120 protein-coding genes, 5 tRNA genes and 3 pseudogenes (2 of these 128 running past the window's edge) are annotated in these 115,343 nt (G+C 46.5%); 86 read left to right on the top strand and 42 right to left on the bottom strand.

Going from position 1 to position 115,343, the window contains the following annotated elements; genetic code table 11:
• On the bottom strand, positions 1–113 hold the beginning of the coding sequence (locus T2812B_RS08010) for a hypothetical protein (protein WP_008195408.1). Its footprint begins 325 nt before the window's first position; the window shows 113 of its 438 coding nt (coding positions 1–113); the start codon lies at positions 111–113; the stop codon falls past the left edge of the window.
• A gap of 126 nt (positions 114–239) precedes the next feature.
• Between T2812B_RS08010 and T2812B_RS08005 the strand changes: the two genes are divergently transcribed.
• The 12 genes from T2812B_RS08005 (at position 240) to T2812B_RS07950 (ending at position 11,425) form a co-directional block, all read left to right on the top strand.
• Positions 240–316 (top strand) — tRNA-Pro (locus T2812B_RS08005).
• A 114-nt stretch (positions 317–430) separates the two neighbouring features.
• Entirely contained in the window at positions 431–1,123 is a 693-nt protein-coding gene (locus T2812B_RS08000) for a phosphoribosylaminoimidazolesuccinocarboxamide synthase (RefSeq protein ID WP_008195407.1), read from the top strand.
• Positions 1,099–1,347, top strand: coding sequence for a phosphoribosylformylglycinamidine synthase subunit PurS (gene purS / locus T2812B_RS07995; protein WP_008195405.1), 249 nt, complete (start codon positions 1,099–1,101; stop codon positions 1,345–1,347). Before T2812B_RS08000 ends, purS begins: the two co-directional genes overlap by 25 nt.
• The gene (gene purQ, locus T2812B_RS07990; RefSeq protein ID WP_008195403.1) at positions 1,344–1,985 is read left to right on the top strand and encodes a phosphoribosylformylglycinamidine synthase subunit PurQ; all 642 of its coding nucleotides are present in this window, start codon (positions 1,344–1,346) and stop codon (positions 1,983–1,985) included. Before purS ends, purQ begins: the two co-directional genes overlap by 4 nt.
• On the top strand, positions 1,985–3,796 hold the full coding sequence (purL, locus tag T2812B_RS07985) for a phosphoribosylformylglycinamidine synthase subunit PurL (protein ID WP_081502004.1): 1,812 nt from the start codon (positions 1,985–1,987) through the stop codon (positions 3,794–3,796). The genes purQ and purL overlap by 1 nt, the downstream gene beginning before the upstream one ends.
• A 4-nt stretch (positions 3,797–3,800) precedes the next feature.
• Positions 3,801–5,096: an amidophosphoribosyltransferase gene (purF, locus tag T2812B_RS07980; protein WP_008195398.1), complete on the top strand. Its 1,296-nt coding sequence runs from the start codon at positions 3,801–3,803 to the stop codon at positions 5,094–5,096.
• Complete coding sequence (purN, locus tag T2812B_RS07975; RefSeq protein WP_038051046.1) at positions 5,057–5,674, top strand: phosphoribosylglycinamide formyltransferase; 618 nt, start codon at positions 5,057–5,059, stop codon at positions 5,672–5,674. Before purF ends, purN begins: the two co-directional genes overlap by 40 nt.
• Complete coding sequence (locus T2812B_RS07970) at positions 5,655–7,013, top strand: bifunctional phosphoribosylaminoimidazolecarboxamide formyltransferase/inosine monophosphate cyclohydrolase (RefSeq protein ID WP_008195395.1); 1,359 nt, start codon at positions 5,655–5,657, stop codon at positions 7,011–7,013. The genes purN and T2812B_RS07970 overlap by 20 nt, the downstream gene beginning before the upstream one ends.
• 12 nt (positions 7,014–7,025) lie before the next feature.
• Positions 7,026–8,219 carry a phosphoribosylamine--glycine ligase gene (purD, locus tag T2812B_RS07965; protein WP_008195392.1) on the top strand — a complete coding sequence of 398 codons (1,194 nt, stop codon included), beginning with the start codon at positions 7,026–7,028 and terminating at the stop codon, positions 8,217–8,219.
• Positions 8,216–9,151: a phosphoribosylformylglycinamidine cyclo-ligase gene (gene purM, locus T2812B_RS07960; RefSeq protein ID WP_008195390.1), complete on the top strand. Its 936-nt coding sequence runs from the start codon at positions 8,216–8,218 to the stop codon at positions 9,149–9,151. The genes purD and purM overlap by 4 nt, the downstream gene beginning before the upstream one ends.
• A 2-nt stretch (positions 9,152–9,153) precedes the next feature.
• The gene (locus T2812B_RS07955) at positions 9,154–9,729 is read left to right on the top strand and encodes a hypothetical protein (protein ID WP_008195387.1); all 576 of its coding nucleotides are present in this window, start codon (positions 9,154–9,156) and stop codon (positions 9,727–9,729) included.
• A complete protein-coding gene (locus tag T2812B_RS07950) occupies positions 9,695–11,425 on the top strand; it encodes an NAD+ synthase (RefSeq protein ID WP_008195386.1) in 1,731 nt (576 codons plus the stop codon). The genes T2812B_RS07955 and T2812B_RS07950 overlap by 35 nt, the downstream gene beginning before the upstream one ends.
• Here the strand turns inward: T2812B_RS07950 and T2812B_RS07945 are convergent.
• Complete coding sequence (locus T2812B_RS07945; protein ID WP_008195384.1) at positions 11,409–12,059, bottom strand: HAD family phosphatase; 651 nt, start codon at positions 12,057–12,059, stop codon at positions 11,409–11,411. The genes T2812B_RS07950 and T2812B_RS07945 overlap by 17 nt on opposite strands.
• Before the next feature lie 106 nt (positions 12,060–12,165).
• Between T2812B_RS07945 and aspC the strand changes: the two genes are divergently transcribed.
• The 3 genes from aspC to T2812B_RS07930 are packed head-to-tail and all read left to right on the top strand — an operon-like array spanning position 12,166 to position 16,846.
• On the top strand, positions 12,166–13,299 hold the full coding sequence (gene aspC / locus T2812B_RS07940; RefSeq protein WP_008195383.1) for an aspartate aminotransferase: 1,134 nt from the start codon (positions 12,166–12,168) through the stop codon (positions 13,297–13,299).
• Positions 13,274–15,007: an ABC transporter ATP-binding protein gene (locus T2812B_RS07935; protein WP_008195382.1), complete on the top strand. Its 1,734-nt coding sequence runs from the start codon at positions 13,274–13,276 to the stop codon at positions 15,005–15,007. The genes aspC and T2812B_RS07935 overlap by 26 nt, the downstream gene beginning before the upstream one ends.
• A gap of 6 nt (positions 15,008–15,013) precedes the next feature.
• Positions 15,014–16,846: an ATP-binding protein gene (locus T2812B_RS07930; RefSeq protein WP_008195379.1), complete on the top strand. Its 1,833-nt coding sequence runs from the start codon at positions 15,014–15,016 to the stop codon at positions 16,844–16,846.
• Here T2812B_RS07930 and T2812B_RS07925 read toward each other — a convergent pair.
• From T2812B_RS07925 to T2812B_RS07895, 7 genes are read right to left on the bottom strand one after another with little or no spacing between them, the layout of a single operon-like run.
• Entirely contained in the window at positions 16,839–17,798 is a 960-nt protein-coding gene (locus tag T2812B_RS07925; RefSeq protein WP_038051043.1) for a cell wall metabolism sensor histidine kinase WalK, read from the bottom strand. The two genes, T2812B_RS07930 and T2812B_RS07925, sit on opposite strands and share 8 nt — an antisense overlap.
• Positions 17,779–18,459 (bottom strand): response regulator transcription factor, encoded by a 681-nt coding sequence (locus T2812B_RS07920; protein WP_008195376.1) that lies wholly within the window; start codon positions 18,457–18,459, stop codon positions 17,779–17,781. The genes T2812B_RS07925 and T2812B_RS07920 overlap by 20 nt, the downstream gene beginning before the upstream one ends.
• Complete coding sequence (phoU, locus tag T2812B_RS07915; RefSeq protein WP_008195373.1) at positions 18,434–19,132, bottom strand: phosphate signaling complex protein PhoU; 699 nt, start codon at positions 19,130–19,132, stop codon at positions 18,434–18,436. The genes T2812B_RS07920 and phoU overlap by 26 nt, the downstream gene beginning before the upstream one ends.
• Positions 19,133–19,146: 14 nt before the next feature.
• Positions 19,147–19,902, bottom strand: a complete 756-nt coding sequence (pstB, locus tag T2812B_RS07910) for a phosphate ABC transporter ATP-binding protein PstB (RefSeq protein ID WP_004079999.1) — start codon at positions 19,900–19,902, stop codon at positions 19,147–19,149.
• Positions 19,886–20,716, bottom strand: a complete 831-nt coding sequence (gene pstA / locus T2812B_RS07905; RefSeq protein WP_008195369.1) for a phosphate ABC transporter permease PstA — start codon at positions 20,714–20,716, stop codon at positions 19,886–19,888. The genes pstB and pstA overlap by 17 nt, the downstream gene beginning before the upstream one ends.
• Positions 20,713–21,540, bottom strand: a complete 828-nt coding sequence (locus T2812B_RS07900; protein ID WP_008195367.1) for a PstC family ABC transporter permease — start codon at positions 21,538–21,540, stop codon at positions 20,713–20,715. Before T2812B_RS07900 ends, pstA begins: the two co-directional genes overlap by 4 nt.
• 49 nt (positions 21,541–21,589) lie before the next feature.
• Positions 21,590–22,414, bottom strand: coding sequence for a phosphate ABC transporter substrate-binding protein PstS (locus tag T2812B_RS07895; RefSeq protein WP_008195365.1), 825 nt, complete (start codon positions 22,412–22,414; stop codon positions 21,590–21,592).
• A gap of 395 nt (positions 22,415–22,809) precedes the next feature.
• On the opposite strand from T2812B_RS07895, the pseudogene T2812B_RS07890 reads away from it, so the two are divergent.
• The 6 genes and pseudogenes from T2812B_RS07890 to aar form a co-directional block, all read left to right on the top strand.
• Positions 22,810–23,061, top strand: a pseudogene (locus T2812B_RS07890) (ATP-binding protein); the annotation flags it as partial.
• Positions 23,062–23,201: 140 nt separating this feature from the next.
• Positions 23,202–23,450, top strand: a complete 249-nt coding sequence (locus tag T2812B_RS07885) for a TM1266 family iron-only hydrogenase system putative regulator (RefSeq protein ID WP_008195362.1) — start codon at positions 23,202–23,204, stop codon at positions 23,448–23,450.
• A 5-nt stretch (positions 23,451–23,455) separates the two neighbouring features.
• A complete protein-coding gene (gene hydG, locus T2812B_RS07880; protein ID WP_008195360.1) occupies positions 23,456–24,871 on the top strand; it encodes a [FeFe] hydrogenase H-cluster radical SAM maturase HydG in 1,416 nt (471 codons plus the stop codon).
• Complete coding sequence (locus T2812B_RS07875; RefSeq protein ID WP_004079977.1) at positions 24,858–25,103, top strand: hypothetical protein; 246 nt, start codon at positions 24,858–24,860, stop codon at positions 25,101–25,103. Before hydG ends, T2812B_RS07875 begins: the two co-directional genes overlap by 14 nt.
• A 6-nt stretch (positions 25,104–25,109) precedes the next feature.
• Positions 25,110–26,156 (top strand): [FeFe] hydrogenase H-cluster radical SAM maturase HydE, encoded by a 1,047-nt coding sequence (gene hydE, locus T2812B_RS07870; RefSeq protein ID WP_008195358.1) that lies wholly within the window; start codon positions 25,110–25,112, stop codon positions 26,154–26,156.
• 50 nt (positions 26,157–26,206) lie between these two features.
• Positions 26,207–27,346, top strand: coding sequence for a bifunctional L-alanine/L-glutamate racemase (gene aar, locus T2812B_RS07865; RefSeq protein ID WP_008195356.1), 1,140 nt, complete (start codon positions 26,207–26,209; stop codon positions 27,344–27,346).
• A 40-nt stretch (positions 27,347–27,386) separates the two neighbouring features.
• Here aar and T2812B_RS07860 read toward each other — a convergent pair whose 3' ends face one another.
• Positions 27,387–27,893 (bottom strand): type II secretion system protein, encoded by a 507-nt coding sequence (locus tag T2812B_RS07860; RefSeq protein ID WP_008195353.1) that lies wholly within the window; start codon positions 27,891–27,893, stop codon positions 27,387–27,389.
• Positions 27,894–28,109: 216 nt separating this feature from the next.
• Between T2812B_RS07860 and gatA the strand changes: the two genes are divergently transcribed.
• The 5 genes from gatA (at position 28,110) to T2812B_RS07835 (ending at position 33,205) form a co-directional block, all read left to right on the top strand.
• Positions 28,110–29,528 (top strand): Asp-tRNA(Asn)/Glu-tRNA(Gln) amidotransferase subunit GatA, encoded by a 1,419-nt coding sequence (gene gatA / locus T2812B_RS07855; RefSeq protein ID WP_008195352.1) that lies wholly within the window; start codon positions 28,110–28,112, stop codon positions 29,526–29,528.
• The gene (gene gatB / locus T2812B_RS07850; RefSeq protein WP_008195350.1) at positions 29,525–30,973 is read left to right on the top strand and encodes an Asp-tRNA(Asn)/Glu-tRNA(Gln) amidotransferase subunit GatB; all 1,449 of its coding nucleotides are present in this window, start codon (positions 29,525–29,527) and stop codon (positions 30,971–30,973) included. Before gatA ends, gatB begins: the two co-directional genes overlap by 4 nt.
• 4 nt (positions 30,974–30,977) lie before the next feature.
• Entirely contained in the window at positions 30,978–31,715 is a 738-nt protein-coding gene (locus T2812B_RS07845; protein WP_008195348.1) for a hypothetical protein, read from the top strand.
• 120 nt (positions 31,716–31,835) lie between these two features.
• Positions 31,836–32,099, top strand: a complete 264-nt coding sequence (locus tag T2812B_RS07840) for a type II toxin-antitoxin system Phd/YefM family antitoxin (protein ID WP_004079961.1) — start codon at positions 31,836–31,838, stop codon at positions 32,097–32,099.
• Positions 32,100–32,101: 2 nt separating this feature from the next.
• Complete coding sequence (locus T2812B_RS07835; protein ID WP_008195346.1) at positions 32,102–33,205, top strand: ABC transporter ATP-binding protein; 1,104 nt, start codon at positions 32,102–32,104, stop codon at positions 33,203–33,205.
• A gap of 15 nt (positions 33,206–33,220) precedes the next feature.
• On the opposite strand, the gene T2812B_RS07830 is transcribed toward T2812B_RS07835, so the two are convergent.
• From T2812B_RS07830 to T2812B_RS07820, 3 genes are read right to left on the bottom strand one after another with little or no spacing between them, the layout of a single operon-like run.
• Positions 33,221–35,215, bottom strand: coding sequence for a cell division protein FtsA (locus tag T2812B_RS07830; RefSeq protein WP_008195345.1), 1,995 nt, complete (start codon positions 35,213–35,215; stop codon positions 33,221–33,223).
• Positions 35,212–37,485, bottom strand: a complete 2,274-nt coding sequence (gene mutS2, locus T2812B_RS07825) for an endonuclease MutS2 (protein ID WP_008195343.1) — start codon at positions 37,483–37,485, stop codon at positions 35,212–35,214. The genes T2812B_RS07830 and mutS2 overlap by 4 nt, the downstream gene beginning before the upstream one ends.
• Positions 37,486–37,488: 3 nt before the next feature.
• Positions 37,489–37,866 carry a hypothetical protein gene (locus T2812B_RS07820; RefSeq protein ID WP_008195341.1) on the bottom strand — a complete coding sequence of 126 codons (378 nt, stop codon included), beginning with the start codon at positions 37,864–37,866 and terminating at the stop codon, positions 37,489–37,491.
• A gap of 46 nt (positions 37,867–37,912) precedes the next feature.
• On the opposite strand from T2812B_RS07820, the gene T2812B_RS07815 reads away from it, so the two are divergent.
• Both T2812B_RS07815 and bglT read left to right on the top strand, forming a co-directional pair.
• A complete protein-coding gene (locus T2812B_RS07815) occupies positions 37,913–38,872 on the top strand; it encodes an N-acetylglucosamine kinase (RefSeq protein ID WP_008195339.1) in 960 nt (319 codons plus the stop codon).
• On the top strand, positions 38,869–40,116 hold the full coding sequence (gene bglT, locus T2812B_RS07810) for a 6-phospho-beta-glucosidase BglT (RefSeq protein WP_008195333.1): 1,248 nt from the start codon (positions 38,869–38,871) through the stop codon (positions 40,114–40,116). Before T2812B_RS07815 ends, bglT begins: the two co-directional genes overlap by 4 nt.
• A 152-nt stretch (positions 40,117–40,268) precedes the next feature.
• Here bglT and metE read toward each other — a convergent pair whose 3' ends face one another.
• On the bottom strand, positions 40,269–42,473 hold the full coding sequence (metE, locus tag T2812B_RS07805; RefSeq protein WP_008195331.1) for a 5-methyltetrahydropteroyltriglutamate--homocysteine S-methyltransferase: 2,205 nt from the start codon (positions 42,471–42,473) through the stop codon (positions 40,269–40,271).
• A gap of 175 nt (positions 42,474–42,648) precedes the next feature.
• Here metE and T2812B_RS07800 point away from each other — a divergent pair, with 175 nt between their 5' ends.
• Entirely contained in the window at positions 42,649–42,996 is a 348-nt protein-coding gene (locus T2812B_RS07800; RefSeq protein ID WP_008195329.1) for a cupin domain-containing protein, read from the top strand.
• Here the strand turns inward: T2812B_RS07800 and T2812B_RS07795 are convergent, their stop codons facing one another.
• Entirely contained in the window at positions 42,997–43,620 is a 624-nt protein-coding gene (locus T2812B_RS07795) for a class I SAM-dependent methyltransferase (RefSeq protein ID WP_008195328.1), read from the bottom strand.
• 51 nt (positions 43,621–43,671) lie between these two features.
• On the opposite strand from T2812B_RS07795, the gene T2812B_RS07790 reads away from it, so the two are divergent.
• The gene (locus tag T2812B_RS07790; protein ID WP_008195327.1) at positions 43,672–45,756 is read left to right on the top strand and encodes an RND family transporter; all 2,085 of its coding nucleotides are present in this window, start codon (positions 43,672–43,674) and stop codon (positions 45,754–45,756) included.
• On the top strand, positions 45,753–46,484 hold the full coding sequence (locus T2812B_RS07785) for an MBL fold metallo-hydrolase (RefSeq protein WP_008195326.1): 732 nt from the start codon (positions 45,753–45,755) through the stop codon (positions 46,482–46,484). The genes T2812B_RS07790 and T2812B_RS07785 overlap by 4 nt, the downstream gene beginning before the upstream one ends.
• A gap of 7 nt (positions 46,485–46,491) precedes the next feature.
• Here the strand turns inward: T2812B_RS07785 and T2812B_RS07780 are convergent, their stop codons facing one another.
• Together T2812B_RS07780 and T2812B_RS07775 are read right to left on the bottom strand one after the other, a co-directional pair.
• Positions 46,492–46,647, bottom strand: coding sequence for a hypothetical protein (locus T2812B_RS07780; protein ID WP_008195324.1), 156 nt, complete (start codon positions 46,645–46,647; stop codon positions 46,492–46,494).
• Positions 46,644–47,312 carry a viroplasmin family protein gene (locus T2812B_RS07775; protein ID WP_008195318.1) on the bottom strand — a complete coding sequence of 223 codons (669 nt, stop codon included), beginning with the start codon at positions 47,310–47,312 and terminating at the stop codon, positions 46,644–46,646. Before T2812B_RS07775 ends, T2812B_RS07780 begins: the two co-directional genes overlap by 4 nt.
• 112 nt (positions 47,313–47,424) lie before the next feature.
• On the opposite strand from T2812B_RS07775, the gene T2812B_RS07770 reads away from it, so the two are divergent.
• Positions 47,425–48,282: an aldo/keto reductase gene (locus T2812B_RS07770; RefSeq protein WP_008195317.1), complete on the top strand. Its 858-nt coding sequence runs from the start codon at positions 47,425–47,427 to the stop codon at positions 48,280–48,282.
• Here T2812B_RS07770 and T2812B_RS07765 read toward each other — a convergent pair.
• Positions 48,273–48,512: pseudogene (locus T2812B_RS07765) on the bottom strand (hypothetical protein); the annotation flags it as partial. The gene T2812B_RS07770 and the pseudogene T2812B_RS07765 sit on opposite strands and share 10 nt — an antisense overlap.
• A gap of 614 nt (positions 48,513–49,126) precedes the next feature.
• Between T2812B_RS07765 and T2812B_RS07755 the strand changes: the two are divergent.
• The 6 genes from T2812B_RS07755 to T2812B_RS07720 all read left to right on the top strand — a co-directional run bounded on the left by T2812B_RS07755 (position 49,127) and on the right by T2812B_RS07720 (position 54,645).
• Positions 49,127–49,903, top strand: coding sequence for an ABC transporter ATP-binding protein (locus T2812B_RS07755; RefSeq protein ID WP_008195315.1), 777 nt, complete (start codon positions 49,127–49,129; stop codon positions 49,901–49,903).
• The gene (locus T2812B_RS07750; protein WP_008195309.1) at positions 49,854–50,615 is read left to right on the top strand and encodes an ABC transporter permease; all 762 of its coding nucleotides are present in this window, start codon (positions 49,854–49,856) and stop codon (positions 50,613–50,615) included. The genes T2812B_RS07755 and T2812B_RS07750 overlap by 50 nt, the downstream gene beginning before the upstream one ends.
• Complete coding sequence (locus T2812B_RS07745; RefSeq protein WP_004079915.1) at positions 50,609–51,415, top strand: ABC transporter permease; 807 nt, start codon at positions 50,609–50,611, stop codon at positions 51,413–51,415. The genes T2812B_RS07750 and T2812B_RS07745 overlap by 7 nt, the downstream gene beginning before the upstream one ends.
• Before the next feature lie 217 nt (positions 51,416–51,632).
• Positions 51,633–52,067 carry an ABC transporter permease gene (locus T2812B_RS07735; RefSeq protein ID WP_004079914.1) on the top strand — a complete coding sequence of 145 codons (435 nt, stop codon included), beginning with the start codon at positions 51,633–51,635 and terminating at the stop codon, positions 52,065–52,067.
• Between the two features lie 3 nt (positions 52,068–52,070).
• The gene (locus tag T2812B_RS09600; protein WP_231556574.1) at positions 52,071–52,622 is read left to right on the top strand and encodes a heme exporter protein CcmB; all 552 of its coding nucleotides are present in this window, start codon (positions 52,071–52,073) and stop codon (positions 52,620–52,622) included.
• A gap of 280 nt (positions 52,623–52,902) precedes the next feature.
• A complete protein-coding gene (locus T2812B_RS07720) occupies positions 52,903–54,645 on the top strand; it encodes an ABC transporter ATP-binding protein (protein ID WP_008195299.1) in 1,743 nt (580 codons plus the stop codon).
• A gap of 136 nt (positions 54,646–54,781) precedes the next feature.
• Here the strand turns inward: T2812B_RS07720 and T2812B_RS07715 are convergent.
• The 4 genes and pseudogenes from T2812B_RS07715 to T2812B_RS07700 form a co-directional block, all read right to left on the bottom strand.
• Positions 54,782–55,027 (bottom strand): annotated as a pseudogene (locus tag T2812B_RS07715) (hypothetical protein).
• 22 nt (positions 55,028–55,049) lie between these two features.
• Positions 55,050–55,280, bottom strand: a complete 231-nt coding sequence (locus T2812B_RS07710) for a type II toxin-antitoxin system HicA family toxin (RefSeq protein ID WP_008195297.1) — start codon at positions 55,278–55,280, stop codon at positions 55,050–55,052.
• Positions 55,277–55,495 (bottom strand): type II toxin-antitoxin system HicB family antitoxin, encoded by a 219-nt coding sequence (locus T2812B_RS07705; protein ID WP_004083352.1) that lies wholly within the window; start codon positions 55,493–55,495, stop codon positions 55,277–55,279. Before T2812B_RS07705 ends, T2812B_RS07710 begins: the two co-directional genes overlap by 4 nt.
• Before the next feature lie 96 nt (positions 55,496–55,591).
• Positions 55,592–57,199, bottom strand: a complete 1,608-nt coding sequence (locus T2812B_RS07700) for a tetratricopeptide repeat protein (RefSeq protein WP_008195290.1) — start codon at positions 57,197–57,199, stop codon at positions 55,592–55,594.
• A gap of 1,006 nt (positions 57,200–58,205) precedes the next feature.
• On the opposite strand from T2812B_RS07700, the gene T2812B_RS07690 reads away from it, so the two are divergent.
• The 9 genes from T2812B_RS07690 (at position 58,206) to T2812B_RS07650 (ending at position 67,313) form a co-directional block, all read left to right on the top strand.
• Positions 58,206–59,534 carry a radical SAM protein gene (locus T2812B_RS07690; RefSeq protein ID WP_008195284.1) on the top strand — a complete coding sequence of 443 codons (1,329 nt, stop codon included), beginning with the start codon at positions 58,206–58,208 and terminating at the stop codon, positions 59,532–59,534.
• A complete protein-coding gene (locus tag T2812B_RS07685) occupies positions 59,515–60,879 on the top strand; it encodes a radical SAM protein (RefSeq protein WP_008195282.1) in 1,365 nt (454 codons plus the stop codon). Before T2812B_RS07690 ends, T2812B_RS07685 begins: the two co-directional genes overlap by 20 nt.
• A 161-nt stretch (positions 60,880–61,040) precedes the next feature.
• The gene (locus T2812B_RS07680) at positions 61,041–61,853 is read left to right on the top strand and encodes an ABC transporter permease (RefSeq protein ID WP_008195280.1); all 813 of its coding nucleotides are present in this window, start codon (positions 61,041–61,043) and stop codon (positions 61,851–61,853) included.
• 9 nt (positions 61,854–61,862) lie between these two features.
• Positions 61,863–62,579: an ATP-binding cassette domain-containing protein gene (locus T2812B_RS07675; protein ID WP_008195278.1), complete on the top strand. Its 717-nt coding sequence runs from the start codon at positions 61,863–61,865 to the stop codon at positions 62,577–62,579.
• 6 nt (positions 62,580–62,585) lie between these two features.
• On the top strand, positions 62,586–64,304 hold the full coding sequence (locus tag T2812B_RS07670; protein ID WP_008195277.1) for an ABC transporter ATP-binding protein: 1,719 nt from the start codon (positions 62,586–62,588) through the stop codon (positions 64,302–64,304).
• Between the two features lie 19 nt (positions 64,305–64,323).
• Positions 64,324–66,018 (top strand): ABC transporter ATP-binding protein, encoded by a 1,695-nt coding sequence (locus T2812B_RS07665; RefSeq protein ID WP_008195275.1) that lies wholly within the window; start codon positions 64,324–64,326, stop codon positions 66,016–66,018.
• A 112-nt stretch (positions 66,019–66,130) separates the two neighbouring features.
• Entirely contained in the window at positions 66,131–66,373 is a 243-nt protein-coding gene (locus T2812B_RS07660) for a hypothetical protein (protein WP_004083342.1), read from the top strand.
• 122 nt (positions 66,374–66,495) lie between these two features.
• Positions 66,496–66,879, top strand: coding sequence for a helix-turn-helix domain-containing protein (locus T2812B_RS07655; RefSeq protein ID WP_004083341.1), 384 nt, complete (start codon positions 66,496–66,498; stop codon positions 66,877–66,879).
• A 44-nt stretch (positions 66,880–66,923) separates the two neighbouring features.
• A complete protein-coding gene (locus T2812B_RS07650) occupies positions 66,924–67,313 on the top strand; it encodes a hypothetical protein (RefSeq protein WP_038051066.1) in 390 nt (129 codons plus the stop codon).
• A gap of 283 nt (positions 67,314–67,596) precedes the next feature.
• Here T2812B_RS07650 and T2812B_RS09885 read toward each other — a convergent pair whose 3' ends face one another.
• Positions 67,597–67,722 carry a hypothetical protein gene (locus T2812B_RS09885; RefSeq protein ID WP_008195264.1) on the bottom strand — a complete coding sequence of 42 codons (126 nt, stop codon included), beginning with the start codon at positions 67,720–67,722 and terminating at the stop codon, positions 67,597–67,599.
• A gap of 106 nt (positions 67,723–67,828) precedes the next feature.
• Between T2812B_RS09885 and T2812B_RS07640 the strand changes: the two genes are divergently transcribed.
• A complete protein-coding gene (locus T2812B_RS07640; protein WP_008195262.1) occupies positions 67,829–68,647 on the top strand; it encodes a carbohydrate ABC transporter permease in 819 nt (272 codons plus the stop codon).
• Here the strand turns inward: T2812B_RS07640 and T2812B_RS07635 are convergent.
• Entirely contained in the window at positions 68,640–68,804 is a 165-nt protein-coding gene (locus T2812B_RS07635; RefSeq protein WP_008195261.1) for a hypothetical protein, read from the bottom strand. The two genes, T2812B_RS07640 and T2812B_RS07635, sit on opposite strands and share 8 nt — an antisense overlap.
• Before the next feature lie 16 nt (positions 68,805–68,820).
• Positions 68,821–69,468 carry a viroplasmin family protein gene (locus tag T2812B_RS07630; RefSeq protein ID WP_008195259.1) on the bottom strand — a complete coding sequence of 216 codons (648 nt, stop codon included), beginning with the start codon at positions 69,466–69,468 and terminating at the stop codon, positions 68,821–68,823.
• A 94-nt stretch (positions 69,469–69,562) separates the two neighbouring features.
• Here T2812B_RS07630 and T2812B_RS07625 point away from each other — a divergent pair, with 94 nt between their 5' ends.
• Positions 69,563–70,420, top strand: a complete 858-nt coding sequence (locus T2812B_RS07625; protein ID WP_008195257.1) for an aldo/keto reductase — start codon at positions 69,563–69,565, stop codon at positions 70,418–70,420.
• Here the strand turns inward: T2812B_RS07625 and T2812B_RS09900 are convergent.
• Complete coding sequence (locus tag T2812B_RS09900; RefSeq protein ID WP_369792325.1) at positions 70,411–70,572, bottom strand: hypothetical protein; 162 nt, start codon at positions 70,570–70,572, stop codon at positions 70,411–70,413. The two genes, T2812B_RS07625 and T2812B_RS09900, sit on opposite strands and share 10 nt — an antisense overlap.
• Positions 70,573–70,767: 195 nt before the next feature.
• Positions 70,768–70,911: a helix-turn-helix domain-containing protein gene (locus T2812B_RS09895; RefSeq protein WP_369792336.1), complete on the bottom strand. Its 144-nt coding sequence runs from the start codon at positions 70,909–70,911 to the stop codon at positions 70,768–70,770.
• Positions 70,912–71,178: 267 nt separating this feature from the next.
• Here T2812B_RS09895 and T2812B_RS07615 point away from each other — a divergent pair, with 267 nt between their 5' ends.
• Positions 71,179–72,102 (top strand): hypothetical protein, encoded by a 924-nt coding sequence (locus T2812B_RS07615; RefSeq protein WP_231556573.1) that lies wholly within the window; start codon positions 71,179–71,181, stop codon positions 72,100–72,102.
• A 106-nt stretch (positions 72,103–72,208) separates the two neighbouring features.
• Here T2812B_RS07615 and T2812B_RS07610 read toward each other — a convergent pair whose 3' ends face one another.
• Positions 72,209–73,630: a hypothetical protein gene (locus T2812B_RS07610; RefSeq protein ID WP_008195249.1), complete on the bottom strand. Its 1,422-nt coding sequence runs from the start codon at positions 73,628–73,630 to the stop codon at positions 72,209–72,211.
• Between the two features lie 397 nt (positions 73,631–74,027).
• A tRNA-Met gene (locus T2812B_RS07605) sits at positions 74,028–74,104 on the bottom strand.
• Positions 74,105–74,208: 104 nt separating this feature from the next.
• Between T2812B_RS07605 and T2812B_RS07600 the strand changes: the two genes are divergently transcribed.
• The 5 genes from T2812B_RS07600 (at position 74,209) to guaB (ending at position 79,530) form a co-directional block, all read left to right on the top strand.
• Positions 74,209–74,284, top strand: a tRNA-Gly gene (locus T2812B_RS07600).
• 106 nt (positions 74,285–74,390) lie between these two features.
• Entirely contained in the window at positions 74,391–74,660 is a 270-nt protein-coding gene (gene rpsO, locus T2812B_RS07595) for a 30S ribosomal protein S15 (RefSeq protein WP_008195245.1), read from the top strand.
• A gap of 73 nt (positions 74,661–74,733) precedes the next feature.
• The gene (gene pnp, locus T2812B_RS07590) at positions 74,734–76,860 is read left to right on the top strand and encodes a polyribonucleotide nucleotidyltransferase (RefSeq protein WP_008195244.1); all 2,127 of its coding nucleotides are present in this window, start codon (positions 74,734–74,736) and stop codon (positions 76,858–76,860) included.
• On the top strand, positions 76,832–78,070 hold the full coding sequence (locus T2812B_RS07585; protein ID WP_008195241.1) for a pitrilysin family protein: 1,239 nt from the start codon (positions 76,832–76,834) through the stop codon (positions 78,068–78,070). Before pnp ends, T2812B_RS07585 begins: the two co-directional genes overlap by 29 nt.
• Positions 78,071–78,081: 11 nt before the next feature.
• Entirely contained in the window at positions 78,082–79,530 is a 1,449-nt protein-coding gene (gene guaB, locus T2812B_RS07580; RefSeq protein ID WP_008195239.1) for an IMP dehydrogenase, read from the top strand.
• Here the strand turns inward: guaB and T2812B_RS07575 are convergent.
• Genes T2812B_RS07575 through T2812B_RS07530 form a run of 10 tightly spaced genes read right to left on the bottom strand, consistent with a single transcriptional unit; the run spans position 79,527 to position 87,911 of the window.
• Positions 79,527–80,576 (bottom strand): lipopolysaccharide assembly protein LapB, encoded by a 1,050-nt coding sequence (locus tag T2812B_RS07575; RefSeq protein WP_008195237.1) that lies wholly within the window; start codon positions 80,574–80,576, stop codon positions 79,527–79,529. The two genes, guaB and T2812B_RS07575, sit on opposite strands and share 4 nt — an antisense overlap.
• A 5-nt stretch (positions 80,577–80,581) precedes the next feature.
• Positions 80,582–81,598: an AI-2E family transporter gene (locus tag T2812B_RS07570; protein ID WP_008195235.1), complete on the bottom strand. Its 1,017-nt coding sequence runs from the start codon at positions 81,596–81,598 to the stop codon at positions 80,582–80,584.
• A 1-nt stretch (position 81,599) separates the two neighbouring features.
• The gene (locus tag T2812B_RS07565) at positions 81,600–82,373 is read right to left on the bottom strand and encodes an alpha/beta hydrolase (RefSeq protein WP_008195232.1); all 774 of its coding nucleotides are present in this window, start codon (positions 82,371–82,373) and stop codon (positions 81,600–81,602) included.
• Between the two features lie 2 nt (positions 82,374–82,375).
• Entirely contained in the window at positions 82,376–83,785 is a 1,410-nt protein-coding gene (gltX, locus tag T2812B_RS07560; RefSeq protein ID WP_008195230.1) for a glutamate--tRNA ligase, read from the bottom strand.
• Positions 83,779–84,477, bottom strand: coding sequence for a PHP domain-containing protein (locus tag T2812B_RS07555; RefSeq protein ID WP_008195228.1), 699 nt, complete (start codon positions 84,475–84,477; stop codon positions 83,779–83,781). Before T2812B_RS07555 ends, gltX begins: the two co-directional genes overlap by 7 nt.
• Positions 84,474–84,803, bottom strand: coding sequence for a DRTGG domain-containing protein (locus T2812B_RS07550; protein ID WP_008195226.1), 330 nt, complete (start codon positions 84,801–84,803; stop codon positions 84,474–84,476). The genes T2812B_RS07555 and T2812B_RS07550 overlap by 4 nt, the downstream gene beginning before the upstream one ends.
• A complete protein-coding gene (locus T2812B_RS07545) occupies positions 84,766–85,731 on the bottom strand; it encodes a CBS domain-containing protein (protein ID WP_008195224.1) in 966 nt (321 codons plus the stop codon). The genes T2812B_RS07550 and T2812B_RS07545 overlap by 38 nt, the downstream gene beginning before the upstream one ends.
• Positions 85,728–86,078 (bottom strand): DRTGG domain-containing protein, encoded by a 351-nt coding sequence (locus T2812B_RS07540; protein ID WP_008195222.1) that lies wholly within the window; start codon positions 86,076–86,078, stop codon positions 85,728–85,730. The genes T2812B_RS07545 and T2812B_RS07540 overlap by 4 nt, the downstream gene beginning before the upstream one ends.
• Positions 86,079–86,089: 11 nt before the next feature.
• On the bottom strand, positions 86,090–86,455 hold the full coding sequence (locus T2812B_RS07535) for a SoxR reducing system RseC family protein (RefSeq protein WP_231556572.1): 366 nt from the start codon (positions 86,453–86,455) through the stop codon (positions 86,090–86,092).
• 31 nt (positions 86,456–86,486) lie between these two features.
• On the bottom strand, positions 86,487–87,911 hold the full coding sequence (locus T2812B_RS07530; RefSeq protein ID WP_008195218.1) for an RtcB family protein: 1,425 nt from the start codon (positions 87,909–87,911) through the stop codon (positions 86,487–86,489).
• A gap of 50 nt (positions 87,912–87,961) precedes the next feature.
• On the opposite strand from T2812B_RS07530, the gene T2812B_RS07525 reads away from it, so the two are divergent.
• Genes T2812B_RS07525 through fliE form a run of 9 tightly spaced genes read left to right on the top strand, consistent with a single transcriptional unit; the run spans position 87,962 to position 97,044 of the window.
• Positions 87,962–88,456, top strand: coding sequence for a Mut7-C RNAse domain-containing protein (locus T2812B_RS07525; RefSeq protein WP_008195215.1), 495 nt, complete (start codon positions 87,962–87,964; stop codon positions 88,454–88,456).
• Entirely contained in the window at positions 88,398–90,665 is a 2,268-nt protein-coding gene (locus tag T2812B_RS07520) for an ATP-binding protein (RefSeq protein WP_008195213.1), read from the top strand. The genes T2812B_RS07525 and T2812B_RS07520 overlap by 59 nt, the downstream gene beginning before the upstream one ends.
• A 4-nt stretch (positions 90,666–90,669) precedes the next feature.
• Positions 90,670–91,020 (top strand): response regulator, encoded by a 351-nt coding sequence (locus T2812B_RS07515; RefSeq protein ID WP_008195212.1) that lies wholly within the window; start codon positions 90,670–90,672, stop codon positions 91,018–91,020.
• Positions 91,021–91,041: 21 nt separating this feature from the next.
• The gene (ileS, locus tag T2812B_RS07510; protein ID WP_008195210.1) at positions 91,042–93,801 is read left to right on the top strand and encodes an isoleucine--tRNA ligase; all 2,760 of its coding nucleotides are present in this window, start codon (positions 91,042–91,044) and stop codon (positions 93,799–93,801) included.
• A 4-nt stretch (positions 93,802–93,805) separates the two neighbouring features.
• Positions 93,806–94,888 (top strand): type IV pilus twitching motility protein PilT, encoded by a 1,083-nt coding sequence (locus tag T2812B_RS07505; protein ID WP_008195208.1) that lies wholly within the window; start codon positions 93,806–93,808, stop codon positions 94,886–94,888.
• A 17-nt stretch (positions 94,889–94,905) separates the two neighbouring features.
• Positions 94,906–95,934, top strand: coding sequence for a peptide chain release factor 1 (gene prfA, locus T2812B_RS07500; RefSeq protein ID WP_008195205.1), 1,029 nt, complete (start codon positions 94,906–94,908; stop codon positions 95,932–95,934).
• Positions 95,935–95,950: 16 nt separating this feature from the next.
• Positions 95,951–96,334 carry a flagellar basal body rod protein FlgB gene (gene flgB / locus T2812B_RS07495; RefSeq protein WP_008195203.1) on the top strand — a complete coding sequence of 128 codons (384 nt, stop codon included), beginning with the start codon at positions 95,951–95,953 and terminating at the stop codon, positions 96,332–96,334.
• Positions 96,331–96,753 (top strand): flagellar basal body rod protein FlgC, encoded by a 423-nt coding sequence (flgC, locus tag T2812B_RS07490; protein ID WP_038051032.1) that lies wholly within the window; start codon positions 96,331–96,333, stop codon positions 96,751–96,753. The genes flgB and flgC overlap by 4 nt, the downstream gene beginning before the upstream one ends.
• Positions 96,754–96,759: 6 nt before the next feature.
• Entirely contained in the window at positions 96,760–97,044 is a 285-nt protein-coding gene (gene fliE / locus T2812B_RS07485; protein WP_004081562.1) for a flagellar hook-basal body complex protein FliE, read from the top strand.
• Here fliE and T2812B_RS07480 read toward each other — a convergent pair.
• A complete protein-coding gene (locus T2812B_RS07480) occupies positions 97,025–97,399 on the bottom strand; it encodes a cyclophilin-like fold protein (RefSeq protein ID WP_008195197.1) in 375 nt (124 codons plus the stop codon). The genes fliE and T2812B_RS07480 overlap by 20 nt on opposite strands.
• 49 nt (positions 97,400–97,448) lie before the next feature.
• A tRNA-Leu gene (locus T2812B_RS07475) sits at positions 97,449–97,538 on the bottom strand.
• Between the two features lie 122 nt (positions 97,539–97,660).
• Here T2812B_RS07475 and sufC point away from each other — a divergent pair.
• Genes sufC through sufU form a run of 5 tightly spaced genes read left to right on the top strand, consistent with a single transcriptional unit; the run spans position 97,661 to position 102,541 of the window.
• Complete coding sequence (gene sufC, locus T2812B_RS07470) at positions 97,661–98,401, top strand: Fe-S cluster assembly ATPase SufC (RefSeq protein ID WP_008195195.1); 741 nt, start codon at positions 97,661–97,663, stop codon at positions 98,399–98,401.
• Entirely contained in the window at positions 98,398–99,792 is a 1,395-nt protein-coding gene (gene sufB, locus T2812B_RS07465) for a Fe-S cluster assembly protein SufB (protein WP_008195192.1), read from the top strand. Before sufC ends, sufB begins: the two co-directional genes overlap by 4 nt.
• Before the next feature lie 10 nt (positions 99,793–99,802).
• Complete coding sequence (locus T2812B_RS07460) at positions 99,803–100,909, top strand: SufD family Fe-S cluster assembly protein (RefSeq protein WP_008195190.1); 1,107 nt, start codon at positions 99,803–99,805, stop codon at positions 100,907–100,909.
• Positions 100,887–102,128, top strand: coding sequence for a cysteine desulfurase (locus T2812B_RS07455; RefSeq protein ID WP_008195188.1), 1,242 nt, complete (start codon positions 100,887–100,889; stop codon positions 102,126–102,128). The genes T2812B_RS07460 and T2812B_RS07455 overlap by 23 nt, the downstream gene beginning before the upstream one ends.
• Positions 102,125–102,541 carry a Fe-S cluster assembly sulfur transfer protein SufU gene (gene sufU, locus T2812B_RS07450; RefSeq protein ID WP_008195186.1) on the top strand — a complete coding sequence of 139 codons (417 nt, stop codon included), beginning with the start codon at positions 102,125–102,127 and terminating at the stop codon, positions 102,539–102,541. The genes T2812B_RS07455 and sufU overlap by 4 nt, the downstream gene beginning before the upstream one ends.
• On the opposite strand, the gene T2812B_RS07445 is transcribed toward sufU, so the two are convergent.
• Positions 102,519–103,505, bottom strand: coding sequence for a hypothetical protein (locus T2812B_RS07445; protein WP_008195184.1), 987 nt, complete (start codon positions 103,503–103,505; stop codon positions 102,519–102,521). The genes sufU and T2812B_RS07445 overlap by 23 nt on opposite strands.
• A 47-nt stretch (positions 103,506–103,552) precedes the next feature.
• On the opposite strand from T2812B_RS07445, the gene T2812B_RS07440 reads away from it, so the two are divergent.
• From T2812B_RS07440 to T2812B_RS07360, 17 genes are all read left to right on the top strand, one after another.
• Complete coding sequence (locus T2812B_RS07440) at positions 103,553–104,158, top strand: histidine phosphatase family protein (protein WP_008195182.1); 606 nt, start codon at positions 103,553–103,555, stop codon at positions 104,156–104,158.
• Positions 104,159–104,195: 37 nt separating this feature from the next.
• A tRNA-Cys gene (locus tag T2812B_RS07435) sits at positions 104,196–104,272 on the top strand.
• 52 nt (positions 104,273–104,324) lie between these two features.
• Entirely contained in the window at positions 104,325–105,335 is a 1,011-nt protein-coding gene (locus tag T2812B_RS07430; RefSeq protein WP_004081573.1) for an extracellular solute-binding protein, read from the top strand.
• A 14-nt stretch (positions 105,336–105,349) separates the two neighbouring features.
• Entirely contained in the window at positions 105,350–106,456 is a 1,107-nt protein-coding gene (locus T2812B_RS07425; protein WP_004081574.1) for an ABC transporter ATP-binding protein, read from the top strand.
• Positions 106,453–107,241: an ABC transporter permease gene (locus T2812B_RS07420; RefSeq protein ID WP_004081575.1), complete on the top strand. Its 789-nt coding sequence runs from the start codon at positions 106,453–106,455 to the stop codon at positions 107,239–107,241. The genes T2812B_RS07425 and T2812B_RS07420 overlap by 4 nt, the downstream gene beginning before the upstream one ends.
• Positions 107,238–108,008: an ABC transporter permease gene (locus T2812B_RS07415; RefSeq protein ID WP_004081576.1), complete on the top strand. Its 771-nt coding sequence runs from the start codon at positions 107,238–107,240 to the stop codon at positions 108,006–108,008. The genes T2812B_RS07420 and T2812B_RS07415 overlap by 4 nt, the downstream gene beginning before the upstream one ends.
• A gap of 27 nt (positions 108,009–108,035) precedes the next feature.
• Positions 108,036–109,313, top strand: coding sequence for a serine--tRNA ligase (gene serS / locus T2812B_RS07410; RefSeq protein WP_008195175.1), 1,278 nt, complete (start codon positions 108,036–108,038; stop codon positions 109,311–109,313).
• Complete coding sequence (locus T2812B_RS07405; protein ID WP_008195173.1) at positions 109,313–109,981, top strand: 16S rRNA (uracil(1498)-N(3))-methyltransferase; 669 nt, start codon at positions 109,313–109,315, stop codon at positions 109,979–109,981. Before serS ends, T2812B_RS07405 begins: the two co-directional genes overlap by 1 nt.
• A 16-nt stretch (positions 109,982–109,997) precedes the next feature.
• Positions 109,998–110,387 carry a hypothetical protein gene (locus tag T2812B_RS07400; RefSeq protein WP_008195172.1) on the top strand — a complete coding sequence of 130 codons (390 nt, stop codon included), beginning with the start codon at positions 109,998–110,000 and terminating at the stop codon, positions 110,385–110,387.
• The gene (locus T2812B_RS07395; protein ID WP_008195170.1) at positions 110,388–110,987 is read left to right on the top strand and encodes an NUDIX domain-containing protein; all 600 of its coding nucleotides are present in this window, start codon (positions 110,388–110,390) and stop codon (positions 110,985–110,987) included.
• Positions 110,933–111,748 (top strand): 4-(cytidine 5'-diphospho)-2-C-methyl-D-erythritol kinase, encoded by an 816-nt coding sequence (ispE, locus tag T2812B_RS07390; protein ID WP_008195168.1) that lies wholly within the window; start codon positions 110,933–110,935, stop codon positions 111,746–111,748. Before T2812B_RS07395 ends, ispE begins: the two co-directional genes overlap by 55 nt.
• Before the next feature lies 1 nt (position 111,749).
• The gene (gene apt, locus T2812B_RS07385) at positions 111,750–112,262 is read left to right on the top strand and encodes an adenine phosphoribosyltransferase (protein ID WP_008195166.1); all 513 of its coding nucleotides are present in this window, start codon (positions 111,750–111,752) and stop codon (positions 112,260–112,262) included.
• An 11-nt stretch (positions 112,263–112,273) separates the two neighbouring features.
• Positions 112,274–113,620: a glucose-6-phosphate isomerase gene (locus T2812B_RS07380; RefSeq protein ID WP_004081585.1), complete on the top strand. Its 1,347-nt coding sequence runs from the start codon at positions 112,274–112,276 to the stop codon at positions 113,618–113,620.
• Positions 113,617–113,847, top strand: a complete 231-nt coding sequence (locus T2812B_RS07375) for a hypothetical protein (protein ID WP_004081587.1) — start codon at positions 113,617–113,619, stop codon at positions 113,845–113,847. The genes T2812B_RS07380 and T2812B_RS07375 overlap by 4 nt, the downstream gene beginning before the upstream one ends.
• Positions 113,841–114,383, top strand: coding sequence for a dephospho-CoA kinase (coaE, locus tag T2812B_RS07370; RefSeq protein ID WP_008195162.1), 543 nt, complete (start codon positions 113,841–113,843; stop codon positions 114,381–114,383). Before T2812B_RS07375 ends, coaE begins: the two co-directional genes overlap by 7 nt.
• On the top strand, positions 114,365–114,892 hold the full coding sequence (rsmD, locus tag T2812B_RS07365; RefSeq protein ID WP_008195158.1) for a 16S rRNA (guanine(966)-N(2))-methyltransferase RsmD: 528 nt from the start codon (positions 114,365–114,367) through the stop codon (positions 114,890–114,892). The genes coaE and rsmD overlap by 19 nt, the downstream gene beginning before the upstream one ends.
• Positions 114,889–115,343, top strand: the 5' portion of a protein-coding gene (locus T2812B_RS07360; RefSeq protein ID WP_008195156.1) for a class I SAM-dependent methyltransferase. Its footprint extends 292 nt past the window's final position; 455 of the gene's 747 nt are visible here — the first part of the coding sequence; it begins with the start codon at positions 114,889–114,891; its stop codon lies beyond the right edge, outside the window. Before rsmD ends, T2812B_RS07360 begins: the two co-directional genes overlap by 4 nt.

Raw genomic sequence — 115,343 nt, 5'->3', positions numbered from 1 at the left:
TAGTAGAGTTTGTTCTTTACTTCACTCGCTCTTTTTTGAATTTTACTGTTGTTTAGGATTTCCTCTGCGGCTTCTTCACTGATATGGATCCTGAGGATATACCTGAAGTCCACGCTCTTCACTCCCCTGAGAAATTTTTTTACGCTCTTCGAATTATACAGGAGAAGTTTTAAAAGTCAAGGGTTCGATCGGTAAACGATTGCCCGGTGCAAAATCATATGTTATAATACCAGAGGCTACGGGGAGTAGCTCAGACGGCCAGAGCGCCAGAATCGGGATCTGGAGGCCGCGGGTTCAAGTCCCGCCTCCCCGACCAGGGACGGGAGCAAGGGCTCCCGTTTTTCTGTTTTTTTCAAAGTGTTTACCTCCGATGTAATTTTCATTCATGATTGAAGTATAGAATTTTCAAAAAGGGCGGGGAGGCGAGCGCGTGAATTACGAAGGAAAGACAAAAATTGTTAAGGTCACCGGCGACTATGCCCTGCTCGAGTTCAAAGACGATATAACCGCTGGTGACGGATTGAAGCACGATGTTCTAACAGGCAAAGGATCCATCTGCGCAGAAACAACCGCTATCCTCATGAAATATCTCTCCGAGAAAGGTATCAAAACCCACCTCGTTGAATACATCCCCTCTCGAACGCTGAAAGTCATTCCTCTGAAAATGTTCCCTCTCGAAGTGGTCGTGAGATTGAAAAAGGCAGGATCTTTCGTGAGAAGGTACGGTGGAGCTGAAGGGGAAGACCTTCCAGTTCCCCTCGTTGAGTTCTTCATAAAAGACGACGAAAGACACGATCCAATGGTCTGTGTTGATCATCTCGAAATACTCGGCATCGCAACAAAAAAGCAGGCAGAAAAGATGAAAGAAGCGGCGGTGAAAGCCACTCTCGCTCTCAAAGAGTTTTTTGAAAGGGCGAATTTCGAGCTCTGGGATATAAAGTACGAGTTTGGCCTCGACAAAGATGGAAACGTCGTTCTCGGTGACGAAATCTCTCCCGACACGTTCAGACTGAGAAAGAAGGGTGAAATCTTCGATAAAGATGTGTACAGAAGGGATCTTGGTGATCCCTTAAAAAAGTACAGGGAGGTGCTGGAACTTTGCCGCTCTTTAAATTCGCAATAGACGTTCAGTACAAGAGCAACGTGAGGGATCCGCGCGGAGAAACGATCGAACGTGTTCTGAGGGAAGAAAAAGGTCTTCCGGTGAAAAAGTTGAGACTTGGAAAGTCTATCCACCTCGAAGTGGAAGCAGAAAACAAAGAAAAAGCGTACGAAATCGTGAAGAAAGCCTGCGAAGAACTACTGGTGAACCCGGTTGTTGAGGAATATGAGGTGAGGGAGCTGTGAAGCCCAGAGCCTGTGTGGTGGTCTATCCAGGTTCCAACTGTGACAGAGACGCGTATTACGCTCTGGAAATAAACGGCTTCGAGCCCAGTTACGTCGGGCTGGACGACAAGCTGGACGATTACGAACTGATCATTCTACCTGGAGGGTTTTCTTACGGAGACTATCTGAGGCCCGGTGCCGTTGCCGCAAGAGAAAAGATCGCCTTCGAAATAGCAAAAGCCGCCGAAAGAGGAAAGCTGATAATGGGAATATGCAACGGATTTCAGATCCTCATAGAGATGGGACTCCTGAAAGGAGCCCTTCTTCAAAATTCGTCTGGAAAGTTCATCTGCAAATGGGTGGATTTGATCGTGGAAAACAACGACACACCGTTCACGAACGCTTTCGAAAAAGGAGAAAAGATAAGAATACCGATAGCACACGGCTTTGGAAGATACGTGAAGATAGATGACGTGAACGTGGTTCTCAGATACGTCAAAGACGTGAACGGCTCAGACGAACGAATAGCGGGTATTCTGAACGAGAGCGGAAATGTCTTTGGTCTCATGCCCCACCCGGAAAGGGCGGTTGAAGAGCTCATAGGCGGAGAAGACGGAAAGAAAGTATTCCAGTCCATCCTCAACTACTTGAAGAGGTGATGAAGTTGAGATATCTGAACATTCTCAAGGAGAAGCTTGGAAGAGAACCCACCTTCGTCGAGCTTCAGGCTTTTTCAGTCATGTGGAGCGAACATTGCGGATACTCCCACACAAAGAAATACATAAGAAGATTACCGAAAACCGGTTTTGAGGGAAACGCGGGTGTGGTGAACCTGGATGATTACTATTCAGTCGCTTTCAAGATAGAGAGCCACAATCACCCGAGTGCGATAGAACCTTACAACGGCGCAGCAACGGGTGTCGGTGGAATCATCAGAGACGTCCTCGCGATGGGAGCCCGTCCAACGGCCATATTCGATTCACTCCACATGTCCCGAATCATAGACGGTATCATAGAGGGAATAGCCGATTACGGTAATTCCATAGGTGTTCCAACGGTCGGTGGAGAACTCAGAATCTCCTCACTCTACGCACACAACCCCCTCGTGAACGTGCTCGCAGCGGGTGTTGTGAGAAACGACATGCTGGTCGATTCGAAAGCATCGAGACCGGGGCAGGTCATAGTGATCTTCGGAGGAGCCACAGGGAGGGATGGAATCCACGGAGCGTCTTTCGCTTCGGAGGATCTCACGGGTGATAAGGCAACCAAGCTTTCAATTCAGGTTGGTGACCCGTTCGCTGAGAAGATGCTCATAGAAGCGTTCCTGAAGATGGTGGAAGAGGGACTCGTGGAAGGAGCTCAGGATCTGGGAGCGGGTGGTGTGCTGTCCGCGACTTCGGAACTTGTAGCGAAAGGGAATCTCGGAGCGATCGTTCATCTGGACCGTGTTCCCCTGAGAGAACCAGATATGGAGCCCTGGGAAATCCTCATAAGCGAAAGCCAGGAAAGAATGGCGGTCGTCACATCACCTCAGAAGGCGGGCCGCATTCTGGAAATAGCCAGGAAGCACCTTCTTTTCGGCGATGTCGTTGCCGAAGTGATAGAAGAACCAGTTTACAGGGTGATGTACAGAGACGATCTCGTCATGGAAGTTCCCGTCCAGCTCCTCGCAAACGCCCCAGAAGAGGACATGGTCGAATACACACCCGGAAAGATTCCAGAGTTCGAAAGGGTGGAATTCGAAGAGGTGAACGCGAGGGAAGTCTTCGAGCAGTACGACCACATGGTCGGAACGGATACCGTGGTTCCACCCGGATTCGGCGCGGCCGTGATGAGAATAAAGAGAGACGGGGGGTACTCCCTCGTCACACACAGCAGGGCGGATCTGGCCCTTCAGGATACCTATTGGGGAACCTTCATAGCTGTGCTCGAGAGCGTGAGAAAGACGCTCAGTGTTGGTGCGGAACCCCTCGCTATAACGAACTGTGTGAATTACGGAGATCCCGATGTTGATCCGGTGGGACTTTCGGCTATGATGACCGCTCTCAAGAACGCTTGCGAATTCTCCGGTGTTCCCGTTGCATCGGGAAACGCTTCTCTCTACAACACGTACCAGGGAAAACCCATTCCACCCACTCTGGTTGTGGGAATGTTGGGGAAAGTGAACCCGCAGAAGGTGTCAAAACCAAAGCCTTCGAAGGTGTTCGCGGTGGGATGGAATGACTTCGACCTCGAAAGGGAAAAAGAACTCTGGAGAGCCATAAGAAAACTCTCAGAAGAAGGCGCTTTCATCCTCTCTTCGTCACAGCTTCTGACGAGAACTCACGTGGAGACTTTCAAGGAGTACGGCTTGAAGGTCGAAGTGAAACTGCCAGAAGTGGAACCGGCGCATCAGATGGTGCTCGTCTTCTCTGAGAAAACTCCCGTAGTCGATGTTCCCGTGAGAGAAATCGGAACGCTCTCGAGGTGATGATATGTGCGGAATCGCAGGAGTCTGGAATGTGAAAGATGCCTTTTCTGTCCTTCACGATGTGCTTCTCGGTCTTCAGCATAGAGGACAGGAAAGTGTGGGTGTTGTGGTAGACGGGTTCAAAACGATAAAAGGAAAAGGACTCGTAGACACCGTTCTCACCGAAGACAGGTGGGAAGACGCTGAAAAGGGTATTGGACACGTGAGGTACTCCACGGCGGGATCGCTCGAGGACATTCAGCCAATCGTGGCGTTCACGAGAAAGGGAAGGCTCGCGATCGCTCACAACGGAAACATACCCAACGGCGAAAAGTGGATAGAGATGCTCAAAGAAAAAGGAGCGGTTTTTCAGAGCTCGCTCGACTCGGAGGTCTTCCTTCATCTTATCTCGATGTCTGAAGGCGACCTGAAAGAGTCCATAGTGAAAGCGCTGAAGAAAGTTCCTCTTGCTTACTCTCTTCTCATCCTCCACGAAGAATTCCTCGCTGCGGCGAGAGACCCGCACGGCGTTCGTCCCCTCTTCTATGGAAAATACGGTGACGGAATCGTTGTGGCATCGGAAGACGCAGCGCTGAAAGCGATAGGTGTGGAAGACATAGAAGAAGTTCCTCCCGGAACGGTTGTGTTCTTCTCGAACAACGGCACAGAAACGGTGAGGTTCTCCAAAAAAGAAAAGCGGTTCTGCTCCTTCGAATTCATCTATTTCGCGAGACCGGACAGTCACTTTCTCGATCAGAGTGTACACATAGCCCGTTACAGAATGGGTGAAGAACTCTACAGAGAAAACCCGATAGAAGCGGACGTGGTCGTTCCGGTGCTGGACTCCGGACTTTCCGGAGCGATGGGATTTTCTTCGGCTTCGGGTATACCTCTCGACATTGGTCTCATGAGGAACAGATACGTGGGAAGAAGTTTCATCATGCCGGTGGACAGGGAAAAGATCGTCAAGAAAAAACTCGTCCCCATAGAAGACGTTGTGAGTGGAAAGAGGGTTGTTGTCATCGATGATTCGATCGTCAGAGGAACAACCATGGGCATCATCGTGAAGATATTGAGAGAGGCGGGTGCGAAGGAAGTACACGTTGGCATACACTCTCCACCTGTGCGTTTCCCCTGTTTCTACGGAATAGACACCGCAAGGAAGAAAGAGCTCGTCGCGGGAGAACGTGCCGTGGAAGAAGTAAAAAGAATAGTCAACGCAGACTCTCTCTTTTACCTTTCACTCGAAGGGTTGAAAAGAGCCATCGGGAGGAGTGAACTGTGTGTAGCGTGCTTCAGCGGGGAGTACCTCCACGAATAGTTGTTCTCGCTTCGGGAAACGGAAGCAATTTCGAAGCGATCGTGAACGCGGTGCGAAGCGGTGAATTGAGTGCGGAAATCCAGATGCTCCTTGTGGACAGAAACTGCTATGCGATAGAACGAGCGAAAAGACTGCAGATTCCCTGGGAAAGGCTCGAGAAACCCTGGGCAGAGTCTCTGAAAAAAAGACTAGAAGAGTTGAATCCCGACCTTGTGGTCCTCGCCGGTTTCATGAGAATTCTTCCGGCAGAAATCGTCGAAAGGTGGAAGTGGAAGATCGTCAACATCCACCCTTCGCTTCTTCCCGCGTTCCCCGGGACCCACGCTATCGAGAAGGCCTACGAATACGGTGTGAAGGTCACAGGAATCACCATCCACTTCGTCGATGAGGGAGTCGACACCGGCCCCATCATCTTTCAGAAAGCAATTGAAATAAAGAAAGACTGGACTCTTGAAAGACTGGAAGAAGAGATCCATAAGATAGAACATCAGTACTATCCGCTCGTCATTCAAAAGGTACTGGAGGGAAAATGGAAGATCGAAGGAAGGAGGGTTATTCTTGAAGAGGATATTGGTTAGTCTCTACGAGAAGGAAAAATATCTGGACATTCTGAAAAAACTCCACGAAAACGGCTGGGAGATCTGGGCGAGCTCCGGTACCGCTAAGTTTCTGAAAGCGAACGGAATAGAAGCAAACGACGTGAGCACCATAACGGGTTTCGAGAATCTCCTCGGAGGACTCGTGAAGACTCTCCACCCGGAGATATTCGCTGGCATCCTCGGACCAGAACCCAGATGGGATGTGGTCTTTGTGGATCTCTATCCACCTCCAGACATCGATATAGGAGGAGTTGCTCTTCTTCGAGCGGCAGCCAAGAACTGGAAAAAGGTGAAACCCGCTTTCGACATGGAAACCCTCAAACTCGCAATTGAGAGAGATGATGAGGAGACGAGAAAGTACCTCGCTGGAATGACTTTTGCGTTCACCAGCGTGTACGACTCGATAAGGGCCAACCAGTTTGTCGAGGGGATTTCTCTCGCCTTCAAGCGAGAAGATCTCCAGTTGAGGTACGGAGAGAATCCTCATGAAAAGGTGTTCGTATACGGAAAACCCGCTTTTGAGATCTTACACGAGGGAAAGGCAATCTCGTTCAACAATATATTGGACGCGGAAAACGCGTGGTTCGTGGCTAAGAATCTGCCAAAGATGGGTGCGGTTGTAGTGAAACACCAGTCCCCATGTGGTGCCACGATAGGAGAAGACAAAGTGGAAATCGTGAAAAAAGCCATCGAGGCGGACGACGAATCCAGTTTTGGAGGAATCCTGGCCGTGAACTTCGAAATGGACGGAGAAGTGGCGAAGTCACTGAAAAAGTACCTCGAGGTGATCGTGGCACCTTCTTTCACACAGGAAGCAATCGAGATTCTCTCCAAGAAAAAAGTGCGTCTCTTAAAACCTGAGGGTTACACTCCGTGGGCTGGAAAGATGGCATTTGGCTCTCTCGTCTTGAGTGAAAGAAAGTACCCTGAAGGAAGTTTTGAACTGGTAGTTGGAGAGCCTCTCTCGGAAAGAGAGCTTGAGGATCTGGAATTCGCCTACCGTGTTGTGGAAGGAGTGAAATCCAACGCGGTTCTCATAGCAAAAGACGGCGTGACTGTGGGTATAGGGAGCGGGCAGCCTTCGAGAAAGAGAGCTGCCTGGATCGCCACCGTGATGGCAGGGGAAAAAGCGAAGGGAGCAGTTGCGGCTTCCGATGCGTTCTTCCCGTTCCCAGACTCGCTCGAAATACTCGCTCAGGCGGGTGTGAAAGCGGTGGTCGCTCCTCTCGGATCCATAAGAGACGAAGAAGTGATCGAAAAAGCCAAAGAACTTGGAATCACGTTCTACAAAGCTCCGAGCAGGGTTTTCAGGCACTGAGGGGTGAAAGCGGTGAGAGTACACATACTTGGTTCCGGAGGAAGGGAACACGCGATAGGATGGGCTTTCGCGAAGCAAGGGTACGAAGTCCACTTCTATCCGGGAAACGCCGGAACGAAGAGAGATGGAACGAACCATCCCTATGAAGGGGAAAAGACCTTGAAAGCCATCCCCGAAGAGGACATTGTGATACCGGGATCCGAGGAATTCCTGGTAGAGGGTGTTGCAAACTGGAAATCCAACGTCTTCGGACCGGTGAAAGAGGTCGCAAGGCTCGAAGGATCCAAGGTCTACGCCAAAAGGTTCATGAAGAGGTACGGTATAAGAACCGCTCGCTTCGAAGTGGCAGAAACCCCAGAGGAGTTGAGAGAGAAGATAAAAAAGTTTTCCCCTCCTTACGTGATAAAGGCGGACGGGCTCGCTCGAGGAAAGGGTGTTCTGATCCTCGACTCTGAAGAAGAAGCCATCGAAAAGGGATCGAAACTTATAATCGGAGAACTCATAAAAGGTGTGAAAGGCCCTGTTGTGATAGATGAATTTCTCGCTGGGAACGAACTTTCCGCCATGGCGGTCGTGAATGGAAGGGATTTCGTGATCCTTCCCTTCGTCAGAGATTACAAGAGGCTGATGGACGGTGACAGGGGACCGAACACGGGAGGTATGGGCTCCTGGGGACCTGTAGAAATCCCTCCCGATACGATCAAAAAGATCGAGGAGCTCTTCGATAAGACTCTGTGGGGAGTGGAAAAGGAAGGTTACACATACCGGGGATTCCTCTACCTTGGCCTCATGCTTCACGATGGCGATCCTTACATACTCGAGTATAACGTGAGACTGGGCGATCCAGAAACGGAAGTGATAGTGACGTTGAATCCCGAAGGATTCATCAACGCAGTTCTTGAAGGATACCGCGGGGGTAAAATGGAGCCGGTGAAACCTCGGGGATTCGCTGTAGACGTCGTTCTCGCGGCGAGGGGCTATCCTGACGCTCCCGAAAAGGGCAAGGAGATCACCCTTCCAGAAGAAGGTCTCATATTCTTTGCGGGAGTCGCGGAAAGAGATGGTAAACTCGTGACCAGTGGAGGACGTGTGCTTCACTGCATAGGAACGGGAGAAACGAAGGAAGAGGCTCGAAGAAAGGCCTACGAACTCGCGGAAAAGGTCCACTTCGAAGGCAAGATCTACAGGAGGGATATCGCTCTATGAAATACACTTACAGAGAAGCAGGAGTCGATGTCGAGAGGGGAGAAAGCTTTGCGAAAACTATAAAAAGCGCTGTAAAGCTTCCCGAATGGGTGATGAAAGAGCCCACGGGATACGCTTCCATACTCACGATCACAACTCCCCCGGTTGTTGTAACAGCCGATGGGATCGGCACCAAACTCATCCTTCACAGAAAGCACGGGACCTGGCGCTACGCGGCCGAAGACCTTGTAGGTATGAACTACAACGATCTGGTCTGCGTGGGAGCGAGGCCTGTGGCCTTTCTGGACTACCTTGGGGTCGAGAGAATCTCCGAGGAACACGAATCGTTCATAAAAGAGCTCGTGAGCGTCCTTGACAGTGTGGGCATGAAACTGGTGGGCGGTGAGACCGCCGAGATGCCCGATGTTTATCGTGGAGACTGGGACGCTGTGGGCTTCGCTGTCGGTGTTTTAGAAAGACAAATACCAGTTGATAAGATAGAAGAAGGAGATGTGATTGTTGGTATTCCGTCATCGGGGTTCCACTCGAACGGCTGGTCCCTCATAAGAAGGATCATAAAAGAGGAATCCATAAAGATCGAGGAACTTCCCTTTGAACTTCTGAAAGGAACACGCATATACAGAGAAGTCATCGAAGTGTTCGACCTGGTGAAAGGGATCGCACATGTAACTGGTGGGGGAGTGTTGAGAGCTCTGAAGAGAGTCCTCGGAAAGCTTGGGGCGCACGTTTCTCTGCCAAAGAGGGACTTCGTTGATTGGATATTGAAATATGTAGACTTCAACGAAGCGGTCAACACCTTCAACATGGGTGTTGGAATGTTTCTGATCGTGGAAAAACAAAAAGTGGACGAGGTTCTGGCCAGAGTAGAGGGAACAGTCGTTGGGGAGGTCTCTTCAGACTGGAAAATCGAGTACGGAGGTGAGGAGGGATAAGTGTGATCGAGAGTTTCGTGAAGGGATTCAAGGAGATGGTTCAAAACACAAAACTCGCTGTGATAAGCGTTATGGCTCTCGTTCTGGGGTTTGTGGCAGAAATGCTCTACATCTTCACTGGGAAGTACGATTTTCTGAGCCTCGATTTCTTCGTCATAAAACTCTTTGAAGAAACACTGCTTGCACTGCTGATGGGGGCTCTTCTGATTCCAAGAAGAAGAGAAAATCCTCTCAGTCTTCTCGTGTTTTCAGCGTTTTACGGGTTGACGATAAGCGCTGGTTTTTCTCTGTTCGTCCTTCCCGGTTTTGTGGCCTTCATGTTTCTCTTCTTTGCTCCTCTGCTTTCCGTGAAGAACGAACCTCCTTCCAGCGTCCTGGAAAAGAACTACAGAATGGTGTTCAAAGGAGAGAAAACGGCGGACGTGTTCCTCTCTGCGGCCGTTGTATTCATCGTCTGGTTCATACCGTATCTGGGTTCCATAATATCGAATCTCTTGAGAGTTGTTCTGGTTTACTCTATGTACCGGGTAATGGAGGGATCCTATGAAAAGACTGAGAGTGACGCTGGCTCAGCTTAATCCGACTCTTGGAGACTTCGAGGGAAATCTAAAGAAGGCAGTAGAAACCCTCAGAGTGGCGGAAGACCGGGGAAGTGATCTTCTAATCTTTCCAGAACTCTTTCTTCCCGGTTATCCTCCCGAAGACCTCATGCTTAGGCTCTCGTTCCTCAGAGAGAACAGAAAATACCTTCAGAAGTTCGCTCAGCACACGAAGAATCTTGGTGTTACCGTCTTGATGGGTTTCATAGACAGCGACGAGGATGCGTACAACGCCGCCGCGGTTGTGAAAGACGGTGAGATCCTTGGAGTGTACAGGAAGATATCTTTGCCGAACTACGGGGTTTTCGATGAGAGAAGATACTTCAAACCCGGAGAAGAACTCCTCGTCGTGAAAATGGATGAAATCAAAGTGGGTATTACCATCTGCGAAGACATCTGGAATCCGGTGGAACCAAGTGCCTCGCTTTCCTTAGGTGAGGGAGTTCATCTCATAGCAAATCTTTCGGCTTCTCCCTACCACGTGGGGAAACCTGCTCTGAGAAAAGATTACCTCTCTATGAAGGCTTACGACTACCACGTGGCCGTGGCTTACTGCAACATGGTCGGGGGTCAGGACGAGCTCGTCTTCGATGGAGGAAGCATGGTGGTCGACGCTTCAGGAGAAGTCATAAATTACGGAAAGCTCTTCGAAGAGAATATCATCACGGTGGATCTGGATCTGGACGAGAACCTCAGGGTCTCCCTTGTGGATCCGAGAAGAAGGTACATGAAGACCCATAATTATCCGGTGAAAACCGTGGAAGCGGGAAATCTCCGGGAGAAATCCGGGCATTTTGAACCGGTGGTGAATCCTCTTCCTGTGAGAGAAGAAGAGATGTTCAGGGCTCTGATCACGGGTTTGAGAGACTATGTGAAGAAAAACGGTTTTGAAAAGGTCGTGATAGGGCTCAGCGGTGGAATGGACTCTTCTCTCGTCGCGGTCGTAGCAACAGAAGCTCTGGGAAAAGAAAACGTGAAAGGTGTTCTCATGCCGTCCATGTACACCTCAAAAGAAAGTATCGAAGACGCGCAAACACTGGCAAAAAATCTGGGCATAGAGACTTTCATCATTCCCATCACGGATGTGTTTCACTCCTACCTCGAAGCGCTCAAAGACGTCTTCGCCGGGCGAGAACCAGATATAACCGAAGAGAACCTTCAAGCGAGGATCAGAGGAAACTACCTCATGGCACTTTCCAACAAGTTCGGATGGCTCGTTCTCACGACAGGAAACAAAAGCGAGATGGCAACGGGATACGCGACTCTCTACGGAGACATGGCGGGAGGATTCGCCGTTATAAAGGATGTTTACAAGACAGACGTTTACAGAATAGGAAGATGGTACAACAGCTGGAGAGGAAAAGAGATCATTCCGGAAAACATTTTCGTGAAACCCCCCACGGCTGAGCTCAAACCCGGTCAGACGGACCAGGAGAAACTACCACCGTACGAGGTGCTCGATGAAATACTGAGACTCTACATAGAAGAAGGGCTCGATCCAGAAGAGATAGCGTCTAAAGGCTTCGACAGGAAGACCGTGCTCGACGTGACGGAAATGGTACGAAAGAACGAATACAAGAGAAAACAGGCCGCTATCGGCGTGAAGATCTCCACGAGAGCTTTTGGGAAAGACTGGAGAATGCCGATCACGAACAGATTTAAAGAACCTCTTTGAGAACGTTCAGGATTTCCTCGGGTTTCACCAGAGCAACCGCACCCGCTTCAAGAAGCGCTTTACCGTCGTTCAAGGAGTGAACGACTCCATAGATTCTTTCTATGCCGGCGCTTTTTGCGGCTTCAACACCGCTCTTTGAGTCTTCGAAGACCACAACCTTCTCTGGGACCACATTCAACCTTTCCAGAACGAGAAGGTATATCTCTGGATCAGGCTTTCCGTTCTTCACCTGATCACCGAACACCATGACGTCGAAGTACTTTTCGAGATCGAGTCTTTTCAGCCTTTCCAGAGCTTCTCGCTGCGGTGTGGAGGTTGCGAGCGCAAGTTTTATTCCTTTGCTCTTTACGAACTCAAGCGCCTCTCTCACACCTGGGTTTTCCTTGAGAAGCTCAGAGAAAACACACTTTTTTTCTTCGTGGACCCTCTTTCTAAAGTTCTCCAGAGAATCTTCTATCTTCAGCACTTCCATGAGAATGGGAAGACCTTCTCTTTCTGGAACTCCCATTATCCTCCTGTGGAGATCCTCCGTGTAAGGTTTTCCATAGCTTTCCGCGACTCTTCTGTAAGCTTCGAAGTAGAGAGGCTCTGTGTCCATGAGCACTCCATCCATATCGAAAATCACCGCTTCCATCCTTACTCCTCCTTTCTTTTAAAAGAATAACATGAAAAGTTTAACCTGTATAAATCGGATCTTTGTGGTAGTATTAAATATGAAACCACAACCAGGGGGGTTTTAGATGGTATCCAGGAGAATATCAGAGATCCCAATATCGAAGACCATGGAACTCGACGCGAAGGCCAAGGCTCTTATAAAGAAAGGAGAAGACGTGATCAATCTAACGGCCGGTGAGCCGGATTTTCCCACACCGAAACCCATCGTGGAAGAAGCGGTGAGATTTCTCCAGAAAGGAGAAGTGAAATACACAGACCCTCGTGGTATCTACGAACTCAGAGAGGGTATAGCAAAAAAGATAGGTGAGAGATACAAAAAGAACATCTCACCAGATCAGGTTGTGGTGACGAACGGGGCAAAACAGGCTCTGTTCAATGTCTTCATGGCTCTTCTTGATCCCGGCGACGAAGTGATCGTGTTTTCTCCCGTCTGGGTCAGCTACATTCCCCAGATCATCCTCGCTGGTGGCACAGTGAATGTGGTTGAGACATTCATGAGTAAAAATTTCCAGCCCAGTCTGGAAGAGATAGAAGGACTTCTCGTTGGGAAAACGAAAGCCGTTCTTATCAACTCGCCGAACAATCCCACCGGTGTGGTGTACAGAAGAGAGTTCCTTGAAAGACTTGTGAAGCTTGCTATGAAAAGGAATTTCTACATAATCAGCGATGAAGTTTACGATTCACTTGTTTACACGGACGAATTCACATCGATACTCGACGTTTCCGAAGGATTCGACCGGATAGTTTACATAAACGGCTTCTCGAAGTCCCACTCCATGACCGGTTGGAGGGTGGGGTACCTGATATCGAACGAAGAAGTGGCGACCGCTGTTTCAAAAATCCAGTCCCACACAACTTCCTGTATCAACACGGTAGCACAGTACGCCGCTTTGAGGGCTTTAGAAGTGGACAACTCTTACATGGCTCAGACCTTTAAGGAAAGAAGAGATTTCGTAGTGGAAAGATTGAAAAAGATGGGTGTTAAGTTCGTGGAACCAGAGGGAGCATTCTATCTCTTCTTCAAAGTTCCAGGTGATGACGTGAAATTCTGTGAAAGACTTTTAGAAGAAAAAAAGGTCGCACTCGTTCCAGGATCCGCCTTTCTGAAGCCGGGGTTTGTGAGGCTTTCTTTTGCCATATCTGCAGAAAGACTTACGGAGGCGCTGGATAGAATTGAAGACTTCTTCAATTCTCGTTGATTTCCTGAAGAGAAACTGGCACAGATACCTTTTCGGCGTTCTTTCGCTCATCGCGGTGGACCTCCTTCAGGTTTACATTCCACGTGTTATCGGAAAGATCGTCGACATGCTGAACACAGAGACGATGAACTTCGATACACTTAAAATAATGCTATTCTGGGTGATGGCCGCCGCGAGCGGGATGTTCATTGGAAGGTTCTTCTGGAGGTTCTTCCTTGGTGGTACTGCAAGGAAGTTTTTCCTCGAGGCATCGAACAAGATGTTCTCAAAGTTGCTCAGTCTCACTCCCGGATTCTTCGATCGAATGAAAAGCGGTGAACTCATGGCAAGGTTCACCAACGACCTTAGCCTTCTGAGAAGAGTGCTTGGCCAGGGTGCAATACTCTTCTTTGATTCTTTCATCATGATCGTGCTGGTCTTTTTCTTCATGATAGGTAACGTGGGATGGAAGCTCTCCTGGATCAGCTTTGCGCCGCTTTTGCTTCTCGTCCCTGTTTCGATGAGCTTTGGACGACTCATACACAGAAAAGTATCGGAAGTTCAGAAATCTTTCTCGGAACTTTCCGGGTTCACCGAAGAAACGATTTCGAGTGTGCGCATTGTGAAGAGCTTCTCGGTAGAAGACGTTTCGTTCAAGATATTTGAAAACAGGGCACTTAAAAACTTTGAAGACACACTCAGTGCAATCAAAGTCTCCAGCATCTTCAGGCCCCTCATCAACCTTATCGCTTCGACCGCTTTTTTCCTCACCCTTCTTTACGGTGGAAGAGCCGTTATAAACGGGAAGATCTCTCTCGGCGATTTCATAGCCTTCAATTCCTATTTGGGAATGCTCGTCTGGCCGATGATGGCTTACGGTTTCATGGTGGATCTGTTCCAGAGGGGAAGAGCGGCTATGAGACGTCTGGACACGATCTTCACCGCCCAGCCCGAGGTTAAAGAACCCGAGAAACCAATCAGGATAGATCACTTTGAAAGTTTTGAAGTGAGAAACCTGACTTACAGATACCCCGAAACAGAACGGGAAGTTCTGAAGAACATCACCATAAAAATAAACAGGGGAGAAATGATAGGCATCGCCGGCAGCGTTGGGAGCGGGAAATCCACGATAGCAAAGCTCCTCATGAAGCTCTATCCGGTGGAAATGGGAAAGATATTCATAAATGGTGTGGACATTAACAATGTTTCGTCGGAGAACATCAGATCCATCGTCACTCTGGTTCCACAGGAAACGTTTCTGTTCTCAGACACGGTGAGAAACAACATAACAGTCGGTCTGGAAAATGTCGATAAGAAGAGGCTCGAAGAAGTGACAAAGCTCGCGGCCGTTTACGACGATATCATGAGCTTTCCGGAGCAATTCGACACGATTGTTGGTGAAAAAGGTGTGACGCTTTCGGGCGGTCAGAAACAGAGAATCACCATAACTCGCGCTCTCATAAGAGATTTCGAGGTTTACATATTCGATGACTGTCTTTCAGCTGTTGACCCTGAAACTGAGGAAAGGATCATAGATTCAATCAGGAAAGGAATGAAAGGAAAAACAATCGTCGTCATCACGCATCGACTGAAGGTGCTGAAAAACGCCGACAGGATATACGTCCTGCACGAGGGAAGAGTGATAGAAGAGGGCACTCACGAGGAATTGATGATCAAAGGTGGTATGTACAGTAGAATGTACAGAAAACAGCTCATCGAGGAGGGATAGGGCGAAATGAGTGGAAAAAAGATAGGGGTTGTCACCGGTATATTCCAGTCCAGTCCGTACGAATTCTTCGTTCGAATGACCGCCGAAAAGACAGGAGAAGCGTACAAGGTATTCGCTCAGATAGAGGATGTTGTGAAGGTTGAGTACCTCACGGGGTACGGCACCGTCGTCACGTACGGAATGATCGTTGATATACAGAACAAATGGGATGGAGATCTGAGAAACGGCTACGAAGAAGAAGTTGCGCTCGAGAAGTTGAAACCTGCCTATCCGATATACATCGCGAAGGTGAAGGTGACAAGATCGTTTCTGAAAGAAGGTGACAAACTCCTCGAAGACGCTCCGGAGATCCCTCCAAACATAGGTTCCCCTGTCTTCCTCGTCGGAGATGAGGAGATAGACATCGCCCTTGGATTCGATGAGTTGAAGAGAAAGAACGTTGCACTGCCGGTTGGCTTGCTGAAGAACGGAAGGCCGGCTTATCTCGATTTGAGATACATCCTGGGAGACAACGGAGCCCACATAAACGTTTCCGGACAGTCCGGTGTTGCGGCGAAAACCTCTTACACCACGTTCCTCGTTAAGTCGATGATAGAAACGTCCAGCAAAAACGATGGAGAGCTGATGAGAGAGCTGAGAGAGGCGAGATACATCATCTTCAACGTGAAGGGAGAGAGTCTGCTGTTTCTCGATCGTTTTTCGAAGGAGTGGTATTCAGAAAGGGAGAAATGGGATGAAATGTACAGGGTTCTCGGCATTGAACCGAAACCTTTTGAAAATGTCGCATTCTACGCTCCCAGCAGGGAGAAGGGTGCTTACATACCGGACGTCAACAAGAGATTGATCGGTGTGAATGTTTACGGCTGGGACGTGTTCGACATCGTTGAAATGAACCTTCTGGAGCTCATGTTCGATCCAGACGAGATGACGAGAAACCAGAATTTTCAGCTCGCGGTCTGGTCCCTTCAGGAGCACCTTTCCCAGAGAATGGAAGAGATGTACCAGGAATTTCTGAAAGAGGGATACATCGTTGACAGAAAAAAACTGCCGTCAGAGGCACTGCGCGAAGTAGTGATGAAAAAAGGTGAGGTCGTGGATCTTCCACTTGATCTCGATAGTTTGATAAAAGATCTTGGAGAAGGTGGAAGGACAAGAGAGTATCTTCTGGGTGAACATGTCCAGAAGCAGACGATCGGGATGCTGATCAGGAGATTGAAAGCCGCTCAAAAGATGGACTTCGACAGACTCTGGGTGAAACCGCCTCTGAAAGTGGAACCGTGGCAGACCAATTATCGAATCGACTGGAACGTGCCGGGAAGGGTCACAGTCATCGACATTTCGAAGCTGAGAGAACGTGCACAGTCGTTTGTTGTAGGTGCAATTCTTTCCGAGGTAATGAGAGAAAAAGAAAGGAACAGTGGTTTCACTCAGCCCGTTTTCATCTTTCTGGACGAGCTGAACAAGTACGCACCAAGACACGGCGGAGGAGCCCTCGCGAATATCTTCAGAGATGTGGCGGAAAGAGGAAGATCTTTCAGAGTAATCCTCATTGGAGCCGAACAGACCGCTTCCGAAGTGGACTACAGGGTGATCACGCAGGCTGCCACGGTGGTTGTGGGCAGGCAGAAAGGAGCCGAACTCATAAAACCCGAATACTCGCATCTCACAGAGCACTACAAGAGAAAAGCAGCACTCTTGAGACAGGGAGAAGTGATCATAGATCAGCCGTTCTTGAACCTTCCTCTCACGGTGAAGTTTCCACTTCCAGCCTGGTGTACGAGAGAAGGCGGATGGTACCCGGAGGGAAAAACATGGGAAGAAGAGAAGTTCATCATTTGAAGTAAACTATGAATTCCGATCCAACGAGCCACTGAGAGTTCACTTCCAATCTGTAACCTATCGTGTTGCACAGGTGTTTCACTATGGAAAGTCCCAGGCCAGAACCGGGTGCCATTTTGAGTGCTTCTGAACCTCTGTAGAAGCGCTCGAATATCCTGCTCTTCTCCTCTTCTTTGATGCCGATTCCCTGATCTTTCACACTCAGTCTTTCACCGGTGATAGAAATCTCCACCACAGACTCGGGATAAGAGTACTTCACGGCGTTTGAAGCAAGATTCCTCAAAATTGTGTAGAACACAAACCTGTCCGCTTCGATTGTTTCAACATCCACGGAAACGTTCACCTCGATCTTCTTTGAGTCGATCTTTTCTCGAAGCTCTTCCAGGACCCTGTGAACGATTTCTCCGACAGGAATGTGCTCCATCTTGAGTTCGTAAAGACCCAGCTGTATCATGGTGAGCACCTTGAGCTGTCTTATAATCGTTTCCATCCTGTCCAAAGAGCGCTCAACTTTCTTGAGTATTTCGAGTTTTTCTGGATCGTCTTCTAAATCCTTCAGAAGAAAAACGTTCGCCTTCGACGCGGAAAGAGGTGTGAACAACTCGTGTGAGATGGCCGTTACAAAATCGAGTTTAGCCTCGCTGAGGGTTCTCTCCTCGGTGAGATCGCTCACGAAGAGAAGATTTTTCTTTGGTAGAAAGTGGAAGGAAACGAATCTTTTCGAGTGGGGTTCAAAAAAATAGGCGTTCGTTTCGAGGGAGAAATTCTTTTTTTCTTGAACCTCTTTGATGAATCTGTCCATCTCTCTGCACGTGAAGATCGACATCAGATTCTTTCCTCTTTTGAAGCCGAGTCTCTCAGCAGGTTTGTTCGCACCTTCCACTTCCAGCCCTTTCAGTATCACGACCGCCTCTCTGATATGATCGAGATCTTCAAGCTCTATCACCCTCATCACCCCGCGTTGAAAACTTGTATCCCAATCCCCTCACCGTTTTTATCCATCCCTTTCCTATCTTCGATCGAATGGCGCTGATGTGGACATCCACCACCCTGTCAGAGACGTAGTCGTCTCCCCACACCCTGTTCAGGATCTCCTCTCTTGAAAAGACCTTGTTCGGAGTTGTGGCGAGGAGTTTCAAAAGCTCGAACTCTTTGGCTGTCATCTCAACGTTTTTTCCATCGTATCTGACTATGTAATCCTCTGGAAAGATCTCGAGTCTTCCAAATCTCAGTACCTTCTGTTCTTTTCCCATCCTTCTCAGAACCGCTTTCACACGTGCGAGAACTTCCCTTGGATTGAATGGTTTTGTCACGTAGTCGTCCGCTCCAAGCTCTATTCCAAAGATACGGTCCATGTCCCTGTCCCTTGCCGAGATGATGATGATGGCCATTTCCGGGTGAGAAACTTTCATCTCGGGAATTTCGTCCATCGCCACACCGTCGGGAAACATGAGATCGAGGAGAAGCACGTTGTACGTTCCTTCAGAGAGTTTTTTCTTGAGATCGAAAAGGGACTCTGCTTCGTCACACTCGTATCCTTCGGTTTCCAGGTATCTCTTCAACACGCTCCTTATGTCTTCGTCGTCTTCAGCTATCAGCACCTTCATTCCCACTCTCAACACCCCTCAGGAATTCCTTCATGTTTTTTCCCGTTTCTATGTATATGACCTCCTCACAGAGGTTGTTGGCATGGTCTCCCATTCTTTCAAGATCTCTTGCGATGAGTATGTAAACCAGCGCTAGCTCGGCCGAGATGTTTCCTTCCTTTATCCTTTCCACCACGATTTTTCTGATCTTCTTTTCCATCTCGTCTATCACGTCGTCGAATTTCCAGAGCCTGAAGGCCAGATCCACATCCTCTTCAACGAAGGCTTTGAAAGCATCCTGAACCACTTTCAGGGTGCTCCCGAACATATCCTTGAGTTCCTTAAGCATCTCGAATTTGACCTTCTCCTTGGAGAGAAAGAGACACTTCTCAGCTATGTTGCAGGAGAGATCTCCTATCCTCTCCAGGTCGTTTGAAAATTTCAAGATGGTGATGATGTACCTGAGCTGTTTCAGAATGGGGTTGTACCTCGCTATGATCTGGTAGGCTTTTTCTTCTATCTCCCTGTTCAGTTCGTCTATCATATCGTCCGACTCGAGGACCTTCCTGGCGAGTGTTTCGTTCATCGTTTCGAGGCTCTCTATCGCGTCGTTCAAAGACTCAGAGACCAGAAAGAGCATCTTCGAGACATCAGACTTGAGAAGTGTGAGTTCCCTTTCGAAGTGAACGTGATCGACCATACTTTCCGCCTCCATCATCCGATTTTTCCTGTCAGGTACTCCTCGGTGAGCCTGTTTTTTGGCCTTTCCACGATTTCTCTTGTCGGTCCGTATTCGATGAGTTCTCCCCTGTACATGAACGCTATGTAGTCCGCTATTCTTATCGCCTGGCCGATGTTGTGCGTGACGATCACGATGGTGTAATTCTCGGAGAGTTCCTCCAGAAGCTTTTCTATCCTCTGAGTCGCTATGGGATCGAGGGCCGATGTCGGCTCATCGAGAAGAATCACCTCGGGTTCAACGGCGAGGGCCCTCGCTATACAGAGTCTCTGCTGCTGACCGCCGGAGAGTCTAGTACCAGATTTGTTCAGTTCTGACTTCACCTCGTCCCATAGGGCTGCCTTTTTCAATGATTCCTCTACTATCCGATCGAGAATGTGTTTGCTCTTCACTCCGTGTATCCTGGGGCCGAACGCGACGTTGTCGTAGATCGACATGGGAAAAGGTGTCGGTTTCTGGAAGACCATACCGACTCTCTTTCTGTACTCCGTCACATCGAGCTGTGGATCGTAGATGTCCTGTCCCTTGAAGTATATCTTCCCTTCAACCCTGAATCCAGGCAGATGATCGTTCATCCTGTTGATGCTCCTCAGGAGAGTTGTTTTACCGCATCCAGAGGGACCTATTATTGCGGTTATCTGGTTTTTGAAGATCTTCATCGTCACGTTCTTGACGGCTATCTTCTCACCGTAGTAAGCGCTGAAGTTTTCAATCTCAATGATGGGCTCCATTCTTTCTCCTCCTCAAAAAGAAAGCTGTTCCATATATCAAGGCAACTACTATCATCAGAAAAGCGGCCGTTCCCTTTGCCATCCACTGGGCTGACTCGCCGTACGCCGCTGTGATGTAGTATATGTGTGTTGGCAGGGTCATAACAGGAGAGAGAAGACTCTTCGGAAGCTGCGTTGAATAAAACACAGCTCCCGTGAGCAGAACAGGAGCGGTCTCTCCCAGAGCTCTTCCACCACCGACGAGAACCGCTGTTATGATCCCTTTCCTCGCAGCGGGAAGAAGAACTTTGAAGATCACCTCTTCTTTTGTCGCACCGAGTGCCAGCGCCGCTTCCCTTATCTCAACAGGTATGGCCTTCAGGGTTTCCCTCGTGGAAGAAGCGATAACGGGAAGTGTCATGAGAGAAAGAGTCAACGCGGCAGCGAGCATGGAGGTTCCAAACTGAAGGGCCACGCAGAAAAAGGCAAGTCCGAAAAGTCCATAGACAACCGAAGGAATACCGCTCAGGGCGGTCAGAGAGATATCTATCCACTTCGCGATCACGTTGTTTCCGTATTCAGAGAGAAACACCCCGGTGAAGATCCCAAGAGGAATCGATATGAGAAACGTGAGCACCATGAGGTAGAAACTGCCGAGGATGGCGGGAAAGATTCCTCCCTCCGTCATACCGTTCTTCGGATAATCCAGGAAAAAAGAAGGTGAAAAGTACTTCACCCCTCCCGCGAGAATCAGTACGAACATGATCACAACAACTGCGAAGGCGACGTAACTCACCGCTCTGAAAACGTACGAAGCGATCAGGTCTTTTCTCATCTTGTCTGCCTCCCCGATATGTACCTAGAGAGTCCTGTGAGAACAAGGGAGATCACAAGAAGTATAACCCCGGCCGCAAAGAGCACATGATAATGCATGCTTCCAACGGCCACCTCACCTATCTCGCTCGCAATCGCGGCTGTCAGAGGTTTTACTGGATCGAAGAAAGAACGCGGTATTATGGCAGCTCCTCCGCCAGCCATGAGGACGATCATCGTTTCACCGACAACTCTGTTCACGGTCAGGACGAAGGCGTTCAGTATGCCGGGAAGCGCCGCTCTGGTGGTAACCTTGAAAACCGTGGTGAATCGAGTTGCTCCGAGTGCCAGGGCGCTCTCTTCAAGGGCCACATCGACAGAGTCGAGTGCTTCAAGGGAAAGAGAAACGGTGTAGGGAAGGGCCGTGAGAATGAGTCCGATGGATGCGAGCAGAAAGTTCTCGGTGGACCACACATCGAAATTGAGCAGAATAGGAGCGATGTACAGAAGAACAAAGAGTCCTATGATTACAGAAGGTGTCCCGGCGAGAAATTCCACTGTGGTTCTTATGAGGTTTTTCTCGAAGTCTTTAGCGTAAGTGTGTAGGAAAAAGGCTATAAGGTAACCGAGGGGAAGTAACACGGCAGAAGAAAAAGCCGTGAGCAGAAGAGTTCCAGCTATCATAGCGAGCATACCGTATTCTGGGGGATCCGCCGTTGGATACCAGTAGATACTCGTGAAAAGCTCGCCCCCGACTTCCACGAGGGCGGGCCAGGCTTCCCTGATCAGAAAGAAAACCAGGAGAAAGAGGGCAAGAATGCCAGTACCCGAAAGAGCGACTATCACCAGTTTTCTGAGGAAATTCGCCAGGGTTCTGTTCAGCTTCGATCCCTCCTCACTGACCGTAAGCGGCTATGTAACCTGCCTTTTCGACCAGTTCCTGTCCCTTCTTCGAGAAGGCGAACATGATGTACTCGAAGACGAGGCTTCTCATTTCAGGGAATCCGTTCGTCGCATCGACAAACATGAAGAGAGGTCTTGCTATCGGGTATTTTCCTTTCAGAATGTTTTCCTTCGTCGGGTAGATACCGTTCACCTTCAGGACTTTCACATCGTCTGTGACGTACCCCACACCGACGTAGGCGATAGCGTACGGATTTTTGGAAACACTCTCTATCTCGAGCTGGGTGCTCTCGACCATTCTCACGTAAGGAGCCATTCTCGCTCCACCGAGGACTTTGTTTTCAAACGTTTCGTAGGTACCAGAAGCGGTGTTTCTCGAGTAAACAACGATTCTCTTTTTCGGGAGATTTGGATTCACCTGTGACCAGTACTGGATCTCTCCTGTATAGATCTTCTTCAGCGTCTCTATGGAGATGTCATCGATCCCGAGGTCCTTGTTCACAATGATCGCTATTCCGTCGAAAGCGATGAGGAAAGGAATGAAGTATTTTCCTTCCTTGTGCATTCTCTCGATTTCAGAGGGTTTGAGCCATCTGCTCGAGTTGGCGATGTCGGTCGTTCCGTTGAAGAGAGCCGCGATTCCTGTGGAAGAGCCCGCACCTTCGAGAGTCACCTGAAGATCCGGGTGGAGCTTTTTGAACTCTTCGATCCAGAGTTGGGCGATGGGAAAGATCGTGTTGGAACCCTTGATGACGAGCGTTTCTGCCACAAGAAAAACCGAAACTAACGAAAGAAGAAGTACCACAAACCTTTTCATAAGAGACACCTCCACATCAGGATTTTATCACTTCTTAGTTTCCAGATTTTCTTTGTGTGATTTCACACGGTTTGTTAAGAAATGTTAAGCCGACTCTTCGTTCTGAAAGAGAACGATTTTGTGAGACTATCGTTCTATAACAGAACGGAAAATAGCATTATATGAAAAAACGTTCCCTGTGAGAACGTTTTGTGCCATAACTCGTTCCAGGGGGAGTGCATACTGTGTACGAGGAGATCATCGAAAAATTGGATCTCCAGATGAACAGAATGATCAGTTTTCTTTCAAAGAGGTGCGGGTAAGACCACTTTTCTCCTGTCGATGGCAAGAAAGCACGGTTTTCTTTACATATAATCCAGAAAGCCCATCCCCTTCAGAGGATCGGGAGGAGGTCAACTGATCCTGCCATGTACTACGCTTTCGAGGGAGAAATTGGAAATTTCAGGGAGGTTTTCGTTGTCTTCGCATTGGAAGAAATCGGAAAAATATACGCTGTGAAAAACGAAGAAGAAGGAGATTACGTTTTAAAGATAGAAGTTGGTGGAAAGAGCAAGAAAAAGAAATCGAGTGACTTCGTGATAAGGGACGATGTCGATCTTCCCTTTAGAAATGTGATCCCGATGTGGATACCGGGGATGTTGTGGTGACTCTCAGAAGGTGGTATAATATGAACAGAAAGTGAGAAAAATCACAAACCTCCTGAGGTGGAGGGGAAAATCCTGACACCGGGGGAGGGGATGGATAGAAGTATACCCCTCTCCCGGTATGTGGAGAGGGGGTTTTCGTTTTGGAGAAGAGATTCTACATCCTCACCATCGTGGTGGAAGACCGGGAAAAGGCCTACCAACAGGTGAACGAACTCCTTCACAATTTCTCCGAAGACATCCTGCTCAGAGTCGGCTATCCCGTCAGAGAAGAGAACATGGCGATCATATTCCTCGTTCTGAAAACAGACAACGATACGATAGGTGCCCTCTCCGGAAAGCTCGGCCAGATTTCCGGTGTTCGCGTGAAAACAGTTCCTTTGAAGAGGTGATGCGTATGTACGTGTTTGTGAAAGAGCGTGTAGAGAGCAGATCTTTCATACCGGAAGAAAAGATATTTGAACTTCTCGAAAAGACAAAAAATCCCGACCCTGCAAGGGTGAGAGAGATCATCCAGAAATCGCTGGACAAGAACAGGCTCGAGCCGGAAGAAACGGCCACCCTTTTGAATGTGGAAGATCCAGAGCTTCTGGAGGAGATCTTCGAAGCAGCCCGCGCTCTGAAGGAGAGAATCTACGGAAACAGAATCGTTCTTTTTGCACCGCTCTACATAGGAAACGATTGTGTCAACGACTGTGTTTACTGCGGTTTCAGAGTTTCCAACAAAGTGGTGGAAAGAAGAACGCTCACAGAAGAGCAATTGAAAGAAGAAGTCAGAGCACTCGTCTCCCAGGGACACAAAAGACTCATCGTCGTCTATGGAGAGCACCCCAAATACTCCCCGGAGTTCATCGCAAGAACGATCGACATCGTTTACAACACGAAGTACGGAAACGGTGAGATCAGACGCGTGAACGTCAACGCGGCACCTCAAACGATTGAAGGCTACAAGATCATAAAGTCCGTGGGAATCGGAACCTTCCAGATCTTTCAGGAAACCTACCACAGAGAAACTTACCTGAAGCTTCACCCAAGAGGCCCGAAATCGAACTACAACTGGAGGCTCTACGGTCTGGACAGAGCGATGATGGCGGGAATCGACGACGTTGGAATAGGAGCGCTCTTTGGCCTCTACGACTGGAAGTTCGAAGTGATGGGGCTCCTCTACCACACGATACACCTCGAAGAGAGATTCGGTGTGGGGCCGCACACCATCTCCTTCCCGAGAATAAAACCCGCGATAAACACACCATATTCGCAGAAACCGGAACACGTCGTGAGCGATGAAGACTTCAAGAAGCTCGTCGCCATCATAAGGCTTTCTGTTCCGTACACGGGAATGATTCTCACCGCGAGGGAACCCGCGAAACTCAGAGATGAAGTGATAAAGCTCGGTGTCTCTCAGATAGACGCTGGCTCCAGAATAGGAATCGGGGCGTACTCTCACAGAGAAGACGACGAGGACAGAAAGAGACAGTTCACGCTCGAAGACCCAAGGCCGCTTGATCAGGTGATGAGAAGCCTTCTGAAAGAAGGTTTTGTACCGTCATTCTGCACCGCGTGCTACAGGGCTGGTAGAACGGGAGAACACTTCATGGAGTTTGCGATTCCCGGTTTCGTGAAGAACTTCTGCACACCGAACGCCCTGTTCACACTACAGGAGTACCTCTGCGACTACGCGACCGAGGAGACGAGAAAAGTGGGAGAAGAGGTCATCGAAAGAGAACTCCAGAAGATGAATCCAAAGATCAGAGAGAAAGTGAGAGAGGGACTCGAAAAGATAAAGCGCGGTGAGAGGGATGTCAGATTTTAAAAGGATCCTCGAAGAGATCGCAGAAAAATACAACTGCAAGATCTGGATCTCAGAGAAGATAGGAAAGAGATGGTCCTTTTACAGAGATCTCAAAGCGGGAAGGGAAAAGTTCCTTCCCGCCGAGCTTCTCGTCGAAAACGAAAGGTTCGGAGTCTTCGCAGAAGATTTCCCGGAAGACAAAAGAGACGAAGTGATCCCTCTTTTGCAGAAAATTCTGGATGAACTGGAGTGATGAATCATGACCGGTAGAGAAATTCTGGAAAAACTTGAAAGAAGAGAGTTCACAAGAGAAGTTCTGAAAGAGGCACTTTCCATAAACGACAGGGGGTTCAACGAGGCTCTCTTCAAACTCGCGGACGAAATCAGAAAAAAGTACGTGGGCGACGAGGTGCACATCAGGGCAATCATAGAGTTCTCGAACGTGTGCAGAAAGAACTGTCTCTACTGCGGTCTGAGAAGAGACAACAAGAATTTGAAAAGATACCGAATGACTCCGGAAGAGATCGTCGAACGGGCAAGACTCGCCGTTCAGTTCGGCGCGAAAACGATCGTCCTTCAATCCGGTGAAGATCCCTATTACATGCCAGATGTGATATCGGACATCGTGAAGGAAATAAAGAAGATGGGAGTTGCCGTCACCCTGAGCCTTGGAGAGTGGCCAAGAGAGTACTATGAAAAGTGGAAAGAAGCGGGAGCGGACAGGTATCTTTTGAGGCACGAGACGGCGAATCCCGTTCTTCACAGAAAGCTCAGGCCCGACACATCGTTCGAAAACAGACTGAATTGTCTTCTCACACTGAAAGAACTCGGCTATGAGACGGGAGCGGGTTCTATGGTGGGACTCCCTGGACAGACGATAGACGATCTGGTCGACGATCTCCTGTTTCTGAAGGAGCACGATTTCGACATGGTGGGAATAGGACCGTTCATTCCGCATCCAGACACACCTCTTGCAAACGAGAAGAAAGGAGGCTTCACCCTCACGCTGAAGATGGTGGCGCTCACCAGGATCCTTCTTCCAGACTCGAACATCCCGGCGACTACCGCCATGGGAACGATCGTTCCGGGCGGAAGAGAGATCACCCTCAGATGCGGTGCAAACGTCATCATGCCGAACTGGACTCCATCTCCTTACAGACAGCTTTATCAGCTCTATCCTGGAAAGATCTGCGTTTTCGAGAAGGACACTGCGTGTATTCCCTGCGTGATGAAGATGATAGAGCTCCTCGGCAGGAAACCAGGAAGGGACTGGGGAGGCAGAAAAAGGGTCTTTGAAACAGTCTGAACATAAGGTAAAATATGATGCGGTACACAATCACAACAGGAGGCCTACTCATGAACATAGACGACATTCTGTTTTCTTACGGAGAAGAAGACATTCCCTTGAAGGCGCTGTCGTTTCCCATCTTCGAAACGACGAATTTCTACTTCGACAGTTTCGACGAGATGTCAAAAGCCCTCAGAAACGGAGACTACGAATTCGTTTACAAAAGAGGAAGTAATCCCACAACAAGACTGGTGGAGAAGAAACTCGCAGCGCTGGAAGAGTGTGAAGATGCCCGCCTCGTTGCCTCTGGAATGAGCGCCATTTCGCTTTCCATCCTTCATTTCCTCAGCTCGGGGGACCACGTCGTGTGTGTGGACGAGGCTTACTCCTGGGCGAAAAAGTTCTTCAACTACCTCTCAAGGAAGTTCGATATAGAAGTCAGCTACGTTCCACCAGATGCGGAAAGAATAGTCGAAGCCATCACGAAGAAGACAAAACTCATCTACCTCGAAAGTCCCACGAGTATGAGAATGAAAGTGATCGATATAAGAAAGGTCACAGAAGCGGCAGGAGAACTCAAGATAAAAACCGTCATAGACAACACCTGGGCGTCGCCGATCTTTCAAAAGCCAAAGCTTCTGGGAGTGGATGTGGTGGTTCACTCTGCGACGAAGTACATCTCAGGACACGGAGACGTGATGGCGGGAGTGATCGCAGGAGACGTCGAAGATATGAAGAACATCTTCGTGGATGAATACAAAAACATCGGACCGGTTCTCTCGCCCATAGAAGCCTGGCTCATCTTGAGGGGTCTTAGAACGCTGGAACTTCGCATGAAAAAGCACTACGAAAACGCTCTTGTGGTGTCTGACTTCCTCATGGATCACCCGAAGGTCCTCGAGGTGAACTACCCGATGAATCCAAGATCACCGCAGTACGAACTCGCTTCCTCTCAGATGAGCGGTGGCTCAGGACTGATGAGCTTCAGGCTGAAAACGGACAGCGCAGAGAAAGTCAAAGAGTTCGTCGAAAGTCTGAGGGTTTTCAGGATGGCTGTGAGCTGGGGAAGTCACGAGAACCTTGTTGTTCCAAGGGTGGCTTATGGAGACTGCCCGAAAAAAGACGTGAACCTGATAAGAATCCATGTGGGTCTCGGAGATCCAGAAAAGCTCGTGGAAGACCTGGATCAGGCGCTCAAAAAAATTTAAAGCCCCCAGACGGGGGCTTTTTGTTTTGTGTGGGTGGGGATTACCACCAGAAGGCCTGAATAGTTTTTACTATGGCAACGCTACCATTCGTTTCATCGTAGTAAACACCATCTTCAAGATTACTTGCCTGCCCTCTTGTGTATGTGCCTCTTGAACCGTATGTGTCTTTCAAAGCATCGTAAACAAGCTTTGCAATATTTGTGTCATATTCGATGACGATAGTGATCTCATTCTCTGTTGTATTGGCAATAGCCTTGAAAGTTGTTAAGTTATCATCGTCTAAGAATTCAGAATCGACATATGAAGTGATGTCAGCTGCATTTTCCAAATCTAATTCATTGTTGTTGAATGAATCTTCATCTGGCAAAGTCGCCATAAGCCACTGTTCTGCTCCCTGTTCTAGATTCCTCAACTGCACCGCTATTCTTGTCGCCCTTGCCTTCCTCATCGCACCCGTTGCCGTTGGAACCAACACTCCCATCAGAGCTGCGATGATAGCCATGACGATCAGAAGCTCAATCAACGTGAAACCCGCTCTTCTCTTCATAAAATCCACCTCCTTAGTTAAAATTTGTTAAATATAGATTTTACACTTATGAATTATACAACCTGTTACTGGTTTATGTCAAGTGTTAAAAGGTTTTCAATAAGGTTCTTTTATTCTATAGAAATATGTTCACTTTTCAATTCAGGAGAAAGTTCATCGTCCTTGGGAATGATTCTAACATGTCTCTGATATAATTCTCAAGAGGAGGTGATCGGTTTGGACTTCAGAAAGCTCACAATAGAAGACTCTTTGAAACTTCCTGAAGAAGAAAGGGAGAAACTCTCAAAACTTTCCCTGGAAACCATCAAAAGACTCGATCCACACGTGAAGGCGTTCATCTCCGTCAAAGAAGACGTCTCCGTGGAAAAGAATGGGAAGTTCTGGGGAATTCCCATCGCCATCAAGGACAACATCCTGACCCTCGGAATGAGAACGACCTGCGCTTCTAAAATCCTCGAGAACTACGAATCCGTTTTTGATGCCACCGTTGTGAAAAAACTGAAAGAAGCGGGCTTTGTTATCGTTGGGAAAGCGAACCTCGACGAGTTCGCGATGGGATCCAGCACCGAAAGATCCGCGTTCTTCCCAACGAGAAACCCCTGGGATCTTGAGCGGGTTCCCGGTGGAAGCAGTGGAGGATCTGCCGCCGCTGTCGCTTCGGGAATGGTTGTCGCGGCGCTCGGAAGCGACACGGGGGGTTCTGTGAGACAGCCCGCGTCGCTCTGCGGGGTGGTTGGGTACAAACCCACCTACGGACTCGTCTCCAGATACGGCCTTGTGGCATTCGCAAGCTCTCTCGACCAGATAGGTCCCATCACGAAGACGGTGAGAGACGCCGCCATCCTCATGGAAATCATCTCCGGAAAAGACGAGAACGACGCCACAACGATGGACAGGAAAGTGGATTTCCTTTCGGAGATCGAAAACGGCGTCGCGGGTATGAAATTCGCCGTTCCGCAGGAGATCTACGAGCACAAGATAGAAGACGGTGTGGCAGAGAGATTCGAAGAGTCCCTCAAACTCCTCGAAAAACTCGGTGCGAAGGTGGAAAAGGTCAGCATCCCGCACATGAAATATTCCGTCGCCGTCTATTACGTCATCGCTCCCGCTGAAGCGAGTTCCAACCTAGCCAGATTCGACGGTGTCAAGTACGGTCTCAGGGTAAAAGAGAAAGGCCTCAGAGAGATGTACATGAAGACCAGAAACGTCGGGTTCGGTGAAGAAGTCAGAAGAAGGATCATGATCGGAACCTTCACCCTCAGCGCTGCCTACTACGAAGCCTATTTCAACAAGGCCATGAAAGTGAGGAGAAAGATCTCCGATGAGCTCAACGAGGTGCTCTCGCAGTACGACGCGATCCTCACTCCCACCTCCCCGGTGACGGCCTTCAAGATCGGAGAGATAAAAGATCCTCTCACCTACTACCTCATGGACATCTTCACGATACCCGCAAACCTCGCGGGACTTCCCGCGATCAGTGTGCCGTTCGGGTTCTCAAACAATCTCCCCGTTGGTGTTCAGGTGATAGGCAGAAGGTTCGCGGACGGGAAAGTCTTCAGAATAGCGAGGGCCATAGAGAAGAACTCCCCATACAACGAAAACGGCATGTTCCCGCTCCCGGAGGTGAAAGCATGAGATACAGACCCGTCATAGGTCTTGAGATACACGTTCAGCTTTCAACGAAGACCAAAGCGTTCTGCTCCTGCCCGGCGGATGTCTTCGAGCTTCCTCCGAACACGGCGATCTGTCCCGTCTGCACCGGCCAGCCGGGGGCCCTTCCCGTTCCCAACGAAGAGATGATCAGATTCGCTGTGAAGACCGCCCTTGCGTTGAACTGCAAGATTCACAAGTATTCCAGATTCGACAGAAAGAACTACTTCTATCCTGACCTTCCCAAGGGATACCAGATCAGTCAGTACTTCTACCCGATCGCAACCGAGGGTTTCCTGGAGATAGACGGAGACGAAGGAAGGAAAAAAGTCAGAATCAGAAGGCTCCACCTCGAGGAAGACGCTGGGAAACTCGTCCACGAAGGGGACTCCATCACCCGTGCGAGCTACTCTCTGGTCGATATGAACAGATGCGGTGTTCCTCTCATCGAGATCGTCACAGAGCCCGATATTTCTTCTCCGAGAGAAGCTCGCGTTTTCATGGAGAAGCTGAGATCCATCGTGAGGTACCTCGGCGTGAGCACGGGAGACATGGAAAAGGGAGCTCTCAGATGCGACGCGAACATCTCCGTTGTTGACACAGAAACGGGAAGACAGAGCAACAGGGTGGAAGTGAAGAACATGAACTCTTTCAGGTTCGTTGAGAGGGCTTTGGAGTACGAGTTCGAGCGAATCGTGAAGGCGATGGAGAGAGGAGAAGACGTGGAAAGAGAGACGAGAGGCTGGGACATGGCCACGAAGACCACTGTCTCTATGAGGGGAAAGGAAGAAGAGAGCGATTACAGGTACTTTCCGGAGCCAGACATACCGCCCGTTGTTCTCTCCGACGAGTATCTCGAAGAGGTGAAAAAGGAACTCCCAGAGCTTCCAGACGAGAAGGCAGAGCGATTCATGAGAGAGTACGGCCTTCCGGAGTACGACGCGAAGGTGCTCACCTCAAGTAAAGAACTCGCCGAGTTCTTCGAAGAGTGTGTGAAGGTGGTGAACAGACCGAAGGATCTCAGCAACTGGATCATGACGGAAGTTCTGAGAGAACTCAACGAAAGAAACATCGAAATCACAGAGTCAAAACTGACCCCTCAGCACTTCGCTGATCTCTTCAAATTGATGGACGAAGGAAAAATCTCCATAAAGATCGCAAAGGAGATATTCCCGGAAGTCTTCGAAACAGGAAAGATGCCCTCCCAGATCGTGGAGGAAAAGGGTCTGACTCAGATCAACGACGAAAAACTCATCGAGGAACTGGTGAAAAAGGCGATGGAACAGAATCCAAAGGCTGTTCAGGATTACAAATCAGGCAAAAAGAAAGCGGCAGGGTTCTTCGTGGGATACGTGATGAGAGAGACAAAAGGAAAAGCGAACCCGGAACTCACGAACAGGATCATTCAAAAACTCCTCGAGGGGGAGTGATATTTTGAAAAAGTTTCTTCCTCTTCTTTTTATTTTTGTGGTGGGGGGAGTCGTTCTTCCCGCCTCTTTCACCTGGACGTCCGATGGATATCACGTCAAATTCGGTGACACACTTTTTTTTGAAGTCTTCAACGATGGATGGGGTGTGGGAGTGAGCCTCTCGAAAAGTGCGACGAACTACCAGAAACTGGGTTTTCTCAAGGTGAAAACCTCAGAAGTCACTTTGAAGACGGGTCTTTCCTTTGGGAACGGCTGGAACGTTTTCTTCTGCGTCGATCAGAGAGATGTGATTCCGTTTCCCGGAAGCCTCTACTACGAGTTCTTCATCGGAAGATCGGGCGGGTACGCTATCCTGAAACAGGACTACATCGTGAAGATCGGTGGGTACAGGCTATCCCTCGACAATTTCGCCTACATGTCTAAGGACACCGTCATGTTCCACAGCGGTCAATTCTCCATGGGAGGAACCTCTTTCGCGTACAGAGCTTTGAACAACACGGTTCTTTTTGGCATCTCAGATCCGGATAACGTTCTCTTTTTGGGTGCCGGACTGCTCAACTGGAAACTCGCCGGAGGAGCGGGGTTCAACTTCACACCCATAAACGGCGTGGATGTCAAGCTTCTTGTTTCAGCCGCCGTAGATGAGGTCTCTTTTGGATTCATGGCACGTGCAAAGAAGGAAAATACCGATCTCACCTTTGTTCTGAACACGAACGAGTTCTACTTCAGTGTGAAATTTTAAGAAATCGCACGATATTCTTTGATAAACGGGGATATTTCTCGATATCCCCGTTTTTTCGTTCGAAACAGGGTTTGTAATTTTTTGTAAACTTGACTATAATTCTGGTCAGGGAGTGATGAAATGGATCTGAGCAGGGTTTCTTTTTACAGTCTTGCGGACGCGAAAGCGCGGTTCTCCCAGGTTGTCGAAGAAGCGAAAACGAAAGACGTGGTCGTGACAAAGAACGGTGTGCCCGCGGTTGCTGTCATTGACTACGAGAAATACAAAAAGCTCATGGAATTCATGGATGAGATCCTCGATACTTATCTGCTGGACATCGGGAACGTGGAGAAGTATCTCGAGCTCAAAAGGTATTTTGAATTCAACGATTCACAGGAGGTGTGAGAATGGCTCAGGTTGTCCTTGAAAACGTCACCAAGGTCTACGAAAACAAAGTCGTCGCTGTGAAAAACGCGAATCTCGTCGTCGAAGACAAGGAGTTCGTGGTTCTCCTTGGACCATCCGGCTGTGGAAAGACGACCACTCTGAGGATGATCGCAGGACTTGAAGAGGTTACAGAAGGAAAGATCTACATCGACGGCAAGGTCGTGAACGATGTTGAACCAAAAGACAGAGACATCGCCATGGTGTTCCAGAACTACGCTCTGTATCCACACATGACCGTCTACGAAAACATGGCCTTCGGTTTGAAACTGAGAAAATATCCAAAGGACGAAATCGACAGAAGAGTACGTGAAGCTGCGAAAATCCTCGGAATAGAAAACCTGCTCGACAGAAAACCGAGACAGCTCTCAGGTGGTCAGAGGCAGAGGGTCGCCGTTGGAAGAGCTATCGTGAGAAATCCGAAGGTCTTCCTCTTCGACGAACCACTCTCCAACCTCGACGCGAAACTCAGGGTGCAGATGAGAAGCGAGCTCAAGAAACTCCACCACAGACTCCAGGCAACGATCATCTACGTGACACACGACCAGGTGGAAGCGATGACGATGGCTGACAAGATCGTTGTCATGAAGGACGGAGAAATCCAGCAGATAGGAACTCCACACGAAATATACAACTCTCCAGCGAACGTCTTCGTCGCCGGATTCATCGGTAGCCCTCCAATGAATTTCGTCAACGCGAGAGTCGTGAGAGGAGAAGGTGGCCTCTGGATCCAGGCATCTGGCTTCAAAGTGAAGGTGCCTAAGGAATTTGAAGACAAACTCGCAAATTACATCGACAAGGAGATCATCTTCGGTATCAGACCTGAAGATATCTACGACAAGCTCTTCGCACTGGCACCAACTCCAGAGAACACGATCACAGGTGTTGTGGATGTTGTCGAACCTCTCGGAAGTGAAACTATTCTCCACGTGAAAGTCGGAGACGACTTGATTGTGGCATCCGTCAACCCGAGGACTCAGGCAAAAGAAGAACAGAAAATCGATCTGGTACTCGACATGACGAGAATGCACGCCTTCGATAAAGAAACGGAGAAGGCTATTATCTGAGGGGGGCCGGCCCCCTCACTTTTTTATTCTGAACTCGATCACGTCCCCATCCTCGAGCAGTTCAGTGAACATGGCTCTCCTTCCGTTTTTGAGAAGTTCGTAGTCCCTGAGTCCGTCCAGCTTCAAATCCTTGAGAAGGTCTATCACCATGGGTTTGAAGTCTTTCAGTTCCACTCTTTCTTCGTCTATCCTGTGGAGGATTTTCAAAGGGATTTTCTTCAATTCGCCGTTGAACGAGACAGTGATGTGGGGAACTTCAAGTGCTTCCTCCAGTTTTTTCCTTCCCTTTTCAACGAGGTCGATCTCTTCTCCGAGCGGCACTTCTTCATCGTCTTTCAAAGGAACTCCTCCTTTGAGGAGATCAAAGTTCACGAGGGAGATCCATTTCTCTTCGCCGTTCACCACGATTCTTGTCTTTCCGTAGGAGATCTTTGACTTTATCTCGGAGATCTTTATCTTTTCCGGAAAGCTCACCACATCTCCTTCTTCTACGTCAGCATCGGGTGGTACTGGCGTTCCGTTCTTCACGATCTCCGGGAAGACCTCCTCCACACCTCCATCGGGAAGTTTCACTTTCACAGGTTTCACAAGGTCCTTTATTCTCAGTGGAGTTTTTTCCTCTTCGGTTTGAATATCTATCCTGTCACCATGCTTCACTCTGGAGGAGAGATTCGCCTCTTCGCCGTTCACGAAAATCTTCACGGAGGTTCTTCTCTTTGGCCTCAAGAGGGTTTTTCCGTTTAGTTCAAAGGAAATCATTTCTCCACCTACGAGCGAGGAGAACCTGTATCCCGCCTGTATGAGAACCTGCATGACCGAGTACCTGCCCACTCCTCCCATGAGCTTCACAGGAACCCCGTTCACGAAGACCTGAGAGAAAACGGATCCCCTGTTTCTCATGGCACTGTAAGCGATTCCCACAGGAGTGATGTACTCGCTTCCTTTGACCTTTCCGGTGAGATCCTCAACAAGACCGGTGCTTTCTACACTCTTCAGAGATACCCTGTCAAGAGGAAGATCCATCTTCCTGGCAAGACTTTCCACAAAACCCGGTACCTTCGCGCCGCCGCCGACCACCATCACAACAGAGGGGGCTCCACCGTTCAGCTCTGTCACGACCGTTGAGATCTCCGTTGTGATCTGATCCACAATGGGTTTTATCGCTTCGGAGACCTCCCGGGCGTTCAACTCGATTTCTCTGTCCAGTATATTCTTCACCTTCACTCTTTCTTCTGAAAAAACGGTTCTCTTCACGTGTTCCGCTGTCTGAAAGTCAAGCAGAAATTTCTTTCCTATGGCTTCCGTTATCTCGTCACCCGCCATGGGGATCATTCCGTAGGCCACCACCGTTCCTTCCTTCGAGATAGCTATGTCGCTCGTTCCCGCGCCCACATCGACGAGAGCTATGTTCAGATACCTGAGATCCTCCGGGACGGTTAGATCCATCGCCGCTATCGGCTCCAGCGTCACGTGAACCGGAGTGAGTCCCACAGTCTCCAGAACCCTCATCAGGGAATCCACAACGTGAACGGGAAGGAAAGCAGAGACCACCTTAACATAAGCCTTCCCGCCTCTGTGTCCCTCAAGCTTTTTCATCCACATTCCGTCGAGTCTGTACTCGACGACGGAGTATCCCACACAGAAGAAGTCCTCTTCTACACTTTCCTGCGCTTTAGTCACCGCTTCTATTTCAAGCTTCATAACGTCTTCGCGGGTGATGTGTCCAGTCTTGGAAAAATCCAGCTCCGCCTCACCTACTTGAGTTTTCAGGAACCTTCCCGCGAGGGCTACAGCCACCTCTTTCAGTTCGATTTCGTTCCTCGACTCGAGTCTTTCTTTCACCTCTTTCACCGTTTCCGCCACTCCGAGCACATCGTGAACCTGACCGTCGAACATCGTGCGTGTTTTGTGTTCTATCAGTTCAGAATCCACGATTCTGATCGTACCTTTCTCCTCGACGACGATCAAACCCGCTATCTTTCTGGTACCCACATCGAGAGCGAAGATCACACTTTCACCTCCACCACCGTGACACCCGTTCCCCCCTCAGAAGGTGTTCCGAATCTGAAAGAAACCACTCTTTTGTCCTTTCTCAGTATCTCCCACACTCCAGATGCGAGCTTTCCAGTGCCCTTTCCGTGTATTATGTATCCCTTGCTGATGCCGTTCATCACCAGGTCATCGATGAACTTCTTCACAACCGGCTCCGCTTCTTCAACCGTCATACCCCTTATGTCTATCTCCGTTCTGAAGGTCGAAGGTTTGTAAGAGAACGTTGAAGTTTCTTTCTTCTCTTCTTTTTTCGTCTTTCTCAGTTTCGACACGGGCACCTTCAATCTGAGAAAGCCAAAGTCAACAAGGGCTGTGTCACCTTTCACCTCGACGACCTTTCCCACAGAGGTTCCACCTTCCATTCTCACGTGATCTCCGGGTTTTATTTCTTCTTCGGGTGCTTCTTCGATTCTCTTTCGCTCCAGATCTTTCTTCTCCTTCTCTATCGTCTTCACCGCTTCTCTCATCTCGTCAACGCTGCCAGTTTTTGCCACGTGTATTGCTTGATCGAGTTCTTTCTTGACCTTTCTGATGTAATCGTTGAGCTCCCTCAGCTCTCTGTCGAACTCTTCTATTTTCATTCTCCTCAGCTTTTTGTAGTCTTCTTCGTATTTCTCTCTCAGTTTCATGTACTCTTCGCGTTCTTTCTGGAGTTTTCTCTTCTCCTCTTCGAGAAGCGAGATCTTCTCGTGGAGAGACCTTATGAGTCCCTCGAGTTCCATCTCCTCCTGAGAGAGTCTCGACCTGGCGTTTTCGACTATACGTTTGTCGAGTCCCAACTTTTCTGCTATCTGGAAAGCGTGAGAGCCCCCTGGAACACCAACCAGGACCCTGTAAGTTGGTGAGAGGGTTTCCGGATCGAACTCCATGGAGGCGTTCAAAAGCAGAGGATGGTTCATGGCAAAGACCTTCACGGGTGTGAGGTGTGTGGTTACGAAGATCGTCGCTCCTTTTTCCAGAAGATCCTCTATTATCGCGATGGCGAGGGCGGCTCCTTCCACCGGATCCGTCCCCGAGCCCAGCTCGTCGAGGATGACCAGTGAATCGCTGTCGGCGTTCTTCACGATCTCCACGATCTTCTTCATGTGTGACGAGAAGGTGCTGAGGCTCTGTTCTATGCTCTGCTCCTCACCGATGTCCGCCATGATCTTTGGAAAGACCTTCAGCTCCGTTCCTTCATCACAGGGGAGAGGGAAGCCGCTCATCATGAGGGCAGTAAAAAGACCAACAGTTTTCACAGTCACGGTCTTTCCGCCCATGTTTGGACCCGTTATGATGAAACCTCTTTTGTTGGGTGGAAGCTCAAGATTTATTGGAACCACTCTCTCCTTTGGTATCAACGGATGTCTTGCGTTGACAAGCCTTATCCGCGAAGAAGGTTTCACGACGGTTCCGTTGAACTCTCTTGCGAACTTCACCCTCGCGTAGAGGGAGTCGAAACGCGCTATGAGTTCTACGTTTCTCTCAAGGTCTTTGAGCCTGGAAAGGAGTATGTTCGTCAGCTGTCTCAGGATCCTGCTGATCTCCAGCCTTTCCTCCTCTTCTAAAAGACGCACTCTGTTGTTCAGTTCGACGAACTCGTCGGGCTCCAGAAAGACGGTGGCTCCGGAAGAGGAAAGATGGTGAACGATCCCCTTCACCGCGTTCTTCATGGAAGCCTTCACGGGGAAGAGATACCTTCCATCCCTGTAAACGTACATCTGTTCCTGAAGGATCTGAGAGTGCGTCCTGACGAAATCATCGGCCTTTCTCTTTATCTCGCTGGAAAGACGCTTCTTTTCCGTTCTGATCTCCCTCAATCTGGGACTCGCACGGTCCGAGATCTCTCCATCCTGTTCTATGCACCTGTTCACCTCTTCTACGAACTCTCTGAAGGAGCTGAGCCTGGAGAAGGTCTCTTTGAGTCTGCTGTATTCACGCTTTTCAAATTCTTTCTTCAGGATGTCACAGCCTTCGAGAAACACGGAGACACGAAGAAGTTCCCACGGTTCCAGAGGGGAGCCGGACTTCACCTTCTCCACTTCCTGAGAGATATCGTTCAATCCCTTTATGGGAGGCTCTCCCCACCTGTTAAAATAGTTCAGAAGCTCCTCCACGAGTTCGAGCTCGTCCCACGGATTCACCGTCGGTTTGAGAGTGTCCAGATGTTTTCTTCCCAGGTCAGAGAGCGCGTATTTCTTTACTATCTCCACAACTTTTGGAAAATCGAGTGATTCGAGATAATCCACTCTTCACCACCCCAGTCTCACAAACAGCGGAAATCTGATGCTCGAGTCCTTCAGCGTTATTGAATAACCAAAGCCCCATTTCACTCCTTCGTGCTTTTTCCAGAAAAAATTGACGACGGCAAGATAGGGTTTTGAAGAAAAGCCCACCCTTGTCTCAAGGGTAAACATGAAATCCCCCAGATCCAGATTCCTCACAGCACCGACGAAGAAACATATGGAGGAAAAATCCCAGAGTTCCACTCCCGCTGTGAACTCTCCAGTGTCCATGCCCACAGACGACACGGTTTCTCCTTCCGAAAAATCGTAGGAAAAACTCACGAAGATGTCTCCCATCATCTGAACGGAGACGATCACAAGCAGAGCGAGAATGATTTTTTTCATGTTTTCCACCCCGAAACGATTATACTATGATGGGGAGGTGAAGAGATTGCTCTTTCTCGGAGTGGATGTGGGGGGAACGAAAACACTGGCCGTTCTCAGCGATGAACAGGGAAACGTCCTGGCTATTTACAAAGGAAAAGGAGCGAACTATCAGGTCGTTGGAAAAGAAAATGCTGTTAAGAATCTCAAAGATGTGATCGAAGGCATTTTGGACAGGGCAGGAAAGACCAGAAAAGAGATCGATTTTGCCTTCTTTGGATACGCGGGAGCAGACTTCGACTACGAGATGAAGATTGTGAGAGAAATTTTGGAAAAGCTTGGCCTTGAAAAATTCGACTTCGACAACGACGGAAGGATCGCCCTGAGATCGGGGGTTTTCGACGACATCGGCATCATGGTGAGCTGTGGAACAGGTAGCATCTCCTACGCATCGGACGGCAGAAGGGTGAACAGAATAGGAGGACTTTCTTTTTCACTGGGTGAGAGACTCGGTTCACACTACATCGCTTCTCTTGTGACCTCCGCTGTGATGAGGGCGAAGGACGGCAGAGACGACTGGACAACGCTCGTTGATGAGGTGGAAAAAGAGATCGGCCCGGTGGAGAACCTTCTGAGATACGACTACGAAGGAGGATACACAGCGGAGCTGGTCAAGAAAGTGAATCAGGCACTGTTCAGATGCGCCGAAAAAGGTGATGCGGTTTCTCTCAGAATTTTCGATGAGATCGTGGTTGAAGTGAAAAAAATCATCGACGCGCATAGAAAGGCACTGAACTTCACACCTCCCATCAAACTGATCCTGGAGGGAAGCTTCTTCAAGAACGCTCCTTCACTTCTGATAAACATGATAGAGAGCGCAATTGGTAGAGAGTACGAAATCGTCATACCGGAGCACGACCCTGTGATCGGTGCCGTGTTGTTTGCAATGGAACGGGTGGGACTGAGAGTAACAGAGGACCTTTACAACAGACTGGTGAGGAACTACCTCAGGGAGGTGAAGAAATGAGAATTGCGGTGATAGGTGGGGGAAGCAGCTACACCCCGGAGCTGGTGAAGGGACTTCTCGACATTTCCGAGGATGTTCGCATCGACGAGGTGATCTTCTACGACATCGACGAAGAAAAGCAGAAAATCGTCGTTGATTTCGTGAAGAGACTCGTCAAAGACAGGTTCAAGGTGCTCATAAGCGACACCTTCGAGGGTGCTGTCGTGGACGCGAAGTACGTGATCTTTCAGTTCAGACCCGGCGGACTCAAAGGTAGAGAAAACGACGAAGGCATTCCGCTGAAGTACGGTCTCATAGGTCAAGAGACAACGGGGGTTGGGGGATTTTCAGCGGCTTTGAGGGCGTTTCCCATAGTAGAAGAGTACGTTGATACCGTGAGAAAAACATCGAACGCGACCATCGTAAACTTCACCAACCCATCCGGCCACATTACGGAGTTCGTGAGAAACTACCTCGAATACGAAAAATTCATAGGTCTCTGCAACGTTCCCATAAACTTCATCCGGGAGATCGCAGAGATGTTCTCAGCAAGGCTCGAAGACGTGTTCCTGAAGTACTACGGCCTCAACCATCTGAGCTTCATAGAGAAGGTCTTCGTAAAAGGTGAAGACGTGACGGAAAAGGTTTTCGAGAACCTGAAGCTGAAGCTCTCCAACATACCAGACGAAGATTTCCCGGCGTGGTTTTACGACTCGGTGAGACTCATTGTGAATCCTTACCTGAGGTACTACCTGATGGAGAAGAAGATGTTCAAAAAGATCTCCTCGCACGAGCTCAGAGCAAGGGAAGTGATGAAGATAGAGAAAGAACTCTTCGAGAAGTACAGAACCGCTACCGAGATACCGGAAGAACTCACAAAGCGCGGCGGCAGTATGTATTCCACTGCGGCGGCTCACCTGATAAGAGACCTCGAAACCGATGAAGGGAAGATACACATAGTGAACACGAGGAACAACGGCTCGATCGAAAACCTCCCGGATGATTACGTTCTCGAGATTCCGTGTTATGTGAGATCCGGTAGGGTCCACACGCTCTCGCAGGGAAAAGGAGATCACTTTGCTCTTTCTTTCATTCACGCGGTGAAAATGTACGAACGACTCACAATAGAAGCGTATCTGAAGAGATCGAAAAAACTCGCCCTGAAGGCTTTGCTTTCCCATCCTCTCGGGCCGGACGTGGAGGACGCAAAAGACCTTCTCGAAGAGATACTGGAGGCGAACAGAGAATACGTGAAACTGGAGTGAAAATACAAAAGAGGGGGAATTTTCCCCCTCTTGTTTTTGGTCGACCATTTTGCATTATACCACAAACTGTTCCTGTTTGTCAAGCACTTTTTCTATTCCGTTTCTTCTTCTGAAATCATTATACCACTTTCCCGCGAAAAGACAAGTCCCCCTCAACTTTCAAATTTTTCCCTCATCTCCTTTGCAAGCGCTACCATGTTTCTGAGCGATGGAATTACTTCGTCCCAGTTTCTCGTCTTGAGACCGCAGTCGGGATTAATCCAGATCAGCTCCTTAGGCAGTACCCTGAGAACTCTTTCGACTATTTCCCTCATTTCGTTGATGGAGGGAACAGCAGGAGAGTGGATGTCCCAAACACCAACACCGATCTGCTTGATCCATCCCTTGAAATTTTCAAAGGCAGAAATGATCTCACCTTTGCTCCTCGAAGCCTCAATGCTGATCACGTCGAACTCCAGCTGGTGGATGTACTCAATTATTTCGTTGAAATCCGAGTAGCACATGTGGGCGTGGATCTGTGTTTCCGGTCTCGCGTTGGCCGCCAGGTTGAAGGCGTTTATCGCCCATTCAAAGTACTCTGGCCACTTACTCTTTTTAACAGGGGCCTTTTCTCTGAAAGCGGGTTCATCGATCTGAATGACCTTTATTCCTGCTTTCTCCAGGTCTTTTACTTCCTCGTTTATCGCCAGGGCTATCTGGTAAGCTATTTCTTTCTCCGGTATGTCCTCCCTGTAATAGCTCCAGCTCATGATGGTGATGGGACCTGTGAGCATCCCTTTGACGGGCTTTTCTGTAAGAGACTGAGCGTAAGTGATTTCTTCGAGTGTCATGGGTTCTGGCCGTGTGACGGTGCCGTATATGATTGGTGGGCGATAACACCTCGAACCGTAGGAAAGAACCCAGCCGTTCTGAGTAGTGGCGATGCCGTTCAACTTCTCAGCGAAGAACTCAACCATGTCGGTTCTTTCAAACTCACCGTGCACAAGAACGTCGAGTCCTATTTCTTCCTGAAGTTCTATCGCTTTTTTTATCTGTTCCTTTATGAAGGATTCGTATTCTTCTCTTGAGATCTCTCCTTTTTTGTACTTCGATCTCATCTTTCTCACTTCAGGAGTCTGCGGGAAAGAGCCAATGGTCGTTGTTGGAAAGAGTGGAAGGTTCAGTCTTTCTCTTTGGATTCTGTCGCGCTCGGTGTATTCTTTCTCCCTTCTGAACGAATCTTCTGGAAGATTTCTTACCCTCTCAACAGCTTGGAGGTCCACCGCGAAATCTTCAAAAGACACGTTAGGAAGGTCAAATGTTTTGCCTTCCAGGAAATCTTTCAACATTTTTAGCTCTTCGAGCTTTTCTTTTGCAAAGGCAAGTTTTTCCTTCAATCCGCCTGGCAGATTGTTTTCCAGTTCCAGAGTCACTGGAAGATGAAAGAGTGGGCAGGAATTTGAGATGGCACTCGCACCGAGTTTTTCTACCAGCGATGCCACCTTTCTGAGATCCACTTTCCAGGGCTGGCGGCCGTTTATCACACCAGCCACGAGTTTTTTGTCTTCCGGGAACCCGTGTTTTTCGAGATTTTTCAGATTTTCTTCGTTCGAAACGAAATCGAAGTGAAGTCTCTTCACCGGAAGGGAGACGCACGCTTCGTAGTCGGAAACGCTGTCGTAATAGGTGAAAACAGTCAGTGGAAATTCTGAAAGCTCACGGTACACGTTCAGTATCAGATCCCAGTGGGCCTTTTCAAGATCGCAGACGAAAGCGGGTTCGTTCACGAGAATCTCCTTACAGCCATTTTCCACGAGCTTTTCGAATACTTCTTTGTAAACAGAAACGAGGCTTTCCAGCAGTTTTTCCATTTGATTTGGTCTTCTGATCCACTCGCCGTTCCTTTTGGAAAGGTACAGGAAAGTGAAAGGACCTATCACCCACGGTGCTGTTTCTATTCCCTTCGATTTGAAGAACAGATAATCCTCAAGAGGTTTGTTTTCGAGAAGATAGAACTCTTCGGTTTCTATTTCCGGAACGAGGTAGTGATAGTTGGTATTGAAGAATTTGGTCATTTCCAGAGCCTTTCCACCGCGCGCCATATCGAAGTACGTTGAAAGTCCTCTGTACTCACCGAACCTCTCCGGAACTGCCCCCACCATCACCGCTGTGTCGAGCACAAAGTCGTAGTAGGAAAGTTCGTTTGAAGGAATCACATCGACGTTCTTTCTGTAGTTTTCCACCATGTACATTCTGAGTTTGTTCATCTCTTCCTCGAACTGTTCTTCCGTGATCTTTCCCTTCCAGAAATCCTCCAGAGCCTTTTTGAATTCCCTCTTTTCTCCTATCTTCGGAAAACCGAACGCGTAAGCCTTCAACCCTTTTCACCTCCATTTGTTGTATGTTTTGAAAACATGATACCACATGTTGTGTGTAACATGGTTAACAGAAGGAAAATTTGCATAAACATTTTTTGAGGGAAAAACTGGCTCTTTCAGATTGTGATGTGTGATATACTCAAAGTCAGAAAAATCGATGAAGGAGGGAACAGGTATGGTCGTGAGATCTTCTGAAATCACCCCTGAAAGGATTTCTAACATGCGCGGTGGGAAAGGTGAAGTGGAAATGGCACATCTTCTCTCCAAAGAAGCTATGCACAACAAAGCAAGACTCTTTGCCAGAATGAAACTCCCTCCCGGATCTTCCGTGGGGCTTCACAAACACGAGGGGGAATTCGAAATCTACTACATCCTCTTGGGAGAAGGCGTCTTCCACGACAACGGAAAGGACGTTCCCATAAAAGCAGGAGACGTGTGCTTCACGGATTCTGGAGAGTCTCATTCGATAGAGAATACAGGAAACACAGACCTTGAGTTTCTGGCGATAATCGTTTTGCTCTGATTAACTTTTTCGCCCCGCGATCACCACAAAAGCCCCTTCGCCGTATCCTTTTAAGACAGGCTCAACATCGGTGAGTTTTGAGGGATGGTTGAAGAGTGTCTGAACCACTTTGAAGTCCCCAAAACCCACCATTTTCATTAGGTGCACTATCTCTTCGGTCGAGAAGAATCTTGCACGTTTGTAGAAGAGGCTCTTTTCCTTCTTTTCTTCGTACTCTCTTCCCAGAAAACTTTCTCTGCCCACAATACCAACGATAATGTGTCCTCCTTTTCTGATCACTCTTTTTGCTTCCTGCAAAGCCCTCAGTGGATCATCCACAAAGCAAATCGTGGTGACCATCAGTGCAAAGTCGAAGCTTTCATCCTTCAGTGGCAGATTTTCCGCTGTTCCTTCTATCACCAGTATTCCCCTTCTTCTTGCTATCTTTCCCATGCGTTTTGAAGGTTCCACCCCGATCTTTATCTTCAAAGGAACAGCGAACCTTCCTGTACCAACTCCTATCTCCACTCCCCTTCCCTCTGGAAGAAGGGCCTTCACCGCTTTGAGTTCAGAAAGATAGGCGAATTTATGCTTTAAGAACCACTCCTCGTACTCGTTCACGAAGTGTTCAAAGACATCCCACATGCTTTTTCACCGTCCTTCCTGATAAAATAAAGTCCACGGGAGGTGACACCTTTGTTCGAAGAGTACACCTCTTTTGTTTTCAAAAACAGAAAGAAGATCTTCGCGGTGGTGCTGGTACTGAACATTTTAGCACTCTTTGGGCTTTTCAGGCTTCACTTCACAACTGAGTTTTCCATTCTGATGCCTCAGAAATCCCGTCAGAAAGAGATATACGAGAAGATGAACGGTGTCTTCAAAACAGGAGAACAGCTTGTGGTGATGGTGAAGACGAGCGTCGATCCCCTGAGCAGAGAAGGAATAGATGAGATCTTTGAAATAAAGGAAAAACTCTCCTCCGTTGAAGGTGTAAAGACAGTCATACCACCCATTCCGGAGAAGTTTCCCGCTGGCTTCAGGCTAGTGGAGACAAAAAACATGTCCGAAGAGCAGTACAGAGACTTTCTAAACTATGTTGAAAACATGAAAGACTTCCTCAACGTGAGGAAAATGGAAGATGGATACTACTCCCTCTTCATGATACTTCCCAGAAACAGTGTAAATCCCGATGAAATCGAAAGTGCTCTTTCAGGATATGAACATTACCTCTCTGGAACACAGTATCTGGAAGACCAGATATTTCGCTATCTTCTGTTCATGATATTCACGCTTCCTCCACTCGCCGTTGTTCTTCTTCTGAACGTCTTCAGAGTACAACTTGGAAGGTTCAGGTACGCTATTTTATCTTTGATACCGGCGGGATTCGCCGCCCTCTGGACGCTTGGCTACGTGATGGGATGGATGGGACAGAACCTTTCCATCATCACGGTTCTGGTTCCCATATTCACCATCGTCATGGGAAGTGCCGATGGGCTTCACTTCGTCTCGCACTTTCTGGAACGAAAGAAAGAGGGAGAGAATACGTTCAACGCCATCAAAGATACTCTCGAGAGTGTTGGAAGGGCGATGATCCTCACCACACTCACCACGATGGCAGGATTTCTCTCTTTTCTCACTTTGAACTCTCAGTCCATGAAACAGATGGGACTCCTCGCCGCCGCTGGAATCGGTCTTGCGGGAATTTCAACGTGGATCGTACTTCCCGTAATACTGTCAGGAATGGAAGATGTTGAGATCAAAAAGAAGGAAAGCAGCCTGGCCCGGCTTTTTCAAAGACTTTCAAAGCGAGCGTGGATCATCACACTGGTGGTTCTTTTCGCCTTCCTTCCAGGCACATTCCTTCTGAAGGCAGACCTCAACATTCTGAAACTCTACAAAGGCTACACAAGGGTCAGAAAGAACGTGGAGAAGATAGAAGAGATCTTCGGAAGGGCTCTGCCCGTTTATGCCGTTTTCGAGTCAGAGAATCTGCTCTCTCCAGACTTTGCCCGGAAGGTCCTTTCGATGGAAGAAAAACTGAAGAGCAAAGGATACGATGCCTTTTCCGTCTACGATATCCTTGTGAAGATGAACGAACATCTCTTCAAAGAAGAAGGTTACCCGAAAATCCTTGCAAGGGCGCTGATACTCAAAAGACTTCTTCCAGAGGAGTACACGAACAACTTTCTATCCGAAAGCACAGGAAGGGCTTTCATCTTTCTGGATAACCTCGACAGAAACACTCTCGAGGAAGTGGAACACATAGTGAAAGAAAGCGGCTTTCAGGTGACGGGGCTTCCCTACATCATAAAAGAGATGAACGACTCGATCGTTCATCAGCAGGTACTTTCGGTGGTGCTTGCTGTCAGCATGGTCTTTCTCCTTCTTGTTCTGTTTCAGAGAAGTTTTGTCATTCCAGCAAAGGCGATCGTTCCTGTTCTGATCTCGCTTGTGTCTCTTTTTGGTTTCATGGGGCTTTCTGGGATTCCTCTGAACCTGATCACGGCAAACATGGCCGGAATAGTGATCGGGGTTGGAATAGATTACGCCATACATGTGACGGAGCTGTTCAGATATTACAGGGATCTGGAAAAGACGGTAAAGATCGCATCCACACCAATTCTGGCAAACGCCTTTGGTCTTTCTGTGGGGCTTTCCGCTCTGATTCTGTCACCCTTCACGTTCCACACTTATCTTGTCGCAATCATGTGGGTCACGATGACCGTGAGCTCTTTCATGAGTCTTGTGGTTTTGCCAAAACTTCTGGAGGTGAAAAGATGAGGAAAAACGAGTACACCTGCACCTTGCTCGAGCCCGGTGTATGGCACATCGCCGACTACAGGGGAGACAGTATGTACCTGGTAGTGGGAGAAGAGAAAGCCCTCCTCATAGACACCGGTATGGGAGAAGGTGACCTGAAAGGTTTCATAAGATCCATCACGGAAAAACCCATCGAAGTTGTTCTCACCCACGCCCACTGGGATCACATCATGCAGGCAAACCAGTTCGAAAAGGTGTATCTCAACCACAGGGACCTTCAGATCATAGAACTGTTCAAAATACAGGTGGATTACAAAAACTTTCTGGACGTGAGAGAGGGAGACAGTTTCGATCTTGGTGGAAGAACGCTCGAGGTGATCGAAGTCCCGGGACACACACCAGGGTCGATCGCTCTTCTGGACAGAGAAAACAGGCTGCTTTTCAGCGGGGATTCGGTGGGGGCAGGACACACCTGGATGCATCTTCCGGGATGTCTTCCACTGAGAGAGTACCTTAAAAGCCTGAAAAAACTCAGAGAGATCGACGGTTTCGAGAAGATCTACCATGGGCATCTGAGTGGCACACAGTTGAAACCTTTTGGACCAGATTATCTGGAAGACCTCATAAAGGCTGTGGAAGGTGTTATCGATGGGTCACTGAAGGGCGAGCCGTATCCCTATGGAAACTTCAAGGGTCTCTATGCAACATGCGGCACGGCAGTTCTGGTGTACAATCCAGAGAAAGTCTGAACGATTTCTATTTTTCTCTTTTCGTGAGATACTCGATCAGTAAACCCACACCGATTCCTATGAAAAGAGACGCAATGAAATAGAACACGGAATGTTTGAAAAGAATAAAACCAACTCCAAGCCCTATCAGGGCCGTTCCACCCGTGATACTCATCTTTTTCATTCTGCCCATCTCCTCTTTTGATCCAGTATCTTCATTGTACTCTCAAAATCCTTCAAAGTCCACTCAACGTTTGATCTTTTTTTCGCTGCTTCTTTTGCCAGCCTGTCAACCTCATCGTTGCAAAAGTCTCCAGAGTGACTCTTCACCTTCTCAAAGACCACTTCAAGACCGCTCCTGCAAAACTGCTCGTAAAGGTACTTGTAAACACGCGTCACCGGCTCTTTTGTTCTGTACTCTTCCGTTGCCCACTTTTCAAGCCCTTCAAGATCGTGCCTGAGAATGAGTCTTTTTGCTCCTTTCTTCAAAGCACAGTCCATGGCAAAAAGTGCAGCCATGATCTCTCCGGCTATGTTCCTTGAGTCTTTGAACTCATCGATGTCCGTCCAGAAGTAGTACTCTTCCTTCTTTCCCCTGTAGCACAGAACCACTCCAGAACCACAGACCACATCATAACTCCCATCCACATAGGCGATCATCGTCTCTTCGTCAAGTTCCGGGCAGGTGCATTCATCTTTTCCCTCAAGATATGCCTTTGCATCCTCTATCTTCTCAAAACTTTTGTACTCTGCTCCCGGAAAGCCCTTTACCTGTTTTTCTGCCTCTTCCCAGGACTCATAGATTCCTGGTACCCTTCCTTTCCTCACAGCGTAGTATTTTTTTGCCAACTTCATCACCTCTCAAACCCATTTATACCATGTCCATTTAAAATCGATACAATTTGGAGAAATTAAGGTCCTGGATGTATAATAGACCCAGTCGTTGAAGGGGGGATTTTCCGTGGAAAAAAGAGTTCTGGGGAAAACAGGTGAAAAGCTCTCTGTGGTCGGATTCGGCGGAATCGTTGTGATGAACGAGTCCGTGGAATCTGCAAAAAAGATAGTTGCCAGAGCGATCGAGAGGGGCATAAACTACTTCGACGTTGCTCCTTCCTACGGAGACGCCGAGGAAAAACTTGGCTCAGCGCTGAAGCCTTACAGAGACCAGGTGTTTCTGGCCTGTAAAACGATGGAGAGAACAAAAGAAGGTGCCTGGAAAGAATTGAACGAATCTCTGAAGAGACTCCAGACGGATCACTTTGACCTTTATCAGTTCCATGCTGTGACCACGCTCGATGAGGTGGAGGCCATCTTTTCACCGAATGGAGCTATAGAGGCCTTTTTGAAGGCAAAAGAAGAAGGACTGATAAGGTACATCGGTTTTTCTGCTCACAGTGAGGAAGCTGCACTTTCGATGCTGGAAAGGTTCGATTTCGATACGGTGCTTTTTCCACTGAACTGGGCAAGCTGGCTGGGAAAAGGATTTGGCAAAAGACTTTACAGCAAAGCCCGGGAGAAAAACATGGGAATTCTGGCAATAAAGGCTCTGGCAAAAAGACGTCTGGAAGAAGGAGAAGAAAAACGCTGGGAAAAATGCTGGTATCATCCTGTGGATGATTTCGAAGAAGCATCCATGGCACTTCGCTTCACACTATCACTGCCCGTCACCGCAGCTGTGAGTCCAAGTCACCAGGAATTTCTCTGGTGGATGTGTCAAATCGTTGAAAATCAGGGAACGAAAATCAGCGAGGAAGAACTGCAGATACTGAAAGAAAAAGCGCAGGAACTGACACCCGTTTTCCCACTCGATCACTCTTGAGTCATCCAGTGTAATATCCTCACCAGTCTTCTTCTTGCTCTGCCGTCTTCTTCGCACCAGAAGGCAACGAACAGGGGCTGGACCTTGAGAGAGTGCCTACTTGCAAACTCTCTCACCACATCCGGCCCCTTTAGCCTGATCCCAAACCTCACTCCATCGTACCTTCCATAATTCCTCAGAAATCTGTCAAGGAGTTTTCTGTCGGACTCTTTCATCTCGATGTATTTCAAATTGCGCTATCTATTTCTGAGAGAGCCTCCTCATAAAGCTTTTCATGACGGTATTTCAGAAATCTTATGTAATGTTTCCAGGATGCGTCATGGCACGTTTTGAAGCAGTATGTAACAAGTGGCCGTGAGAAAAGAAATCCATGCTGAAATGGTGCTTTCAAAAGTCGATGACTTTTCAATCCTTTCCCTCCAAAACTATTATTTTTACGCTATTTTATCACACTGCTGTGTAACGTTAGGAGTGAAATTACACAAAACATGAAATCTCAATGAAAATCCTCTATCGCAGAACGCTTTGAAATGGGCTTTTCAAAACCAGGAAGATTTGAAAGGTCACAAAGGATCTGTTCTAATGAGGAAAGGGATGAAAATCATGAAAAGCTATCTTATACGCATTCGTGTTTCCTAGCCTTTTCAATGATTATCAAACGACCATGATGGATCTATCTGACACGAAGACCATTGCTGTGACATTCTTTGGTTGAGAGTCTTCCCTCTATCCTGAAAAATTGGATAAAATAATTTAGAAATGTTGAAAAGAAACAGGTGCCAAAAAACTCCTCTCCAGAACTTTTGAGATTATTTTCAAAGTTCCGTGAAAGGGTGAAGTTGGTATGAGAAAAGTCGTGGAAGTGTCCGGTGTCAGGAAATCCTTCGGAGAACTTCGAGTTCTCGATAAAGTTGATTTTTACGCAGAAGAGGGAGACTTCAAGGTAATCGTCGGCGAGAACGGTTCGGGAAAAAGCACACTGCTGAAAATCATGATAGGTCTCTTGCTTCCTGACGATGGGGAAGTGAAGGTTCTCGGCGTTGATGTGAAAAAGCACTGGAAGAAGCTATCTGCGAGAATAGGGGTAGTTCTTGCAAACGAGAGAAGTCTGTACTGGAAACTCACTGCCTGGGAAAACCTCGATATCTTTGGGGGTGTATATGGCGTACCGAAAAAGGTCAGAAGAGAACGAATGGAAGAGCTTCTCAAAAGATTCGGTCTGTTCGAATACAAAGACAAACCCGTCGAAGAGTTTTCAACGGGTATGAGGAAAAAGTTGATGATTTGTAAAGCGCTAATTCACGATCCAGAGGTACTGTTCATCGACGAGATACTCAACGGTCTGGATCCACCGTCGGTGCGTGAAATGGTCGGTTTTTTGGATGAACGGAACAGGAGGGGATTGACTATCGTAATGATAAGTCATGTACTTCACGTTCTTCCCGAGAATGCCAGCGTTGTTCTTCTTAGAAACGGTCGTGTACAGATGGAAGTGAGATACAAAGATATCCGCAGCGAAAGAAGCGAAGTATATGAGGTGTTCGAAAACCTCATCAGGGGGCGAAATATGGATGAGGAAGATACTCCATCTGGTTCTGAAGGAAATGAAGATAAGGCTTAAATACAGGTTCGTGTGGGTGAACATGGCTCTGACTCCGTTTTTCATCATAGGGCCTTATGTGTTTTCTTCCAGAATCGCTGATGTGAACTCGCTTGCAGAGAACGTGTTGATAGGAGCCCTGCTCTGGTACTGGCTGAACCAGTACTTCTTTGGGGTGGGAGACGGATTCACAGAAGAAAGAGAAGAAGGCGCCCTCATCTCCGTGGTACTTGCTCCAATCAGTCTTTTGGCTTTTTTGTTCTCAAAAGCCGTTGACACGTTTCTAATGAACCTGTACATAACATTCTTCACATTGCTTTTCTTCTACTTTTCCGGTATAAATCTTGAGATCCATCTTTACTTTCTTCTTTTGCTGGCGGTGAGCGGTGTTTACATAACATTCTTTTCGATATTTTTCGCAGCGTTGTCGTTGTGGAAGAAGAGAATCAGAAGCATAAATTCCACTGCCCAATTCTTTTTTGGCGTCCTCTCAGGGATGGTCAATCCTGTTGAGAATTTCCCTTCTTACGTTCGACTCATCTCGTACATGATACCGCTCACCTACCTCATCTCCATAGGAAGAAGCATAATAAAAAACGGAAACATGAGTGGCTTTGTTCCCCAACTCCTGATACTGACAGGTTTGAGTTTTGCCTATCTGATCCTCGGAGTATGGTTGCTTAAAAAGGCAGAAAACGAGATTCGAAAAAAAGGAGAATGGGAATCATGGTGAGAAGTCTGTATCTTGCAAAAGCCAGTTTCCTGAGTGCGAAAAGATACAGAATAGACTGGTATGGAGCTTTCCTCACACCCCTTCTGACGATAATGCCCGTTGTCCTGCTCTATTACTTTGGCACAGAATCAGGCCTTGTACGGTTTTTCTACGGTGCGACGAACACGAAGAACATCATCGGATACCTCCTGCTAGGGGCAGCTTACTGGAACTACGTTGAGGTACTCTGGGGATCTGTCTTTGCTTTGAGGTACTACATGAGAATAGGACAGCTGGAAGAACTGTTCATCATGCCCGTGAGTTCCATAGGGTACATCCTCTCGTGGTCGGTTTTTGGTCTTGTGAAAGTTACCGTGGAGTCTGTTCCGATAATCGTCCTGGCAGTGCTGCTGAATCTGATGACCTTCAACCTGGTTGAGTTTGCCCTTGCAGCGGGTGTTGTTATTCTTTCCATAATCGCTTCTTTCGGTCTTGTCTTTCTGTTTTTTGGCATCACGTTGAGATTCAAAGAAGGGGACGAACTGGTGAGTTTGCTTGGTAATGCCGCTCCTCTGATTGGTGGTATGTTTTTTCCTGTGAATGTTCTTCCAAAAGTGCTGGAATATCTTGCATATGCTTTTCCATTTACGTGGGGGTTGGACCTCACACGCTATTTTCTCATGAAAACAAACACATTGCTTGACTTGAAAAAAGAATTCATCATCTTGATTGTTTTATCTTTACTGTACTTAGCTTTTGGCACCATTTCTTTTAAGGTACTTCAAACCAAAGGAAGGAAAAATGGGTTGCAGGGTTTTTGATGATTCTTTCACGTCCCATTGCTATATTGTTCAACAGTGGATAAGTAGCAATCACCGTGGGAATTTATCAAATGAAAATAGGTCTCGTGCAAGCGGGTGGTTTGGTGGCAGTGTTGGTGGTCGCAATCTTTCTGGAAAAGAGTGCCAGAGGCTGCTACTTTGCAAAAATTTCTGCATTATCAGAATCCGCTGATATTGATTGAAGCGGGGGAATTAGATGGAAGCCGCCGTGGTTGTGGCTTATTCTTATTTTGTCTTGAAGTTGGAGTTTGCCATTTCGAATCCCGTGATGTTTGCCTGTTCGTTTCTGATACTGGTCCTTTCCTTCATTTCCACCTCTTTCGTTTTTGCAACGCTTTTGACACTCTCAAAGAACGCCTTTTCATGGATGTCAACGATCCAGTATCCGGTGTATTTCATCTCGGGAATGCTCTTTCCGATAGACATTCTTCCAAAATGGATTCGAGTGATTTCCAGTTTCCTTCCCATAAGCTGGTCAGTTACGCTGATGAGAGATTCCTTTGAAGTTGGCAGTGCTGGAAAGGATTTGATTTTCAACGCACTTTTACTCACGCTTTTTTACTTTCTTTTAGGACATGTTCTTTTCAAAAAGATAGAAAGAAAAAGCAGAGCGGAAGGGGAGCTGGTTTGAGAAGTGAGGCTGCTCAGACATTTTTGGATTTCGTACAAAGGGGTTTCCCTGTGGCTGAACTGGAAAGCCTATGCCGCTGAAAAGATCATCAATCCGATTTTTCGGCTGCTCTTTTACTCAACACTTCTTGCATATGGATATAAAACGCTGCACGATGCGAGAGCTTTCATAATAGCAAATATCATGGCTCTGTCTTCAATAAGCGTTTTTAAAGGGCTCGGCATAATATTTTTCTCCGAGCGAGATCAGGGATCGTTGATTTTCTTCGTTGTTTCGCCTTCATCGAAATTCAAAGTAATGCTAAAAAAGATGCCTTTTCACATAATCGATGCACTGACCACGGTGATTCTGGGACTGGCTGTTTCATTTTGCTTTTTAAAACTCGATCCCTCCATTACTGCGAGCCTTTTTGCCCATATGACGATAGGTGTACTGGCTCTGAGCAGTTTCGGAATGACGGTGGCAGCTCTTGGACTGCTGATGAGAGATATCAACATGCTCCTTGGTGTTGCAGAGATGATGGTTTTCATCTTAAGCGTGCAAGTTTTCCTGTAGAAAGACTGCCCGTGTTTTTCAGATGGCTTTCACAGCTTTTGCCGCTTTCGCGTTCGGTCGAAAGCATAATATACGCCCTGCAGGGGTTTAAAATAAAGGCCTGGATTTCAAGTGCCTGGGAAGCGGCAGTAGCATTTGCATATCTCGTTCTGGCTTATTTCGCACTGCGGTTGATTGAATTTGCAGCAAGAAAGTACGGAAACATCGATATGTATTAGCGAACATTGGTGATGGGAAGGCCTTTCTGAAAAATCTTCCAGAACACCAGGGAGGGAAAGTCATGAATCTCAGGAGTATCCAGAAAATTCTTCGCTTTTACTCTCTGATTCGAAAACGCTTTCTGGTGCTCATAGTGATAGGTGGCTTTCTTGCAACATCTTCGGTTGTGTTCGATTTCTTCATACCTCTTCTTGTGAGAGATGTCATCGATGGGCTGGCCGGACTGGAACTGAGGTTAAACACGATCTACCTTCTTGGATTTCTCTATGCACTGTCTTTCGTTCTTACGTACGCTGGAGACCAGATCTACCTGAAAGCAAAGTACAGAGCCGTAGCAGATCTGTCCAGTCGCATTTTCAGCCAGTCGTTTTTCTTTCCCTGGCAAAAGCTAAAACAACAGGGCTCTGCCTACTATGCCACTCTGATAAACCATCAACTCAACGACGCATTTTTCCTGCTGGATTACGGATTTTTTCAGAACGTTCTGGTGATAATACGTAGTGTATTCATACTGGCAACCGTCTTCGTATGGAACAAAGCCTTTTTTGGCCTGTTTGTGGCAAACGCTGTGATAGTCGGTATTTATCTGAACATCATCGGCAAAGTAACTGAACGGCCGTACGCACAGATGTATGAAATTCTACGTCGTGTAACAGGTTTCATCACCGAGACGTTTGAAAACATCCACGAAGTACTTGCCGGAGAAGCTCAAAAGAAACGTCAGAAAGAGTGCGAGACGATGTATCAGCAGGTGGCAGACACCGTTTTGAAGGCAGAACTTCCCCGCTCAAGATTCGACAAACTGATGGTGAACCTGCCGGAGTATTTCACACGGCTCTTCATTCTCACCTACGGAGCATACCTTGTGATAGACGGAAAGATGACCGTGGGAACGATATGGGCACTGTGGACATACTTTTCTTTTGTGACGGCACCTCTGTACATGTTCAGAGAACTGGCACGTGTCATAACACGAGTGTCGGCGAACCTCGATGCTGTACTTGACTACTTCGATGAGGTAAAACGTGCTGAAGAGACCTTCAAAAAACGTGAAATAAAACCCGTTCCCGGAAGTCCTGTTTATGAACTGATAGACGTTACTTTTGGCTTCGAGCCAGGAAAACCCATTTTAAAGCAGGTCAGTTTCACGATTCAACCCCGTGAAATTGCTGCCATAGTGGGACTTTCCGGAGAAGGAAAGTCCACTCTGCTGAACATACTGCTTGGCCTGGAACAGAACTACGAAGGTGTGGTGAAACTCTTTGGAAACGATCTGAAGCAGGTAATGCCCTCGGCTGTTTTCGAACATGTTGCTTTTTATTCTCAGAACGTCGGTATATTCAACGATACACTGGAAAACAACATAGTCCTTGGAAGAGAGTACGATGAGAAAAAACTCGAAAGAATCATAAAAGAACTTGGAATAGAACATCTGAAAGGAAGAAAACTTGGAGAAGGAGGAAGCTTCGTCTCAGGAGGAGAAAAACAGAGGATACAACTTGCCAGGCTCTTCTACGCAGACAAGCCCGTCGTTGTTCTGGATGAACCTCTCACGAATCTGGACACGATAACAGAAAAATTCTTACTGGAGAAATTGATTGAATTTTTGAAAGAAAAAACAGCCGTCATGATTTCGCACAAACCGAATATCATCAGGGTTGCGAGTAAGATTATCTTCCTTGAAAACGGAAAAGTTTCTTCTGTCGGAGGGTTCGAAGAGTTGATGCAAAACAACGCAACATTCCGAAAGATAATAGAAACGTATGTGAACGAATCGAAAAGAATCGCTGATAAAGATGCCTGAAATCAATCTACAACAACTTTCCAATCCAGGGAGGATGGCGGTTGTTCAATGGCTTATGTTTCCCTCTCACAGTCTTTTGACCATCTCCTCTATGCTGATTCCATGACACGCAGCTACATCGCTCAGGATTGCCTTATCAAACGATCTGCCGGAACACTTCCCGGAAGCTTAATACCATGATCGTCACATCCTTTACGAAATGAACATGAATATACTTTGGAACATCCTCATCGAAGTGACACTTGTCCGCATCTTTTACCATCTCAAGGAACTCTTCTCAGGTATCTCCCTGGGTGAATATCGAATACCCTTCAGCTTTTGCGATGTATCCTCCGTCCTCCGATTCCATGGCGATGAAGACCATCTCCTTTTGCGTCTCCATCTTCCCAACCTCCCTGAGGAGATCACAGATTTTCAAGTACTTTCTTGAATTCCTCCACTGATATACCCGCTTCACGGATGATTTTTCTTATAAGTGATTTGGGCAAGGCTCTTGCATGAAATGGGATGGTCGTATATCTGCCATTGCTGTGCCTGTAGAACACATGACTTCCTTTTTGGCGAACACGTTGAAATCCAAGTTTCAGTAAAACCTTTTCCATAGTTTTTGGATCAACTATTGGAAGATAACTCAAGTTTCCACCTCTATCATCTCAAGAGCCACGAATTCCTGGTGATTTATTTCATCTCCTGCTTCCTCCAATACGAGTTCAAGCACCTCTTTTAAATTCCTTCTCACTTCTTCTAAGGAACTACCTACAGTATGCACACCCGGAACGTCCGGAACCATTCCAACATATTGCTTTGTTTCAGGATCGTATTCAATGATAGCTGTGAAAATTTTGCGCACGTTTTTCACCCCTCATTTTTCCATCATGACAAATGATATGGCAATTTCGATTAAATTATAGCAGGAGAAAGAGATTCTAAGGCTGGAACTCCGGGTTCAATTCAGGACCATATGCTTCAAGACTCTTTCCAGTCTTCTTCTCACCCTGCCGTCCTCTTCGCACCAGAAGGCAACAAGCAGAGGTTGAACCTTGAGAGAGTACCTCCTTGCAAACTCCCTTACTACATCCGGGCCCTTTAGCCTGACACCAAACCTCACCCCATTGTACCTTCCGTAGTTCCTCAGAAATCTATCAAGGAGCTTTCTGTCTGACTCTTTCATCTCGATGTATCTCAGGGCGAATCTTTCCAGTCTCTTTCTTTTCATCCTTTCAAGGGCTTTCTTCACCGCTTCTTTTCTTCCTTCAATGAAAGGATGAGCCTTCACCATTGAAACAACAAATTCCATGGTCTGGTGATCTTTTGCCATGAAATCAGCGAACGACTCAATATCTTCAAGAAGTGTATATGCTTTTTTGAGTCTTTCTTTCCTTGAAAGGAATTTTCTATCAAGAAGAGCCATGTAGGTGGCAAGAAAAAGGATTTGTCTTTCCTCTAAAATTTTTGTCTTTATTTCTCTCAATGAAGCCGAGAAATTCTCTTCTATCTTCAGTTTCACCCATTCATTTAACAGGGGTGCAGGAAAAGACAAAATGTTGGATTTTTCAAGAGCCTTTGCTATTTTTCTTAACGTTTCTCCCCTGATCTTTTGTGTTTTTCCGTTTAATATGTCGCTCAGTCTGTTTCTTGCGATACCCGTCATTTCTGAGAGGTATTTGATGGATGTGGTGTTTCTCTTCAGAAATCTCTGGAGAGATTTTGTGTTTTTGTAGAGGGAATTGTTCAATCTCAAACACAGTCTCCGTGCCTTTTTCAAGAGATCATTTGCGTTGTCTTTTAACCCTTCAGAAGCGATCACAATCAGCCTGGCAGTTTCAACGATTGCGGGGTCAGAAGTTGTCCTTTGAATCTCAAACAGTGTGTCCAGTGCATAAAACCGCGGAACATCAAAAAAGTATCCATTCCAGTAGAGTGCCTCTTCTGCCATATCTTTGGCTTTTTCTGGATCCTTCTCCTTTTTATACCATGCCATATCGTTAAGACAGGTGATTATTCCAGGAGGATGAGGAATCTTTTGCAGTATTTTCAATGCTTTTTCGTAGGACTCTATCGCTTCTTTGACGTTTCCTGTTCTTGCCATATATCTTGCTTTCCCTATCAGTATAAAAGCATAAGAGGTTTTCTCCAAATAATGAGCCTCTGGCTTTATTCTTCCTAAACATTCAAAAGCATTGTGTAGATACATGGAGCAATAGTTCAGAAGGTTCCCAATAAATATACTCCTGAGTTTTGGTGAAACGTTTCTCGTTCTACCGCGTAAGTGAGAGTAAAGTTTTATTCCTTCCTCGTGTTTTCCCATATAACCGAGCACGGTGAGTTTTTCTGAGAGAAGAAAGTAGCAAAAAGTGATCGAGCTGCAAGCTTTTATCGCACGCTCTATCTCTGAAAGAGCTATCTCATAGAGCTTCTCATGACGGTACTTCAGAAACCTTATGTAATGTTTCCAGGCTGTGTCATGGCATGTTTTGAAGCAGTATGTAACAAGTGGCCGTGAGAAGAGAAATCCATGCCGAAATAGTGCCTTCAAAAGTTGATGACTTTTCAATTCTTTCCCTCCAAAATTCTCATTTTACGCTATTTTATCACACTGCTGTGTAACGTTAGGAGTGAAATTACACAAAATATGAAATCTCAATGAAAATCCTCTATCGCAGAACGCTTTGAAAAGGGCTTTTCAAAACCAGGAAGATTTGGAAGGTCACAAAAGATCTGTTCTAATGAGGAAGGGGGATGAAAATCGTGAGTAAGGTCATTCCCACAATAGTTATTCTGCTTTCTCTCTTATACACGCTCGTGTTTCCCAGTCCTTCTTATGATTATCAAACGACAGTGAGAGAAAAAACAGAGGTTCACACTCTCCTGCTAGAGAAATCACACTCGGAAGATTTAACTGTTGAAAGTCAGGGTTTCTAACCTTTTGCTTTTACTCACAATCTGACTAAATGAAGTTAGAGGGTATGATTAGGATCAATATAGTTGCTGATGGAAGAAAAAGAATATTTAAGGAAAGCAAAATAAAAAATGGAAAGGGGGTAAGTCATGGAATTTTTAAATAACCCGACTATGGGAGAAATTGGTCTGGAGTGTTGTCAAAGTAATGGAAACTGCTCTGAGTGTTTCAATCCGGATTGTAATGGGATATGTGACCCTTCATGCAATGCGGTATGTGATTGTAATGCTTTATGCACACTGTGTATTGTGCCGTAAGAAGGAGGGTGAAAATTTATGGAGTTCCTGAACGATCCATTAGAGGTTTTTAAACCAGTTGAAGATATCATGTGTTGCGATAAGAACGGTAACTGTGATTGCATAAACGCAGTGTGCAACAATTGTGCGTGCTAAAAATATTTACCGTGGGGGTAATAACATGGAGTTTTTGAATTTTCCAGACGACTCTCTTTCTCCTCTTTGCTGTTCTACAAATCCTAATTGTGATTGCTGGGATTTGAACTGTTCTGGATGCTTTGATGACATGTGTGCTGGTTGTCTGGTGTGTTCTCCAAACGCGAACTGTACCGGCTGTTTGGCGAAAAACTGAGGGGTGATCTTTCGTGTTCAAACCTTCAAGGTACAATGTGATCTTCAGAGATGGCGACCATGTTGTGTTTGTGAATTTTCTAACCAGAGCAATCGCTCGTCTGGAAAAAGGCAAAGCAGAAATTGCAGAAAAGATTCTCAAAGATCCAAACGGAGAGATCCCTGAAGAATGGTTCTCCATAAAGAAAGATTTGATCTACGGAGGATATATCGTTGATGAGGACTTTGACGAGATAGAGCATCTGAAACTTATGAACAGAATGACCCGCTATGATTCTTCCTCGGTTATGATCACGATCATACCCACCCTGGCATGTAATTTTGATTGTATCTACTGCTATGAATCGAAGGCGGGTCCTTCGATGACAGCGAAAACGGCAGAAAGGATTGTGGACTACCTGAAAAGACTAATTCGAGTTAAAAAATCTATAAGTGTAGGCTGGTTCGGAGGGGAACCCCTCCTGTGTTTTGAAGTGGTGAAGTTCGTAAACTCATCGTTGATAGAAGCATGCAGGGAAAACAATGTGAATTTTTACTCCTCTATGTCAACGAATGGATACCTTCTCGACAGAGAAAAAGCGGAATGGTTTGACAGGCTCGAAATAAGAAACGTTCAAATAACGATCGATGGCCCAGAAGATGTTCACAATAAATACAGGCCTTTGAAAGGTGGCAAGGGAACTTTCGGCACCATTGTGGAAAATCTGGAGAATCTCTTCAGGGTTACAGAGAAACTTCAGGTCACGTTCAGGATGAATGTAGGACCCGACAATTTCCATCGTGTGGAAGAGTTTCTGAACGTTCTGGAGCGATTTCCAAAAGATAGAACGAGAGTATATTTCAGGTGGATTTTTGGATCAAACGGCAGGAAATCCTTTTTCAGGAAGGTCTACGAGATCAGAGATCGGGAGTCTCTGAACATCCTCAACTTCTACGAACTTGCTGCGAAAAGAGGTTTTAATGTGTTTCTTCCCGTTCTTGTACAAAACAGATACTGCGAGTACGACTGTGTGTCTTCTGCTGTGATAGGTCCACAGGGAGAGTTGTATCCATGCACAGTGAGAGTGGGAAAAGGCATGGAGATAGGAAAATTAACCGACAGAGGGCTGGAGTACGACAAGAAAAAATATCTCAGATGGCATTCTTTCGATGCTTTCGAAAGCGAAGAGTGTATGAGGTGCAAACTCCTTCCTGTGTGCATGGGAGGTTGCAGAAGTGCCAGGTTCGATGGCAAAATGGGATGCCCCGAAGAAAAAAGAGATCCGGAGAAATTTGCAAGGGAATGGTACAGGATAAAACTCCTTGAAAGGCAGGTTGAAAGACATGAAGCCTTCAAGATTTAACTTGGTAATAAATGAAAGCGATGGCACACTTTTGTTCAACACGCTTTCTCAAGCCCTTCTGTGGATAGATGGAAAAAACACCAACAAGGTGCTGAAGACCCTGGAAGATCCTTCCTCAACAGAGCTTTCAAAAGCGGAAGTTGAAAAGTTGAAACGGGGAATGTTTTTGATTGATGACAACTTCGATGAACTGGAGTTTCTGAAATTTCGCTTCAACATGTATCGCTACAGTGATAGATTTTTAAGATACACGATCGTTTTAACCCACTCCTGCAACTTCGATTGCGTTTACTGCTATCAGAAGGTACTTCATATCTCCTCGGGGTCCTACATTTCTGAAAAAGTGCAAGGCGACTTCCTCCTGGATGTGGAAAGAAAATTAGAGTACCAAAGACCAAACCTGTTGAGCGTTACTTTCTACGGGGGAGAACCTTTGCTTCTGGAAGAAAAAGTGGTGAATCTGAGCAGCAAACTGAAAAGACTCTGCGAAAAATATGGTGTGAAGTACGATTCCTTCATCGTGACAAATGGCTACCTTCTGACGGAGAAGATGGTAGATGATCTTCAGAAAGCAGGAATAAAGGCACTGGACATAACACTGGACGGTACAGAAACGTACCACGATCGGTACAGAAGAGCTAGAAACGGTGCACCAACTTTCAGCACCATTTTCGAAAACATCTTTCGTGCTGTCAGCAAAGGCCTATTTGTTCAGGTCAGAGTGAACGTGTCCAGAGAGAACGTCGAAGATGTGAAGAAACTCATCGATAGGATAGCAGAGAAAAAGTTGAGAGTGGAGTTCAATTTCCAGCCCATAGAGATCGTTGAGGGAAATCCCACAGGCTTTCAGGACACAGCACTGAACACAGAAGAGTTTGCGGAGATAGAAACGAAGCTGTGGTGGTACGTCAGAAGGAAAATCCCTGAGTATCCATTCGAATACTTCAAGAAACCACGTTTTGCAAGATGCGATGCTATGTGTAAGAACAGTCTTGTGATCGATGTGGATGGGAAGGTGTACAAATGCTGGGGTGAATTGGGAATGGAGACCTGTTCAGGTTTCCTAAAAGAAACCGGTGTCGAATTCACCGGATCGTATCTGAAGTGGTTGACGTATGACCCACTTGAAGACGAAGAATGCAGAAACTGCTTCGTTCTTCCCTTCTGCATGGGGGGATGTGCCTTCAACAGGGTGGTTTATGGAATCTTGAAGTCTTCAAAAGTAAAAAAGCCTCACACATGCATTCCGTTGAGGTACAATTTAGATGAATTTATAAAGGTAGTTGCAGATTACAAAAGGAGGGGTGCCGTCCATGGAATTTCTCAACGATCCAGTGGTGGATGAAAAGGTCTATCTGAGCTTTTGTGATGGTTTGAAAGACCGATGTGGAGATAGAGTGGGAAACTGTGATGAATGTACGAACAGTCACTGTGTAGGCCTTTGCAACACCGAATGTGATCATGTTCCATGGTGGAAGCGAATTTTCCTCTGGTGGTGAAGGTCATTTGAAACTTCTGATCAAAACGTTGTACTTCATTAGAAAAGATATCCTCATCTGGCTTTCTTACAGAACACAGCTTGTTCTCGGGCTCTTATCCGGTTTTGTGGGAATTGTCCAGTTCGGTTTCATTGGAAAATTCATCGCACAGGGGAACTACTTTCCCCTGATAGAGCGATACGGTGGTGACATCCTGGCGTACTTCATCACTGGTTCTGTTTTCATGTCTTACACGAATCTTGCCCTCATGACCTTCAAAGGTGTCATACAGAGAGAACAGAGCATGGGAACTCTCGAGTACATCCTTCTTTCAAAGACACCTCTCTGGCAGCTTTTTCTCTTCAGTTTCGTGTCTTCCTTCTTTTTCACCACGCTGAACATCACATTGATATTTTTGGGGTTGGTCTATCTCTTCTCAGTTCACATCACACCCAACTTTCTTGAAGCCCTGGTTGTTCTTTTCACTGTAATGCTTCCTCTCATGGGTATTGGACTTCTCTCTGCGTCCATCGTTCTCGTCACAAAAAGAGGAGATCCTGTGGGATGGCTGTACAACACTCTCAGCGGCCTGTTTTCTGGTATCTACTTTCCCGTGGAAATTCTTCCGGACTGGATAAGACCTGTTTCGTACCTCATTCCCAGCACGTACGGAATGGACCTTCTACGAAGAGTTCTTATGAGAGGCGAGCACCTTTCCAGTATAACGAAGGGACTAGTTCTTCTTGCAACAACAGGACTGGTACTGATACCATCAGGAGTTATCGCCTTTAAAAGATCTTTCAAACAGGCTCGGTTGAGGGGAAGTTTGAGCTGGTACTGAGGTGAAAACGTGCTGAGGGTGATCGATGTCTGGAAGAAATACCCCCCGAAAACACAGGCTTTGAAGGGTGTGAGTTTTGACATAGAAAACGGAACCATTACAGCGGTCTTCGGCGAGAATGGCTCTGGAAAGACGACACTTTTGAAGATCATAGCTTCCTTTCTCATTCCTGATAGAGGAAGGGTTCTCATAGACGATGTGAACATCGTGGAAAAGCCTTCCTTTGCAGTGGAAAAGGTGAGCATATCAACTGGATACGAAAGGAGCTTTTACTACAGACTGACGGTGGAAGAGAATCTGAAATTTTTTGGCATGCTGAACGATCTTCTTGGAAGAACGTTGAAGAGAGAAACAGAAAGAGTGATGAAAGAACTGGGTCTTCTGAAGTACAGGAAAAAGAGGTACATGGAACTTTCCACCGGATACAAAAAAAGAGTTGATGTGGCAAGAGCTCTGATGAAAAGGGCAAGCATATACATCTTCGATGAGCCGTGCAGTGGAGTTGATCTCAGAACGAGATTGAAGATACACGAGATCATGAAAAGACTCAAAGAGAGTGGTAGAATCGTTATCTTTGCAAGTCATGACCTGGAGGATCTAAAGATCGCAGACAGGGTGATCATTTTGAAAAAGGGCGAAAAAGTTCTCGAATTTTCTCCGAAAAAGGAAGATTTAGCGGCAACGTTGAAAGGTATTTTAGAGATACAGGCATTTCCAGGGGATTGAGAGGCTATGAAATTTTTCTCAGCAGGTAACCTCAAAGGCGATATCGGAAAATTCGAGAGGAAATACAAAAAGCACTATCCGATTTTCTTGTTACTGGAGAGCCTGTTTTTGACCACCAACGTTCTCACGCCACTTCTCATAAAAAGGACCATCGACAGTGCGTTCTACAGGGGTTCTGTAGAAGAAGTCGTTCTGTTTTCCATACTTTACTTTGTCGTTCTTGTGTCTCAGTCCTTCATCATGTACAGACTGAACTATTCAGTTGCGAAACACCTGCTGAACGCATCACGGGTTAAGGAGTCAAGGAGTGCCTATGCGAAAATCCTGACGCTTCCACTATCTTTTCTGAACTCGAAAAACACCGGTGACTATCTTTCGGTGTTCATGAGAGATATTCCGAAGGTGTCTTCAGGGGTTTATCTTGCAAGGCTGCAGTTTTTCTTCAATCTGGGATTTTTTCTTGTTGTTCTTTCGCTTCTGTTCATCCTGAATGTGAAACTTACCCTTGTGGTCCTGGTGAATGTTGCTCTGTTTTTCGTATCGACCTCAATCCTGAAAAAGATGGTCATCAGGACCTCTCAGAAAGATCAGGAAGCCTACCAGAGATTTTTGAAAAGATCCAGAGAAGTGGTGGAAGGAATGCCGGTTCTCAAACAGTTCTCTGGATCTTTGTTTCTCAGAGATTTCCTCGATTCAAGTGCCAGAGAGTGGAGCAGGGCAAGCATTACCCACAGCACGGTAAACGAACTTTCGAACAGGAACATCGAGATGAACAGATGGGCCGGGAGTACCATTGTCCTTGCCTTCGGTGTTTACCTTCTCTGGAAGAGTGAGATAAGTGTTGGAACCCTTCTGGCCTTTGAGTCCTACATGAACTGGATGTACGACATTGTAAGAATGGCACTCACAGGTCTGACGATGTTTTTCTCAACACTTCCTAACTGGGAAAATTTCACAAGAGTGTTTTCCCTGCCTTTTGAAAGAGCAGGCGGTATAGATCTTGAAAGGTTCGAAAAACTGCAGTTGAAAAACGTGCACTTCAAATACGATGAAACACCTGTTCTTGCTGGTTTGAATTTCGAGATAAACTCCGGGGATAAGATCGCAATTGTGGCAAGATCTGGTGCAGGAAAGAGCACGCTCGTTTCTCTTTTCAACAGGCTACTGTCTCCCACAGAGGGTGAAATTCTCATAAACGGTGTTCCCATCGAACAGTACTCTCTTCAATCACTCAGAAGAAACATCGTTCTTGTTCGATCGAACGATATTTTGTTCGACACCACTATCAAAAACAATATCACCCTTTTTGAAGACTTCCCAGAAGATGAGATCGAAAATGTTCTCAAAATGTGTGAGTGTGACTTTGTTAAGGAACTGGAAAACGGAATAGACACGGTTGTTGGAGAAAGAGGGACAAGACTCTCAGATGGTCAGAGACAGAGAATCGTCCTTGCAAGGGCCCTGATAAGAAAGCCGCAGGTTCTGATTCTGGACGAGGCCACATCTGGTGTTGACAGCAGAACGGAAGAGAGAATCTTCGAAAAAATTTTGAAAGAAGTAGAAACTGTGATCATCATCTCGCACAGGCTTTCCACTATAAGAAAGGCTAGAAAGATATATGTCATGGAGGATGGGCGGATTCTGGATTCTGGTTCTCACGATGAACTGGTCATCAGGTGTGAAAAATACACAGAGATTTTGAGAGAGCAGTTCGTGGAAGAATGAACCGGGAGGAAAAGTGGGTATGAAAATAGGAAAGTTTCACCTAGTGAGAAAAAATCACATGGTACTTGCCATTTTGACAACCGCAAGTCTGGTTGTCTCAAGCTTTTTCTATTCCAGGAGGGTCACTTTGCTTCAGAGTGCTGTTGACAAGGCTATTCAAAGCAAAGAGCTTTCAGCGTTCCTGGGAGACACTCTACTGTTTCTGGTATTCCTCATATTAACTATCATCTTTGATTTCATGGCCAGCTTTGTATCCGCCGTCAACAATGTTGGCATGTTCAAAAACCTGGTTGGAAGTCAGATAAAGTTAATGCTCAACGCTGATATGCTTGAACTGAAAAAGAAAAACACAGGAGAGATAATAACCCGTATGTTCGATGATGGGTGGTACATAACCAGTTTGTACTCATTCACTATTCCAGATTTTGTGGCGACATCGTTCAAGGTGGGATTGCTCGGTTTTGCATTTTATCAGCTCAGTCCAAAGATTCTTCTCATTGCTCTGCTTTTATCTCCTTTTTACAGTTTCCCACTATCAACGTCCAGGCGGAAAATAATGGAACATCAGGAAGAAGAGCGCTTGAGTTTTGAAAAATGTGTCAAATTCATAAACGAGACACTGAGTGGTGCAGCGGTTATCAAAGCGTTTGAATCAAAGAGGTTCTTCAACAGAGAGTTTGGAAGGCTATCCAACCTGTGGTTGAAAACGTCGAACGCACTCTTCAATGTGGTAACGAAGACAGAGAGTCTATATCCATTCTTGAACGGCATGCTTCCAATAGCTGTCGTTGCTCTATCGTCCTTTCTCATCGCAAAAAAGGAGATAACAATTGGAAGTGCAATTTCGTTTTTCTACTTCATCAGCGGTTTTTACTCTTCAATAAGCGATATTTACAGTTCTGTTCTGGACGTTATGAGATCAAAGATATACAAAAAGCGAATTTCAGATGTTATGAAACTCAATACTGAAAAAGATGGTGAAAAGGAACTCAGAGATTTCAAACAGATACGCTTTCAAAATGTCTCCTTTGGATACCCGGATGGCAGAGAGATACTCACGGGTTTGAACATAAAGATAGAAGCAGGAGACAAGATAGCCATAGTAGCAAGTTCTGGGGTGGGAAAGAGTACACTTGTCTCTCTCCTCAACCGTTTTCTTACGCCCACAAAAGGTAAGATCTTCATCAACAACATTCCCATCGAACAATACTCTCTCCAATCACTCAGAAGAAACATTGTTCTTGTTCGATCAAACGATATTTTGTTCGACACCACCGTCAAAAACAACATCACCCTTTTCGAAGACTTTCCAGAAGAGGAAGTAGAAAGAGTACTCAAAATGTGCGAATGTGACTTTGTTGAGGAACTGGAAAATGGAATGGACACGGTCGTTGGAGAAAGAGGAACAAAACTCTCAGACGGCCAGAGACAGAGAATCGTCCTTGCAAGGGCCCTGATAAGAAAGCCGCAGGTTCTGATTCTGGACGAGGTTACATCTGGTGTTGACAGCGAAACAGAGGAAAAGATCCTTGAAAAAATTCTGAATGAGATCGAGACGGTGATCATCGTCTCTCATAGACTTTCTACCATAAAAAAGGCCAGCAGAATCATTGTACTGAACGATGGAAGGGTGGAAGCTGAAGGGACCCACGAAGAACTCATGAAGAAATCTCCTCTCTACAGAGAAATTGTGAAGAGCCAGCTGATGAGATGATTCGATTTTTCTGCCACACGTCAACTGAATTGTAACAAATCGTCCATTTGTAAAATTATGACTTATTTAGGTTATAACCGCTAACGGGTGTATAGGGGAAAGGACGGTGTTCATGAAAAAAGAGATAATAACATTGGACGAGTTTCAGAAAGAATTCGAAGAACTGATAAAAAGGTATGTTCCAAGACGAAGAAGGGATAAATTGATATCGAAATATGAAAGTCTGATAAATACTCTGGCCATTGAAGGAGAAAAAGTCTTAGTGCAACCTTACTTCGAAAAACTCAAAGGGATTGGTGATGTGAATTTATATGCTCTTAGGTTGGAAAAGAAAAATCCAAAAAGAACTATGTAGTTTTTCTCTGCGCTTTTTTAGAAAAGGAAAGCAGCGATTATGACAGAGCTATAAACAACGCAAAGAAAAGATTACAAAAGATCACGGGAATATTGTGAAAGATCTAAGAGGAGGTGACGGAGGTGAAGGAATTCAAAAAGTATTCCGATGTTTTTGAATTGTTCGAAGAAATGGGATTTCATCATTCTGAAGAGGAAAAAGTTTTTATCGAAGTGATGTCTCAGATAGGAGGTCAGCTGCTAGCCTATAGGAAGATGCACAACCTGACCCAGAAAGATCTGGCCAAAAAGCTTGGAGTATCCCAGTCTATGGTTTCAAAAATTGAAACAGGAGAGAAAAACATATCTATTAGGGTGCTGGCAAAGATAGTCGCTGCACTTGGTGGTAAAATCAAAATATCTCTTGGGTTACTGCCGGAAGAAGAAAACAAATCACCAAGATATGGCTTTGGAGTGTCTGAAGAAATAATCACATCTTTTGAAGCTCAAAGGAGTGTCGCTGCATGATGAAGCAAAAAAATAGTATTATCCCTTCAAGGAGTTTTTTCAGAATGCTGGGTTACTTCATTGAAGAAGCAAAATTTCAGTTAAAAGAAGTAAAAGGCAATTTTATTGATTACCAACTCGAACTCGAAACAGAATTTGAAGAAATAGTTCGACAGGGCAACAGTTTTTTTAGAAGCATTATTTTGGGTGTTCACATAGAAGGAAAGCAAGAAAACGTGCAGGTTCATGATATTTATGTGAGAATAAAAGGTAATTTCGAAGCTGATCTCAAAGAAAGCGAAAAGGATTTATTTGATAATCTCTGCAGGTACAACGGTTTGATGAACTTGCTTGTTATAGCCCGTTCTTTCATCGCTACAACGACTGCTCAAATGGGAATTCATCCTATACTTATCCCAATGGTGGACCTCACAAAAGTTGAAATAAAAAATTAGTCGCCAGAGTTAACTTCGCGGATTGTTTATCAATAAATGCAACATATTGAACGAACCTAGTTAAATTGCCATATTTAAAAGATGCGTTATTTCAATCATAACATAGGATAGTTTGAAATCATTCGGGCACTTCTATCTTCATAACATTTCTAAGCTTTTCGCATATGATCCAACTTTGTGTTTTTATGTTAACACATCAAGAGATATTTATCACAATTTCCTGGAGGGGATGTGTTTTCTGTAAATGAGGTTGTCCCAGAAAAGACCGGACATCCATCTGGCTTCATTCAACGTACAGCAAGATAGAACGGTCTATTCTTCTTCGTTCCACTAGTGGTAAAAAGAGACGAACAAGTTCTTCTTCTGTCTCACTGTCGATGGGAACACGGTTTACAACACGAAACGTCATAATCCAGGCTCTGAGGCCTTCTTCTCCGTCTTCTAAAATGCCGTAGAATAGTTTTAACGCTTATCAGGCTGAAACTAGCAAGACACGTTGAAGAAGGTGGTGCGGTATGAAAAGATTCATTTCTCTAATAATTTCTTACCTTGTTTTAATCTTCTTCGCTTCTGCAATGGTTCTTCCTTTTTTCTGGATGATCTCTACTTCTTTCAAAAAAGCCAACGAAATTTTCATTCTTCCACCACGTTGGTTTCCTAAAGAGCCCACTCTTGAGAACTACATAGAACTCTTTAAATCGGTAAATTTTGGACGACCATTTCTGAACACAATCATTGTGGCAGGAAGCATCACATTTTTCTCGATATTGCTAACTTCAACCACAGGATACGTCTTTGCCAAATACAAATTCAAAGCAAGAGACAAACTTTTCTTTTTAATATTGTCAACTATGATGATACCAGGACAGATGACTCTCATTCCTGTGTTTCTGATTGTAAAACAGCTGGGCTGGCTCAACACTTATACAGGAATCATTGTACCTGATTTGGCGAGTGCTTTCAACATATTCTTCATGCGGCAATTCTTTTTGACCATACCTAACGAACTGATCGAAGCTGCGAAAATAGATGGTGCAAGAGAAGACTTTATTCTGTTCAGAATAGTGCTTCCTTTATCTAAACCTGCTCTTACAACGCTTTCTGTATTTACGTTTGCGGGCTCCTGGAATTCTTTCCTGTGGCCACTCATAGTTGCTCAGAGTGAAGAATACTACACTTTACCGGTAGCAGTTTCTGTTCTTGCGGGACAACATAGTGAAAATCTTGGGCTCCAAATGGCTGGAGCCACGATTGTTATCATTCCAATACTTGTCTTCTTCATATTCACCCAGAAGTATTTCGTGAAAGGAATTATTATGAGCGGGTTCAAGTGATATTACTCTTTTTGCTCAGAATGTATTCAATGATCAATCCCACACCTATTCCGATAAAAAGAGAGGCTACAAGACAATACACAGAGTATCTGAAAAGAATAAAACCGATTCCAAGGCCTATCAGGGTCGTTCTACCTGTTATACTAACTCTTTTCATAAAAAATCATCTCTCTTTAAGTCAGCATTTTTATTATACTCTCAAAATCCTCCAGCATCCACTCAACGTTTGATTCTTTTTTGGCGGCTTTCTTTGCAAGCCTGTCAGCTTCGTCGTTACAGAAGTTTCCGGAGTGGCTCTTTATCTTTTCGAATGTCACCTCCAGTCCCATCTGACAGAATTTTCGATAGTAATGTCTGTACACCTTCGTTACCAGCTTGTTTGTCCTGTACTCCTCCGTTGCCCACTTTTCCAGACCCTCAAGGTCGTACCTGAGAACGAGCTTTCTCGCTCCCTTTTTGAGAGCGTAATTCATCGCAAAAAGTGCAGCCATGATCTCACCGGTTATGTTCCTTGAGTCTTTAAACTCATCGATGTCTGTCCAGAAGTAGTATTTTTCTTTCCTTCCTCTGTAGCACAGAACAACTCCGGATCCGCACACCTCATCGTAACTTCCATCGACGTAGGCGATCATCGTCTCTGTGTCTAGTTCCAGACAGACACACTCGTTCTTCCCTTCCATGTAGGATTTTGCGTCTTCCAGCCTCTCAAAACTTCTGTACTCGGCACCTGGGAAACCTTTTACCTGTTTTTCTGCCTCTTTCCAAGTTTCGTAGATCCCGGGGACTCTTCCTTTTCTTACAGCGTAGTATTTTTTTGTCACCTCTATCACCTCTCAGATTCATTTATAGCATGTTCATGTTAGAAATTAAGGTCCTGGATGTATAATTGACTCAGTCATCAAGGGGGGATGTTTCATGGAAAAAAGAGTTCTTGGAAAAACGGGTGAAAATCTCTCTGTAGTTGGATTCGGTGGGATCGTTGTCATGAACGAGTCCGTGGACAGTGCAAAGAAAGTAGTTGCCAGGGCGATCGAAAGGGGTATAAATTACTTTGACGTGGCTCCTTCTTACGGAGACGCCGAGGAAAAACTTGGCCCGGCGCTGAAGCCTTACAGAGATCAGGTATTCCTTGCCTGCAAGACGATGGAGAGGACAAAAGAAGGTGTCTGGAGAGAACTGAAAGAATCTCTGAAGAGACTGCGCACAGATCACCTTGATCTCTATCAGTTTCATGCCGTGACCACGCTGAACGAGGTAGAAGCTATCTTTTCACCCAATGGAGCTATAGAGGCCTTTTTGGAAGCAAGAGAGGAAGGTTTAATAAAATACATCGGTTTTTCTGCTCACAGTGAAGAGGCAGCACTCGCGATGCTAGAGAGGTTCGATTTCGACACGGTGCTTTTCCCGCTGAACTGGGCAAGCTGGCTGGGAAAAGGATTTGGCAAAAAGCTCTACAGCAAAGCCAGGGAGAAAAACATGGGAATTTTGGCAATAAAGGCTCTAGCAAAAAGGCGTTTGGAAGAAGGAGAAGAAAAACGCTGGAAAAAATGCTGGTATTATCCTGTGGACGATTTTGAGGAAGCATCCATGGCGCTTCGATTCACACTTTCACTTCCTGTCACTGCAGCTGTAAGTCCAAGTCACCAGGAATTTCTGTGGTGGATGTGTGACATCGTCGAAAAACAGGGAACAAAAATTAGTGAAGAGGAGTTGCAGATCCTGAAAGAAAAAGCTCAGAATCTGACACCCGTTTTCCCACTCGATCAATCTTGAGGCATGTGCTGTATTATCCCCAACAATCTCCTTCTCACCCTACCATCCTCTTTGAACCAGAAGGCAACAAACAGGGGCTGAACCTTGAGAGAGTACTTCCTTGCAAACCCTCTCACCACCTCTGGACCTTTTAGCCTGATTTCAAACCTCACTCCATCGTACCTTCCATAGTTTCTTAGGAATCTATGGAGTGTGTATGCCTTTTTGAGCCTTTCTTTCCTTGAAATGAATTTCCTATCAAGAAGAGCCATGTAGGTGGAAAGGAAAAGGATTTATCTTTCCTCTAATCTTTTTGTTTTTATCTCTTTCTATGCAGCCGAGAAATTCTCTTCTATTTTCAGTTTCACCTATTCATTTAACAGGGGTGGAGGAAAAGACAAAATATTGGATTTTTCAAGAGCTTTTGCTATTTTTCTTAACATCTCTCCCCGAATCTTTTGTGTCTTCCCGTTTAATATGTCGCTCAGTCTGTTTCTTGAAACCCCTGTCATTTCTGAGAGGTGTTTGATGAATGTGATGTTTCTTCTCAGAAATCTCTGGAGAGATTTCGTGTTTCTGTAGAGTTTCTGTAGAGAGAATTGTTCAATCTCAAACACATTCTCTGGACTTTTTTCAAGAGATCACTCGCGCTGTCTTTTAATCCTTCAGAAGTGATAGTAAGATGTGTTATATCTCTCAGGAAAGATTTTGTGAAAATTAGCGTGATTCTTTTTGTTTTAAGCACGGTAATTGTTTTACCCTGGAGTGGCCACGAAGGTTTGACCTACTACATCGTGAAAGATATTGTACCAGATGAGATGGTCACCATCACACCGTACAACTACCAGGAAAACAGAGTTTACAATCTCTCAAAACTCGTTCTTGAAGACGTGTGTGGTCAAGATACGATATCTGCCTGGGAAGGAGCGATTTTACCTCCAAATCCCCCTCCTGAAGACGGAAAGGTTCCTGCCTGGCAGATCCTGACCGTGTACTCTTCGGAGCCAGATTGGGGAATGGACCAGGGAATAGATTTTCCTCCTTATGTAAAGCTCGTCAAAAACATCACTAAGATGGATTTGAACACAACAGCTGTTCACAGGCATTCGAAGTGGAGCATTCTTGGGCTTGAATTCTTCGAAGCTGACAAGAGTTTTTACTACTTCCATGATATGGCAAAGGAAGCCTTCAAAAGAGGCGACAGATACTGGGGATACAGGTTCCTCGCCAGGGCTCTCCACTACATCGAAGATCTATCACAGCCCTATCACAACAAACCAGCAGACGTGGGTGAAATCATAAAGGCACTGTGGAATGGATCGATTAGAACGATGATGGAAAACGCTCATTACGCTTACGATAGATTTCTTGCCTATTTGATCTATTCTGGTGATGCCGAGACGATATCAACAATAGAGAACGCTAAGCCGGTATTTGTAGAATCTGAATGGCACCTTGTGCAAAAAGTGAGGAAAATTGCTTTGGATTACTTCACGATTGTGCATGAAGAAATAAAGAGGTTATTTGGTGAAAAATTGTACAAGAAAGTTGGTACAGTATCTTTTATCGACGAATACAGAAAAATGGAAGAATGCAACCAACTTGACACTCTCAAAAAACACACGCTGTCGATACTGAGCAGAGTGTCTTCCCTTTTGAAAGGCTACTTGATCTCGTTTCTTTTTAAAGTAGGGGAAAATTGAGGAAAGTTGATTGACTTTCTGTGCATTGAAGCCGCTTTTTCGTGATTCCAGAAAATTCGCACAAGATAAAAAGCCCGGCAGAAGCCGGGCTGAGTATTAGTTAATATTATGGGGACTCTAACAATCCACCGAAAGTCTCATCAGGCCAGTAGGTCGGAGTGGTAGCACCTGTTTCATCCCATTCAAGTGTTGGGAAGTATTTCTTCAGGTTGTCGTAGTTTGCAGAGTTTTCTTTAAGCTTGTGCAGATGTACAATCATGGTGTATTCTTCACTTTCCATAGAAAGTGGGATCGTGATTGTCCCGAAACGTACGAGTTCTAGAAGTTGACCTTCTCCCTGATCATCCACGACATCTTCAACATAATAACTACTTGTTAAATCATGAATATCAGCTGGATCATTCTCTACATCGCTATCCAGCTGAAGAATTGCCCAGGCAAGTTCCTGCACACTCTCAACAAAATCCGCAAGATACGTCGCTCCATTCTCATTAAATGTCAAAAATGGGTCAAGGGCGTTCCACTCACCACCATCATCTAAGGGGTTTATAATTCTGTAATCTACGTTACCGTCACCTTTCCCATCGATGTACGCTAAAACATCAAGTTCCCAAGCGAGAGGATCTTCGTAATTCGCGGGATTAGGAAAATCTTCAGGTAATGTTAGATTCCAAGTTAACGGTAAATCTATTCCTGCTTTCAATGCTTCTACAAGAGCAAGAATGTACGCAAGTTCTCCTTCATCGATAGAAATGTAATCACTGTCCGTGAAACCGATACTGCTCGGCAGAGGTTCTCCTCTCAAAGCAGCAGACACAGTTTCAAAGTCGAACCAGGCATCTCCTCCGGCTTGATCGATAACAGGAGTGGATTCAAAGACAGGCTCTTCTATCCCGTACAAGATTTCATACAATTCATACGTGTGTGTACCATCAGTGATTCTCAAGGGTGCGTACGGCTCTGATGTCCCATCTCCATCCCAGTCCAATGCATTCACATGGAAGTCGAAACTCGCATGACCTTCAATAGCCGTTTTTAGACACTTTTCAGCATCAGACAGTTTATCGTTGAGATTTCTCAAAAACTGCAAGAATTCTTCGTAAGTCATTCCATTTGTTTGTCTCGTAGTGGCGTCTCTTGGAATACTCATAAACTTCCCAATGAGGAATTTTGCCAGTGGAAGTACTGTCTCGCTGTTTAATCCAACACCTCTTACAGGAGCAGATGGTATTAGAGGAAGAACCTGTGACATGGTTTCAAGCAAAAAATTTGATAAATCATTTATAGCTTCAAAAGTCAGAATTACTCCCATTCCCGCATTTGCTTCTGGATTGTCAGGATCACTCTGTAAAACTGATTCGAAGTAGCTCTTTGCTTCGTCGGTGTTACCACTGTTGAGAGCATTCAAACCTTCTTCGACAAGGGTTGTAGAAGTTCCCGGGGTAACAGAAGATGGTCCAGGACAGGCAGTCAAAAAGAGTAAAATTGCCGCGACAAGAATACCCTGAAGAAACATCCTGAAACGCATACTTTACACCCCCAACTGAAAAGTTGTTAACTATATTGTATCACATAAAGTTGTTAACTACATTATATCACAATTATTGTATCACAATTGTTAATTGTATTTTGTCTTTGCTTTACACAAATCTTGCCTTATGACAGAAAACATGGGACCTCCAAAAATAAACCGAATTGTATCACTTTCCTTCTACATATCAATTATAATAATTTATGATCCGCAGTTTGAATGTAACAATTTTGTGTACCTGAGGCTTTTCATCTTCATACGCACAAAAAGCCCGGTTGTAAAAAAAAAACAGGCTTAGTATATAAAAACAAAAGCCGGGCTGTGTGCCCGGCTTACTTCGGAAGCGGTGTGTTACCAAGAAACTTGTGTTGAACTTAAGTTTAAGCGCTGTCTCTGGTAGCGGGGGTGGGATTTGAACCCACGACCTTTGGGTTATGAGCCCAACGAGCTGCCAGACTGCTCCACCCCGCACCGTCTAATTCCGTTTTTATAATATAGCATTTCTTTTGTTGCCTGTCAAGGGGAGGGTATCTTGCAAGTTCTCTGTGGTATATGATAAAATTAAAAACAGACGAGCGGGTGTAGCTCAGCTGGTAGAGCACCAGCTTCCCAAGCTGGGGGTCGCGGGTTCGAATCCCGTCGCCCGCTCCACAACCCGGCACATGCCGGGGTATGTTTTTGTGGTATAATCATCCTTGACCCCAGTCTGGGGAAGAACCTGGGCTGGCGGAGACTAATAAGACGGAGGTGTTTGGTGGTGTCGCTCGACCCTGAAAAGAAAAACGAAATCATCAAAGAATTCCAGATCCACGAGAACGACACAGGATCCGTTGAGGTGCAGATCGCTCTTCTCACTGCGAGGATCAAACATTTGACAGAGCACCTGAGAAAGCATCCAAAGGATTTCCACTCCAGAAGAGGACTCATGAAGATGATCGGAAGAAGAAGGAAGATGTTGAAGTACTTGAGGCACAAGAAACCGGAAGTTTATCGAGAACTCATCGCCAAGCTAGGAATCAGGAAATAAAATTCTGAGGAGGGGGAAGCGGGCTTGTTGCCCGCTTCCTGATTTAAATTGATTGGGTAGAGGTGATAGGAATATGAAGGAATGGCGACGTAACATCCTTGGAAGAGAACTCGTAGTTCAGTATGGAAAAGTGGCGAAACAATCGAGTGGTTCAGCCCTGGTGAGGTTTGGTGACACAGTTGTTCTGGCAACCGCAAACATTTCAGACAAAGCAGTGGAAGGAATCGACTTTGTACCTCTCACCGTTGAGTTCCAGGAAAGGTTCTACGCTGCGGGAAAGATTCCCGGTGGTTTTATCAAAAGAGAGGGGAAGCCCAGTGAATCTGCCATTCTCTCAGCCCGTCTCATCGACAGGCCAATAAGGCCTCTTTTCCCGAAAAAGCTCAGAAACGAGGTTCAGGTTATCGTGACCGTGCTTTCGGTGGATCCGAACGTTCCACCGGACGTTGTGGGAATCTTTGCCGCGTCCCTCGCATTGAACGTTTCAAAGATACCGTTTGAAGGTATAGTGGCGGGTATTAGGGTTGGTTACAGAGACGGACAGTTCATAGCCTTACCCAGTGAGGAAGACATAGAAAAGGGTCTGATGGATATCACCGTTGCTGGAACAAAAGACGCTGTCACCATGGTCGAAGGTGAAGCAAAAGAAGTAACAGAAGAAGATATGGTGAAGGCCTTGAGATTCGCCCACTCCGTCATAAAAGAACTAGTCGATTTCCAGGAAGAGATTCTCTCAGAGTTCAACGTGGAGAAAATCCCCGTTGTCGAGCCCACACCACCTGAAGGCCTCGTTGAGGCTTTCAAAGATCTTCTAAACAAAGAAGAACTGGAAAGAAGAATCCTCGTAAAGGTGAAGAAGGAAAGAGAAGTGGCTCTCAAAGAGTACGAAGAACAGCTTCTGAATCAGATTGCAGAAAAATTGTCCGTAACCGATTTGGAAGGAATCAAACCCTTTGTCTCGGAACTCTATGAAGATGCCGTCAAAAAAACAATGAGGAGATTGATAGTGGAGAAGGGTATCAGAGCGGACGGGAGAAAACCGACCGAGATCAGACCCATCTCCTGCGAGGTTGGATTGTTCCCGAGAACACATGGCTCTGCTCTTTTCACCAGAGGGGAAACACAGAGTCTCGGTATCGTTACTCTTGGCGCTCCCATGGACGTTCAGATCATAGACACACTCCTCGAAGAGGGTGTCAAGAGGTTCATGTTGCATTACAACTTCCCTCCGTTCTGTACAGGAGAGGTGAAGCCGCTCAGAGGTCCCAGCAGAAGGGAAATCGGGCATGGACATCTGGCAGAAAGAGCTCTGAAGAACATGCTTCCACCCGAAGAAGAGTTCCCCTACACCATAAGAGTGGTTTCTGAGATCCTGGAGTCCAACGGTTCTTCCTCAATGGCCACGGTGTGTTCAGGATCCCTGGCGCTGATGGATGCTGGAGTTCCTATCAAGAAACACGTTGCAGGAATAGCGATGGGGCTCATTCTCGAAGAAGACGCCGAGATCATACTCACAGACATCATTGGAATGGAAGACCACTACGGTGATATGGACTTCAAAGTGGCTGGAACAAGAGACGGAATCACCGCCTTCCAGATGGACTGTAAGGTCTCAGGTGTCTCAGATGAACTCCTCATGAAAGCGCTCATGCAGGCAAGGGAAGCGAGAATGTACATTCTCGACAGGATGTATGAAACCATCTCTGCTCCAAGACCACATCTGTCCAAGTATGCACCGATCATAAAGGTAACCAAGGTCGATCCAGAGAAAGTGGCGGATGTCATAGGACCTGGAGGCAGAGTGATAAAGAAGATCATAAAAGACTTCGATGTGAAGGTGGAGATCGACGACGAAACAGGTCTCGTCAAGGTCGTTGGAAGTTCTGAAGAAAACGTTGACAAGGCCATCGCACTCATAAGGGAAATAGCCAAAGAAATAGAAGTGGGAGAAGTTCTGGAAGGAAAGATCACAAGGATAGAGCCTTACGGATTGTTCATAGAGGTGCGACCGGGCAAGATAGGCCTCCTCCATCAGAGCAAAGTAGGGGAAGATATGAGGCAGTTCTTGAAAAAGGTGAAAGTCGGTGATACCATAAAGGTACAGGTGATCAACATAGACGACCTCGGAAGACTGCAGTTCAAACGTGTCACAGAGGGGGAAAACACTCAGCATGGAAAGACACACAGTAAACGAAATTGAGATTTTCACCATACCATTTGACAAGGCGCGGACGATCTCCTGCGCCTTTTTAATTAAAAAGGGATCCGCTCACGAGCCAGAAGAACTTGCGGGGATCTCCCATTTCATAGAACACATGGCCTTCAGAGGAACAAAAAGCTACGATCACTTTTCTCTCAAGTACACTGTAGAAGTGGTTGGAGGAACTCTCAACGCCTTCACCGATAAACTCGCCACCGCTTATTATGCAAAAGTTCCGGAGTTTCACTTCGAAAAAACGCTGAACGTGTTGAAAGAGATAACTTTTTATCCCATTTTCTCTCCCGAAGACACCGAGATAGAGAGAAAGGTCATTCTTGAAGAGTACAAGATGTCCCAGGATGATCCAACCAGTAAACTCTTCGATACTCTGGTGGAAACTGTCTGGCCCGGGCCCTACGGAAGGCCCATCATTGGAAGGAAGGAAACTATTGAGAAGATCTCGTCGGAAGATCTCAGAGAGTATCACAGGAAAAACTACAATCTCCCGGATACCAAAATCATCCTCGCTGGAAAAATAAATGACGACTATCTTTCTCTTTTGGAAAAAGAATTGAGCGAATTAGAAAGGAACAAGCCAGGAGATCCTCTTCCACCTCCACCTTCGTTCGAACACACAGAACCCAGATACATCGTGAGGAACGACCTGGAGCAGGTACACATTGCCTTGGCAAGACCCATCTGTGGAAGAAACAGCGAAGATATATACCCGCTTTATGTTCTCAATACTGCTCTGGGAAGTGGTATGAGCTCCATCTTGTTCCACGAAATAAGGGAGAAAGAGGGCTTCGTTTACGATGTGTTCTCTCAGATCTACGCGCTGAAGGAAACAGGAGTCATCATCGTGTACGCGGCTCTTTCTCCTGAAAAGATAGATGAGTTCTTCTTGAAAATGAAAGAAGTTCTCTCCAATGAATCTCTCTTCATGAAGAATTTCGAATACGGAAAGACGAGATACCTTGGAAAGCTCGATATGGTCACAGACAATCCAGCCGGCATGATGAGTTTCGTGATCGATAATCTCTCTAATGACTCTCTGGAAACCATAGAGGAAAGGGTCGAAAGAATAAAGAACGTTTCGAAAGAAGACTACAGAAGGGCCTACGAGAGATTTATTGCTGGTAACTGGAGTGTGTTCGGGATAGGACCCGAGTCCGGGAAGATTATTGAAAAACACGAGATGATCGTTTGAGGAGGGATTAGATGAAAGAAGCCCTGACCTTTGACGACGTGTTGCTTGTTCCACAGTACAGCGAAGTCCTCCCAAAAGACGTGAAAATAGACACCAGGCTTACAAGACAGTTACGAATAAACATACCACTTGTGAGTGCCGCCATGGATACAGTGACCGAAGCGGCTCTGGCAAAGGCTCTTGCAAGAGAAGGTGGCATTGGAATCATTCACAAGAATCTCACTCCCGATGAACAGGCACGCCAGGTATCGATCGTGAAGAAGACCGAAAACGGCATCATATACGACCCCATCACCGTAACTCCGGATATGACAGTGAAAGAAGCTTTCGATCTCATGGCGGAGTACAAAATAGGTGGACTCCCCGTTGTAGACGAAGAGGGAAGGCTTGTTGGCCTGCTTACAAACAGAGACATCAGGTTCGAAAAGAACCTTTCAAAGAAGATAAAAGACCTGATGACACCGAGAGAAAAGCTCATCGTTGCCCCTCCAGACATCTCCCTTGAAAAAGCAAAAGAAATTCTCCACCAGCACAGAATAGAGAAACTTCCCCTCGTCTCAAAAGACAACAAGCTCGTGGGATTGATCACCATCAAGGACATAATGAGTGTGATAGAACATCCCAACGCGGCGAGGGACGAAAAGGGAAGGCTTCTCGTGGGTGCAGCGGTTGGAACGAGTCCTGAAACCATGGAAAGGGTGGAAAAGCTCGTAAAAGCGGGTGTGGATGTGATCGTCATAGATACCGCTCACGGTCACTCCAGAAGAGTGATAGAGACCCTCGAGATGATAAAAGCGGACTACCCGTATTTGCCGGTAGTGGCCGGAAATGTGGCGACCCCGGAAGGAACGGAGGCGCTCATAAAGGCAGGAGCAGACGCTGTGAAAGTAGGTGTGGGTCCCGGATCGATCTGTACAACGAGAGTGGTAGCTGGTGTTGGTGTTCCGCAGCTCACAGCCGTTATGGAATGTTCTGAAGTTGCGAGAAAGTACGATGTTCCCATCATAGCGGATGGAGGAATCAGATACTCTGGAGACATCGTGAAAGCACTTGCAGCCGGTGCCGAGAGTGTCATGGTCGGAAGTATCTTCGCCGGTACCGAAGAGGCACCGGGAGAAACGATACTGTATCAGGGTAGAAAGTACAAGGCCTACAGAGGTATGGGTAGCCTTGGCGCTATGAGATCTGGAAGTGCGGACAGATACGGCCAGGAAGGGGAAAACAAGTTTGTCCCCGAAGGAATAGAGGGTATGGTGCCGTACAAAGGAACCGTAAAAGACGTGGTGCATCAGCTTGTGGGCGGACTCAGATCCGGTATGGGATACATCGGTGCCAGAACAATAAAAGAACTCCAGGAAAAGGCAGTCTTCGTGAAAATCACTCCAGCTGGAGTGAAAGAAAGCCATCCACACGACATCATCATAACGAAAGAATCTCCGAACTACTGGGTCCAGGCTTAAGAGAGTTTCTTTATGATTTCGTACTCTTTCATCGCTTCTTCGTGCATGCCGATTTCTTCGTAAAGACGGGCGAGCTTCAATCGAAGCTTCACGTTTTCCGGCTGTTTCTGGAGCAGCTTCAAATAAATCGAAGCTGCTCTTTTTTTCATGCCGATTCTCCTGTAAAAAGACGCTCTGAATCGAGCAGAAAGAAACGGGAGAGCAAGAAGAACAGGGAGAAACGGGTAATATCTATCTTTGTTCTCTTCAGACACCTCCGACTTTTTCGAAACAGCGGCCAGTTTTTCTCTGAGCTTTTCTTTGGGAATGGTGAGCTGTTCGTACTCGTCGAGGATCTCCTCCACGTTCCCAGAGGCGTCCACCTTTGCAGAGATGGAAAAGTATTTCTTTATCTGTTCTTCGAGTTCGTCTGTTTCACTGTATCCCAAGTGATGTGCCACTTCAAAAAGTCTCAGAATATAGGAGTAATTCTCCTCTTTCAGAGGTATCTCCTTTGCTTTTCTCACAAGATGGTAGGCTATTTCTTCGGCATTTTCCACCTTCGAGAGAGCTTCCACCACCTCGAATGAGAACACGAAAGGATCTTCAAGAAACCTGTTCACAAGATCTTCGGCGAACTTCTCGGGGTTTTCTAATTTCAAACTGATGCCGAGCTTCCAGAAAAATGGTGAAGAGAGAAATTCCTCCACGTCTTGCAGTTTCTCAGCAAAACTCTTCAGCTCTGGAAAGATTTTTTCCAGCAGGGGAACTTCTTCCTCGGAAAACACTTCTTCTGTGTCTCTTAGTTTTTCAAGGAGAGCTTGAAAGTCTTCTGAGATGATTTCTCGAGAGAGGGAGGGGTGTTTTTCAACGAGCTTTTTTTTGGCAAAGAGAAACTCTCCAACATTTTCTAATTCTGGATCAGAGGGGTGTTTTTTCATGTAGTCGAGAAAAAGATCTATGGCGTTGTCCAGATTCGTTTTTGAGAGGTCTTTTATCTCCTCAAGAGATAGCGCCATCGTCAGAAGAGAAGGTATCAGTAGAAGAAGAATGAAGATAATTCTCAAAACTCTCACCCCGCCTCAAAAAGGGGCCTGAGAAATTTCCTCCAGAAGACTTTGAAAAACAGAGCGAGCGGCACTCCCACAAAAGATCCGAACAATCCGAAGAGTTTCCCAAAAAACAGGATGGACAAGATTATGTAAACGGGATTCAGCTTTTCGAGGCCTTTCATCAGCTGAATGAAGACAACGAAGGCAACGGCATGTATGAGGATTGCAAAGAGTGCTATGAGAAGAACACCTTTCACACCGAGAGTGAGAGAAAAAAGAAGTACAGGGATGTATTCCAGGACCACTCCAACGATTGGAATGAAGTTGGTCACAAAAGCCCAGAGACTTATGATGGCGCTGTACTTCAAGTTGAAAGCTTCGAAAACAACCCAGTAAGAGAGTCCTATTATCACAGCATTTATGAAGATGACCCTTATGTACCTTCCCATACTCGCGTACACATCACGGAAAAATTCTCTCGCTTCCGCTCTTACACTTTTTGGATAGATGAGGACAAAGAAGCTGGCTATTTCGCGAATATAGAACACGGTGTAGCCGAGGCCGAAAAGCGTGAAAACAATTATCGTGGTAACAGAGACAAAATTCGTTGTCACGAGCGAAAAGACATAGTTCAGGAAATCTGTGAGCTTTGGTTCAAGAAAATTCATGATCTTATCGAACACCGGCATCAATTCAGGAGATTTTATGTAGTCTTTCCATATCTTGCTTTCAAAAACTTTTGTCATGAATTCGATGAAACTCCCAAACTCGTTGAAAACAGGAGGTATGATCATGTAAAGCGAATAAACCATCACGAAAAAGAAGAGAAGAAGTGCAGCTATCCTGGAGAAGTACTTTCCAAATTTCAGCTTCTCCAGGAAACGAATGACCGGATCTAGAAGGAGTGTGAAGAACACCATCAACACAATCACTGCAAAGACATCCGGGAAAATTTTGAATACGAGAAATGAAATCAATATGTACAGTGTCGTGAAGAAAAAAGCTTTGTCCTCTAAGATCTTCCTGAACTCCTTCAACTTATTTCCCTCCGAGTTTTTCGAGACTCCACTCGACTATCGTTTTGAAAAACTCTTTCTGGTGCTCTGGATCTTCAAAAAGTTCATGGTATCCTCCAGGAAAGCTCACCAGTTTTTTCTCTGTGTTCAGCGCTTCGAAAAACTTCTTGCTTCCCTCAAAAGACACCACCCTGTCATCGGTTCCGTGAAGAATGAGAACTGGAACCTTTATCCTTTCAGCGTCTTTAAGAACCTTTTTCATATGGGAGAGCATATCTGAAGCGAGCTTGAAAGAGATCCTGTCGTGAACGAGGGGATCTCTTATGTACGCTTCCACCGCTTCTCTGTTCCTGGAAAGATCGCTCGGGTTTATCCCGTTGCTCATCGTGAGGAATGGAACAAAAAAGGACAGAAACCTCACCATGAATTCAAGGACCGGAGAATGGGTATCTGGAAGCAGGATAGCGGGGGCCGACACCACCAAACCTTTCTGGTTCTCTGGCTGAAAAATCTGAGTGAATCTGATAGCTATCAATCCACCGAGACTGTGACCAAAGAGCACGAACCTTTCCAGGTCCTTCGTGATCTCGTTCAATATTTTAAAAACGTCATCAAAACGAAGGTGCCCTCTTCTTCCGGGAGATTTGCCGTGACCCGGTAGATCGAATGTGACCACCTGAACACCCTCTGAGACGAATTCCCTCACAAGTCTTCTGTACCTCCCGGAGTGTTCACCGAGACCGTGTACGATCACAACCGTACCTTTCCAGTCTTCTCCGTGTTTCTGGATGTTCATTCTCATCCCCCCAGAGATCTTTCTATTCTTCTCAAAAAGATCTCCTTTCCAAGAAGAGGAATAATGTTGACGAGTTCAGGACCTTCTTCTCTACCGGTCAGGACCCTTCTCAGTGTCATATAGAATTCTTTTGGCTTTACACCGTGTTGTTTCAGTACTTTCTTGAAGACGGGTGTGATTTCTTCCATAGTCCACCGAACGTTCTGGAGCTCTTCTTTGAGCTGTGAAAACACTCCTTTCATTTCTTCCGGTATTTCAACAGGTGCTGGATCTTCAAAGAAGAAACGGGATTCTTCAGGAAATTCTGAAAGCACCTCCACTCTCTCTTTTGTGATTTCCAGTACCTTTTTAAAGTACTCCTCGTCGATTATTTTTATCCCGGCTTTCTCAAAGAACGGCTTTGCCAGTTCTGCGAGCTTCTCAATCGGCATGTTTCTCAAATAGTAACCGTTCATCCATTTCAACTTCTGTGGGTCGAAAATCGCAGGGTTCGGGCTGAGCCTGTCCAGAGAAAACGAAGAAATCAATTCTTCAAGAGTGAGGAGTTCTTTACCCTCTGGATGAGACCATCCAAGAAGTGCCAGATAGTTGACAAGCGCCTCCGGGAGATATCCCATGTCTCTGAACGCTTCCACAGAAGTGGCTCCATGTCTCTTGCTCAGTTTTTTTCCATCAGGTCCCAGTATGGTGGAAACGTGCGCAAAAACGGGGGGAGCCTTTTCAAACGCTTCGTAGAGAGCGAGCTGTCTCAGTGTGTTCGAGAGATGGTCGTCTCCACGGATAACGTGTGTTATTTCCATGAGCATGTCATCCACCACACAGGCGAAATTGTAGGTGGGAAGACCGTTGCTTCTCATTATCACAAAATCCCCAATTGCTCCTGTCTTGAACACAACCTCACCTTTAACCACATCGTTCAGTACGTAGTCTTTTCTGGGCATCTTGAAGAACACAGCCGGCCTCAAACCCTTTTCTTCGTATTCCTTTCTTCTCCCGGGAGTATCAAACTTTTCGAACATCTCCTGAGAGTAGTGAGGTGCTTTTCCTTCAGAAAGGAGTTTCTCCCTCATCTCTTCTATCTCCTCAGGGTAAGCGTAAACGTAATAGGCCTTCCCCTCCTTTACAAGCCTTTCAGCGTATTCTCTGTATATTTCTACTCTCTCGCTCTGCCTGTACGGACCGTGGTCTCCTCCCACGTCCGGTCCTTCATCCCACAGAAGACCAAGCCACCTGAGAGATTCCATGAGCTTCTCTTCGTACTCCCTCTCAGATCTCTCCAGATCGGTGTCTTCTATTCTGAGGATGAACTTTCCTTTTTCTTTCCGCGCGAAAAGAAAGTTGAACAGAGCGGTTCGAGCTCCTCCAACGTGGAGAAAACCTGTGGGGCTCGGTGCGAATCTCACCCTTACCAATTCAGAACACCTCCCAGTGTGTATTCGCTGTTGAGTATCTTCTTCAGTACCTCCTCGGGTGAACGCGGCGCTCCAAATACGTCGATATACCTTCTTCCTACATCAGAGGGAAAATGGGCGTCCGATGTCACTATCACCCTGAGATTTTTCTTCCGGGCATTTTCTTTTCCTTCTCTACTCACCACTTCAGCAACAGGAACCTCGAGATCTGGAAAGAAGCCGAGCTGATACAAGACACCGAATCTCTTCTCAACATGCGCGTAAACCGGCATCCCTCCATAGGATCGAATCAATTCCACAGCCTGAGACAGTGTGAGATCTGAAGGAAAACCAAGCGGAACGTCTTCGTAGCCAGTGTAATTTCCCTCTTCGTCAACAAAGAGCTGGTAACCCATTTTCTCATGATCGTGTTTCACCGATGGAAGATGTTCGTAAACGATCTTCGTGACTTTCAATGCGCTTTCAACATCGGAAAAAAAACCGAGCACGTGAACATCTTCCACTGTCTGTATCTCTATTCCAGGGACAACGAGTTTCTTCATTTTCAGAAAAGCAGGGACGTTTTTTGCGCTGTTGTGATCAACTATGCCGAGAATCTGTATATCCCTCGATGCTCTCTCCACAACGGGCGGTATCATGAGCAGATCTGCGCACGGTGACAGACACGTGTGCACATGTAAGTCTGCCTTCATCTCAACCCCAGCTCGTACACCTTCCCGGAAACCATGAAGGAGTTCTCCTGAGATTTGAGGAGCACCACACCGTTCTCCTCTGCCTTCTTTACAGTGTCCTTTTCATATTCATGACCGTCACAGAGAACGATTCCCTTTATTCCGACAACTGTGGCAACCGCTATTATGTTGACGTGAGACTGCACCGTGATCCAGAGTGTCGAAGGCTGGGCTTTCCCCAGCACTTCACTCAAAAGGTCACAGGTGAAACCGTGTTCCACTTCCGTGTTCAGATCACCGCACACATGTTCAAGCCCCAGTTTTTCCACTATCTCCCCTATCCTCACTTCTATCCCTCCTGAAGAACACCATCTCAACGATTACACCCTTTCCCACTTCTGAGATGATGACCATCTTATCGGAGTACCTTTTCATGTTTGGAAGCCCCATCCCTGCACCAAAGCCGAGCTCCCTGATGTGGTCTGGAGCTGTTGAATAGCCTTCTCTCATCGCGAGTTCCAGATTTTCTATCCCTTTTCCTCTGTCTTCTACCCTCACCGTGATTTTCTCATCGTCGATAAAGCAATATATGTATCCATCGGATTCGCTGTGGATGACAACGTTTGCTTCCGCTTCATAAGTAGCTATTGCGATTCTTCTTGCCAGTTCTTCATCCACTCCTCGCTCCAGGAGAAACCTCTTCAATTTGGAAGCCCCTATTCCGATCATGTTCACATCGAAGTAATCTATGTGGAAAACAAAATCCGCTTTTCCTTTTTCCAGGACTTCTCCCGTGATCAGTGAGGTTCCTTTTTCCAGGACTTCTTCCATCCTTTTGTCGTGCAGGTACATGATGCCGAGTTTTGCCAGAAGAAAATAGATGATGTCGTGCTTTGTCACGATCCCCACAAGTTTTCCCTCATCGTCGACAACGGGAAATCTCCCGTAACCGTATTTCTCAAAGGTCTTGACGGCGTCCTGGAGGGTGTCTGTTTCTTTCAAACACACCACGTTCTTCGTCATGCGCTTTTCAACCCTGTCTTTTATGTAACTTCCCTCGAGGGCCTTTATAATGTCTTCCAAACTGACGATTCCCACTACCCGTTTTTTGTCATCCACTACGGGCACACCTGAGATCCTCTTTATCCTCATAATCTCTTTCACGTGAAGAAGCGTCTTGTCCGGTGTTACGTATATAACGTCCGGATTCATGAATTCGGAAACTCTAACATCCTGGAAAATGGCTTGCAATCTGTCTATGATGGAAACGCTCATTCTACCCCTCTCCTGACGGGCTTCAAACCGTTCATGTAAAGTCTGCCACAAGTTTCGAACATGGAAAGATTCGTTGCAAGAACGGTGATGTTGCATTCTTTCGCAAAATTGACTATAGTCTCAGGAATATCTTTTTTTCTGACGAAGAGAACAGCGGGTATCCCCACCACCATGGCGGTTCGCACGGCCTGTGGAGAGTGAAGCCCTGTGATCAGAAGAACGTTCGGCTCAGCAAACGCGAGAACATCACTCATGAGATCTGTGGCAACGGCTCTTTCTATGTTCAGATCTTTGTCTCCACAAAGGATCTCTCCTTCCACGATTCTGGCGATCTCTTCTACTGTCACATAAACACCTCCTAAGAAACCTTCCTGAGAATTCTAGGAGGTTTTCTGTCTTTTCTTCTGAAACGAAGCAGAGAATAATAGGCGAAAACGCTTCCCAGCGCAAGTACGAAGGTTACCCAATCTTTCAGCCTAAAAAGGTATCCAGTTATCACAGTCACCGCGAATATCACAAGGGGAAGAAAATAAACGAGTGTTGATACCTTCAAAGGATCGTACTCGGGTATGTCTACCATAACCTCATCACCGGGCTTCAAATCTTCTCCACACCAGTCTATCTCGAGTTTTATCTCGTTGTCGGAAAGACAGATGTTCTTTGCCGGGCAACTCCCACAAGCGCTCGTTCTAGCTTTTGTCACCACCACTTTCCCGTCTTTCACTTCTCGAACATACATTTTTTCTACGATGGTATCACCCCTTCACAACACCAAGAGGAATCATCCTGGCCACTCTTCTCGAAATACCTATCTCATGAACGATCTGCACCACTCTATCCACGTCTTTGTAAACCTCAGGAGCTTCTTCAACCAGAGTCTTTTTACTCTTGCTCATGACGACAATATTCTTTTCTGCCAGTTCATCGAGAACTTCTCTGTAATCCAGCCTTTTCAGGGCAGCGGACCTTCCAAGGACTCTCCCCGCTCCGTGTGCGGTGGAACCGAAGGTCTTTTCTTCGGCTTTCTTTGTCCCCACCAGAAGATAGGAAGCAGTCCCCATGTCACCCGGTATGATGACGGGCTGTCCCACTTCTCTGTAGATCGAAGGAACCTTTTCGCTTCCGGGACCAAGAGAACGTGTAGCACCCTTTCTGTGAACGACCAGTTTTCTTCTTTTTCCGTCAACTTCGTACTCTTCCACTTTTGCGATGTTGTGAGCAACGTCGTAGATGAGATCAACACGTGTGTCTCTCCCGAACACTTTCCAGAAAGCTCTTCTAACGAGATGCCCGAGGATCTCCCTGTTCGCGAACGCATAGTTTGCCGCGCAATTCATGGCAGAATAATAGGCCTGTCCGAGTGGATGTTCGAACGGAGCGTTTATGAGCTGTTTGTCGGGTAGATTTTTGTTGTGTTCCTTCAGTTTATCCCTCATGAGCCTTATGTAGTCGGTTGCAACCTGATGTCCGAATCCTCTGCTTCCGGAGTGGATCATCACCGTGATGGTACCGATCTCCAGCCCAAAAAATTCAGCGAGTTCTTCGTCGTATATTTCCTGAACCATTTGAACCTCCACGAAGTGGTTTCCCGCACCGAGAGTTCCGAGCTCGTCACTTCCTCTCTCGAACGCTTCTTCTGATACGTACGAGGGATCCGCTGGATGTATTTTTCCACCGTCCTCGATTCTTTCTAAATCTTCCTCGAGACCGTACCCTGACTTGATAGCCCACTCCGCACCTTCAACGAGAACTTTCCTGAGCCCCTTCTTGCCGAGAACGATGTCTCCCGTTGAACCAACACCCGCGGGAACGAATTCGTATATAGCTTCGACGAGAGGTCTTATTCTATCTTTCACATCTTCGTAGGTGAGATCTGTCTTCATCAGGCGTACTCCACAGTTTATATCGAAACCAACACCACCTGGCGAGATGATTCCTTCTTTCACATCGAAGGCGGCGACTCCTCCTATTGGGAAGCCGTAACCCCAGTGTATGTCCGGCATTGCGAGGGCGTATTTCACGATACCGGGAAGCGTGGCCACGTTCATGAGCTGTTTCATCGCTTCTCTGAACTGAGGATCGTTCACACTCTCAGCGTCCGTGAATACGATCGCGTCAACCTTCATATTTCCCTCTTTTGGAATTCTCCAGATGTATTTATCGAGTCTTTCTATCTTCATAATTTCTCCCTCCCACTTTTAGTTTATCATTAAATAGTGGAGGATAGATTATGAGTGAGGTTCGTTTCGCTGTCGATGCCTCGCTGGTACCGCTTGCAAAAAAGTTGAGAACCCTCGGGTTAGATGTGATGGTTTGTTACTCTGAAGAACCCGGGAAAGTCCTTCTGATATGCAGGAAAGAGGGTAGAATTCTTCTCACAAAAAGACCTTCTCTTATAGAATTTTTCGAAAAATATGGACAAGAAGTCTTCTATATTAAAGACGAAAAAGATTTGAAAATGGTGGTAGAACATTTTAAACTGAAACCAGAACGTGCAAGGTGCCCGTACTGTAACAGAGAACTCTTGCCGACTCCACGTGAGGAAGTGATTGAAAAGGTGCCTCTGTACGTTTTTCTGAACGCAGAGAAATTCTCCAGATGTCCCAGCTGCGGAAGAATCTTTTGGAGAGGATCTCATTTAGACTGGGTGAAGGAAGTGATACCAGATGGTTCCGGAGAGACTGAAACAGATAAAGGGAATAAGGATTCTGGAAAGCGGGGATGAAATCCCTCGGGAAGGTTTCACCTGTAGATTTGGAAAGTACACAGTTGTGGCAAATGATGAAGAGTCTTTCGAAATCGTCAGACTTCACAAAAGGCTCACCGTTTATGAGCTGCTACTCTCTCTTGTGGATTCAATGTGCGTTCATCCGAAAGAGGAAGCTCTCAGGTTTTCCCTCAAAAAAGTCAGAGAATTTCTGGATGCGGAAGAAGTCTATCTGATAGAGGGCGATGTTTCTTATTCTTCGAAGGGAGAGAAACTCTCCATCGATGAGATAAAAAAGAAACATCCAGGGGCGAGTGTGAGAGAGTGGAAGAACAAACTGCATCTTGTTGTGGTTCGCGAAGGCGCATTCGATGAAGAAGAAGAGGTACTCTGTACGAAACTTTTAGAATTCATCGGAAACGTATCAGAAAAACTCTGGAGGCTTAAAGAAGAAGTCCAGAAATTGAAAAAGTCGTACGAAGAACAGCTGAAAGTTTCAGAGATACAGAAAGAACACATAAAGAAAATGAGAATAATTTACTACGTCAGCCAGGCCATGAGATCTGTTTATGATCCGAACAACCTTTACCGTGTGATTTTGCTCAGTCTTGTTTCAGAGAGAGGATTCAATTTCGACCGTGCTGTTCTTCTCAAAAAAGATGAAGGTACAGGCTCTTTGATCGTCGTTTCTGCGGTGGGTGGCGACACACCCCAGGAACACGAAGAACTCAAGAGATACCTAAGAAAAAGAACCTTGAGATACACAGATCTGGTACAGTTTCTAAGGGAGGAGGCGCTCACATTTTCATTTGAAACGAAGTTCAATGAAAAAATAAGGGGAAAGAGATTTTACTACAGAGAACATCCGATATTCGAAAGGGTGGTTTTGAGAAAGAGCATAGTGAGGACTTCGAGAGAAACCCTCGAAAAAATCAGGTACGAAGTAGAAGATGTCATAAGTATTCTTGAAAACGATGAATTCATAGTCTTTCCACTCGTTGGGCGGTGGGACACTCTTGGTGTTGTGATGGTGGATAACAAATTCAGCAAAAAGGAAGTCACCGATCTGGATCTGGACGTGCTCAAACTCTTCTCTGAAAGTGCAGGCCTTGCTCTGGAGAACACATATAATTACGAAAACCTGAGAAAGAAGACTCTGGATCTTCAGCGTCAAAACGAACTCGTGGAACACCTCAGGAACTTCAGTGAAAGCATTCTGGAGAGCCTGGAAACAGCCATCATAACGCTGAGCAAAGATGGGCGCGTAACCGAATGGAACAGAAAGGCAGAACAACTGTTTGGTCTGAAGAAAGAAAACGTACTCGGAAGAAGGCTCAAAGATCTCCCCGGCTTTGAAGAGATCGGATCTGTCGCAGAGAGCGTTCTTGAAAACAAAGAACCCGTGTTTCTCAACTTCTACAAATTCGGAGAAAAGTATTTCAACATAAGATTCTCCCCTTTCAGAAACGCTAAAACACAGTTGCTCGAGGGGGTCATCATCACGATCGACGATGTCACAGAGCTGTACAAATACGAAGAGGAAAGAAAAAGAAGAGAAAGACTTTCCATACTGGGAGAGATGACAGCAAGAGTCGCTCACGAGATAAGGAATCCAATAACGATAATAGGTGGCTTCATAATGCGCATGAAGAAGCATCTTGACGATCCAGAGACGCTGAAGAAATACATCAACATAATAACGAACGAACTATCCAGGCTCGAAACGATCGTCAAGGAAATCCTAGAATACAGCAAAGAACGGCAGGTGCTGGAATTCACCGAGTTCAATTTGAATGAACTCATAAGAGAGGTCTACGTTCTATTCGAGGAAAAGATCAGAAAGATGAACTTAGACTTTTGTTTTGAGACGGACAACGAAGACCTCAGAGTTGAAGCCGATAGAACGAGAATAAAGCAGGTACTGATAAACCTTGTTCAAAATGCAATAGAAGCGACAGGAGAAAATGGTAAGATAAAGATAACGTCGGAAGATATGTACACCAGAGTGAGAGTGAGTATTTGGAACTCGGGCCCTCCCATACCGGAGGAGATAAAAGAAAAGATATTCTCACCGTTTTTCACCACAAAGACTCAGGGAACAGGTTTAGGGCTTCCGATTTGTAGAAAGATCATAGAGGATGAACACGGAGGAAAAATATGGACAGAAAACAGAGAAAACGGGGTTGTTTTCATCTTCGAAATTCCAAAGACACCAGAAAAGAGGTGAGAGAATGAAAAGGATACTGGTTGTCGACGATGAGCCGAACATAAGGGAACTTTTGAAAGAGGAACTTCAAGAAGAAGGCTACGAAGTTGACACGGCAGAAAACGGGGAAGAAGCCTTGAAAAAATTCTTCTCCAGGAATTACGACCTGGTGATTCTCGACATAGAGATGCCTGGTATCAGTGGACTGGAGGTAGCCGGTGAGATCAGAAAGAAAAAGAAAGACGCAAAGATTATCCTCCTCACGGCCTATTCTCATTATAGATCTGATCTTTCTTCGTGGGCAGCGGATGAATACGTTGTGAAGTCGTTCAACTTCGACGAATTGAAAGAGAAAGTGAAGAAGCTACTTTCGTGACACAGGAGGTGTGAAAAGTTTATGGAATACAAAAACACACTGAACTTGCCAAAAACTTCATTTCCAATGAAGGCAAACTTGGTGAACAAAGAAAAAGTTTTTCTCGAAGAATGGGAAAAGATGGACCTTTACAACTACGTACTCGAACAGAGAAAAGGAAAACCCCTTTTTGTCCTGCACGATGGACCCCCTTACGCAAACGGTCACATCCACATTGGAACGGCCCTGAACAAGATTCTGAAGGACATCGTTGTCAAATACAAAACGATGAGAGGATACAGGGCACCGTACGTTCCAGGCTGGGACACTCACGGTCTTCCCATAGAACACAGGGTGTCTCAGGAGTTGGGTGAAAAGATAAAAGAAATGTCACCCGCAGAGATCAGAAAGAAGTGTGAGGAATTCGCTCTCAGATTCGTTGATATACAGAGAGAAGAATTTAAAAGACTCGGCGTTCGCGGAGATTGGGAAAATCCATACATCACGTTGAAGCCAGACTACGAGGTGAAAATACTGGATGTTTTCAAAACCCTTGTAGAACAGGGAAACGTTTACAGATCTTTGAAACCCATCTACTGGTGTCCGAGATGCAGAACTGCCCTCGCGGAAGCGGAAATCGAATACCACGATCATAAATCTCCTTCCATATACGTGAAGTTCAGATCAAAAGAAGATCCGAATTTCTTCATCGTGATATGGACCACAACACCCTGGACACTGCCGGCAAACGTTGGTATCGCTCTGCACCCCGATTACGAATACTCGGTGGTGAAAGTCGGAGAAGAGAAATGGGTCATCGCAACGGATCTTCTCGATGCTTTTTCGAAAGAGACTGGAATCGATTGTTCCAATGTCGTCGAGAAAATAAAAGGAAAGGATCTGGAAGGAAAAGAGTTCGTTCATCCCATCTTCGATGACAGGACCTCCAGAGTCATTCTTGCCGATTACGTATCTCTCGAAACGGGAACAGGCTGTGTCCACATAGCCCCCGGTCACGGTGAGGAAGACTACATCTACGGTCATGTGAAATACGGTCTTCCCATCGTCTCTCCCGTTGATGAGGAGGGACGTTTCACGGAAGAAGCGGGAAAATACAAGGGAATGTTCATAGAAGATGCCAACGAGGTGATCATAGAGGATCTGAAGAAAAAAGGAATCCTGGTTCACGCGTCAAGTATCACACACTCCTACCCACACTGCTGGCGCTGTAAGGGGCCTGTGATCTTCAGAGCAACCGAGCAGTGGTTCATTTCTGTGGATCACAACAACCTCAGACAGAGAGTGCTGGAAGAAATAGACAAGGTGAAGTGGATACCGGAATGGGGCCGGAACAGGATCAGATCCATGGTGGAGGAAAGGCCCGACTGGTGTATCTCAAGACAGCGTGTCTGGGGAACTCCCATACCAGCGGTGAAATGTAAGGAATGCGGAGAAGTGGTTCTCGATCCGAAGGTGATAGAACACTTCATGAAAATCGTTGAAAAAGAAGGTACAAACGCCTGGTTTGAAAAAGAGGTGGAAGAACTCATCCCCGAAGATTTCGTGTGTCCAAAATGCGGCAAGCGATCTTTCGAAAAAATGCTGGACACACTCGACGTGTGGATAGATTCTGGTGCCTCCTTCGAATACATAACCACGAAGAGAGAAGATCACCCGTTCCCCCTCGATATGTACCTTGAAGGTAGCGATCAGCACAGGGGATGGTTCCATTCTTCCATCTTCCTTGCCGTCGCAAAGAGGGGGTCCGCACCTTACAAAGAAGTGCTAACACACGGATTTATAAAGGACGAACAAGGAAGAAAGATGAGCAAGTCCCTCGGAAACGTAGTGGATCCCATGGAAGTGGTGGAAAAATACGGTGCCGAGATTCTGAGACTGTGGCTTGCGAGCAGCGACTACTTCAACGACATAAAGATATCCATGAGGATCGTCGAACAACAAACAGAAGTTTACAGGAAGATAAGAAACACGTTCCGATTCCTCCTTGGAAATCTGGAAGACTTCGATCCCGAACTCGACAGAGTTCCTCATGAAAAACTCTTGACGATCGACAGATGGGCTCTTGGACGACTGCAGGAGATCATAAAACGCGCCACCGAATATTACGACAGCTACGAATTCTCGAAGGTTTACAATCTCGTGGTGAAATACTGCACAACGGAACTCAGTTCTCTCTACCTGGACGTCGTAAAGGACAGACTCTACGTGGAAGCGAAAGATTCAATATACAGAAGATCGGCGCAGACGGTGATGCACGAAATACTCATCTCTCTGATGAAGATCCTTGCACCCATCATGACTTTCACGATGGAAGAGGTTTACTCCCACCTTCATGAAAAGGACAGAAAATACAAAACGGTTCAGGCGGAATACTGGCCAGAGTACAGAGAAGAGTTCATCGATAGAAAGCTCATGGAAGATTTCGAAAAACTACTCTCTATAAGAGAAGACGTGTTGAAGGCCCTCGAGGAGAAGAGACAACAAGATGTGATCGGTCACTCCCTCGATGCTGAGGTCGTACTTGTACCCAAAAATGACACCATCAAAGCGCTTCTGGAAAAATACAGAGACATACTCGAAGAACTCTTCATAGTATCGAAGGTATCCCTTTCGGATACTTCGGGAGAACTGAAAGGAGAACTGGTAGAGGTGACCGTCAAACATGCAGAGGGTGAAAAATGTCAGAGGTGCTGGAAATACACAACGGAGATCTCTACTTCCGAAGATTTCCCGGGAGTTTGTCCAAGGTGTCTGGCAGTTTTGAAAGGAGAAAGGAAGTGACAGCGTGGAAGACATGAAAGTTTCTTTTCTGAAGATTATCACAGAAGCGTACGGTTTGAGGGCAACCGATGTGCACATCTCGGTGGGTTGCCCTCCTTATTACCGTATAGACGGGAAACTCGTACCACAAGAGAAATACGGAAAACTCACAAAAGAATCCATAATGAACGCTCTGAAAGATCTGTTCGCTGAGATCGGACAGCCGTTCCCACCTAAAACGAAAGAAGTGGATTTTTCCTTTACCGTGGCAGAAGCGATAAGGGTGAGGGGAAACCTCTACTACGAGAGAAAGAACCCCGCTCTCGCTTTCAGGTTGATACCAAAAAAGATCAGAACTTTCCAGGAACTGGGACTACCAGAGATCTTGAAAACATTCGTTGAGAGAAAGTACGGCTTGATATTGGTGGCTGGTCCTACAGGAAGCGGAAAATCCACCACACTCGCCGCCATGATAGATCACATCAACGAAAATTTCCCACACCACATAATAACGATAGAAGACCCGATAGAATACGTTTTCACAAACAAAAAATCTGTGATTCACCAGAGAGAACTCGGCTCAGACACGGACTCTTTCTACAACGGATTGAAGTACGCTCTGAGGCAGGATCCGGATGTGATCCTTGTGGGGGAAATGAGGGATCTTGAAACAATGGCTCTCGCTCTCACCGCGGCGGAAACGGGACACCTCGTTCTTGCCACGGTTCACACGAACTCCGCAGCTTCCGCACCTGAGAGAATCATAGATGTTTTCCCGGCACATCAGCAAAGACAGATCGCACTTCAGCTCGCAAACACCTTGATCGCCGTGATTTATCAGAGACTTGTCCCGAAAGCCAACGGAATAGGATTCACTCCGATCCTGGAGATCATGGTGGGAACTCCTGCCGTGAGGAACCTGATAAGAGAGAACAAGCTCCACCAGCTCGAATCTCTGATACAGGCTGGTGCAAGGCACGGAATGGTCCTCTTCGATGACGCACTCGTGAAAGCCGCACTCAAAGGAGAGATATCCAGAGAATCCGCTCTGCAGTTTGCCAGGAACCAGGAGGAGGTGGCTCGAAGATTAGGAATGAAGCCCTCGTAGAGAAGATCTCCTCGATAGTGAAAGAAAAGAAAAAAGAGATCGAAAAGCTCCTCGCCAGGCCAGATCTGACTCCCGAACAGATGAAAAACTACGGAATAGAATACGCAAAGATAGAAGAGATAGAGAGTATCGCAAACAGAATAAAAGAAACTCAGGAGTTCATCGAACTCTTGAGAGAGGAGGGAGAAAGCGAACTGGAGATAGAAAAGTACGAGAAAGAACTCGATCAGCTCTATCAGGAACTGCTCTTGCTTCTTTCTCCAGAAGCGAGCGATAAAGCAATCGTAGAAATCAGACCAGGCACGGGTGGAGAAGAAGCAGCTCTCTTCGCGCGGGATCTGTTCAGAATGTACACCAGGTACGCAGAAAGAAAAGGCTGGAACCTCGAAGTCGCTGAAATTCACGAAACGGATCTCGGCGGAATAAAAGAAGTGGTCTTCTTCGTAAAAGGAAAGAACGCTTACGGTATTTTGAAGTACGAAAGCGGTGTTCATAGAGTCCAGAGAGTTCCTGTCACAGAGTCTGGAGGGAGGATCCACACGTCCACCGCTACCGTTGCTGTTCTTCCGGAGATTGAAGAAAAGGATATAGAAATCAGGCCGGAAGACTTGAAGATAGAAACCTTCAGGGCATCGGGACACGGTGGACAGTACGTCAACAAGACCGAATCCGCTGTGAGGATCACACATCTTCCAACGGGAATAGTGGTGTCGTGTCAGAACGAAAGATCTCAGTATCAGAACAAGCAAACCGCTCTGAGGATCCTCAGGGCAAGGCTCTACCAGCTACAGAAGGAACAGAAAGAAAGGGAGATCTCACAGAAGAGAAAATCACAGATAGGAACCGGCGAGAGAAGCGAAAAAATCAGAACTTACAACTTCCCCCAGAACAGGGTTACGGATCACAGAATAAACTACACCTCTTACAGACTGCAGGAAATCCTCGATGGAGACCTGGACGAAATCATATCGAAGCTCATAGAACACGACATAGAAAACAACCTCGAGGAAGTTTTAGGAATCGGAGCCTCAGTCGAAGAAAAGTAATAGTGGAGGTGTGAAGATGTTCAACTCGAACTTCTACACGTTGAAACAGGCGATGGACGTTACTCTTTTGAGACAGAACATTCACTCACTGAACATAGCGAACGTGAGCACGCCCGGTTACAAGAGAAAATACGTGGCATTCGAGGAGTTCTTGAAGGAATCAGAAATGAAACTGAAGCTCTCAAAGACAAACGAAAAGCATCTCATCGGTTCAAAGAGTGTCGTAGAACCACGTGTTCTTGTGGACAACACGACCACCATGAGAAACGATGGAAACAACGTTGATATCGACTACGAGATGGTCCAGCTTGTGAAGAACGGGCTCAGGTATCAGGTGCTCACCAGGCTCATGTCGCTGAACATAGATAGGTACAATGCCGTGCTGAGGGGTGTCAGATGATGAGCGAATTTGATATCATGAACATCAGCGCAACTGGAATGTCCGCTCAAAGACTCAGAGTCGAGATCGTCTCAACAAACATAGCGAACGCTGAAACCACCAGAACAGAAACAGGAGAACCTTACAGGAGAAAGGTGCCTGTGTTCGCCGAGTATCTGAGAAGAACACCAAATGGTAAAATAGAAAGCGCTGGAGTGAAAGTTGTAAAAATAGAGGAAGACCCTTCACCGTTCAGACTCGTGTACGATCCTACGCACCCTGACGCGGATGAGAACGGATACGTGAGGATGCCCAACGTAAATATCGTCAGAGAAATGGTGGATCTGATAAACGCGCAGAGAGCATACGATGCGAACGTGGCGGCTTTCAATGTGACAAAGGCTATGGTGAACAGCGCCCTTCAGATAGGAAGGGGGTAATGGGTGATGGTTGACAGGATAGAGGGACTCGGTCCTTTGAGCCAGAGTGGAAAGACTCAAAAGAAAAGTGAAAACAACTTTTCAGAAGCGCTGAAAGAAGCCCTGGAAAAGGTAAACGACATACAGAAAAAAGCCGAGAAGGCAGCGGATGATTTCGCCCAGGGCAGGATAAGCAACATACACGAGGTTATAATAGAAGCCGAGAAGGCTTCCATAGCGTTGAGGCTCACCGTCGAAGTGAGAAACAGAATCGTGGAAGCCTACAGAGACATCATGAGGATGCAAATCTGACGGCGACTCTTTCGCCGTCTTTTATTTTTTTCAGATCTTCCAGCCCTTCCACGATCTTTCCTATCACGTTTACAGCGCTCGCTGGTCGAATTTTATCGTCGCTTATGGGAGTTTTCCCAAAGAACAGACACAGTGCTTTTCCCGGAGGCCAGTATCCAACGTCTCCTATTTCAACTATTTCCCTTGGGTTTTCCATCTTCTGAACGTTCACAGGAGTTGAAAAGTATATCTCCTCGCCCCAAGTGTTCACGACACTTTCGAATGGAATTTTTTCCTTCAACAATCTGACGATCTCGTATTCCTCATTGAGATCTATCACACATTTTCCACTTTCAAAGAGGAGTTCAACTCTCATGTTCGCTCCCTCCTCAAAGAAGAAGGGCACCTTTTTGGAGGTGCCCGGGTGGTGCCGGGGATCGGACTCGAACCGACACGGGGTTGTGAACCCCAGCGGATTTTAAGTCCGCTGCGTCTGCCAATTCCGCCACCCCGGCTCATCTTTTTATTATATCACACAGGCAGAAAGATTATTTCAACCTTACAAAAATCAAAACTTATTCATAACAACCGCACATGTGTTATAATCAATTAGGAAAACATAAGAGGAGGGAACGAAATGCTCAGAATTGTCGATCTGCACGCGAAGCTGAGAGACGAAGACAAGGAAATATTGAAGGGTGTGAATCTGGAGATAGAAAAGGGAGAAGTCCACGTTCTCATGGGCCCAAACGGTAGCGGAAAATCGACCCTCGCGAACGTCATCATGGGAAATCCCAGATACATTGTGACGGAAGGAGACATCGTTTTTGAAGGAAATTCCATAAAGGATCTGCCCCCAAATGAGAGAGCAAAACTTGGTATAATGATGACTTTTCAGAATCCATACGAAGTTGAGGGAGTGAAGCTTTCTCAGTTTCTCATCACAGCTCATCGGAGGATTCATGGAGAGGATAAAAACTACCTGGAGTTGAGGAAAGAACTCGAGGAAACCGCTGAAAAACTCGGTTTAGACAAGGATTTCCTAGAAAGGTACCTGAACGTCGGATTTTCCGGTGGAGAAAAGAAAAGGTCTGAGATCCTTCAGAGTCTCTTCCTTCGACCAAAACTACTTATCCTCGATGAGATAGACTCGGGTCTCGATGTCGATGCGCTGAGATTGATCGCAAATCTGATAGCCAGACTGAACGAAGAGGGAGTGACACTTCTCATCATCACGCACTACAAAAGACTCCTCGATCACTTGAAGAGAATAGATAAGGTTCACGTTTACGTAGATGGACGTATAGTCACAAGCGGCGGTCCGGAACTGGCAGACGAAATAGAAGAGAAGGGATACTCCCTGGAGGGTGTGAGATGATGGAAAGACTGATAATTGACGATTCACGATTCAATTTCGTGCCAAAAGTGAAAACCGCCTACAAAGCACCTCCCGGTCTTGACGAAAAGCTGATAGTGGAAATATCCCGCGCAAAAGATGAGCCAGAGTGGATGTTAAAGCACAGGCTAGAATCACTGAAAGTGTTCAACGAGTGGCACAATCCCAGATTCGGAGTGGACATATCCGGCCTCGACCTCGGAAAGATAGTCTCCTACATAAAACCCGACGCGAAGAAGGGCACTTCCTGGGACGAAGTTCCAGAAGAGGTAAAGGAGGCTTTCGATAAACTTGGAATACCGGAAGCGGAAAGAAAGTACCTCGCGGGTGTGGGAGCTCAGCTCGACTCGGAGATCGTCTATCAGAACATGAAGAAAGAGCTTGAAAAGATGGGCGTTATCTTCCTCGATATGGAAAGCGCTGTGAGGGAGTACCCCGATCTTGTGAAGAAATACTTCATGAAACTCGTCCCCATCACCGATCACAAGTTCGCTGCTCTTCATGGAGCCATATGGAGCGGTGGAACCTTCTTGTACGTCCCGGCGGGTGTGAAAATTCCCATGCCGCTTCAGGCGTATTTTCTGATGAGCAATCCCGGTATGGGGCAGTTCGAGCACACCATCATAGTTGCTGAAGAAGGCAGTGAAGTTACCTTCATAGAGGGTTGTTCTGCTCCAAGGTACAACATCATCAACCTTCACGCTGGAATGGTCGAAATATACGTCAAAAAAGGCGCAAAGGTCAAGTACCTCACTATTCAGAACTGGAGCAAGAACACGTACAACCTCAACACAAAGAGATCGATAGTCGACGAAGAAGGGTCGATGACCTGGGTCTCGGGCTCACTGGGAAGTCAGAAGACAATGCTGTACCCAATGACCATACTCAAGGGAAAAGGAGCAAGGGCAGAGAGCATGTCCATCACTTACGCGGGGCCGGGACAGCACATGGACACCGGTTCCAAGGTTGTTCACCTCGCTCCATACACAAGTTCGATCGTCAGCGCAAAGAGCATTTCTCTCGGTGGAGGTTGGGCTTTCTACAGGGGCCTTTTGAAAATCACAAGGGAAGCCGTGAAGAGCAAGGCCTCCGTTGAGTGCGCGGCTTTGATGCTCGACAATCGATCGAAGAGTGATACCGTTCCGATCATAGAAGTGGAAACAGACAAGGCAGACGTCGGGCACGAAGCGAGGATTGGAAGAATAGGAGAAGACCAGATTTTCTACCTCATGAGCAGGGGGCTCTCTGAACAGGAAGCGAAGGCGATGATAGTAAAGGGATTCGTTGAACCCGTGGTGAAAGAGCTTCCATTCGAATACGCTGTTGAGCTGAACAAGTTACTCGAACTGGAAATAGAGAAGAGCATAGGGTGAGGTGTTCATTATGGAAAAGACTCTGGTGATAGAACATGACGGTGAAAAAGCGGTTGTTTGGGAAACTCCTCAGATTTTTTCCGAAAACGATTACGACTACGAAGTGCTTGAAAAGGCCCTGGAGAACACCGGTGGCCCTCTGAAAGAGTGGAGAAAGAAGAAGTACCAGGAGTACAAAGAATGGGGATTTCCGAGATGGAAAAGATGTAATCTCGATGGCATGTCTCTTCCAGAATTGTCTTTCAAGCGGATAGACCTCGATGTTGATATTTCGCTCCTTGAAAAGCTGGACTTTGAAGGTGCTCACAGGAAATTCGTTCTTCTTGGAGATACGTTCTTTACGGACTTCAGAGTATACGACGATGGAAGACACGTAATGAGATTCAACGGAGACGGGATCGAAAACGTACTCGTGGTCGTCGAAAAAGAGGCGGAGATCTACAAGCTCTCCAGCACGGATCGATTCAGAAATACGGTGATGAGGATCCTGGTGAAAAAGAACGCATCGCTGAAGTTCTTCAATCTGGACTTTTTTGGGAATTTTTCTTTCGACAACGTGTTCATCGTTCTCGAAGAAGGTGCAAGACTCGTGTTGAGGGATTTCAAAGCGTTCGGCCACAGAAAAACCGGGCATATCCTTGTGAAATTGAACAAATCGAGCAAAGCCGATATGAAATCGTTCTTCTACCAGAATGAATCAGGAATAACCGATTTGCTCTACCTCATGAGATTTGAGGGAGAAGACGCCGAAGGAAAGTTGAAGGGAAACGGTGTAGTGGATGGCGCTGGAAAGATCGTTTTCCGTGGAATCCTGGATGTGAAAAGAGGTTCTAAGAACATCGTCGCAGAAGAAACAGAACACACACTCATTCTCTCACCAAACGCCCGAATGGATGCCATTCCAAGTCTCTGGGTGGACGAGAACGATGTCACCGCTTCACACTCTGCGAGTTCTTCCTCTCTCGATGAAGACGAACTCTTCTATCTGATGACCAGAGGCGTTGACGAGATAGAAGCCAAGAAATTGATCGTGCGTGGGGTGTTCAACGAGCTGCTCGACGAACTAGACGAGTCGGTGAAGGGAGAGGTAGAAAATGTTGTCAACAGGATTGTATGAGGACTTTCCCACCCTGAAGATGAAGATTAACGGAAAAAGGATCGTTTATCTGGACAGCGCAGCCACTACACTGAAGCCAAAACAGGTCGTGAAAAAGCTGGAAGAATTCTACTACAACAGCTACGCGAACGTTCACAGAGCGGTTCACACTCTCGCTGTGCGTGCCACCACCGAACTCGAGGAGACCAGGGAGGAATTTGCAGAGTTCCTGGGTGTTTCTCCGCAGGAGATAATCTTCACCTCGGGCACCACCATGGCCATAAATCTCGTTGTGGTGTCCCTTCTGAGGAGTGGCATACTGAAAGAGGACGATCTGGTTCTGGTTTCCCTTCTGGAACACCACGCGAACTTTGTACCCTGGCTCAGACTTTCGAAATTCCATGGGTACAGGATCGACTTCATCAGACCCTCGGGAAGATTCGGAACACTCGAGATGGATGACTTGTTGAAACACAGAGACAAAAACCCGAAAGTTGTTGCCATAACAGGCCTTTCCAACGTGACCGGCCAGAGAATACCCGTTGAAGAGCTGAGAAACGTCTTTCCTAATTCCATCATTCTCCTGGACGGTGCTCAACTGATCCCTCATGAACCGGTGAAACCGAAGGAGATAGGAGTAGATTTTCTTGCCTTTTCACTTCACAAGATGCTCGGTCCCACCGGTGTGGGTGTGCTTTACGGAAAGAGAGAGCTGATGGAACAGATGGAACCGTTTCTCTACGGCGGAGAGATGATCGACAGAGTGTCCCTCGAAGACGTCACATTCAACGAATTACCTTACAAGTTCGAAGCGGGAACTCCAAACATAGCGGATATAGTCGCATCCAGGGAAGCCCTGAGGTATCTGAAGGAAACAGGTTTCAATGCGGTCCATGAAAAGATAGAACAGCTCACCCAGATGGCCTTGAAAGAGATGATGAAAATCGGCGGAGTGGAAATCTACGGCCCACTCGACGAAAGACAGCACGGGATAGTCTCGTTCAATATAAAGGGAATACACCCGCACGACGTGGCTCACATTCTCGATCAGGAGTTTGGAATAGCCGTGAGGAGTGGGCACCACTGCGCACAGCCTCTGATGAGCATTTTGAAAGAACAGTCGCAAATTGACTTTCCAAACTCCACCTGCAGAGCCAGTTTTTACATCTACAACACGGAAGAAGATGTTAAAATTCTCGTTGAAGGTGTGAAAAAAGTAAAGGAGTGGTTTTCAAGATGATGTACTCGGAAGCCATACTGGACTACGCAAATTCCAAAAGATTCAGAGGAAAACTGAACGATGCCACCGTTATCGAAGAGGGAAAGAACATCTCTTGTGGCGACGAAATCACGCTCTACTTGAAGGTGGAAGACGGTGTTGTGAAAGACGCCAAGTTCGAGGGAATGGGATGTGTCATCAGTCAGGCTTCGGCTTCTCTGATGCTGGAGAGGATCGTCGGAGAAAGAGTAGAAGAAATATTCTCCCTCATCGAAGAGGCAGAAAAAATGAGTCGGGGCGAAAACTTCGATGAGGGAAAGTTGAAGAACGTAACACTCATGTCAGACATAAAGAACTACCCCGCGAGGGTGAAGTGTTTCATTCTTGCCTGGAAAACCCTGAAAGAGGCGCTCAAAAAGATTTCACGGCCTTGAGAAAATCTATGAGGTATCCCTTCAGATACGAAGATACTTTCCCTATGAGTTCAAGGGTGTAACGTTTCAAAAGAACGAGGTCTCCTCTCTGATCCGCCTCTCTGAATTCTTCAACAGAGATAACGGTGAAGCTTTCCAGATCACCCGTTCTTTCTTTCAGTTTTTCTCCAAAGACCTTCTTTATCTCTCTGTGGACCTTTGGAAAGTACGATAAAGCGAGTTTTCTCACTTCCTGAACGAGGTGCCACTCGGACTTCAAAAATACAGGTGTAGCTTCTTCGATCGTCTTTATCGTTTCTTCATCTCCGGAGTAGATGAGATACGCTAAATAATCATCGTACACGTAATGGGCGTTCATCAACATCTTCATGATGGATCTGTCGAAGAGTGCCTGAAAGATTTCCCCCATCTCACCCGGAGTGTTGTGATAGGGCTGCGATAGATCTTCGATGTAGTGGAGAGCCCTGGCGAGGAACCTGTATCCCCAATATCTGTCTCCCTTTCTAAAGGCTTCTTTTGCCATATCGTGGAAGTAGTAAAAACTCTTGTCCGCTTCGAAGAACTCGAGGCCAAGGATTCGATACTTCATGTGACGCACACCCTGACTGTTTCCTATGAGGAACTGATACGGTGACAGATCGAGGCCCTGGTCCATTCCCCAATCCGGCTCCGAAGAGTACACGGTCAGGATCTGCCAGACAGGAACCTTTCCGTCTTCAGGAGAGGGATTTGGAGGTAAAATCGCTCCTTCCCAGGCAGATATCGTGTCTTGACCACACACGTCTTCAAGAACGAGTTTTGAGAGATTGTAAACTCTGTTTTCCTGGTAGTTGTACGGTGTGATGGTGACCATCTCATCTGGTACAATATCTTTCACGATGTAGTAGGTCAAACCTTCGTGACCGCTCCAGGAGAAAACAAGGGCGGAAACGACTATCAGAAAGACGATTGAAAGTTTTCTCAACCCGATCACCTCCAATCAAAGTCTAACACAAAGAGGTGCATAGAAGTATGAAACTCTATCTCATAAGACACGGCGAAACCATCTGGAACGAAAAGGGTCTGTGGCAGGGAATCACGGATGTTCCTCTCAACGAAAAAGGAAGAGAACAGGCAAAAAAGCTGGCAAACAGCCTGGAAAGAGTCGATGCCATTTACTCGAGTCCCCTCAAAAGAAGCCTCGAGACAGCAGAAGAGATTGCCAGGCGCTTTGAAAAAGAAATCATCGTCGAAGAAGATCTGAGAGAATGTGAAATATCACTCTGGAACGGTCTCACAGTGGAAGAGGCTATCAGGGAGTATCCTGTGGAGTTCAAGAAGTGGTCATCGGATCCAAATTTTGGAATGGAAGGTTTAGAATCCATGAGAAATGTACAGAATCGCGTAGTGAAGGCGATCATGAAGATCGTCTCACAGGAGAAGTTGAACGGTTCAGAGAACGTGGTCATCGTATCACACTCTCTGTCTTTGAGAGCTTTCATCTGCTGGGTCCTCGGGCTTCCTCTTTACCTTCACAGAAATTTCAAGCTGGACAACGCGTCCCTCAGTGTGGTGGAAATAGAGAGCAAACCGAGGCTTGTTTTGTTGAACGATACGTGTCACCTTAAGGAATCTTGAACACCCCCACATATGTGGTATTATATTCTATGTGGATGGCGGCGTAGCCAAGCGGTCAAAGGCGGGGGTCTGCAAAATCCCTATTCGTGGGTTCGAATCCCACCGCCGCCTCCAGAGAGCCAGGCTACACGGCCTGGCTTTTTATATTGGAAGAAGGGAGGTATTGATGATGAAAAAGGTGTTTCTTGTCCTGCTGGTAGTCCTGGCGATCCCGATCTTCGCGAAGGCCACCCTCTACATCTACAACTGGGCCGATTACATTCCTGAAGACGTGATCAGAGCATTCGAAGAGAAGTACGATTGCCGTGTGGTGTATGACACCTACGCTTCAAACGAAGAAATGTACGCCAAGTTCAAAGCCGGTGGTGGAAAAGGCTACGATCTGATATTCCCTTCCGGTGACTATGTCTCGATAATGAAAAAAGAAGGAATGCTCCAGAAACTCGATCTTTCTAAGATACCGAACTTCAAATATCTCGATAAAGACATCCTCGCGAAGACCACTTACGATCCCAACCATGAGTACAGCGTTCCTTACATGATGGGGTCTACTGTCGTCATCGTGAACAAAAAATACGTGAAAGAGTACGAGAAATCCTGGTCCATCTTCGATAGAGAAGACCTCAGGGGAAGAATGACTCTCCTCGACGACATGAGAGAAGTCCTCGGCGCTGCTTTGAAGTATCTCGGATACTCCGTTAACACGAAGAACCCGAAAGAACTGGAAGAAGCGAAACAGGTTGTTCTCAGATGGAAGAAGAACATAGCCAAATTCGACGCCTCCTCGTACGCCGATGGTATCGTTTCTGGTGAGTACTGGGTGGTGCACGGATACGCGGAAGACGTCTATCAGAGGATACCCGAAGGAGAGGAAAAATACTTCGACTTCTTCATACCAAAAGAAGGCGGTACGTTGTGGATCGACAACATGGTGATCCCCAAAGGGGCAAAGAACGTGGATCTCGCCTACAAGTTCATCAACTTCATTCTCGAGCCAGAAAACGCAGCGAAGATAGCGGATTATCTCGGTCTTCCCTCACCGAACGTAGAAGCCAGAAAGTACATGCAGACAGAACCCATTTACACCATAGAAGATCTCAAAAACTGTGAATTCATTGAAGACGTGGGAGAAGCCCTCGAACTTTACAACAAAATATGGCTCGAGATCATCATGTGACGGAGTGAGAGAAATTGATCGGAGGAGAAGTTTCAATAAAGAACGTCAGCAAATTTTTCGATGATTTCCAGGTTTTGAAGAACGTTTCCCTGGATATAAAGAAAGGAGAGTTTTTCTCCATACTCGGCCCATCGGGTTGTGGAAAAACAACGCTTCTTCGTGTGATAGCGGGCTTCGAGGGTGTGGAAAGTGGAGATGTTCTCCTGGATGGAAAGTCGATACTGAATTTGCCTCCGAACAAAAGGCCCGTGAACATCATATTTCAGAACTACGCTCTGTTCCCTCATCTCACAGTTTTTGAAAACATCGCGTTCCCCTTGAAACTCAAAAAACTATCCGAGAACGAAATAAATCAGAGAGTGAACGAACTGCTTTCGCTCATAAGAATGGAAGAACACGCTCAGAAAATGCCTTCCCAACTGTCTGGTGGTCAGAAGCAGAGAGTGGCGATAGCGAGGGCCCTCGCCAACGAGCCGAGGGTCCTCCTTCTCGATGAACCGCTGAGCGCTCTCGACGCAAAACTGAGACAGGAACTCCTTGTCGAGCTCGACAACCTTCATGACAGAGTCGGTATCACCTTCATTTACGTAACACACGATCAGGCTGAAGCAATCAGTGTTTCAGACAGAGTCGCCCTCATGAACGAAGGAGAAATCGTTCAGGTTGGAACTCCCTACGAGGTGTATGAGAGCCCGGTCAACGTCTTTGCAGCGACTTTCATCGGAGAAACGAACCTCATGAAAGCCGAGGTTGTTGAAGTGGAAGATGAATATTACGTCGTAGAAAGTCCGGGAATCGGCCAGTTCAGGTGTTACAGAGACAAGGAAGCAAAGAAGGGTGATAGATTGCTCATCACCCTTAGACCCGAAAAGATCAGAATCTCAAGGAAACAGTTTCGTTCCGAGGAAACCTTCAATGTATTTCACGGAGTTGTGGATGAGGAAATATACATGGGGCACCAGACGAAGTACTTCGTTCGACTCGACGAAGGCTACATAATGAAAGTTTACAAGCAACATGCAAGGTACATACTCGATGAGCCGATCATAAAATGGGAAGATGAAGTGTTCATCACATGGAATCCAGATGACAGCTTCATTGTAGAGGTGCTTGAAGAATGAAGTACGTGTACTTTCTGTGGTTGCTCTTTCTTTTCATTCTTCCCATCTCAATAGTTTTTGTTTATAGCTTTCTGGAGCCACAGATATATGGTGGGGTCAAGTGGAGCTTTTCCCTCGAAGCGTATAGCTATCTTCCCAGGTACCTGGCGCTCATCTGGAGATCCGTCTGGATCGCTGGCGTTGCGACGCTCATTACCCTCGTCGTGGCGGTTCCCGTTGCCTTCTACATAGCTAGAAGTAAGCTGAAAAACTTTCTTTTGCTTTTGACGGTTGTACCCTTCTGGACCAACTCTCTCATCAGAATTTACGCCTGGAAGATAGTTCTTGGCAACAACGGACTCGTAAACCAGTTTCTCGGTTTGTTTGGCATTGACCCCGTTCAGTTTCTCTACAACTCTTTCGCCGTCATACTGGTGATAGTCTATACCTACCTTCCTTTCGCTATACTTCCTCTTTACGCTGCCATGGAAAAGGTGGAAGACAGCATCCTTGAAGCATCCCTGGATCTTGGAGCCAGCAGGATGTACACGTTCATCAGAGTCCTTCTTCCCAACGTCAGAGCGGGTCTTCTCACAGCCTTCGTTTTCGTGTTCATTCCCGCCCTTGGATCCTACGCCATACCCGATCTTGTCGGTGGCGTGAACTCCAAGATGATAGGAAACGAGATCGTAAGGCAACTTCTGACCGTCAGAAACTGGCCCGTCGCGTCCGCGATGTCCAACATTCTAACCCTGATCGCTCTCCTGAGTATCATCTTTGTGATGAAAAGGGGAGAGAAACGTTGAAACCAGGAAGATTCATAAAAACCATCGTGATCCTGACAATGGTGTTCTTCTATTTGCCGCTTTTCATAGTGGTGTTGATGTCCTTCAATTCGGCGAAATCTCCTGTCTGGAGCGGCTTCACACTCAAATGGTACCTGGAGCTGTTCACCCGGGAATATTCGGTCTGGCATGCGTTCAGAAATTCGCTCATCGTGGCCATCGTCTCCAGCACGGTATCAACGGCGATTGGAACCTTAACAGCAATAGAACTCTTCTGGAAAAAGAGCAGGTTAGAAAACTCTATCTGGTTTCTCACGTATCTTCCATTCGTGGTACCCGACGTGATCATCGGTATATCCCTGCTTTTACTTTTCTCGATGTTCAAGGTTCAGCTGGGACTCTTCACCATAACACTCGCGCACATAACGTTTTCGATTCCGTACACTATGATGATCGTTCACTCCAGACTTCAGGATTTCGACAAGAGCATCATAGAGGCAGCTTACGACCTTGGAAGTACGGACTTCCAGGTGTTTTACAGGGTGATCATCCCAAATCTCGTTCCCGGTATAGTTGCTGCCTTCCTTCTTGCCTTCACACTTTCCATAGACGATTTTGTGATCACCTTCTTCGTGGCTGGGCCAGGGTCGACCACCCTTCCGATTCAAATCTACTCCATGATAAGGTTCGGTATCTCACCTACAGTCAACGCCATTTCCACCTTCATGATCGCCGGGACTATCCTGATCGGTTTTGTGCTCAGAAGGTTCGTGAGGTACATCTTCTGATAGAATTGTGATAAGGGGAGGGATAAGATGATAGATATAAAGCTCATCAGACAAAATCCCGATTTCGTGAAGGAAGCCCTCAGAAAGCGAGGAGAGGATCCCGCTATAATCGATGAGATTTTGAAGATCGACGCCGACTGGCGCGCTACCATCACGAAAACCAACGAGCTGAGATCCAGAAGAAACGAAATTTCCAAAAATGTGGCAAGGTTGAAAAAAGAAGGGAAAAACGCAGAGGCAGAGGCACTCATCGAGGAAGGGAAAAGATTAGGAGAAGAGATAAAAGCGTTAGAAGAAAAAGAAAAGGAACTTCAGAAGAAGTTAAACGATCTTCTTTTGATGATTCCGAACATCCCGCATGAGAGTGTCCCCGTTGGAGAAGACGAATCTCAGAACGTTGAAGTGAGAAGGTGGGGAGAGCCGAGAGAATTCGACTTCACCCCGCTCGCTCACTGGGACCTCGGACCTGCGTGGGGGCTCATGGATTTCAGCAGAGCGTCCAAGCTCAGCGGTTCCAGATTCACCGTTATGTATGGAAAACTCGCAAGACTCGAGAGGGCTCTGATAAACTTCATGCTTGACGTTCATACAAAGGAACACGGTTACACGGAAGTGTGGGTTCCACACCTGGTGAAAAGAGAAACCATCACCATAACCGGACAGCTCCCCAAATTCGAAGAAGAGCTTTATCTTGCTGAGAGGGATGACCTGTTCCTCATTCCGACAGCTGAGGTTCCCCTCGCAGCGCTTCACAGTGGAGAGATCCTCGAAGAGAAAGAACTACCAAAGAAATACGTCTCTTACACTCCCTGTTACCGCAGAGAAGCGGGAAGTTACGGGAAAGACGTGAGGGGGATGATCAGACAGCATCAATTCGACAAGGTCGAGCTCGTCTGGGTGACTACACCGGAAAGATCCTTCGAAGATCTTGAAGAGCTTGTGAAAGACGCCGAAACCATTCTTAGAAAATTGGAGCTCCCTTACAGAGTCGTTTCGCTCTGTACGGGAGATCTCGGATTCACCTCCGCGAAAACCTACGATATAGAAGTGTGGCTTCCTTCCTACAACGCATACAAAGAGATATCTTCCTGCAGTAACGTGACGGACTTTCAGGCGAGAAGAGGAAACATGAGATACAGAAGGAGATCGGATGGAAAGCTCGAATACGTTCACACGTTGAACGGATCGGGTATCGCCGTTGGAAGGACACTCGTTGCGATACTGGAAAACTACCAGCAACCAGATGGCAGTGTGAGAGTGCCGGAGGTGCTCATTCCCTACACAGGGTTCGAGGTGATACCGTAGTGCCTCATCTTTTCTACGGAACGGCTCAAAACGGTGAGGTGATATTCGACGAAAGAGAAGCACACCACATGAGGGTCGTGCGTCTGAAAGAAGGAGATGTGATCGAAGCAACGGATGGGAACGGCTTTTCATACACGTGTATTCTCAAAAGCTTGAAGAAAAAAACGGCAACAGCCAAGATCGTAAAGGTGGAAGAGAAAGAAAAAGAACCCACTGAGAAATTGAGCGTTGTTGTTCCGATCGGCAGGTGGGAAAGAACACGTTTTCTCATAGAAAAGTGTGTTGAACTCGGGGTGGACGAAATCTTTTTCCACAAATTTGAAAGATCCCAGCACGAGATCAGCCTGGATAAGGCAAAAATCGTTGTTAGAGAGGCAGCCAAGCAGTGTAAGAGATATCTTTTTCCAAAGGTGAGTTTTCTGGAAAAACTGGAGTTCAGTGGAAACGTGATAACACTAGATCTGGATGCCTCTCAAAACCTGCTCGACGCGAACTTGGAAGGCTCGATAACGGTGGTGGTCGGTCCTGAGGGAGGGTTCTCTGAGAAAGAAAGAGAATTACTGAGATCTTCTACAACCATTGTGAGTCTTGGAAAAAAGATCCTCAGATTCGAAACAGCTGCAATATTGACCGTTGGATACATCGCTTTAAAAAAACAAAAAATCTGAACGGAGGTGTTCACACATGAAGAAAGGCGAAAAGATCCTCTCTTTTGTCAAACAGGAAAAAGAATTGATAGAAGACTACAGGAAAAGCCTTCATGATGTCAAAAGAAGTGACGAAGTGGGAGATGTTTTTATCGAGTTCGCTCTTAAGTTCCTTGAAAAGGTCCTGGAGGATTTCAAGCCTGAAGAATACACCGAAGATGTCGCTTTCGAACCAGAGAGAGAGAGCTACACCCTGAGCGAGCGTCTGAAAGAAAAGATAGGAGAGGACCTTCTCAAGAAGAGCGATCTTCCTGCTATTCTTCAAAGATTCTGTGAGATGGCAGCGCACAGGTGGAAACAGCTCAAAGCCGACGAGGAAAAGACAGATTTCTTCAAAAGACCCGGCCACGAGATTAGGAGAGATTGAATGAAGAGTGAAAGAATACTGGTCGTGAAAACGGAAGATTTTTTAAAAGAGTTCGGTGAATTCGAAGGATTCATGAGAGTAAACTTCGAGGACTTTCTGAACTTTCTGGACCAGTACGGATTTTTCCGGGAAAGAGACGAAGCGGAATACGATGAAACGACAAAACAGGTGATACCTTACGTAGTTATAATGGATGGCGACAGAGTCCTCATCACAAAAAGAACAACGAAACAGTCCGAGAAGAGGCTCCACAATCTTTACTCTCTCGGAATAGGCGGTCATGTGAGAGAAGAGGACGGAGCAACACCACGGGAAGCGTTTTTGAAAGGACTCGAACGCGAAGTGAATGAGGAAGTGGATGTCTCGCTAAGAGAACTGGAATTTCTCGGACTCATAAATTCGTCAACAACCGAAGTGAGCAGAGTACACCTCGGTGCTTTATTTCTCGGAAGGGGAAAATTTTTCTCTGTAAAAGAAAAAGATCTGTTCGAATGGGAACTCATAAAGCTCGAAGAACTGGAGAAGTTCTCAGGAGTGATGGAAGGTTGGTCGAAAATATCGGCAGCGGTTCTGCTGAACTTGTTTCGTACGCAAAACTGAATCTCTACCTGGATGTGCTTGGAAAAAGATCCGACGGATACCACGAAATAGTGGGATTGTTTCAGACGATTTCTCTTCACGACACACTAACTGTGGAAATCTGTGATAGAGGTTTCTATCTGGAAAGCAGCGTAGCTCTGCCCTCGGACAACACGATCAAAAGAGCCTGGGAGATGTTCAGGAAAAACACAGGAGAAGAATTCGGTCTCAAAGTCACGTTGAAAAAGAAGGTCCCAGTAGGCTCTGGCCTCGGTGGGGGAAGTTCTAACGCTGCAGCGGTTCTCAGATATCTTGGTGAAGTTTTCAAAATACCTCTTGAAGACCTTCTGAATATAGCAGCTCAGGTGGGAAGCGATGTACCCTTTTTTCTTTACGGAGGAACCGCTCTTGTGAGAGGAAGAGGAGAAATCGTGGAGAAACTCGAGGATATCGAAGGATACTCTGTTGATTTGTTCTTCCCGGGCATTCACTCTTCAACGAAAGAAATGTATCTGTCTCTCACACCAGAGATGTACAGAAAGGGACCCGGCAGGGTAGAGGAACTACACAGGGCTTACCTTGAAAGAGATTACGAAAAGATAAGGGAACTCTCTTACAACGTGTTTGAGAAGGTGTTCTTAGAGAAACACCCGGAGGTAATGGATGGACTGAGAAACTTTGGCGATGGTTCCATAGTGAAAATGATGACGGGAAGCGGAAGTGCCTTTTTCGCTCTATATCCTCTGGACAAGGGAAATTACTCGTTTGTGGGAGGTGTTTAAGTTGGATCTCAAACGCTTCATAAGAGATATACCGGATTTCCCGCAGAAAGGCATTGTATTTCGCGACATAACTCCTCTTTTGAGAAATCAGGAAGCCTTCAAAGAAGCGATCGACAGAATGTGTGAACTCGTTTCTGACAGGGAGTTCGATCTCGTGGTGGCTCCCGAAGCGAGGGGTTTCATCCTTGGAGCCGCTATGGCGTACAAACTGGGAAAGGGTTTCGTTCCGGTGAGAAAACCGGGAAAACTCCCGTATAAAACTGTGTACGAAGAGTATCAGCTGGAGTACGGCACTGAACAGCTCCATATACACGAGGATGCCATAGAGAAAGGCCAGAAAGTGCTCATAGTGGATGATGTACTCGCAACGGGGGGAACAGCGGAGGCACTCATAAGACTGGTTAAAAAACTCGGTGGGGAAGTGGTTTCTCTCGCTTTCCTCGTTGAGCTTTCATACTTGGAACCAAGAAAGAGACTGGAAGGTTACGATGTTAAAACTCTGATAGTCTACTGAGGGGTGAAAATATGAGTTTAAAATTCGACTTTTCCAATTTGTTTGAACCGAACATCTCCGGTGGTTTGACAGATGAAGATGTAAAAAGTGTAGAGGAGAAAGTTACAAGTGCAGTTCGAAACTTTGTAGAAAACACTCCCGATTTTGCAAAGCTGGACAGAAGCTGGATCGATTCTGTTAAATCTCTCGAGGACTGGATAATAAACTTCGATACGGTCGTTGTGCTGGGAATTGGAGGTTCTGGACTTGGAAACCTGGCCCTTCACTACTCCCTCAGGCCTTTGAACTGGAACGAGATGACCAGAGAGGAGAGAAACGGATACGCCAGAGTGTTTGTGGTGGACAACGTAGATCCAGATCTCATGAGCTCTGTTCTGGACAGAATCGATCCCAAAACAACTCTTTTCAACGTGATATCGAAATCCGGTTCCACCGCTGAAGTAATGGCGACCTATTCGATAGCACGTGGGATCCTCGAAGCTTATGGACTAGATCCAAGAGAACACATGCTCATCACAACAGACCCGGAAAAGGGCTTTTTGAGAAAACTCGTGAAAGAAGAAGGTTTCAGAAGTCTCGAAGTGCCTCCTGGAGTGGGAGGAAGGTTCAGCGTTCTCACACCTGTTGGCCTCCTCTCAGCCATGGCGGAAGGCATAGACATAGACGAACTGCACGAAGGTGCAAAGGATGCCTTCGAGAAGAGCATGAAAGAGAACATCCTTGAAAATCCAGCGGCAATGATAGCACTCACACACTACCTCTACTTGAATAAAGGAAAGTCCATTTCTGTGATGATGGCGTATTCGAACAGAATGATCTATCTTGTGGACTGGTACAGACAGCTCTGGGCGGAAAGTCTTGGAAAAAGATACAATCTCAAGGGAGAAGAGGTTTTCACCGGTCAAACTCCTGTGAAAGCGCTGGGAGCGACCGATCAGCACTCACAGATACAGCTTTACAACGAAGGGCCGAACGACAAGGTAATAACCTTCCTGAGAGTTGAAAACTTCGACAGAGAAATAGTGATCCCGGAAACCGGAAGAGCTGAACTCAGCTATCTTGCAAGGAAGAAGCTCTCCGAACTCCTCCTCGCAGAGCAGACAGGAACAGAAGAAGCACTGCGAGAAAACAACAGACCGAACATGAGAGTGACATTTGACGGACTCACACCGTACAACGTGGGCCAATTCTTCGCTTACTACGAGGCTGCCACCGCTTTCATGGGTTATCTTCTTGAGATCAACCCGTTCGATCAGCCCGGTGTGGAGCTCGGAAAAAAGATCACGTTCGCTCTTATGGGAAGAGAAGGTTACACTTACGAAATAAAGGAAAGGTCGAAGAAGGTGATTATAGAATGAAAATCTTCGAGGAAGTGATGCGTGAAGGAGAAAAAGTTTTTTTCATAGAGGGTGGACCTCTCGGTGAAGAGGGAACGTACATCATCGTTTCGGATGATCCAACCGTTGAGGAGAGGATCGCAAAAGTCATTGAAGAACTGAACACAACGAGCGTCATCTTTCTTGCCGAAGATGAATATGAAAGGTTCAAGAACGAACTGGAGAAAAAGGCAAAGAGAATATGGTGATCGGTGTTACAGGAAAGATAGGAACGGGAAAGTCCACCGTCTGTGAGATTTTAAAGAACAAATATGGAGCCCACGTTGTGAACGTGGATAGAATAGGCCATGAAGTGCTCGAAGAAGTGAAGGAAAAGCTCGTCGAGCTTTTCGGAGGATCTGTTCTGGAAGACGGGAAAGTAAACCGAAAAAAACTCGCTAGCATCGTCTTCGAATCACAGGAAAACCTGAAGAAACTCGAATTGCTCGTCCATCCCTTGATGAAGAAGAGGGTACAGGAAATAATAAACAAAACGAGCGGCCTCATAGTAATAGAGGCCGCTCTTTTGAAAAGGATGGGACTGGATCAGCTGTGCGATCACGTCATCACAGTAGTCGCAAGCAGAGAGACGATTCTGAAGAGAAACAGAGAAGCCGACAGACGTTTGAAGTTTCAGGAAGACATCGTTCCACAGGGAATAGTAGTAGCGAACAATTCCACTCTCGAAGATCTCGAAAAGAAGGTAGAGGAAGTGATGAAACTCGTATGGGAGAAACGAGAATAACAGGGGGAAAGTACAGGGGAAGGAAGTTAAAAACAGGAAATTTCTTCAGACCCACCATGTCTTCTGTGAGAAGCGCCCTGTTCAACATGATAGACATCGAGGGAAAAAGCTTTCTCGAACTCTTCTGCGGAAGCTGCGTGGTGAGCTGTGAGGCTCTGAGCAGAGGAGCGGAAAGAGTGGTCTGTGTCGACAGATCAAAGCGTGCCCTCAGCATATGCAGAAAGAATCTCGAATCACTCAACGAGACAGCCACGATCATTCACAGTAACGTAGTGGACTTTCTTCAAAACACCGATGAAAAGTTCGACGTTGTCTTTCTCGATCCTCCGTACAACGATGTAGAGATCATAAACAAAACACTTTCCTTGCTTCCGAAAGTCATGAAAGAAGACAGTTTGGCCGTTCTGGAGAAGAGTAAGAGAATCGAACTGGATTTTTCAAACTTTGAAGTCGTCAAAAGAAAAGATTACGGTGAGACCGAGCTTGTTTTTCTGAAGGTGAAACGATGAAACTGAGGCCATGGGAATTCTACGACAGAATAGCAAGAGCGTACGACAGTATGTACGAAACACCGAAGTGGAAGCTCTATCACAGACTGATCGGATCTTTCTTAGAGGAGTATTTGAAGAACCCCTGCAGAGTTCTCGATCTCGGTGGAGGAACCGGAAAGTGGAGTCTGTTCTTGCAGGAAAGAGGTTTCGAAGTAGTTCTCGTCGATCCATCGAAAGAGATGCTGGAGGTGGCGTGGGAAAAGGGGGTTAAAAACGTCGTTGAAGCCAAAGCGGAAGATCTCCCCTTTCCTTCAGGTGCTTTCGAAGCAGTTCTCGCTCTCGGTGACGTTCTAAGCTACGTTGAAAACAAGGATAAAGCGTTTTCAGAGATAAGAAGAGTGCTTGTACCCGATGGATTGTTGATAGCAACCGTAGACAACTTTTACACTTTCCTTCAGCAGATGATCGA

The sequence above is a fragment of the Thermotoga sp. 2812B genome (genome assembly GCF_000789335.1).
Classification (GTDB): domain Bacteria; phylum Thermotogota; class Thermotogae; order Thermotogales; family Thermotogaceae; genus Thermotoga; species Thermotoga maritima.
This window is presented reverse-complemented; position numbering and strand designations above follow the sequence as displayed.

Bases quoted from the DNA above. Each gene is read 5' to 3' on its own strand.
- T2812B_RS07625 (WP_008195257.1), top strand. From the start codon at position 69,563: ATGGAAAAAAGAGTTCTTGGAAAAACGGGTGAAAATCTCTCTGTAGTT.
- T2812B_RS07400 (WP_008195172.1), top strand. From the start codon at position 109,998: ATGAAGAAAGGCGAAAAGATCCTCTCTTTTGTCAAACAGGAAAAAGAA.
- purM (WP_008195390.1), top strand. From the start codon at position 8,216: ATGAAATACACTTACAGAGAAGCAGGAGTCGATGTCGAGAGGGGAGAA.
- T2812B_RS07460 (WP_008195190.1), top strand. From the start codon at position 99,803: ATGGAAAAGACTCTGGTGATAGAACATGACGGTGAAAAAGCGGTTGTT.
- hydG (WP_008195360.1), top strand. From the start codon at position 23,456: ATGTACGTGTTTGTGAAAGAGCGTGTAGAGAGCAGATCTTTCATACCG.
- T2812B_RS07800 (WP_008195329.1), top strand. From the start codon at position 42,649: ATGGTCGTGAGATCTTCTGAAATCACCCCTGAAAGGATTTCTAACATG.
- T2812B_RS07640 (WP_008195262.1), top strand. From the start codon at position 67,829: ATGAAAAGATTCATTTCTCTAATAATTTCTTACCTTGTTTTAATCTTC.
- T2812B_RS07650 (WP_038051066.1), top strand. From the start codon at position 66,924: ATGCTGGGTTACTTCATTGAAGAAGCAAAATTTCAGTTAAAAGAAGTA.
- rsmD (WP_008195158.1), top strand. From the start codon at position 114,365: ATGGGAGAAACGAGAATAACAGGGGGAAAGTACAGGGGAAGGAAGTTA.
- sufU (WP_008195186.1), top strand. From the start codon at position 102,125: ATGATGTACTCGGAAGCCATACTGGACTACGCAAATTCCAAAAGATTC.
- T2812B_RS07565 (WP_008195232.1), bottom strand. From the start codon at position 82,373: ATGAACATCCAGAAACACGGAGAAGACTGGAAAGGTACGGTTGTGATC.
- T2812B_RS07925 (WP_038051043.1), bottom strand. From the start codon at position 17,798: ATGAGGGTGATAGAGCTTGAAGATCTCGATCATATCAGAGAGGCGGTC.
- T2812B_RS07395 (WP_008195170.1), top strand. From the start codon at position 110,388: ATGAAGAGTGAAAGAATACTGGTCGTGAAAACGGAAGATTTTTTAAAA.
- pstA (WP_008195369.1), bottom strand. From the start codon at position 20,716: ATGAGAAAAGACCTGATCGCTTCGTACGTTTTCAGAGCGGTGAGTTAC.
- fliE (WP_004081562.1), top strand. From the start codon at position 96,760: ATGGTTGACAGGATAGAGGGACTCGGTCCTTTGAGCCAGAGTGGAAAG.
- T2812B_RS07780 (WP_008195324.1), bottom strand. From the start codon at position 46,647: ATGAAAAAGATGAGTATCACGGGTGGAACGGCCCTGATAGGGCTTGGA.
- gatB (WP_008195350.1), top strand. From the start codon at position 29,525: ATGAGATACAGACCCGTCATAGGTCTTGAGATACACGTTCAGCTTTCA.
- aar (WP_008195356.1), top strand. From the start codon at position 26,207: ATGAACATAGACGACATTCTGTTTTCTTACGGAGAAGAAGACATTCCC.
- T2812B_RS07440 (WP_008195182.1), top strand. From the start codon at position 103,553: ATGAAACTCTATCTCATAAGACACGGCGAAACCATCTGGAACGAAAAG.
- coaE (WP_008195162.1), top strand. From the start codon at position 113,841: ATGGTGATCGGTGTTACAGGAAAGATAGGAACGGGAAAGTCCACCGTC.
- T2812B_RS07585 (WP_008195241.1), top strand. From the start codon at position 76,832: ATGGAAAGACACACAGTAAACGAAATTGAGATTTTCACCATACCATTT.
- T2812B_RS07660 (WP_004083342.1), top strand. From the start codon at position 66,131: ATGAAAAAAGAGATAATAACATTGGACGAGTTTCAGAAAGAATTCGAA.
- T2812B_RS07945 (WP_008195384.1), bottom strand. From the start codon at position 12,059: ATGGAAGCGGTGATTTTCGATATGGATGGAGTGCTCATGGACACAGAG.
- T2812B_RS07840 (WP_004079961.1), top strand. From the start codon at position 31,836: ATGGATCTGAGCAGGGTTTCTTTTTACAGTCTTGCGGACGCGAAAGCG.
- pnp (WP_008195244.1), top strand. From the start codon at position 74,734: ATGAAGGAATGGCGACGTAACATCCTTGGAAGAGAACTCGTAGTTCAG.
- T2812B_RS07555 (WP_008195228.1), bottom strand. From the start codon at position 84,477: ATGAAGGCAGACTTACATGTGCACACGTGTCTGTCACCGTGCGCAGAT.
- T2812B_RS09885 (WP_008195264.1), bottom strand. From the start codon at position 67,722: ATGACGTTTCGTGTTGTAAACCGTGTTCCCATCGACAGTGAGACAGAA.
- T2812B_RS07375 (WP_004081587.1), top strand. From the start codon at position 113,617: ATGAAAATCTTCGAGGAAGTGATGCGTGAAGGAGAAAAAGTTTTTTTC.
- purL (WP_081502004.1), top strand. From the start codon at position 1,985: ATGAAGTTGAGATATCTGAACATTCTCAAGGAGAAGCTTGGAAGAGAA.
- T2812B_RS07820 (WP_008195341.1), bottom strand. From the start codon at position 37,866: ATGAAAAAAATCATTCTCGCTCTGCTTGTGATCGTCTCCGTTCAGATG.
- T2812B_RS07480 (WP_008195197.1), bottom strand. From the start codon at position 97,399: ATGAGAGTTGAACTCCTCTTTGAAAGTGGAAAATGTGTGATAGATCTC.
- phoU (WP_008195373.1), bottom strand. From the start codon at position 19,132: ATGGTCGATCACGTTCACTTCGAAAGGGAACTCACACTTCTCAAGTCT.
- T2812B_RS07750 (WP_008195309.1), top strand. From the start codon at position 49,854: ATGAGGAAGATACTCCATCTGGTTCTGAAGGAAATGAAGATAAGGCTT.
- flgC (WP_038051032.1), top strand. From the start codon at position 96,331: ATGATGAGCGAATTTGATATCATGAACATCAGCGCAACTGGAATGTCC.
- T2812B_RS07795 (WP_008195328.1), bottom strand. From the start codon at position 43,620: ATGTGGGATGTCTTTGAACACTTCGTGAACGAGTACGAGGAGTGGTTC.
- T2812B_RS07430 (WP_004081573.1), top strand. From the start codon at position 104,325: ATGATGAAAAAGGTGTTTCTTGTCCTGCTGGTAGTCCTGGCGATCCCG.
- T2812B_RS07665 (WP_008195275.1), top strand. From the start codon at position 64,324: ATGAAAATAGGAAAGTTTCACCTAGTGAGAAAAAATCACATGGTACTT.
- sufB (WP_008195192.1), top strand. From the start codon at position 98,398: ATGATGGAAAGACTGATAATTGACGATTCACGATTCAATTTCGTGCCA.
- T2812B_RS07455 (WP_008195188.1), top strand. From the start codon at position 100,887: ATGTTGTCAACAGGATTGTATGAGGACTTTCCCACCCTGAAGATGAAG.
- T2812B_RS07420 (WP_004081575.1), top strand. From the start codon at position 106,453: ATGAAGTACGTGTACTTTCTGTGGTTGCTCTTTCTTTTCATTCTTCCC.
- flgB (WP_008195203.1), top strand. From the start codon at position 95,951: ATGTTCAACTCGAACTTCTACACGTTGAAACAGGCGATGGACGTTACT.
- T2812B_RS07530 (WP_008195218.1), bottom strand. From the start codon at position 87,911: ATGAAGATAGAAAGACTCGATAAATACATCTGGAGAATTCCAAAAGAG.
- T2812B_RS07635 (WP_008195261.1), bottom strand. From the start codon at position 68,804: ATGAAAAGAGTTAGTATAACAGGTAGAACGACCCTGATAGGCCTTGGA.
- pstB (WP_004079999.1), bottom strand. From the start codon at position 19,902: ATGGAGCCCATCATTGAGATTGAAAACTTCAGCGCTTACTACGGTGAG.
- T2812B_RS07525 (WP_008195215.1), top strand. From the start codon at position 87,962: ATGAGTGAGGTTCGTTTCGCTGTCGATGCCTCGCTGGTACCGCTTGCA.
- T2812B_RS07685 (WP_008195282.1), top strand. From the start codon at position 59,515: ATGAAGCCTTCAAGATTTAACTTGGTAATAAATGAAAGCGATGGCACA.
- T2812B_RS07755 (WP_008195315.1), top strand. From the start codon at position 49,127: ATGAGAAAAGTCGTGGAAGTGTCCGGTGTCAGGAAATCCTTCGGAGAA.
- T2812B_RS07930 (WP_008195379.1), top strand. From the start codon at position 15,014: ATGAGTGGAAAAAAGATAGGGGTTGTCACCGGTATATTCCAGTCCAGT.
- T2812B_RS07720 (WP_008195299.1), top strand. From the start codon at position 52,903: ATGAATCTCAGGAGTATCCAGAAAATTCTTCGCTTTTACTCTCTGATT.
- T2812B_RS07545 (WP_008195224.1), bottom strand. From the start codon at position 85,731: ATGAGCGTTTCCATCATAGACAGATTGCAAGCCATTTTCCAGGATGTT.
- T2812B_RS07950 (WP_008195386.1), top strand. From the start codon at position 9,695: ATGAAAAGACTGAGAGTGACGCTGGCTCAGCTTAATCCGACTCTTGGA.
- sufC (WP_008195195.1), top strand. From the start codon at position 97,661: ATGCTCAGAATTGTCGATCTGCACGCGAAGCTGAGAGACGAAGACAAG.
- T2812B_RS07610 (WP_008195249.1), bottom strand. From the start codon at position 73,630: ATGCGTTTCAGGATGTTTCTTCAGGGTATTCTTGTCGCGGCAATTTTA.
- ileS (WP_008195210.1), top strand. From the start codon at position 91,042: ATGGAATACAAAAACACACTGAACTTGCCAAAAACTTCATTTCCAATG.
- T2812B_RS07835 (WP_008195346.1), top strand. From the start codon at position 32,102: ATGGCTCAGGTTGTCCTTGAAAACGTCACCAAGGTCTACGAAAACAAA.
- guaB (WP_008195239.1), top strand. From the start codon at position 78,082: ATGAAAGAAGCCCTGACCTTTGACGACGTGTTGCTTGTTCCACAGTAC.
- T2812B_RS07670 (WP_008195277.1), top strand. From the start codon at position 62,586: ATGAAATTTTTCTCAGCAGGTAACCTCAAAGGCGATATCGGAAAATTC.
- T2812B_RS07875 (WP_004079977.1), top strand. From the start codon at position 24,858: ATGTCAGATTTTAAAAGGATCCTCGAAGAGATCGCAGAAAAATACAAC.
- aspC (WP_008195383.1), top strand. From the start codon at position 12,166: ATGGTATCCAGGAGAATATCAGAGATCCCAATATCGAAGACCATGGAA.
- T2812B_RS07520 (WP_008195213.1), top strand. From the start codon at position 88,398: ATGGTTCCGGAGAGACTGAAACAGATAAAGGGAATAAGGATTCTGGAA.
- T2812B_RS07895 (WP_008195365.1), bottom strand. From the start codon at position 22,414: ATGAAAAGGTTTGTGGTACTTCTTCTTTCGTTAGTTTCGGTTTTTCTT.
- T2812B_RS07860 (WP_008195353.1), bottom strand. From the start codon at position 27,893: ATGAAGAGAAGAGCGGGTTTCACGTTGATTGAGCTTCTGATCGTCATG.
- T2812B_RS07785 (WP_008195326.1), top strand. From the start codon at position 45,753: ATGAGGAAAAACGAGTACACCTGCACCTTGCTCGAGCCCGGTGTATGG.
- serS (WP_008195175.1), top strand. From the start codon at position 108,036: ATGATAGATATAAAGCTCATCAGACAAAATCCCGATTTCGTGAAGGAA.
- T2812B_RS07380 (WP_004081585.1), top strand. From the start codon at position 112,274: ATGAGTTTAAAATTCGACTTTTCCAATTTGTTTGAACCGAACATCTCC.
- hydE (WP_008195358.1), top strand. From the start codon at position 25,110: ATGACCGGTAGAGAAATTCTGGAAAAACTTGAAAGAAGAGAGTTCACA.
- bglT (WP_008195333.1), top strand. From the start codon at position 38,869: ATGAGAATTGCGGTGATAGGTGGGGGAAGCAGCTACACCCCGGAGCTG.
- T2812B_RS07515 (WP_008195212.1), top strand. From the start codon at position 90,670: ATGAAAAGGATACTGGTTGTCGACGATGAGCCGAACATAAGGGAACTT.
- T2812B_RS07735 (WP_004079914.1), top strand. From the start codon at position 51,633: ATGGAAGCCGCCGTGGTTGTGGCTTATTCTTATTTTGTCTTGAAGTTG.
- T2812B_RS09895 (WP_369792336.1), bottom strand. From the start codon at position 70,911: ATGACAGGGGTTTCAAGAAACAGACTGAGCGACATATTAAACGGGAAG.
- purF (WP_008195398.1), top strand. From the start codon at position 3,801: ATGTGCGGAATCGCAGGAGTCTGGAATGTGAAAGATGCCTTTTCTGTC.
- T2812B_RS07745 (WP_004079915.1), top strand. From the start codon at position 50,609: ATGGTGAGAAGTCTGTATCTTGCAAAAGCCAGTTTCCTGAGTGCGAAA.